Genomic DNA, 112,630 nt, shown 5'->3' on the forward strand with positions numbered 1-112,630 from the left:
GACGCCATGCTCGGGGCAGTCCACTCGGGGAATCCGAGCATGCAGGAACGTCTTGAACTGGCACGTGTCCAGATGGCGCCAGACACGAGGCTCGGCATGGTCGCGGCAAGCCAGCTCTCGACCACAAGTAGGGCAAAACCAGCGAACACCAGGACCATGCTCCACGCGGATGTCTACCCGACCTTCCGCCGTGTCCAGTTCAACAGCCTCAACAAACCAGGGCTCGGTCAGCCCGAGAATCCGAAAATATAGGTCCGTATCCTTCATTGGTGCCCTCCGGGAAGGACATTAGCAGATCAGCTACCCACGGAAAACCCGGAAGAGCCAAATCCGTAAGCCCTTTGGCCTTTTCTTTGGCCGTAAAAATGGGAATTTTCACTTTCCCGTTGACTTTTTCGGCTGCAGCCTTCGCCTTCTCCACTCCCACGTTGTAAGATTTGCCATCTTTCTTCATGGAGTGATCATTATCAGCGCAGATAGTAATGGCGGCGTTGGGGTATTTGTCGCGGATGGCTTCCGCCACAGGCAACAAGTTACCGGAGTCAAAGGCGACCGCCACGGGCTTGCCCGTGGCCATGTGCAGGGAAGCGCCGGTGGCGTAGCCTTCGCAGAGGACAATCTCTCCTTGAGACAGATCCTTGCCTTCAGCGCCGATGAGATGGAAATTACCTTTTTTTTCAATCCCTGGATCAAAAAACTTATGCCCCTGCGGCGTTATCGTCTGAATCCCGCGGAGTTCTCCGGCGATATTACGCAAAGGGACAAAGATGTACCCTTCCAGATCCTGTCTTAACCCAAAGGCTTCTATTCCTTTTTTTTGCAAATAGGGAGAGGAAAAGACTTGCGCCGGGCCTAATCCGTCCCACTTGTTTTTGCAGCGTTCGGCGGCGGCATCGTGCGCCTTGGCACGTTCCGCTTCCGCCGCCTGAAGCCGCGCGTTTCGTTCCTGCTGCTGGCGTTCCCGTTCCGCCGACGAGAGCACAACGCCGGTGGCCACGAGCTTTACCTTCTCGCCGGTGACATGGTTTTGCGCCCAGCCGGCGGGAATACCGTCGCCGTAGAGGCAATAGCTCCCGTCCATTCTCCTGCCGTTTTTGGAAAGCAAGGGGACACGGTGAATTTTGCCGTCCAGCTCCGGAAGCTGGCCTTTGAGATCCAGGCCCATCTCCGCCAGTTTGCGGGCAAATTCCTCCTGCGGAGAAAGATTCCGCGAAGCCTCTGCGGTACGCTCCGGTGGCGTCATAAAGGGACGCAAGGGAACAAGATCCGTGCCTGTGGGTGCGTACCACTGCTTCTGCCTGCCGTCCCAGCGCGCGCCGAGTGCTTTGGCGGCCTCTTTGTCTTTGTAGGCAACATATAGATAGGTTTTTTCTGCCGCAGGGGCGTGTAAACCAGAGTCCTTCTCCTGTTCCTGTTCACTGGCATGTCCATGTTCTTCAGTTCTTTGCAGGGTATGTTCCTGACGCATTTCCAACCCCAAAACATAATCATGGATGCGTTCCGCATCTCGGCAGGCGCGCAAGATTTCCAACGGATCCTCCTTCAATGCCTTGATCCAGGACTTCACATAAGCGGCGTGCTGGCCAGGATCATGCCCGACACCGATATCCTGTCCGACCATCCAGGAGGATATTTCCGCGCGCAGTTCCTCTTTGGCGTAAGTGCCCGAACCAAAAGGACCGAATTCCCGGTTCATGCGATCGGGATGCCCGGTCCAGTGCCCCAGCTCATGCAGGGCCGTGGCGTAATATTTGTCGGCGGCGTCGAAGCTGTCCCGCGGCGGGAGATGGATTTCATCGCGCGAGGGGCGGTAAAACGCCCGGTCGTGCTGGTCGTGCTTGATAACCGCGCCGGAACCTGCCAAAACGCGCTCGGCTTTCCCCTGTGGGTCCCAGGCGAAATCCAGATTCTTTTTTTCCAAAGCCGGAAAGCCTTCCACCTGCTCCGCGTTGAAAACGCGCGCCATGCGCATGATAGGCCGTTCCAACGACACAGTTTCACGCACGGGCTTGCCGTCTTCACCCAGGACCGGCTGTTTATTCTCATCCAGCTTGTCCCGCTCCTGGCTGAACTGGTAATAGACCACGGGCGTGGACCGGCTGCCCGTCTTGATACGGTAGCCAGCGTCATTAGCCTGTTTCAGCGTCATCCAGCGCGGATCCTCATAACCGGCCATCGCCAGATGCAGACGATTCACCCCCTTGTAGACCGTGCCGGAAAGAGGATTGCGCGGTGCAAGGTTCTGGGCCGGCGTCCAGGGCTTCTGCCAGGGAGCCGTGCCTTCCTCCAGCATGTTGATGACCTTGCCGGCGAACTCTTCATGGAACGGGATCCGCTCTTTCTTATCCCCGGCCATCGTCCCCCCCTTCCGCCGCAAGAAGGGCGTCGTCCAGGATATCCAGCAGCGTCAGGGCGTCTTCTGTGAAGGCCCCCATACCATCCGCCTGCTCAGGGTCCAGAGGCACGGCCAGAGCATAATACTCCGCCTGGCTGAATGCATCTGCGGCCACGGCATTCAACTCTTCCTTAGTCATGACGTTCTCCTTATTTTAAAGGTAAAAACGGGCTCTACCCTGACCATACTGGCCAGCGGAATGAGTCCGAAAAAACGGCTGTCGAAACTGCCGGCGTGGCCAGCCAGCGCCATGCCCATGCCGGCAGGGATTACGCCAGAGCGCAATGCGCTTTCCGGCAGAGGCCGCCCCTGTGCGTCACTGCGCCTGACCGGCGCTTGCCAGCGGTGGACCTGGCCGGCAGGCGGCACTATGGAGATCTCTTCCGCAGTCACAGTGAGGGCATCGCCGGGCAGGCCGGCCAGGCGCTTCAGAAGCGGCCGCAGGCCTGAAGAACAGTTACCGGGCCCCAGATAGCCCCGTTCGCGTGCCAGAACCACCCACTCCCCTTCCAGACAAAATGCAACCAAGTCGCCGCGCGTCGGCACTCCTGCGGCAATGCGATAAATCCCTTTGGGCACTGATGGAGTCGGATTCCAACGCAGACCTGCGCAATACAGAACCGGCAACAGCAAAAACAGCAACATGGCGGTGGACAGCGCGGCTTTCATGTTCACTCCAGAAAACTCTCGAAAGATTTCGGTTGCACAGGAGCTACTTCCCGCTTTGCTCGCGTTTCTGGAGCAAACCATGCCGCCGGGCGGGGAAAATACAGAGAATCCGTGATTCCAAAGGGATATTTTTCTGAAATCCCTGGGGCGGGTATTTTGGCTCGCTGCGCGAAGGTCGGATCCTTGAAGTAGAGAATTTGCATCCCGTAAATGGCTGACTGACCTGCAGTAAAAATCAGCATGTGGCCTGGCTTGGTGATGTTGCCGTCGGCATCCTTCTCTGCGCCGGGCAGGCGCATGCATTCATCGGGCGTAAGCAGAGGCCTGGCTGTTTCCGTCATGTTGACGGAGCGGGAACGGCCGCGCCCACCACCGATGGAAACCGACGTCTTCTTTTCCACCACCGTAGTTTTCCCGACCATCTTAGAAAGTAATTCGGCCGTTTCGGTCTCGTTTGGAGCATAGGCAATACGCACATGACAGTTGGCCATGATGGCGTTTTCTTTGCCGTATTCTTCGTTCAACTGTTTTATATTCTGAACAATGATGTACAACTTGCCGCCATAGCCAGCGATATAGGAAATCGCCTTATCCAGGACAGGCAGTTTGCCCAGGCTGGTAAGCTCGTCCAGCATCAGGAGCAGACGATGCAGATAACTCGCTTTGCTCGCGCCATCGACAAATTCCATCTTGGCGCAAACGCGCCGGATGATCATATCCAGCATAAGGCGCATCAGTGGGCGCACTCGGTCGATGCCGTCTGGCGGCGTGACCAGATAGAGATTCACCGGGTTTTCGTGATTCATCAGGTCATGGATGTGGAAGTCTGACCTAGACGTATTGATGTTGATGATGGGGTCGCGATAGATGGCCATGTTCACCAAGGCCGAGGAAAGCACGCCTGAGGCCTCGTTTTCGGCCTTGGAGGCCATTTCCCGCGCGGAGCTGGCAATGAAAATGTGGCATGCCTCCCCTACACGTTCATCCGCGTCCGGAGCGAATCCACGAAACAAGGCCGCATGGTCCGTAGCCATCATTTCGTCCAGCAGTTCAGCCGAGGAACGCTCAGGATCGGACATCATAATGGTCAGTTCCTGCAGGGTAGGCATGCGGCCCTCTCGCGAACGGACCATGACGCAGCAGTGCAAAATCAGGCCGGAAAAAAAGGCAAAGGCCGCCTTGGTCCAATGATCCGCCATGCCCTTGCCGTCCGGATCCACCAGCATAAGAGCTAAGTTCTGCACGTCCTGCACGGCCTCAAGGCTGGTCAGACGCACTTCATCCAGAGGATTAAAAGCGCAGCCGGCACCAGATGCGTCGGCCGGCGCGAAACGCAGCACGCTCTGCCCCTGCGCCTTGCGCCAACCGGAGGTGAGAGCCCAGTTCTCGCCTTTAATGTCCAAGACGAGGCTGGAGCCCTCCCAGGCAAGCAGCGTAGGCAGTATCAGGCCGACCCCCTTGCCCGATCGCGTGGGAGCGAAACACAGAATATGTTCCGGCCCGTTATGGCGCAGATAACGCAGGACATTTTTATTTTTGTCGAACCAACCGCCCACATAGACGCCCTGCCCGCCGAAGTAGCCCATGCGCGCGATCTCTTCCTTCCGCGCCCAGCGCGCGGATCCGTGCAGGCTTTTATTGCCTTTGAGTCGCCGGAAAGCGACGACGCAAAGCAGAATAAACAGCAGCGGCAGGATGAAAAACGCCTGGCCCAGGGTCATGGCATTATCCATGCTCTGTCTGGAAATGCCTTCCCAGCTGAAGACGCTCCAAGGCGCATAGAACGGAACGCCAAAGAGCATGAACCATGGCTTGCCCAAAGCTGGCTGAAAACCATAGTCCGAAGCAATTTTCAGCGTGGCCATGCTCATGCCGAGCAAGGCCAGCACAGGCAGCAGAAGCAGAAACCACCAGCCTCTCATTTTGCGCCTGGGGGCGGATTCCTGCAGACCATATTCCTGTTGCGCCATAATCTCCTCTCCAGGACTTGTTACTGATGGAAAATGCCGTAGTGTAAAATTTCAGGGTTATCTTTCTGATCAGCCTGGCAGTGCGCCAGCCGCGGCAATGACGTTCGTGTTGCGGCTTAACGCCGCCAGCGGGCATACGGTTCCTTGAAAATCACATCCTTGGTGACCACAATGTTGAACTGATAGCCAGGGCGGATCTCCAGCGTGGGTTTGATGCTCAGATTGCGCTGCAGCAAAGTCGTGGTGGTCTGGCCAAGCTGCTGGGCCAGCGCTGCGGTCATTTCATCGGTCATGCGTGTCCCGTTGTTCGTTTCCGTACTGTCGTTCATGCCGTCCATGGCATAGGCCATGCCGCCGGAAACAAGGGACATCATGATCGCCGAACCAAAAATGCGCAGATAGTGATTGTTCACGTCGTCGTTGAAGCCGGCCATGCCGGCCATGTCCGCACCAGGCATGGCACCGAGAGAAATTGAAGATCCGTCTGGGAAAATCAGGCGATTCCAGGCAATCAGAACACGCTCCTGGCCGTAAACGATGCGCGAGTCGTAGACTCCGTAAATCTTGGTCCCCTGCGGTATGAGGAGGTTCCGCCCGGTGGCAGAATCAAAAACGTGCTGCGAAACCTGGGCGATCATGTTGCCCGGCAGATCGGAATTGATGCCCGTCAGCAGAACGCCGGGAATGACCGCGCCGGTCTTCAGCTCCAGCGGCATGCCCGCCGTGCGCTGCTCCTGAAGCCGCCAGGAGGAATCCTTGCGGGCACGGTCGAAAAAGGCCTCCTTGTCCCGATCTGCAGCTGGGTCATAAGATGTTTCTCTTCCCGCCGAAGCCGCAGCGGAGTCCCGGCCGGACGGCAGCGTTGCTCCCTCGCCGGTTGCAACGGTGTGGGACACGGGCACGGCGCTGGAAACTCTTTTGGCAACCAGGGGCGCAGACAGTGCGCTCAGATAGGCCTGCGTTTTGACGCGGCGGACATTCTCCGCCTGCTGGTCCGGTTTCTCCTCACGTTGCACGACTACGAGCGGCTCCGGCTTCTGAGGGGCCGGCGGAACCAGCACGCCGCTCGTTCTGTCCTTTTTGGGATCAAGCGCCAGGCCGCTGCCCTCCACAAGCCAGACCGGCTTTTCCTCTTCAGTCACCACGGCCGCCTTGGCTTTTTCTTCTTCTTTGGAGTTATGAGCAAAATTTACACTGTAGATCAACGCAACCAGCATAAGAACAAGCACGACAAGCAGGATATACAGCGGCCAGCGCCCCATTTTTGCCACCAGCGGCTTCGGGCTCATGACCAGAGCGTTAGGGGATTCGTCACGCATCGGCTACTTCCTGATAATCCGTACTTCTTCACGTCTGGAACCCACACCGAGCAGCAAAGAAATCTCGTCAAAAATGCCGTCAACCACAAATTTTTTGCCGTCTACGCGGTAATTGACCATCACGTTCTCTCCGGCCTTTCTGGCCAACAGAATGGGCATTTCCGTACTTTTCTTCGGCAGATGAATATATGTTTTCTGTCCGTCATCGAAAACGCGCTCAGGCTTCCAGGATGCCTTGCCCTTCACCTGGAAGTTGAAGTTCAGGCTGGAGATGTCGATGCTTTTTCCGTCGATGACGGCGGTATTGCGGCGTTTTTCCTCTTCTCTGGCGGCCCGCTGGTCGGCAAGGCGGACCTTCATGGCATCGGCGTAGACAAAGCCCACATACGGAGTGTGGCCAGTGCGCTGTGAAACAAGCCGCAGGTGATACACGCGGCGATCCGTTGTCACGACGGCCGTGGTTTCCAGTCCGGCGTCCACCGGCTTCACGAACAGATGGGTGGTGTCGCCGGCGGTTCCCGTTTCCACCATCCAGCGGGCAGAGTCGCCCACGATTACCTCATTAACCTTTTCCCCGGGCTGAAGTTCCACGTCGCAGACCTGCATGGGACTGGCCAGGATAGTGGGCAGTGACGCGCCATGCACATAGACCAGCTTGCCGGATTGCGAGAGTACCGGAGCGGGGCCGCGGCCAGCCCAGTCACGTGTCAGGTTGAGCGCCTTACGCTCCTTCTGACTCAACGGCACGACGTCGTTGCTGAGAAAATCCGGCATATTCATAAAGTCGTCTGGCAAGGGCGGCGCTGTCGGACTGGAGGCCGCAACGGCATCAAACGAGGAAAGGCAGCAAAAACACAGCAGCAAGATGAAGATGACGCACCTTTTCATGACTTCTCCCTATTGCTTGGCCGAAGGCGTGATTCCGGAGCTTCTGAACACCCGGCTGGCCGAAAGACTAGTAATGTAAACCCCGCCTGGGTTGTGCAGGAGAACTGCTTCAGAGGCCGGCGGATTGATCTGCACCCCCACGGTCGCTTCATAACTGTGCACATCGAGGATCACGCCGGCGTGGGAACGAACCGTTTCTGTCCATTCCACGCGGTAGGATCCGCTGCTGACCGGCAGAGGAAGGCTCTTGACCTCCACATGCACCAGTTTGCCGGACTTCGCGATTTCGTAGGGATTGTTGAGACTGAACCACTCTTTCAGCACGCCCTTAGCGCTGCCTGCAACAAAGAAACTGAGGCGCTGGATCATCTGCTTCTGAAGCTCAACATCCGCCGTAACCGTGCGCCAATCACTGATGCAGGCCGCTATCTCGGCCTGGATTAGGCGCGCAGGAGGCGCGGCGGCCCGATCCGCACGGGCGACCACGGCGGCCTTGCCCAGCTGGTCCACTTCAATGATATACGGAATGACCTTAGCCTGGCTTGCCTGGATCACATTGCCGCTGATGGAGCCGCCCAGAAGCAGCAGAGCGATGAAAGCCGTCATCCGCCACTGAGCTGCGCGGCTGATATACGATCCGTAGCGTTCAAGCCACTCTTGGCGGCCATTGAGATACGGGTTATGGTCGCCGGAAGCCTTTGTGGCAGGCGCTGAAGCGTCGATTTTTTCTTTTTTTCTGAACAGGCTCATAGTAAGTCCTTCATATGCGCTCAAAAAAGCGAGGCTGTATGTCCAAATTTCGCTATGCGTGGCACGTGGAGAGCGAGAAGATGCTGGAACCGGATGACGTGGCGGACTTTATCATGGAAACCGGTCGCCCCCCTGAAATGATGTGCCCGGATGAGAACTGCCGCCTGACGCTGCCGAGTACCAGAATCACCGCCGTTTGTTGCGATCCGCGCAATCCGGACTGCGGTTTTACGCCACATTTCCGAACCCATCCTGGCCATAAGCACGCTGAAAACTGCCAGTATGAAGTTCTGGGACGACATACCGACTACATCCTTGGGCACAAAGATGAGTTCACCGTTGAATTCCCTGACGCCAATCTCTTGAGAAAAATAAAAGGCATTGATACCGAATTGTTGCCCGATGAATATGCGGAGGAATTTGCTCCTCATGAGTTTATGGAGGCAGTGACTCGCAAAGCACGAGAATACAGGGAAAACGGAGCTTCCGAAGAGCGGGCTTTTTGCAGGGCTCGTTGTGCCATACCGCAAAAGACAAGCCGCCTTGGGCTCATTGTTGACATGGCGATAAAGCTTGCGGATCAAGGTGGTGATGAACTCCGCACGAAAACCATTCTGGCATTGCCGAGGCGTCCAAAGGCAAATTATCTCAATGCATTCCTGATGATTTCCGCACTTAAACACCACTATACAACTCCATATATTATCTACGGAGAATCCGTTGTTCATGAATCTTCTACCGGATACATCATTGAGTATAAAAAATTGCTGAAAGGATATCATCCTGACCATCCTGAACTTCCTGCATGTACAGTAATCAATCCTGACCGCCATACGGTAGCTTTTCTGGATGAACTGAACCGCTACGCCTCTTCTGGAGAAATCTGCTGCGTATACTCGTTCAGCACGCACGAGTTGAGAGAAAGCACTTGCCCCATGCAGAACAAAAAGCACTGCGTTGTGATTGAACCCAGATTCTTGAATGCCATAACTATTAAAAAAACCTGCGTAAAAAGAGGGATAAAACCCCTTCCTACTTCTTGAGAGCGCAGGCTCTGAAAGAAAAAACCTGACCTGCATACGGTAAAAAACGTTTTGCCGTGATCCCACCCAAGGTGGCAGAATCCGTGGTCATCAAAAAGCGCTGCCGAAAAATCGGATTAAACAGGACGCGCTGCACAATGGGCATGGCATCTTCCCAGGATACTTGCATATTGTAGTACCGGCAAATAGCATCGCAATAGTCCTGCCTTTTGAGAATATCCACTTTCACGCCCATAAGATGCGTTTTCCGCGCAAGCTGGAATTCAAAACAATCCTCAACTCGTTCAAACGGTGTATTCATGGAAACGACTTCGATAATGATTTTTCCCTTTTTGTTAGTTCTTCTATTGACGCCAAAATCAGGCATATACACGATGCAGATGTCGGAGGCGGTGATCTCCCCCTCAAAAAAACAATAGAAGGCGTCTGGAAGCGTTCCGTCACTTTTTTCAAAGGCTTCTTCCATTCTCCCTCTCACAGTGTTCCTGCGGTGTAATTCCGCAAGATGTTGATCATGGTGTTTATCAAAATATTCCTGAAGCAGGCGCGTATTGTTCTCAGACATCGAATGTCCCCTTTCATCTGAAAATCCATCTTTCTTACTCATGGAGTCCTCCCAGGTTCTTGGCTAATGGCGTCAGGTACTTCAAAGTATGAGAGCCTGGCCAAGAGCGTGGGAACCTCCCGCCAAAGCCTGCGGGCTTATCCGGCAAACCAAGCAATCGAGCCAGATTGACCAGAAACATGTCTGTGCGCGCCAGCTGGCCCTCTATCTGCGGACTGCTCCGCAAGACCTCCGGCGTGCAGGACTGCAGCAGTTGGAAAAGCTCGCGCTGCTCGTCTATGACCTTCCAGATGCCGCGCCCCCCGTTGGACTCAACGCAGAACTTGCGCAGCTCAATCAGTTCCACCTGGACCTGAAAGTGCGTTCCGTCCGCACCTTCCGCACAACCGCAAACAAGGCAGAATGTCATGCCCGTGGACCAGTCGAACCATGTTTCCGCCCCGCATAACGGGCAGCCAGGTCGCCAGATTTCTTTTTTCTTGAGCATAGTATGTTCCGAACTATTTTGAAGAACGCTGGCGAGCGGCTTCGATGCGCTCACGCAACGATGTTGCCACGGTATTTTTGCTTGCATCTTTATTATGCATGGACTCGCGCGCAGCAGACCAGAGGTTGCTGGCTGCCCCCTTAGTCACTCCTCCCAGGCCTTGAGCCCCCTCCGCTCTGGCCACTTGGGCAGCACGACCGATGTTGGCTACGCCGGAGCCGGCGGCCATGCTTAAACCAGCGAGACCAGCGCCCAGAGCTGTGACTGTAGATGTAAGCGAGTTGCCTGTGCTGACGTGCGAACCCTGGATAATTCCGGACACGACATCGGGAAGGGTTTTGACCAGGGCGTAAAAAATGATGCAGAAGCCGACAGTCACAGCAATCTGCACAAAATCAATTTCTTCGGCGACCTTCAATTCACGAATAAAACTTATGCCCACTCCCATGACAAGCTGCATGGTCATGAGCTTGAAGGCCACGGCGAAAATGTATTTGAGCGTATTGACGGCGTAGTCCCGCAAGAATGACGTTGCGCCAAGCCCCAGCAGAATGGAAGACGCGCACATGGCCACGCAAACTTCGCATTTGATAAGAATGATCTGCATGGCAATGAGCGCAAAACAAACAACAATTGCAAATCCTGCCAAGACAAGAGGTACAATGTATAACGGATTACGAATGCTAACTTTTTCAAAAACGGCCTGTGCCAACTCCAACCCGACAGTGAAAGGCTCATCAGAGGCATCAACCAGTGTTGTTGCTTCTCCAGCAATGGATTTTAAGCCGTTGATAATGTTCCAGCTCCAGGTATTGTAATTGTTGATGACGGCGAGAAAGAAGCCTGCTGTCAGCAGTACAAGGCAGAAATTTTTGATCGTGTCTTTCATATCTGATGCGCCAATGGCCGATTTAATGCCTAGCCAAGCCACCTCAAGGACCGCGCACCAATAAAAAAGCAGCTTGGCATATTTGAGCATCACCTGCTCATAGGTCTTTAGTTTTTCGTAAAAAGTGTTTACAATACGAGAAACGATAGTCGCATCTGATGCGGCCAGAACATCAGCACTCCAAAACACAATGCAAAGGAGTAGAACAATGAAAAAAAGGGCTTTTCCCCTTGTAGCAATCTTTTTCTTGAGCATGGCGGCTGCACCTGCACCTTCATACGCTTTTGATTTTTATGGTTGCTGGAAGGCAGACAAAGAAAGAAAGTCTGATTCATTGATATGTTTTTCAAAAGAAAGAGTTACGTTTATAGACATGTTGAGCGGAAAATCTAAGAAAGAAGTATTTCCCGACCCTATATATAAAGAGAAAGATAAAAGTTTTTTTCTTGTCATTCCCAGCACCTTCGCAAATATAGAATTTCTAATAAACGAGGATCAAAGCATTTCAACGATAGATCCACAGGCTATCGGAAGAAAAATCAGATACATACAAATCCCCTTAGAAGAGGCAAAAAAACTTCTGAAGTAACACGCAACTAAAACGGATCAGGATGGGGTGTAGTTTCCAACCTTCTCTTAAACATGGCGCGGTGCATTTCCTGCTCCATCTGAGCTTCCTTTTCCGCTTTTTCCTGGCTCGCCAGATCCGATTGAATCTTTGTTGCGATAAGTTCACGGAGCTGGCGAGCCTCCTGAATCTGCAAGGCAGTGAGCTGGTTCCCGGCCATGAGGGCCTTCTGCTGACCATCTGGAGCTGAAAGCAGTTCGTTCATGTATGCCTCCAGTTCGCCGGACTCTTCTAGCTCCTTAAGTTGCTGCCCGGAGAGCTGAAACGTCGCTCTGGTGGAATCGTCTACCCGGCGACTCCAGTTGTCCCAGCTGGTCCGGTACGTCGTGCCCCCCTGGGTAAGCATGCTTCTGGGCATAGAGGCCAGATTTTTCAGTTCGTCCTGCGTCTGATATAGGCCGTCAAATACTTTGCCAAGCCCAGTCACATCGTTGCGCATTGTGTTCAACGCACTGGTAATTTTTCCTACCTTGGAAAGTTCAGACGATATTTTGCCGACAAGGCGTGCAGGAAGCATCACAGTATTCTGTACCATATTGGTGTACTGCGCGATATTCTGCTGCACCATTTCAAGCTGCGCGGCGGTTTGTTGTATGGCTTCATCATATTCTTTAAGCATGGTCTGCAATTGCTGAATATTTGTTGCGCGTTCAAGCATCTGCACAACTTTTTCGCTGCAGTTTGTGCAATGCACTGTGTATGCCAGACTTTTGACAGGGAAAAATGCAACAACAACAGCCAGAACAATGGCTTTCATGATATCCTCCATATCAAGCGGCATTGCGTTCTTTGAGCCATACCTGCGGCCAGTCCGCTCCGTATTCAGCCCTCAGTGATTTGATTCTGGACAGGGATTCTTTGTCGGATACCCCGACAAAAGAGAGAGCAACAGGGCCCAGGCCCAGCTGAAAAAGCCGTCGGCCGGCCGGGCTGACCATGTAGTAATCCCGCTTGGGCGTGGCCGAAGAAATGATGCCGATCTGGCGGTCATTCAGCCCGCAGGAGCGGTAAAAAGCGTATTCATCTTCGTCGCGGGCCATACGATTGGGCAGAAAGATTTTCGTAGGGCAGGACGACAGAATAACGTCCATGATACCGCTGGTCCTGGCATCAGAAAGACTTTGCGTGGCCAGAATGACCCCGCAGTTCTTTTTCCGCAGCACTTTAAACCATTCGCGGATCTGCGCGCGGAAAACAGGGTGGCCGAGCATGACCCAGGCTTCATCCAGCATCAGGAGTGCGGGCTTGCCGTCAAGCGCCTTCTCAATCCTATGGAAAAGATAGGTCAGGACGGGGATAAGGTTCCGGTCGCCCTTCTTCATCAGCTCTTCCATCTCAAAAACCACAAACTGGGATGAACCCAGATTGTCCGTCCTTGCGTCCAGCAGCATACCCATGGCCCCTCGCTGGGTGTAATAGGACAGAGCCTGACGTATGGAGATGTCCTGCACGGTGTCCATGTAATGGGACAGAGTACGCATGTGCTCCGGCTGTGACGCCAGGCCTGCCATGGCGCTGTGTATGGCCTCACGGTGAGCCGGCAGCACCGTCATCCCCTGGAGCTCCAGCAGGCCCTCAATCCAGTTTTCCGCCCAGGCCATCTCCGTATCGCTCTCGTGGATGCGTTGCAGCGGCGTAAAGCAAAGGCTGTCCTCCGTGGCGATCTCGTAATGGTCTCCGCCTGTGGCAATACACAGGGGGAAAAGCGATTCTCCTTTGTCAAAGGCAAAAATGCGTCCATGCTCATAGCGCAGGAATTGCGCGGCAATGGTGGCCAGCAAGGTGGATTTGCCGGCCCCTGTGGGGCCGAAAATCGCCGTGTGCGCCAGATCTCCGTCGTGCAGGTTGAACCAGAACGGCGTGGAGCCGTCAGTCAGAAACACAGCCAGGGGTGGAGAATCCGGGGGGTAAAACGGACAAGGGCAAACCGGATGCCCCGTCCAGGTCGTTTGCAGGGGCAGCAGATCCGCCAGGTTAAGCGTAGTCAGCAGTGGCCGGCGCACATTGGCGTAACCGTTGCCGGGTAGGCTGCCCAGCCAGGCTTCCAAAGCGTTGATGGATTCAATGCGGCAGCCAAAACCCTGCGTCTGGATAGCGCGACGCAGTTCGCGAGCGTTGTCTTGCAGCGCATTTACGTCACCGTCCATCAAGATGATGCTCGAAGACAGATAGCCAGCCCCGACGGTGCCGCCCTGCACTTCCGTCTTAGCCACTTCGGCGTCCTCACGCATGATCATCGCATCGCGGTTTATCTTGGCGTTGGGATTATTGAAAAACTGGTCCATAAAACCGACAACACGCTGGTTCCAGCCCTTCACGAACTGGGTTATTTCCTTCTCGGCATCATATTGATCCAGGCAGATAAAGCGTGTGGAGTAGCGCAACTCAAAGGGCATGGAGTCCAGTGCTGCGAACATGGCGGGCCAGGATTCCTGCGGCAGGCCATCAATGGAAAGGACTGCCAGATGTTTTCTGTCCAGTCCGTCTTCCAGACGGGGAATCAGGCCACCGACCAGATCGCGACTGCCCAGCAGAGCGTCCAGGTACATGGGCGTGGCCGGCACCCTCACGGGCTGGATGACTCCGGAAACGCAAAACTGCAGATGCGCAAGAAGATCAGAATGAAAAAACGGACTGTCCGAGCTGTCGTATAATTCATATTCCTGCAAACGATTCATAGCCAGGATTGCGGAGCAACCATCTTCAATTTCCAGCAACGTGTCTTTGAATGTTTTGAGCCCTTTTTCAATGGCTGACAGAGTTTCGACGCCAACTTTGGCCGCACCAGCCATTTTGGCGACATGGTAGTTTGGCAGATAGGTGACGGTTAAAAATGCCGAAGTACGATAGCAGCACTGCCCTTCGCCAAAGAACGCCCGCCGTTCGTCTTCAATGGCTTGCGACACGGGGTCGCAAAAATGTGAGCGGGAAGCGTCAGGATACGCCCGTTCCTGCGTGCGGCAGGCGTCCACATGAAGCATCCAGCCTGTGCCGAGACGGCATATGGCATTGCTGAATTGTTCTGATACGAAAGCCAGATCTTCAGGCGTCGAGCTGGCTGTGTCCTCGCCGCGGATCTCCCAGGCGGCCAGGAAGGAGCCGTCTTTCTGGAGTATGATGCCCGGTTCGATCAGGGCTGCGTAGGTCAGCAGATCAGGCAGGCCCTTGGCCTGGGACCGAAAATCCTTCAGCTGCAGCATTATTTGTTCCCCAGAATGTTCCTGACGTGTGTTACAATGGCGCGCGCGTATGCCCTGCCCCGCTCCGGATTGCGGTGCAGCGGCGTGTGGTAGTACGCGACGGCCTTCCAGTTCAGTCCGTGGCGTCTGATTTCCTGGGCCAGAATCCAGACGCCGATTCTGACATTATTGGCCGGCTCCAGAACCTGTTCCAACGGCCAGCCGTATTTTCTGATCCAGTAAACATTGACCTGCATGACGCCCACATCGAAAGACCGCCCGGCACGCAACGCCCACTGCGCATATCGCAATGCCTCATCTTTGGAGCGCGGCCGCACGTCGCGGCCAGAAATGTTGATAATCCAAGGATGCAGGCCGCTTTCCTGGCGGGCTATGGCCAAGGCCAGTACTTTGGGCACCTGATAACGGGCGCACGGATCGTCAAACAAAGGGTCAAGCGCCTGCTGGCGATCCTGTAACGCAGCGGCATGCACTGACGACAAAGAGCAGCAGCACAACATCAAGAGAAAACACAATGTCTTCATAACAACTCCTATGGTGCTGCCTGCTTTACACAGCTTGTCATAACCACAATGCGCCCGTAGTCGCTCGCCGGGTACACCCAGCCGGAATCGTCGCCGTCAGTACTCAAGGTCTTGTCAGGTGTCTGAACGCGCATGTGAACCTGCCATTCCGTATCCGAAAGGGATGTGGCCCAGGTCTGAAAAGAAGTCAGGGGCGGCGCTTCCGGCCCGGCTTCCGCAATGGAAGGAGATGTGAAGATGGCCGGAGACGTGCCAGTGCCGGAAGCGCAGGACGGCTTGGATATCTTGTCCCCGTTCCTGGCCAGCACAGCTGTCTTAAGCAGAGTCGAATTCCCCGAATCGCCGATGATCTCCAGCGAATTGTTCCGGCAGAGATACAGTCCCTGGATCTTGTCCAGGAATACCCGCCCCTGATCTTCCGGTGCCGTGCAGGATTCGCTGGAGATTTCCCGCTCTTCAAACTGGAGTTCTGAGACATTCCGGATCGCGTGGTTCGTCATGTCCAGTTCGGTCTGCATGGCGTTGAGCTCATCGTGTCCGGGCACGGCAACGCGATACAGATAATCCTGCCCCAGAGCCGAAGCGTCGAAGCTGGTCAGCGCTCCGAGATGCCCGGCTCCGGGCGAGGGCACCCCCAGAGCGGCCAGGGACAGGGACCACCCACCACCAGAGCCCTGAAGCGTATCCGCACTCTGGTCAGGCACGTCGCCGGTGGGTACGAACCCCCCGGTTCCGCCCAGAAGGGCCGCTGCGCCGGGAACAGTAACGTTAAGGAATCTGCTGGTGGCCGCAGCCCTGCCGCCTGTAGTCAGCACAATGGCGCGCAAATGGCCGCTGGTGGAATCTTTGCGGATATAAATGGCGTAAGACTGGCCCCAGACATTACGGTCCTGAAAGCCGGCGGGAAGCAGTCCGTCGCTGACCAGATCCGCCACGGAAAGCGTGGGCCCGGAAGAAGCCGTGGCTGAACTGAGATTAGTCTGGTGCTTGCGCACATAATCGGCAGAAGCTCGGCTGACCAGGGCCAGATGATCAGCCGCCTGCCGTTTTTGCGTGTCCGCAAGGCCCATGGCCATCATATCCGCCAGTTTGGGCAGCAGGATGGCCATAATCAGCAGCGCGCCAATGACTTCAATAAGTTTCATGGCGTTACCTCACAGCGACGACGCTGACCAGGCTGTCGGCTGGAATAAAAGCCGGCAACGGCGTCAGCCCGTCCGGTGTCAGCCGCCCGTTTTCCGCGCGCCCCACAGCCAGACTGCCTCGAAAAAGTTCCCGGACGGCCGCTATCTCTTCCGCCGATGCCGATCCGTAAACGTAGCAGCGCCCGCCGTTCACGCGCGCGGCCCACGACCGCAGGGCGCGCCAGCCGTCGGGCAGATCCAGCGCTGTCTGGGAAACGGTCCCGTCGGGCGGATTGTTCCGATGGACATAAAGAAAGGCCGCATTGCGGTAGATGGCGTAGTTCAGCGCTATGGCCCGGACTTCAGGGCTATAGCCATCCCTGCGGCCAGCGGGCGCAGAAAGAACGGCCAGAACGCCGAGCAGAAGCGCAAGCACTGCAAAAATCTTCATATGCCCTGCTCCCCTTTGTGCGCGATCCGGGCTTTAAGCTCCCGCATATCGTCATTCAGCGTATGGAACTGGCCATCCCGGAGCTTGGCCCGGATGCCGCGAGATGACTCCTTGAACGGCAGGAGCAGGAACTGCGGCGAAGAAAGGCGGCGCTGGCCGTCCGAATCGTTTTCCAGGGAAAGATGAATGACCGCCAGCAGGGCGTCTGCAAGATTCTGCCGTGCGTTGTCCCCGTCCAGTTCGCGCGCCCAGTTGACCAGACGGTCCAGCGCTGTGATCACGTCCTGGCCGTGGATGGTAGCCACGACGAGCTGCCGGCTGGATCCAAGGGCGATGCGCAGGGCTTCAAAAGCAGCATGCCGCGTCCGGATCTCGCCGATGAAGATGATGTCCGGCGAGGCGTAGCGATGGGCGCGTTCTATTTCCTGAGCCAGTTCATCGTCGCTGCTTATTTCCGTCTGGAAGCAATACCCGCCGGAGCCCCAGCTGCCGGCCAGGGGGAGTTCCGCCGGATTCTCGAAGGTCACTGAATGCCCTCCGTACAGTTCAAGGCGTCTGGCCACAAAGGCGCTGGCCGTGGTCGTCTTGCCGGAGGCCTGCGCGCCGGAAAACAGCACCAGCCCTTGCCGCTGTTCTTCAGCAAGGAGCCACGAACAAAGCACACCCAACAGGCCAAGGGATTCAAAAGACGGCACGGCATCGGCAAGACGCCGCAGAAACCAGTTCCGGCGGCCGTCAACATCATCAATCCGCGCCACGCGGTATGTGATGTCACGATGCCGGTAGCGCATGGCCATCTGCTCATGCCTGCCCAGCAGGGCAGGCAGCTCCGCCACTTCCTGAGCGCAGTCGTCCGGCACTGGTACAAGCTGCGTTCCGACTCCGGGGCAACCCTTCAGGCGCGCGGTGCCGTCTGGAAACAGCAGCAGATCGTTGAACTGCAGATCGGCCAGACTCATAGTCAGCGGGCCTCATACGTTATGGTGTTGCTTGTCGTGCAGGAGGACACGATGTCCGCCACCGTATTCTCACTTCCCAGAGCATTGCCGTTGACGCTGACCGAGAGCCAGGCGTCCGTCTGAAATTTGGCCAGCTGGGTGCATTCGTCCTGAGGGATGCCCGACAGCTCGATGCTGAAACTGCCGTTGGCGTCGTTGGTGGACAGGTTGATTTCCCCGCCCCAGGGCGTTTTCAGAACGCTGCCCTTCTGCAGATTTTTGGGCACTATCCCGGCCTTAATGGCCGTTTCGTTGTCCAGTCCGCTGTAATCGGCAGCGCCTGAAAACAACTGCTGTATCTGCATGCGCATGGTCACTATGTCCTGTTCCAGAGACACGACCTTGCTTTTGGAAAATCCGGAGTTCAGATACACGGCCGCGCCGGCGATGACGACCAGAGTAATTAACAGGCCGCCAAGCACTTCCATCATATTCATTACAGAATCCCCATCGTTTGCGTTGAAATCTGTGATTGCAGATCCATGACCGACATGGCGATCAGAACCATCTGTCCTATAATCAGCAGTAAAAATATTATATTGAGCATTCGCGCCTTGCGCTGGATTGCGGCAATGCCTTCCTGAAGCCAGTCGCGGGCAAAATCCTGAAGCTGATCCTTGAAGTGCGGCAGACCGGCAAAGACGCGGAAGTCGTCAATCAGCTCCCGGTCAGGGAAATCCAGACCGCAAAGGTACATGGCCTCGCCGATGTTTTCCCCACGCCCCACCTGGTCGTTGATGGCCAGGATCCGTTCGCGCAGGTATGGGCTGGTGTTTTCAGAGGCCAGTTGCGTATGGAGGATGTGTGAAAGCTGCATGCCGGAACGCATCAGCGTCGCCAGCGTGAACAGCCAGACGCCCCCTACGGTCAAGCGGTACATGGACCAGGGCGGCAGCCTGTCGGCCAGCCTGCGGAGCGGTCCGGTCCAGAGCGGCAGCGTGAGCACGAGCGCGACGCAGCCGCCAGTCAGCAGAACAAGCACCAGCAGGCCGCCCCAGGACGCCGTAAATGCGCTGACCACATACAGGCCACGCGCAAATCCGGTCCACTTGTCAGGATCGGACAACTGCGCAAGCTCCGGCATAACGTACAAGGAAACCACGGCCAGCATGCTCGCCGCCAGAAACAGCAGGAAAAGCGGATAAGTCAGAGCGCTGGCCACCGCCCCCACGATCTTGCGCCGGGCATCCAGCAATTCGGCCGCCATGAGCAGACCATCCTGCAGCTTGCCGGCCTTCTGGCCGGAGGCGATCAGCATAATCTCTTCCGGCGAGGCAAATCCGGTCAAGGCTGTGCCCAGGTTGTGGCCATTGCTGATGTGTTCCAAAATGCGGCCGAAGATTCCGGCCAGGGTCGGATTGCGGCGCTGCGCCTGGTCACGCAAACTGCGCAGGCTGTCCTTGAGCGGCTGACCGTAACGCGCCTGCATGGCCAGTTTTTTCCAGGTTCTTACACGCATGGGCGCGTTGAAGGACAGGCGGGCTATGCTTTCCTGAATATTCATATTACGCCGTCCTGGACTGGTCGAAAAACTTGTTGAACGTCCAGGGTACACCCAGGCGGCTTTCCGCCCGGACAGGATCCACAAGACCCTGGCGGACGTGCTGCAGGGCGTGCTCAATGTAGGTCATGCCGCCCTTTTCTCGCCATGCGGCGTGGGCTTCCGTCAGCCGGCCGGCGCGCAGCAGGCCCAGGATGTCCATGTCCAGCACAATGACTTCCGCGGCTACGGTCTGGTTCATTAGGCCGGAAAGGCAGTGGGGGCAGCCCTCATAGTTCTGGACAAAAATGCCCTCATGCGTGGAATCGCCCTCAATCTCTTCCAGCTCCATGACGCGCGAAAGGCGCTGGTACACGTCTTCAGGGATATGCATGCCGCGCGCTGCGCGGCTGATCTCTCGCCAGGGAATTTTGCAGTGCGGGCAGAGTTTCGGGATGAGACGCTGATATTCCAGGCCGGCCAGCACGTTGGGATCGCAGAGCACGTCCAGAGGATCCCTGTAGCCCGCAGACCGCAGAAGCGATTCAAAGCGGGTCACGATGCCGAAACCGTTGTTGGCATGCAGCGTCGCCCAGACGGACTGCCCGGTCAGCGCGGCGTCGATGGCCGCCACAGCCGCTTCCGGGTAACGGATCTCGCCGATCATGAACACGTCCGAATCTGAGCGCATGCCTCCGGCGATGGCATTGATGTAGGCAGCCGCACGACGAGCGCGGTCATAATCGCCTTCTGCCTTGGTCGTTACCTTGATCTGGTTCACGTCGCGCATGTAAAATTCCGGCGGATCCTCCACGCTGTGGTAGGCTTTTTCAGGCGCAGTTTCTGTCTGCGCCTCCATGGTGTGTTTCAGAACGGTGGATTTGCCGTGCCCTGTGGGACCGGAAATCACTGTCAGGCCTGTCCGCTTGGTCAGAAAATCCATGTCCCGGCACTGGCTCTGCGCGAAGCCCAGGGCCGTAAGCCGCTCTTCAAGGGTGCCGGTGGCTCTGGTGGAGTCATACAGAAGGCGCAGAGCCATGAACGTGCCTGTGCCGCTTTCGGCGTGAGCGCATTCGATGGGTTCGGTATGAATGCGCACAGAGTGCACGCCTTCCGGCAGGTAGTCCCGCTTGACGATGCGGCCGTCCTGACGCTCTATGGCGTTGAACGAAGGCGAGTCTGCGGACTGGCCGAGGATGCCGTAGATTGTGGAGATCATCTGCCGCCCGGTCTCCGCCTCCATCTGCGAATCCTCACGCAGGAGGCCCAGCACGCGGAATTTGATGCGAGTATATGTGCCGGTGTCCACAATATGGATGTCGGATGCCCCGGCCTTATGGGCGCGGGCAATCAGATCTATGGCCATCTGCTGGATTTCGTTCTGCCCTCTGGCGCGACGCACGGCGAATTTAGCGTAACTTCGTTCAAATTCACTGGGCTTGTGAAACTCCAGCTTGGCTATGCCCCGTCTGCGCAGGCGGGACACCAGAGCCACCATGTTCAGATCGCCCTTCAGGTCTGCGGAAATGTGCAGCACGCCGTCGATCAGGGCTACCTTGCCGCGCACTTTTTCCGAAACCTGCTCAAAATCGTCGAAGAACAGAGCCTCGGGAGCGCTGTTGGCCGCGCGGTTCCTTGCATTGTCATTCATAATGGAGTCCCTACTCAAAAGGCAAAGAGCTGATTTTTCCGCCCCGGCGGACAGTTACCCCGTGCCGGGATATGCTCGTCACTACGGCGTCGCCCAGACGGGATCCGGGACGCACAACGACCTGGCCGCTGCCGGTGCGCACCGTGGCTGAAAGCTGCCCGCCCACTCCCTGGACGGACACCACGCGCAGTCCCCCGCCGGACCGGCGTTCAACGGCGGCAGGCGCTGGCGAAGACGCCGCAGGCGGCGTCAGGGCCGGCAAAGACAACGGCACAGCCGGCGCGCGCAATGCCTCCTCTTTTTCCTTGCGCAGCTTTGCAATGCTGGCCTCAAGCCTCAGCTCCTGTTCTTGAGCCTGCAGTTCCGTGATCCTGCCCAGGCGGCCGGCGACGGCCTGAGCAATAGTGTTCGAGACTGGAACCGCGTCAGGAATTCTGCCGGCATCCTTCTTCCCGCTCGCCGCTTGCGGCGCGGATTTCTTTTGAACGGGCGCGGCGACCGCAACAGACGGCGGCGTGGGCGAAGACGAGAACCGTCTTGCCGCCAGCAGCCCGGCAAAAGCCAGGGACAGAGCCAGCAAAACACCCCAGATGATTTTTGCTCTTTTGGTAACCCGCATAACCATCCTCACTTTTCCTTGACGTAAACAGCGCCGTAGAGCGACCATGTGCCGTCCTTGACCCGGATCTGCTCCAGCGTCAGGCCCGGCAAAGCAGACAGCGCGCGCCAAAGCTCTTCCTGCAACAAAGAACCGGGAACGGCTTCAAGTATCCACTCTCCCTTGATCCAGGGGGCCGTCAGCTGCACCCTTTCAATGCTGCGGGTTTCCGGCTTCCTGAACGTCAGGCGCAGCCGTGAGCCTGCCTGTTGGGTGATTTCGTACAAATGTCGTGTCACGCCTTCGCGTGTCAGCAGATCGGGATAGTGTTGCCCCGTGCGCGGGGTACGGCCAGAGGCAAGCGTCAGCCGGGATACGGCCACTTGCGGCGTTTTCAGGGATGCATGCGACGGCAGCAGCAAAAATGAGGCCTGAGGTTTGTGAGCCCAGACGATGCTCATGGCCCTGCCTGAGCATGAAGCCTCGGAAAGCTGCCAACCGTTGACTACCGTAGGCTGAGCCAGTAACGCTTCCATGCAGGGCACAGCCACGTCCATAGCCAGCGGCGCGTCGGTCCATGTCTGGTCAAAATGATTTTCAGGATGGGCCAGCAGTTCCAAGCGGCGCTGTTCCTTGTCTAATCTGGCCAACCGCGCAGCCTCCAGCGAAGCCTGCTCAGCCTGGCGGTCCAGCCATGCGTCGATGGTCAGGCCGATGCCGAGCAGCAGACCCAGACCGGCCGCCCCCAACAGGACGGCTGGCGAGACGCGCCTGGAAGTCCCTTCAAGCGGTTCAAGGCAGCCGCGACGGCGCAGCGCTGCGCCCACGCCGACGTGCAGCAGAGGCTCCAGCCAGGCGAGGCTCCGCACCGGATCGTCAAATGTAACAACCTCGGCGATGCTGTTGTCCAGGAGCTCATTCAGGCTCTTCAGCTCCTGTGCTGCCTCCTGTCGCGTTGCATACACGGCGTCGCCCTGGCCCACGTTCTGACCGTTCTGACGGCCGATAACCCACCAGAAGGCCTCCCCCTGCACGTCTGTCAGGGCAAACAAGCCAAGAAAAGACGGAGGAAGCGAGATAAAGGCCGCCAGCGAACGGGCCTTTGTCCAGTCTTCCGGACGCCCGCCGCTCGCGCCGAACCCATATAAACGGCGCTGGACGGCAAGCATGTCGAATGACGCATCAATTTTTCTCGCCAATTCCAGGAGCTGAGGACGAGAGAGCTTTTCCATCCTGGTAGAAGACCAGTCCAGACCCACGGCCCAGGGACGCTTGTTGATGATGACCATACGCATGACATTAATCCTCAGTCCCGCCACCAGCGGATTCCACTTCGATGGTTATGACCAGCAGCGTTCTTGCGTACTTTGCCCCACTGCCGAAATTGAGCAGGCCCAGGCTCTTAGACAGCTTCTGTGTCTGGTCCTGAAATCCGGCCAGCACCAACGTCTGCCCCATCTGCATGGTAGACCGCTGGCTGAAGGCGCGGGTGGACGTTTTGGGCAGCTGAATCGTCAGGTCATTGGTCGAATATTCGCTCAGCTCGTCCAGGCTGGAAAGGTTGATGCTGTACTGGAGCAGTACACGCCGCCGGTCCAGGATGTGCGGTATGACCGTCATGGCAAAACCAGTGGTCACTTCGCCAGGGGTGATCTCCGTAGTCTGACCGTAATCGGACTGGGACGTGGACGAGCCCGCGATATAGTTGATGCGCTGGATGGCCTGGATGGGCACGGGCTGGTTTGAGAGAATCAGTCCGCCGCCTGATGTGACCTGGGTGGCGTTGCCCCAATCTTTCAAGGCCTTCAGTACGCCCGTGGAGTTCTTCAGCTTGCCGGAAACCACGGTCGCCGTGGCCGTGCCCGCGCCCCCCAGTGCCGAGAGGCTGCCGGCAGCCACAGAAATGGCGTCATTGGCGAAGAGAACCTGCAAGTCCAGGCCCGCCTCGTTTTCATCCGTGACTTCCAGCGCCCACACATGCGCCGTCAACGCCACCTGCCGCGACAGGCGTTTATTAATTTCCGCCACATATCCGCCGACTTGGCGGACATTTTCAGCACGGTCCCGAACAGTGATTGTGCCGGCAGCCTGGTTGCCCACCACACTGCCTTCCGGAGAGAGCAGGGCTTTGACGGCTTTTTCCATATCTGCCCAGATATCAAAGGCATATTGGGTGGTATTGGATTGCGCCGTCTGACTGGAAGTGTCGGAAGTAGCCACTGTTTGATTGACATTAGAGCCGCCGATGCTGGAGCGCGTGGTTTCCTTTGATTTATTGGTGATATTGTCCTTGTATTCGCGCTTGCCCGGTGCGCCCAGAATTGTGAATGTCCGAACCGTCAGACGGGAAAAGACAACGCTGTTCGTCCTGGAGTCATAATCCCAGCCATAACCGGAAGCGATGGACACATGGTCCAGCAGGCCGCGCAAGGTACCGTCATACGAAATATTCAATACCCGCGACGTGCCGGAACCGGGCACATTCAGCAGGTCCGGAAGATCCAGGCCGGTGTCGCTCTTCCCTTTTTTCTGGCTATCCGCGCCTCCCAAGGGCGCGGGGTCTACGCCCACCTGAACGGTCATAGGCGTCAGATCCGCAATGGTTGCGGCAATGTCCGCCAAGGTGCCACGCTTACGCAGCGTCACATGGGTATTGAGCGCCGCCTGGGATTGCTCGTCCGCCCGGATGGGCACGGCCTTCACGCCCACGTAGGGTTCGGCAACCACGTCCACCGCCCTGGAGCGCGAAAGCGTGGTAAAGTCCCGGCCCTTGGATTCTATGAGTTCCTGGTCCGGCGCGCCTTTATGAGCACAGCCGAAAAAAAGCGCTCCAAGAAGAAAAAGGGTTGTCTGCGCGGATATATTGAAAAATTTCATACCGCACCCCGGATTATACGCTTGCAGTAACATCTTTTTAGTGTTACTTTTTCATCATGATATTGAGCTTCAGGGACAGCCGCGCCGAGCTTTTGTTTCAGGGGGTTCGCATTCCCGGCCTGCCGCCGGACATCCAGCGCGCCGCCATGCGCAAGCTGAAAGTCCTGCACAGCGCCGTTTCTCTCAACGACCTGCGCGTCCCTCCCGGAAACCGTCTGGAAGCGCTTAAAGGGAACCGGGCCGGACAGCACAGCATCCGCATCAACGGCCAATGGCGGATATGCTTCGTCTGGAAAGACGGAAACGCTCATTCTGTTGCAATTGTTGACTATCACTAGGAGAACGCCATGAGTGACCGCATGCCGCCCGTACATCCGGGTGAAATTCTGCAGGAGGAGTTTCTGAAGCCCATGGGCATAAGCCAGACCCGCCTTGCGCTGGACACCGGCATGCCGCAGAGCCGCATTCAGAGCATTGTTGCCGGCAAGCGCGGCATCTCCGCCGACACTGCGGTGCGTCTTGCCGCCTACTTCGGCAACAGTGCGGAGTTCTGGCTCAACTGCCAGGTATCCTATGAGCTTGACGTGGTGGCATATTCCGGCAAGCGCGATGAAATCCTGTCTCGTGTGCATCCGCATCATCCCGTCCTTGCTAATGTTCCGACACTTCCATGACCTTGTTGCCCTGGTAGATGGTCACACGCAGGGCAAGGCCATTGGCCTGAAGAGCCGCGAAGAAGCTCTTCACCGCATCCACAAAGACACCGGAGAAGGTCGCGGAACTCCGCATTTCATAGTCGTTCTGGGCATTCCAGATCAGGCTGTAACCGGCTATAGCGGCCCAGCCCTCCATCAGGGCACGCAGCATTTCGCCCTTGTGGATCTCCCAGACAGGCACGGCCTCAATGGCCGTGGCGGCTACCGGCGTGGGGGCTTCGCTGGAAACCGTCGGTGTTGAGGGCGCTGGAGCCACTGGCGGCTCCGTTACCGGAGCGCTTGTTTCCGGGGAAGGTGCAGTCGGCATGTTAACCGGCGCGTATGCCACGGGTTCGCTGGGCTTGGGCTTTTCCAGCGTCAGTGCCGGCGAGGTCTGGGCGCGGCTGGGCAGGGATACCGGATCCGGCATGGGCGTGGGTGTGACGGCCTGGGGAACGGGCTGCCCTTCAGGAACGTCGGCAGGCGAGGGAACAGAGGAAGCTACGGGAATGATGCCAACAGGCGGCTCCGACAGGTAGACCGGAGAGCCTTTGGCCAGCGTCGTGGTGGGGGCGACTTGGTTCCAGCGGCAGAAATCCTTGACCGGAACGCCGCTGCGCCTGGCCACAACGGCGGCAGTAGCCGTTCTCCTTACGGGATATACCTTGACGCTGGGAGTAGCGGCCAGCATGGCCGCTGCGGATGCCTGATCCGGAACTGTCGCCATAGGCGCACGTTCCGGAAGCGGACGGGATTCCAGCGGGTGCTCTTCCGGCAGGGCATCTGCAAGAGGTGGTTCCGTGCCCGTGAAAACTTCGCGGGTGAAACTGAACATCTGCCCGTCGGAGCAGGCCACCTGTACATAACCCTGCTGGGGGGTGCCGTCGGCCTCCAGCGTGCCCAGCCTGTAGCTCACGCCAAGCCCGGAGCCGGAGGAAGCCAGAGCGAACCCGGCCGCCCGCAGCTGCTGTTCAAGCACGTCGCCGAACACGCCAGGCGCTCGGTCCAGGACCACAGGTGTATGTGCTGGCGCATGACGTCGGGCCAGCTCTTCCGCCGTGCGGGTCGCGAGAATGCGCGCGTCGTTGGCGTACGCCGCGCTCAGGCCGTCAAAGGACGTCTGTGCGGGACTCCGCAGAACGCAGCCGCCGGCGAGCAGAAGCAGACCGCAGAGCAACAGTGCGCTGGTGTTTATCTTCATGGCTTCATCGCTTTGTTTTAAAACCGCCCTGAGGCCGCCAGCAGCTTGCCTTGGCGCTGTAAAAATCCTGTTGCTTCACATGCCGCAGCCATACACGGCTCAAAAGCGGATCTGCCCTGGCCATGCGCCGGAGGATGAAAATCGCCAAGGTCCAGAAGATGGTCGCCGTCGCCGCGGAAACCAGCGTCATGCCGCCCACGCCTACAAGCAGAGCCATGAGGCTTGCAGCCATGGCAAGCTCGCGTTCCGCGCCCAGCACGAAGTTGTGCCGGTGCAACGACTGATGGACAGGAGCGCGCCGCGTTTCCATCAGATGACCGCCCCGGAAAAGCTGAATACGGAGTTCACCATGCTCCCCGCGAATGCGATGAAGGAGATGCCGAACACCACGGAAAGCAGCAGCTTGAAGCCGCCGCTTATATCATCCTTGTTCATGATGAAGATGATCCCGCAGATGGCCATGGCGGTGATGCTGATGTATTTGCCGGCTGGACCGGTTATGGTGTTGACCACCTTTTCAAGTGGACTGGAAAATTCCGTGATGCCGCCGCTGGCCAGAGTCGCTTCCGGGCAGAGTCCAAAGAAGAGGGCCAGCAGTATGAAAAAAGCCTTGTTACGCATCGTTTCCCTCCGTTCAGGCGGCGGAATAGAGGCGCCTTGTTTCATAGCGCCCTTCTTTCGCGTTGAATTTGTTGACGGAAATTATAGAGGCCAGACGGCGCGTGTTCTGCCGCGTCTTTTCCATGTAGATGATCATATCTATGGCCCGCCCGATTAGCTTCTGCTTGGGGCCGACGCCGGCTTCTTCAACCAGTTCTTCCAGACGTTCCAATGCTTCTTCCGCGCTGTCCGCGTGGAAGGTGCCGACGCCGCCCGGATGGCCCGTGTTCCACAGTTTCAGCAGCTCAAGAGCGGCCGCGTCCCGAACCTCGCCCACCAGAATCCGGCGCGGCGCATAGCGCATGCAGACCTTAGTGAGCTGGCGCATGCCGATGCCCGCAAGCTCGGAAGTGAGGAAAAATACGGAATTGGGCGCATGTGACTGCAGCTCTGCCGTGTCTTCAAGAATCAGCAGGCGATCGTGCGTGCAAAGTTCATCCAGTTCATGAATAATGGCGTTCACGAACGTCGTTTTGCCGCTGGAGGTGCCGCCCACAACGACGATGTTTTTGCGGTCCAGAATGGCGTGACGTATGATGGGCACGACTTCCGGCGCGATGATGCCCTGCTCCAGGTATTCCCGCATGGTTATGACCCGCGAGGCCTTTTTGCGCAGCGAAAACGACGCGCCGGGCCCCACCAACGGCGGGAACGTGCCCTCAAACCGTGAGCCGTCCAGGGGAAAGCTCCCTTCAACGACTGGATGCAGGGCGTCCACCGTCTGACCCAGGGCGCTGGCCACAAGCGACAATATCAGACGGCCCTGGGCCAGGGGCAGATCGCCGATGCATTCCTGCTCCTGACCATATTTTTCAATCCAGAGCCTGCCGTCGGGGTTAAGCATGATTTCAATGACGGACGCATCCCGCAGCGGTCCCATGATGAGGTCGCCGCAGTTGTATTCCAGGCTTTCCAGCAGGCGCTCATCCATGCTGCACCGCCTTCAGGACGAAGACCGCCACATTGATCAGAGCTGAAAGCGCCATGACGGCCGTACAAAGGTACAGGGACGTTTTGAAGCCGGTAAGGCTGGAGACAAACCCGGATGAGGCCTGCTGCAGGCCTTCAAGAGTCACGCCTGACAAAGTCTTCGACACGTCGGCCATGCTTTCTTCCACGCCTTTGACGTAAGCCGCGGTCTGCTCGCTCATGAACGCCGCCAGGGCCTTTTCGTGCTTTTTCTGGAGTTGTGTCTGAGCTTCCAGAAAGGCATTCTGGATCGTGACCATCATCAAGAGGGGATCATCCTTTGGCACAGCCATCTCGTGCTTTTTGGCCAGCAGCGCGCGCACGTCCTCCACGGAAAGACCAAAGCCATCCGGCAGTGCTTGCTGGCTGACAGCGGGTTCCGTGACAGAAACATCCGGCTGAACCTGAGCGATGTCCTGTTCATTGATTTCAGGAAAGTCATCACCCATTGATCTCGTCCTCAAGCAAAGCTCTCAGTTTATCGTGGAAGTCCTGATTTGCACATATGCGGCCAGCAACAGTCATAAGAATGGTTCCGAGATAATGCACAGAATGATTCTTCTCCCCCTCTTCAATATTCAATTCAGGGGAATATTTTACGGATATATCTATTTCTCTGGAGTTTTCGTGACCTGAAATGACAACGACACTTCGGAATTTTTTCCCATCATCACTTTTCATAACGCTGCTCCTAGCAAATGCCCGCCTGCTCAACGCAGGAAAGGATTTGGTTCCAGTAGCGCCGCAGGCGCGCCTTCACGGCTATGGAGGTGGAACTGGCGTTGATGCCGGCCTCAAAGCTCTGGCGCTTAGCAAAAAGCTCCTCAAGATCCTTGCCGATCAGCGCTTTATTGCCCTGGGGCAGCACCACAAGAGCGTGAAACTGCCGGGAATGGTTCTCGTAAATTTTGAACTCCTCAAAGCCTTTGCCGTCCACGGCAATGTCCCCGAAATACGGATTGAGCCAGACGACGATCGGTGAGTCCGGAAAGCCGACGCACATCCGCGACAGGCCGTGGAGCGTGTCGCCCAGAGCCTGGCCGCCCGTGACGATGGAATGGAAAAAAACCGTGTGCCCGGCTTCCTCCAGCAGCGCCAGGACGTCGTTTTCCTGCAGATACGCGCCCAGGGCGATGAAAGACGAAGCTCCGTTATCCACGATGACATGCGCTTCTTCCGGAGCCGTCACCAAGGCTTCAAGCAACACGTCAAATTTGCGCGGTTCAATGTTGCCGTCCTTCATCACGTCCAGCGAAGTCACGCTGAACTCTTTGAACGACGCCAGCGTCGCGTTTACAGGGTCCGTATCATAGGCAAGCACATCTTTTCCGAAATGCCGCAACGCCTGATAAAGCATGACGGCGATCATGGATTTGCCCACCCCGCCTTTTCCTTGGAGTATGAAATGTATCGTTGCCATGTTGCTTCCTGTTAAATGAGCCTTTCGTCAGAGAGTTCCTGCGTTTTGAAGGCCGCCTCGGCCTTAGAGGCCGGGGCCTGGGCTATGCGCGGGCCTTCATGCTTTTCTTCCTGTTTTTCCCTGGCTCCGCCGCAGTTCTCTGTGCTGTGGGCCTCTTCCCGCCTGCATTTTTCCGACGGCGTCTTTTTGCCTTTGCGGTGGCCGTCCTTCTGCTTTGCGTAAGCGCGGAACGCCCCGTAACACATGGTTATTTTCTTCTCTGTCCTGAGCAGGTCGTAGGCGCTCGCAACGGTGTAGCCCTGTTCCAGCAGGGCAACGACTTCCTGCTGCACCGCGTAGAACTGGACGCGCGCCATGCCGGGTCTAAGCCGCGGCATAGACGCCTCGCTGCCAGTTTTGCAGGAAAGGCAAAATGCCCGTGGTTATATTCTGGGACAGCTGCGCAACCGTCGGCGCTTTGCCGCGACGGAACAACGCAGACCACAGGCCCCAGGCCGGACCACGCTTTGTCTGGCCGTCTACAAAGCGGCCCAGCAGGGCCTCAAAGAGCGGGCGCGCCGCTTCCAATTTCGGATCCGGACGGCGCTGCGCCTCCAGGCGCTGCAGGCAGCGCCGAAGATCTTCTGCCTTTTTCGGTGCCAAAGGCGTTGCAGGTGCTGGCCCGCCGAAAGCCTGTGCCGATGTGGGGGTTTCGTAAGGCTCGTCCTGCCAGCGCCGGCAGCGCAGCCAGGTGCTGAGCAGGGGCACGCACCCGTTGCGCCAGTGTCGGTCATGGGCCTTGAAGCGCTCGACTATGCACAGCAGCTCATCAAGCATCGGCAGCTTGCGCGCGCTGGCCAAGGACAGGAAAATCCTTTGCGCCATGGCTTTGTCCTTTTTGACCGGCCAGGCGGCGAACAGGCGCTCAAAGGCAGCTGCTGCGCTTGAAGCCGGGCTATTTTCCCTTGGGGTGGGAAAAGAATCCCCCCTCCCCGACTCTGCGGGCAGAGGGTGACCCGCAGCCGCAAGGAAAGGCCTGCAAGAGGAGGCTGTCTTGCATGGGTGTGCGGCGGGAAGGGGGGAAAGGGGGGTATTATTCTTCTCTTTCTTCTTCTTATAAGAGGGCGCAGATTTTTCGCCCCCTATGCGCAGATTTTTCGCATGCGCAGACGCAGATTCTGCGCTATCCGCCCAGGTCGCCAGATCGGCCTCGGCCAAGGCGATATAGTGGCGCGCCCGCGGACTCAGCAGCAGCCGGTAAGCATTGCGCCCGTCCGACTGTTGCTCAATATTGATGTACTGAAGTGCTGACAGCCTTTTGAGGTGGTGCTGGATGGAGCGCACGCTGAGATCGCACAGCCGCGCCAAAAGCTGCTGCGGCAGCCCGCATATGCCTCTCGCGGAGTGTCGGGACAGCAGCACATAGAGAAACCGGGCATGGCTGCTGACGGCAGGATCATAACAGATGTATTCGGCAAAAAATTTGTCGCTAACCCGCAAAAAATGCGCAGAAGGAATCAGGGTTTCCATGCTTCGCCGCCTTCTTTTTCTGGCGGAAAAAAGGCAAAGAAGAAGCCCCCCAAGGCTTGACGCCTGGTCCTGCTGCGGGTATAGTCTCTTCAACGTTTGTGAGAGACTTCCCCGCTAGGGGCGGCCGCGCATTGTGTTCCAGCACAGTGCGCGGTTTTCTTTGGTCTTTTTCCTAAAAAGTTTCTGTCGTTGCCTCTGTTGCCGTTTCAGGAGCGTCGGGCGCTCCCGGTTCATCCGCATGCCAAAAATCCAGGAAGCGAATGCATCTGCAGACTACTTCCGTGACGTAGTGCGTGATGTCGCCCTGATCCACCCATCTGCGGGTTTTCAGGGCCCCTTCCACATAGACAAGACTGCCCTTGCCGATGCGGTCCGCGCACAGCTCCGCCACCTTGCCGTAGGCGATCACCTGGTGCCAGTCCGTAGCCTCAACGCGATCACCCTCGGCATTCCTGTAAGAGCCGTCAGTGGCTATCCGCAGCTTCGCAACAGGCGTACCGGTGGTTGCGGTATAGCGCAGCTCCACATCGTGTCCCAGGCGGCCAAGCAGCGTGACGCGATTGATCATGGACTTGCCTCCCCGTCTCGGTCAGGCCGACGCCGCAATCGCCTGGGCCGGGTACTGCGCAACCAGGCGCTGCTGCATCTGAGGGCTCAGCATGTGCTTGAATTTGTAGGCCGTGCGGATAAGAGCGCGCTTTTGCGCTTTGTCCATCTCCTCGATCAGAGTGCGAGTCATAAAATCCCGCACCGCCGGATCCTTGGAATCGCAGATGTCGTCCAGCAGCAACCTCTGTTCTTCGTTACGATGCCTCTTCATGTGATCCTCCTTGGGTCTTGGCTGCATCATCAGGCCGGAGCCGCCACGCTCCGACGACGGCCCCGGAGGGCCGTTTCGCTTGAGGCTAATCCTCGTCCAGAGCCGTATCGCTGTCTCCCCTGAGCCATGCCAAAGCATCCACGATTCCCTGTTTATAGCTCATTCCGGTGTTCCCTTCGTCCGCACAACACCGCAAGACAGCCTCCTCAATGCCTTCCAGGGCCCAGTTTTCCACACGGGCAATTTCAGTTTCAGTTCTTACGATTTGCATGTCACATCTCCATGAGCAGTTTCACGAGGAAGTATTCATTCAAGGCAGGGCTTCCCACTCTGTACCCTTTTGGGTAAAGAAGAAGCGGCCTGCGGATCGACAAAGCAGAAATGAAAAAGCCCCCATGCGCACGGGCAGGAACCCGGGTACGCATGAGGGCTTTCTGGGGAAAAGGCAAAAGCGTAGAGATTCGCCCAACAGAGCGAATTTCCACGCTTTTGTGAAGAGTGGCGTCACCAACGGGATTTGAACCCGTCTTAACGGCTTGAGAGGCCGCCGTCCTAACCGGATAGACGATGGTGACAGCGAGGTTTGTGTTTACGGATTACGCGCCGCTTTGTCAAGCGATTTTAACCTGAATCACAAAAAAGCGGGCATTGCCCTGCCGGCGCACCTGGTGCTATTATCGGGCTATTACGCAAAAGGGGGATACACATGCACCAGTTTGGGAGGGAGCTTACAGGCGCGCGTCGCGGCTTCGCTCCATGGTTTGGTCTGTTGCTGGCTACGCTCGCGTGCCTGATCCTGCTTCAGGGCTGCGGCGGGCGGCAGGCGCAATCCCCGCATCAGGCCGGCCTGCCCTCCTGGATGGGCACGGTGGAGGATCTGCGCCGCTTCCCGCAGGACTTGAACGTTTACGCCTCGCGCGCCGGAAAGGACAAACCGCTGTTTTCCGTGGCGGAGCAGAACGCGCAGGCAGCGCGTTTCATGCGCATTTACTTCGGTCCCTGGGATATGGATAAGACATCGGTGCGCAAACGCGACGCAGCCGCCATTTTCCACCGGGCGCGAGGCTTCCGGTACGCTGACGTGCGCTGGACGCAGGAGGCGTGGGACGCCATAAGCCGCAACGCGAACATGGGCGATTTCCCTTCCCGCAGTACACGGGCCATCACTGTGCGCGCCACCAATCTGAGGGAAATGCCTACCAACGAAACCCGTTTTTCCGAACCTACGCCGAACCCGCAGGCCAACCCCTTTGACTATTTTCAGTACTCTCTCCTTCCGGTGGGTACGCCGCTGCTTATTGCCCACACCACCAGGGACGGACAATGGCATTTTGTTGAATGCCCCATAGCTGCCGGCTGGGTGGCCGCGGCTGATGTGGCCGCCGTGGACGCAGGCTTTGCGCGCGCCTATCGCAACGGCCCCTTTGCCGCGGTGCTGCGCGACCAGGTGCGCCTTGCCGCAACGGACGGAAATGTGGTCACGGCCGGCATCGGCGCCCTGCTGCCCTTGCGGGGCGAGGGACAGGACGGCGAAGATCGGCTGCGCGTGCTGCTGCCGCTGCGCGGTCCTGACGGCATGGCTGGAGCGGATAGCGTGGCCCTGCCCCGCACGGACGCCGCCCCTTGGCCCTTGCCGCCCACCCCCGGCACGGTGGCCCAGCTGGGCGACCTTATGCTGGGCCAGCACTACGGCTGGGGCGGCATGTTCGGCCTGCGGGACTGCTCCGCTCTGACCCGCGACCTGCTGGCCCCTTTCGGCATCTGGCTGCCGCGAAATTCCGTGGCCCAGGCCCGCACGGGATCCGTTATGTCGCTGGAAGGCATGAGTACGGCTGAAAAAGAGGCCACAATTCTGCGCTACGGCGTGCCCTTCCTCAGCCTGGTGGGCATGCGCGGCCACATCATGCTCTATGTGGGCAATTACCGCGGCCGCCCGGCCATTTTCCACAATGTCTGGGGCGTGCGGGTCGTGGAAAACGGCGACGACGACGCCCGCCTGGTTCTGGGCCGGGCCGTGGTCACGTCCATTACGCCGGGCGCGGAATTGCCGAACCTGTACCGGCCCGTCACCTTTGCGGACAGGCTGCGCACCCTGTCCACGCCGGCGGATACGCTGCGGTGAGAACCCTGCAGCTGCGCATTCCGGCGACCGCGGCCGGGCAGCGCCTGGACCGCGCACTGGGGCAGGCGCTGCCAGACGTCTCCCGCGCGGCGCTGCAAAAGGCCATCCGGGCCGGGCTCTGCCGAGTGGACGGTCTGCCCCAAACAAGCCCGGACTGCCGCGCCCGTGCGGGGCAGGCGGTGGAAATCCTGATGCCAGAGGCGGATTCTCCCCTCCAGGCGGAGGAAGGCCACCTGGAAATCCTCTGGCACGACGAACACCTGGCGGTGTGCAACAAACCCGCCGGGCTCACCGTGCATCCCTGCCCTTCCTGCCCGGAGCATACGCTGGTGCAGCGGCTGCTGGTGCGGTTCCCGCAGCTGAGGAAGCTGGAGGGCCTGCGCCCCGGCATTGTCCACCGCCTGGACAAAGATACCAGCGGCCTTTTGGTCGTGGCCCTGACCGAGGCGGACCGCCTGGCCCTGAGCGCCGCCTTTGCTCGCCGGGCCGTGCACAAGGAGTATCTGGCCCTGGTGCACGGATGCCCCCCTGAGGAAGGCGCGTGCCGTGAACCCCTGGGCCGCCACCCTACCGTCAAGGTCAAGTGTGCCGTGCTGCCCGAGGCCCAGGGAGGCAAGCCCGCCCACACGGTCTGGCGGCGGCTCTGGAGCGCGCCGGACGGACGCTGCTCCTTGCTGGCCGTGCGCATATTTACGGGCCGCACCCATCAGATCCGGGTTCACCTGGCCCATGTGGGGTACCCCTTGCTGGGCGACCGCCTCTATGCGCCTAAGGATGTGCGGGCCCTGGCTCCCCGCCAGATGCTGCACGCCTGGCGGCTGGAATTTGCGCACCCTGTGGACGGCGTCCCCCTACGTTTTTCCTGCCCGCCTCCGGAGGACATGCTGCAAACTGTCGTAGCGGCCGGGCGTCGCATGCGGCGCGTGGTGGTAACGGGCAACCCCGGCAGCGGCAAATCCGCCCTGACGGAAGAGTTTGCGCGCGCGGGCATCCCCACCGTAAGCGCCGACGCCCTTGTGGCCCAGCTCTATGCGCCAGGCGGCGAAGCCGGACCGTGGCTGGCGCGTCTGGCTCCGGAAGCGAACATCCTGACGCCGCAAGGCGGGGTGGACAAGACTGCCCTGCTTGCCGCCATGCGCCATAGCCCCGGCCTGCGGCAAGAAGTGGAGCGCCTGGTGCACGCCTTGGTGCGTAAAGCCGTGGAGCAATTCTGGACCACGGCCGAGGCGGGCGGCGCGTCCTTGGCTGTGGCCGAGGTGCCGCTCTATTTTGAAAGCGGCTGGCAGGGCGCTTTTACGCCTGCACCGCTGGTGGTCGGCGTGCGCTGCCCGCGGGAACTGCGCGATAGGCGCATCCGCGCAACCCGCGGCTGGAGCGAGGACAAGCTGGAGGCTCTTGAATCCTGGCAGTGGCCGGAGGCGCGCAAGCTGGCCGTCTGCGACCTTGTGGTGGACAATGCGGGCGACAGGGAAGCCTTGCACAGCGCCGCCCAAAGGCTTGTCGATGACCTTGCGGCAGAAGCGCGGGCCGATGAAGCCCGCCGTACGCAGGCCTTTGCCGGCCTCTGGCGTGACCAGAAATGACGCCGCGGCGCGCCCTTTAACGATATTTCGAACTTAAGCATTTTTTTCGCGGGGTTCTTGACATTTTTCCTTGATAGGAGCTATAGCACCTGTAAATATAATAAACAATACCAACGAGTTTGAGTCGCCCATGCCGGACCTTCCGCAGCCCACAACCCTCGCCTGCGCCAACCCTTTGGTGCTGGCCCTGGAAATCACCAGCGCCGCCCTGTTGCACGACAACAAGGAGGAATTTCTGGCTGCCGCCTTGGCGACCATAGGGGAAACGCTGCACTGCGGGCAGGTGACGCTGGTTGAGCGGCAAGGCGAACACTGGGCTGCGCCGCTTATCTGGCAAAGCTCCGGATACGGCCGCACCTTGCCGGATCCCACACTGGAAGAGCTGGCCCCGGTGTTGGAGAGCTTCGACCAGCGCAAGGGCCTGGCTGTTGAGGCGGTGGATGCGCTGCCGGAAACGCCGCTCAAGGCTTTTCTTGCCCAACGCCAGGTGCTTTCAGCCTACTGCATTCCCATTATTCATGAAGGGGGCCTGTACGGGGGCATATGTCTTACCCGCAGGCGCCACCAGCAGGCGTGGTCGCTGGAAGAATCCAGCATCTGCCATCTCATGAGCAATATTCTGGCCATTGCCCTGCTCCACTTTCGGCTTTACAACAGGATCAAGCACAAGCACCAGCAGTTGCGCGACATTCTCAATGCCTTCAGCGAGCCCGTGTGCATTGTGGATATGGATACCTATGAAATCCTGTTCATGAACAAAAAACAGCAGGAAAGCGCGCTCGAACCCAACTCCAGGAGCAAAATCTGCTACCGTCGGCTGATGGGGCGCGCCGGGCCGTGCCCCTTCTGCACCAATGCCATAATCGCCAGGCAAGCGGGCACGCCCTACCAATGGACCTATACGGACGAGAAAAGCCAGCGTTCGTTTTCCGTGGTGGACAAAGCCATCCACTGGGACAACAACAAGCTGGTCCGGCTTTCCATTGCCACGGACGTCACAGATCTTCTGCACACCCAGCGCGAACGGCAGAAGGCGGTGATGGCCTCCCAGGCCAAAAGCGAATTTCTCGCCCACATGAGCCACGAAATCCGCACCCCCATGAACGGCATCATCGGCCTTACCCTGCTGGCCCTGCAATCCAATCCCAGCCCGGAACAGCGCGACTATCTGCAAAAAATCCGCACCTCGGCCACCAGCCTGCTGGGCATCATCAACGACATCCTGGACCTTTCCAAGATCGAAGCCAACAAGATGGTGCTGGACGAGGCCAACTACAGCCTGGACGACGTGCTGGAATTCGTCCACACTTCCATCCGCTTTCCGCTGGAGCAAAAAGGGCTTTCCTATGAATGCCGGGTGGACGACCTTGTGCCGCGCAAGCTCTGGGGGGACGGCCTGCGCCTCAAACAGGTGCTGCTCAATCTTTTGAGCAATGCCGTGAAGTTCACGGCCAGCGGGGGCGTGCGCCTGCTCATAACGATCGAGAACGGCAACAGCGAAGACTGCCTGCACTTCTGCGTACAGGATACGGGCATGGGCATCAGCAAGGAATACCAGCAACACCTTTTTGAACCCTATACCCAGGCCAGCTCCAGCATCAGCCGCCGCTTCGGCGGCACAGGCCTGGGACTGACCATCTGCAAACGCATGGCAGAGCTGATGGAAGGCAGCCTCTGGTGCGAAAGCGAGCTGGGCAAGGGCACCACCTTCCACCTGCGCCTCCCCTGCCGCCCGGCCCGCAATATCTATTGTCAGCCAGAGGAAGAGCCCGCGCCGCCGCTGCCGGACCTTCTCCGGAACCGTCGCGTGCTCCTAGTGGAAGATAATGAGATCAATCAGGAAGTGGCGAGGGCCATGCTGCTGCAGGCCGGCCTGCGCTGCGATCTGGCCCAGAACGGCAGCGAAGCCGTGCGCATGGTGCGCTCCACAGCCTACGACCTGGTGCTTATGGACATTTACATGCCCGTCATGGACGGTCTGCACGCCACCAGGGAAATCCGCCGTTATCTGGAGCAGCGCGGCGGCGGCCATTTGCCCATCATTGCCATGACGGCCATGACCCTTCCCGAAAACGTGGAGGAAATGATCGCCGCCGGCATGGACGACCACATAGCCAAACCTTTCAACCAGGCCGTCCTGCGCAAGAAGCTCAGCCGCTGGCTGCAGTCGGCCGCCCAAGCCCATGTCTCCGCATCCTAAGATTCCCAAAACCAACGCCGCCCGCCTGCTGGAAAACCTGGGCATAGCCTTTACACTCCACAGCGCGCCGGTGGACGAGGCCGATCTTTCCGCCGTCGGTATGGCCCGTAAGCTGGGCGTGCCGCCCCAGTGCGTGTTTAAAACTCTGGTGGCCAGGGGCGACAAAACCGGCGTGCTCATGGCCTGCATCCCAGCCCCTGCGGAGCTGGACCTTAAGGCTCTGGCCGCCGCTTCCGGCAACAAGCACGTCGCCATGGTCCCCCTCAAGGAGGTGCGTCCGCTCACCGGCTATGTGCGCGGGGGCTGCTCCCCCCTGGGGGGCAAGAAAGCCTACCCCGTTTTTCTGGATGAAAGCGCCGCGGGGCAGGAGGCCATTTTTGTCAGCGCCGGGCTGCGCGGTGTGCAGCTGCGCCTTGCCCCGGCGGATTTGCTCCTGGCCGCGCACGGCGTGTACGCGCGCTGCGCAAAAATCACTTCCCCCGCTCCCGCCGACAGGTAAGTCCTTTTTACTATGGCCGTTCCGCGCCCCGGCTTTTCTTTGTCTTTTGCTACGTTTTTCCGTTCATATTGACATCCGGAGCGCTTTGCGTACTTTGAAAAAAGTACGCATTGCCATTTTACGCCGTAGCCATTGCGGCGTTCTCCTGCCGCGCGGCACGCCACCGGCCTGTTTCCACCTCCGGAGCTGCTATGAAAAACCACAATCTGTTTCTGACGCTGGTTCTTGTCACCTTCCTGCTGCTGTTGGGGGTCTGGATACTTTCCTTTTTCCGTTCCAGCGTAGCCGTAAAACGGATATCGGCGACGCAGCCCGCGTCGGCCGCGCCCACGCCCTCATCGGCTGCAGGCCCTCAGGCCTTGTTCAATCCTCCCCGCCCTGAGGACGCGCCGGAAAAAATCCGGCCCCAGGTGCTGCTGGGCTACAAGATCATGACTGAGACCCAAAAGTACGCCACAGGCTACGCGGGCAACGCGCTTTCCTGTTCCAGCTGCCATTTTGACGGCGGCCGCAGCCTTGAGAGCATCCCCCTGGTGGGGACGGCCGCCACCTACCCTCAGTACCGCAGCCGCCAGAAGTACACGACCGACCTGGCCCTGCGGGTGCAGGACTGTTTTGAGCGCAGCATGAACGGCAAGGCCCCGGCTCTGGACAGCCAGATCATGCAGTCCCTGCTGGTTTATCTGCAATGGATTTCCAAAGACATTCCCGTGTACGCCAAGCTGCCCTGGGCCTTGCCGCACGACCTGGGCAACGCCCACAAGCCGGACCAGGACAAAGGCGCGCAGGTCTACGTCCAGGTCTGCGCCCGTTGCCACGGCGACGACGGCCAGGGTACGGACATCGCCCCACCCCTCTGGGGCGAGGGCTCCTATAACGACGGCGCGGGCATGCACCGGGTGCGCACCTTCTCCGTATTTACCTGGAAGTTCATGCCCAAAAGCGCGCCTTCGCTCAGCCAGGAAGAAGCCCTGGATGTGGCGGCCTTCGTCAACAGCCGCCCCAGGCCCAAGTTTGTGGCAAGCCATCCGGAAACCATTGAGCGGGTCATTCCCCTGCCGGAAGGAAAGTAGGCCATGGTCTTCCCCATCCTGCACATTCCCGGTCTGGGCGACGGCATGACCATCGCCCTGGACGCCGTGCTGCACGTGCTCATCAGTCACGGCCTGGCCATCGGCTTCATGACGGTGCTTGTTCTGTTCCAGACGCTCGCCTGGCGCGGCAAGGGGGCCTTCTGGGCGCGCATTGCCCGCCGCCTGCTGGGCACGGCCGTGGTCATCACCACCTCGGTGGGCGCGGTGACCGGCGTGGGCATCTGGTTCATTACCGGCGCACTGGCGCCGGAGGGCATTGGCGCCCTTATCCACCTCTTTTTCTGGCCCTGGTTCATCGAATGGATGGCCTTTACCTCTGAAGTTTCCCTGCTGCTCATCTATTACTACCTTTGGGACAAACTGCAGGAAAGCCGCCCCGGCCTGCTGGCCGCCGTGGGCTGGAGCTATGTGACCATGGCGGTCATTTCCGCCATCCTCATCTCCGGCATTCTGGGCTTTATGCTCACGCCGGACGCCTGGCCCTGGGGCCAGGCATTTACAGAGGCCTACTTCAATCCCACCTTTATTCCTCAGGTTTTCCTGCGCCTGGGCGCGGGGCTCTGCCTGGGCGCGCTGCTGGCGCTGGGCTGGATAGCCTGGCGCTTTGACGGCACTGGGCCGCAACGCGCCCGCGCGCTGCGCTGCACCGGGGGGCTGGCCTTGGGGGCGGCCCTGGTTGCAGGCCTCAGCGCCTGGGTTTACTTTTCGCGCATTCCGGCCACCTACCTGACCCACTGGAAGTTTGCGGTGGCCACTTCCTACCTTTCGCAGCTGCCGGACTTTCTGCCGCTGCTCAACCTCGCTGCGGCGCTCTGCATTGTGCTGGCCGCGCTGGCGGGCGCGTGCCGCAGGCCGTTGCTCAGCCGCGCGCTCTGCATCCCGGCTTTGCTCTGCTGCGTGACCCTGTTCATGGAGTTTGAGCGGGTGCGCGAATTTGTGCGCGGCCCCTACCTGGTGCCGGGCTACATGTACGCCAACCAGATTCCCCTGGCGGAAAACGAAGCCCTGCTGGCCCGCAATGCCCCCTTGCTGCCCCGCGCCAGCTGGATCAATGTGGAGAGCAAGCTCTCCCCCCGCGAAACGGCCGGGCGCGCGCTGTTTGCCGCCAATTGCGGCGTCTGCCACGCGGAAAGCGGCATCAACGGCATTGACCACCGCCTGGCCGGGCGCAGCCTGGACGGCGTGGCCGCCATGGTGGGCATAACCCAGCACCTGGCCCCCTATATGACGCCCTTTACCGGCTCGGAAGAGGAGCGTCTGTTGCTGGCCCACTATATTTACGGCCTTGCCACCGCGCACGCCGGCACGGACCGGACCGTGAAGGAGAAGTAACCATGCCCCGGTGGAACGACCTCTTCCTGGCCCTGCCTGTGCCTGAGGGCGTACTGGACGCCCTGCTTTTCATCAGCTTTGGGCTGCACTTGCTGTTTGTACTGCTGATGTTGGGCACGGCCATGCTGGGCCTGGCTTTGTTTCTGCACGCCCTGCTCCACGACGACGCGGCCCAGCAGCCCTGGAACAGCCATCTCGTGCACAGCCATCTGGGGCTCAAAAGCCTGGCCGTGGTGCTAGGCGTGGCCCCTTTGCTGGTAATGCAGGTGCGTTATTCTCACGCTTTTTTCACCACCACCGGGCTGTTTTCCTACAGCTGGCTGGCTATCATTCCCCTGCTGATCCTGGCCTTTCTGCTCATCGACGCCTTTGGCCACAAACTGACCAGCAGCGCCTGGCTGGCCGTTGTCTGCGGCATACTGGGCGTGGGGGCGCTCATGACCGTGCCCGCCGTGTTTACCGGCGCGCTCTCCCTCATGGAGCGGCCCCACCTCTGGCCCGTTTTTGCCGCTGCGGGCTTTGGGCCCCAAGCGCCGCCTCCCCTGCACTGGCTGCTGCGCTACCTGCATGTACTGGGCGCGGCCCTGGTGCTGGGCGCGGGCTTTCACCTCTTTTTCTCCACCAGGGATAAGCCCCGCAAGGCCCTTATGCTGCGCCGCTGGCTGTGGTGGAGCCTGCTGGCCCAAATGGTCCTGGGCCTGGGGCTGCTACTCACCGTGCGCAAGGGCTGGAGCGGCCCGGTGCTGACCAGTCTGGCCGTAGGGCTGCTGGCGGCGCTGGGCGGTTTGTGGGTGCTGCGCCGCACGGGAAGGCGCACTGCGCCCCCGGCGCTGCTGGCGCTGCTGCCCATTGTTTTTGCGGCCATGCTCACGGGGCGGCAGCTGCTGCAGGATGCGGCCCTTGCCCCGGCGCACGCCGTGGCCGTGGCCGCCAGGGAAGCGCGGGCGGCGGAACTGGCCCCCTTCAGTCAGAAGGCGCTGGAAAATTTTTCCCGCAAGCTGCGCACGGTTTATGACAATGGCGAAACCATCTATGACGGGGCGTGCGCGCCCTGTCACGGGCTGCAAGGGCGCGGCGACGGGCCGGAAGCGCGCTTCCTGCGCATTCCCGCCGCGGATCTGGCCGCCATCAGGGCTGACAGGGACTATGCCTATGCCCTCATCCGGGACGGTGTGCCCGGTTCCGGCATGCCCTATTTTCGGCTCTACGACCGGGAAAAGCTGGAAGGAGTGCTGGATACGCTGGAGCGGCGCTTCGCCATGCTCAGCGCCACGCCCGAACCGCCGCACGACATCACGCCGCAGGCGCTCACGGTCTGGATTGAGGTTTGTGCCGTCTGCCATGCGGCCAACGGTTCGGTGACGGATTTCGGCAAAACGCTACGTCCGGCCCCGCCGGATCTGCGCCGCCTGAGCGTGAGCCACGAGCGCGCCCTGCACGTCATCACCGAAGGCTACCCCGGCACGGTCATGCAGCCCTATCGACACCTGCCCGCGCCGATCTTGGACGATCTGGCCGTCATCAGCGGCCTGTTCCGGATTGCGCCGCCGCAGGACAAGCCCTGAGCCGCGCTGCCCCACAGCGGGCGTCTGTTCACGCAGCCGCCAGGGCATTTCAAAGTTGCAATGCCCTACTTGGGCAGGGAGTAGTGGAAGTCGTACGCCCCGGAAGCCTCCAGGGCCGCGCACTGGCGCAGAACTTCGTCGTTCAGCAGTTGCCAAAGCTCTGTCGGCACCAGCGAGGCCAGATAGCCCGGCACTTGCGCCAGGCAGGCCAGCCCCCGGCCGGGCCCGGCTCCGTGTGCGGCAGGCAGGTCGCAATCCTCCCGCAGGGCCGCCAGCACCTGTGGGTAGGCGGCAAAAGCGGAGGTCAGCAGGCCCCCCAGATATTCCCGCCCCGTCCGCGTCGCATAGGCTCCGGCTATGCCGCCCATAACCCGGATAAACTTGGCCACACGCTCATACGCCAGCAGCGGGCAGTCACAACGCAGCGCCACAACGACGGCGTCGCTGACCTCTTTCTGGATCAGGGTAAGCGCCTTGTCGGCCTCAAGGCGGCAAAAGACGCCCCTGTAGGCGCGTTCTCCATACATGCAGTCGCGCAGCACAAAGGATTTGCGGCGCAGACGCCGCTGCTGCCCCACAGGAAAGGCCGTGTTGACGATAATGCGCAGCCCGGCAGCCGTCACTTTGCGGCAGAAGTGCCAGTCCTCGTGGGTGGGGGCGGCATAGTCTTCCAACCCGCCCAAAGCCCGAAAAACTTCACGGCGCATGAGCCACAGCCCGCCGGAGACAAAGCGGACCGGATCCTGCGGCGTCCGCAGCCGCGATTCGTAATATTGCGCTCTGGAGACCGGATCGCCGAAATCCTTGTTGACGATGTGCCCGCCCACCAGCCCCACATCGGCGCGGGAGACGTACTCCAGGGCGGTAAGCAGCCAGCGCCGGTCAAAAAACACGTCGCAGTCAACGGATAAAATGATGTCCTGTGCGGCGGCGTTAAGGCCTGTCCTTTTGGCGGCGGCCGGGCCTTTGTTGCCAGCGTGGGTCAAAATGCTGACATCGGCGAACTGGGGCTCCTCAAGGCGCAGAGGGGGCGCGGAACCGTCGTCCACCACGATCCGTTCGCACACCAGGGGCCGCAGGGCCTCTGCCCGGCGCAGTTGCTCGCGGACAAAATCGTGATCGTTATATGTATACGTTACCAGCGAAATCATCAGCCCCCCCCCCGACGGTGCGGCTGTGCCGTTTTTTAGGGCATTTCAGCTTTTAAATGCCTGCGGCTACATGAGCGGACGCCCGTTGTGGAGGCGTAAGCGCAATGTATTTGCGCTGTTAAGCGCCGAAACAAGCGTGCCGTAAACTTTGAAAATGCATATTCTCAAAGCTAATCTGCTCTACATAACAGGAACATCTTGCCCTTGAGAACGGATATGTTCAACGGCAGGCCGTTTGTCTGAGCGCGTGCCCACGCCACGCCCCTGAGCCCGCGCCTCCGCGGGTTTCCCCGTGCAGGCGGCTGCGCCCAGCGTACTGCCTATCCTACTGAATACCATACAAAAGTAAATCACAATGAAGGCCTGCCCCTGCGGGCCCACAGCGCAAAACAGCAGGCGGCCCTTCCACAAGTACGCTGGAAGGGCCGCCTGCCGTTCAGGGGACTTTCGGAAAAACTACATGGCCGTTTTGTACAGGGCGGCCACGGCGGCATCCGTCATGGTGCGCGGGTTGGTAAAGGTGCAAACGTCCTTCTGGGCGTTGGCGGTCATGATGGGAATATCTTCTTCCCGCACTGTTTTGCCGTACTTTTTGCCCAGGGCCACAAGGCCTTCCGGAATGCCCACGTCCTTGGAGAGGATGTTGATGGCGGTAATGGCCTTGCGAGAAGCCTCGTCGGCGCTCAAGCCGTAAGTGATTTCGCCCAGCAGTTTGGCGATGCGGCCAAAACGGCGGCGGCTGGAAATGCGGTTGTATTCAGAAACGTAGGGCAGCAGGATGGCGTTGCATTCGCCGTGGGGCAGATCGTAGAAGCCGCCCAGCTGGTGGGCCATGGCGTGCACATGGCCAAGACCTGCGTTGTTGAAGGCCATGCCGGCCAGGTACTGGGCGTAGCACATGCCCTCGCGGGCTTCCTTGTCCTGCCCGTTGGCCACAGCGCGGCGCAGGTAGCGGTTGATATACTCCATGGCTTTTTCCGCGCAGGCGTCAGTCATGGGCGTGGCCGCGGTGGAAACGTAGGCTTCCACAGCATGGGTCAGGGCGTCCATGCCGGTGGCGGCGGTGAGGGCCGGGGGCATGCCCATCATCAGCAGGGGATCGTCAATGGCTACGCTGGGGGTGCAGCGCCAATCGGCGATGGCCATCTTCACTTTGCGGGACGTATCAGTGATGACGCAGAAGCGGGTCATTTCCGAAGCGGTGCCCGCGGTAGTATTGACGGCCACATAAGGGGGGAAGGGTTTGCTGGCTTTATCCACGCCTTCATAGTCGTGGATGCGGCCGCCGCTGCCGGCCAGGAAGCCTACCCCCTTGCCGCAATCGTGGGAGCTGCCGCCGCCCAGGGTGATAATGCTGTCACACTTCTCCTTGGTGTACATCTCAAAGGCTTCGGCCACGTTTTTGTCCGTGGGGTTGGGCACGGTCTTGTCATAGAGACAGTACGGCATTTTTGCGGCGTCCAGAATGTCCGTAACCTGCTTGAGGATGCCTGCCTTGACGATGCCCTGGTCCGTCACCAGAAGGGGCCGTTTGCCGCCGATATTTTTCAGACGGGCGGGAATTTCTTTGGCGCAGCCCTGCCCCACCAGAGTAACCGTAGGAATAAAGAAGGAAGTAATCTGACCAAGATGCATGCTCTTAACATCAGTGCTCATAGAAACCTCCTTAGTATGTGCAGCATACAGCCCCCCGAGCAGTATGGCTCAGGGGGCTGCAGTCCATTCTCCCTTTGGGAGAAAATTACAAGGCGGCTTTATAGATGGCAGCCACGGCGGCGTCCGTCATGGTGCGCGGATTGGTGAGGCCGCAGGCGTCCTTCTGGGCGTTGGCGGTCATGGTGGGGATATCTTCCGCCCGCACGTTTTTGCCGTACTTCTTGCCCAGGGCCACCAGGCCTTCCGGAATGCCCACGTCCTTGGAGAGGATGTTGATGGCGGCAATGGCCTTGCGGGAGGCTTCGTCAGCGCTCAGGCCCTGCGTGATTTCGCCCAGCAGCTGCGCTATGCGGCCAAAGCGGCGACGGCTGGAAATGCGGTTGTATTCACACACATGGGGCAGAAGAATGGCGTTGCATTCGCCGTGGGGCAGATCATAGAAGCCGCCCAGCTGGTGGGCCATGGCGTGCACATGGCCAAGGCTGGCGTTGTTGAAGGCCATGCCGGCCAGGTACTGGGCGTAGCACATGCCTTCGCGGGCTTCTTTATCACGCCCGTTGGCCACGGCGCGGCGCAGGTAACGGTTGATGTATTCCATGGCTTTTTCCGCGCAGGCGTCGGTCATGGGCGTAGCAGCGGTGGAAACGTAGGCTTCCACGGCGTGGGTCAGGGCGTCCATGCCGGTGGCGGCGGTAAGGGCCGGGGGCATGCCCATCATGAGTATGGGGTCGTCAATGGCCACACTGGGGGTGCAGCGCCAGTCCACAATGGCCATCTTCACCTTGCGGGAGGTGTCGGTGATGATGCAGAAGCGGGTCATTTCTGAAGCGGTGCCCGCGGTGGTGTTGACGGCCACATAGGGGGGGAAGGGCTTGGAGGACTTGTCCACGCCTTCGTAATCGTGGATACGGCCGCCGTTGCCGGCCAGGAAGCCCACGCCCTTGCCGCAGTCGTGGGAGCTGCCGCCGCCCAGGGTAATGAGGCTGTCGCACTTTTCCTTGGTGTACATTTCAAAGGCTTCGCCCACGTTTTTGTCCGTGGGGTTGGGCACGGTCTTGTCGTAAACGGCGTACTTCATCTTGGCGGCATCAAGGATATCCGTAATCTGCTTGAGGATGCCGGCTTTGACGATGCCCTGGTCTGTAACCACCAAAGGCTTCTTGCCGCCGATGCTCTTCAGACGAACGGGGATTTCCTTGGAACATCCCTCGCCCACAAGCGTCACATTGGGGATGAAAAATGAGGTGATCTGCCCCATATGCATGCTCTTAAGATCCGTGCTCATACGTGACTCCTTTAGTTATGCGTTGCATCAGCCATCACAACGGACTTCTTAAATGAACTTTGAAATCCTTAAGAGGGAATATATCGCACGCCAAAGGTCATTGCAAGTCTTGAAGCGCTTTTGTTCTGCTGTAATTTTTAATTTTTTTTCATTTCAATACGTTCTTTTTTGCACAAATGCTGCTGTATTTGTTATTTTTAGCACAAGCATTACTTTGGTTGAACATACACACAGTCTACCCTCTTTTTTTTACTATCGTGATTGCAGCGCCATATTGGGGGTTTGGGCTGCCACTGCCGTCAGGCCTGGCTCTCTGTCCGATGCCAGGCGATATGAGAGCATTTCCAGGTTTACTTATATCCAAAATTAAGTTGCGAGAATTGTGTCGTCAAAAATTTTTGCGCAACAATTTGCGGCCCGCCGCAACAGCGCGCTGCCGCAGCCTGGACGCGCGGCGTTAATCCGGATTGGGCTTTTGTCCGCCTCTGGAAATTCCCTTCCAGGGGCTCGGATTCCACAGCCAAAAATCAGAATAACAGGCTGCGGCAGGCAATAAGAGAGCGACGCCCGGCAAGGGGCAAAGCAGGCCTCTTGACAAAGCCTGCCCCGCCGCCGGAACCTTCCCGCGACGCGCAGGCGCGCCCGTCAGAGCAGGGAACAGGAGGGGCTTCCGCTCAGGAGAGCAGAAGATTGAGATGGCGGTAAGCGCGGGCCGTGGCCACGCGGCCGCGGGGCGTGCGTTTGAGAAAACCGCACTGGATGAGATACGGCTCGTAAATGTCCTCAATGGTCCGCACTTCTTCAGAGCAGGCCACAGCCAGGGTCTTGATGCCTACCGGGCCGCCGTCGTAGTGTTTAATGAGCACCTCCAGCAGGCGACGGTCCATCTGGTCCAGGCCTTCCTGGTCCACATCCATGCGGGTCAGGGCGGAGGCGGCCGCCTCGCCGGTCACGCGGCCATCCCCATGCACCAGAGCAAAGTCGCGCACCCGGCGCAGCAGCCGGTTGGCAATGCGCGGCGTGCCCCGCGCGCGGCGGCCGATCTCCAGCGCGCCGTCGTCGGTCACCTCCACGCCCAGGATGCGGGCCGTGCGCCCCACTACGCGCGCCAGATCCGCAGGGCTGTAGTACTGCAGCCGCGCCACAATGCCGAAGCGGTCACGCAAGGGCGAGGAGATAAGCCCCACTCTGGTGGTGGCCCCCACCAAGGTAAAAGGCTCCAGGTCAATTTTTACCGTGCGCGCCGCGGGCCCCTGGCCGATGACCAGGTCCAGCTTAAAGTCCTCCATCGCCGGATAGAGCACTTCTTCCACGGCAATGGGCATGCGGTGAATTTCGTCCACAAAAAGGATGTCGTGCCGCCCCAGGTTGGTAAGAATGGCGGCCAGATCGCCGCTGCGTTCCAGCACCGGGCCGGAGGTGCAGACCAGGTTCACGCCCAGCTCCGCGGCCATAATCTGCGCCAGCGTGGTTTTGCCGAGGCCGGGGTTGCCGTAGAACAGGGTGTGGTCCAGGGCCTTGCCGCGCCCGCGCGCGGCATCCAGGTAGACCCGCAGGTTGGCCCGCAGCTCGTCCTGGCCGATAAACTCCTCCAGGCTGCGCGGGCGCACGCTTTCGTCCGCGCACGCCGGGCCTGCGCCGGCATCCGGTCGTTCTTCGCCGTACCCTTCCGCCATCAGGCCTTCCCCTTGGCCAGGGTCTTGAGCGCGGCGCGCAGCGCGCCGGTTACGTCAAGGTCCGGCTCTTCCATAAGAATTTTTTTCACCATAGGCGCGCACTCGTCCTCGCTGTAGCCCAGGTTGCCCAGCCCGTCGAGCACGTCGCGGAATACGGAGCCGGGCCGCGCCCCGCCCGCCAGTACAGCGGTCTGGGGCGTATCGTCCACCTTCAGTTTATATTTCAGCTCCAGAAAAACATGCTCCGCCGTTTTTTTGCCGATGCCCGAAACGCGGGTCAGGGCCAGCACGTCGTCCTCCAGCACCAGACGCCGCAGATCCTCGGGCCGGAAAATAGACAAAATGCCCAGCGCCGTGCGCGCGCCCACCTTGGAGATGGAGACCAGCACCGCAAAGGTCTGCCGCTCTTCAAAGCTGGCAAAGCCGAACAGCTCCAGGGCGTCTTCCCGCACCGCAAGGCTGGTGTAAAAGGCCACGGCTTCCCCCCGACCGGGCAGGGCGGCCAGGGTATGGGCCGGCAGGGCCACGGCATAGCCTACCCCGCCTTCGGTGACCACCAGGCAGGTGTTGCCCCATACTTGGGCCAGGCGTCCTTCCACATAGGCGATCACGTGTTATCCCCCAATGCCCACCATTTGTTTGTCAGCCACGGCGCAGCCTGCCCGCCGGGCGGCCAGCAGAGCCGCGCCCACGGGCTTCTGCGCACAGGCCAGGCGCAGCACGCGGACCAGGTCCGCATCGTCGCAACGCGGATGCCGCAGCAGGCCGCGCAGGCGGTACTCCTTATCGTCAAACAGACAGGTGCGCACATGCCCGTCGCTGGTGAGCCGCAGGCGGTTGCAGGAGCCGCAGAACTGGCAGCTCACGGCCGTGATGAAGCCCATACGCCCCTTGCCGCCTTCCACCCGATACATGCGCGCCGGGCCGGCCTCGGCTTCCGCATCCGTTTCAGGCGTCAGGCGCAGGCGGCGCTGGGCCTCGGCGCGGATCTGGTCGGCGGGCCAGAAGGTTTCCGGCCCCCAAAGGGTGCCGTTGCCCATGGGCATGAACTCAATGAAACGCAGATCCACCGGCAGGTTGCGCGCAGCGTGGGCAAAATCGTCCATCTGGCCGTCGTTGACGCCGCGCATGGCCACCACGTTGATTTTGACCCGGATTGAGGCGCGCAGCAAGGCGTCCAGCGCCGCCAGCACCGCAGGCAGCACGTCCCGGCCGGTGACGCGGGCAAAAGTGGCTCTGTCAAAGCTGTCCAGCGAAAGATTGACGGCGCGCACGCCTGTCCGCCGCAGCAGAGGGATGTGCGGCTCCAGCAACGTGCCGTTGGTGGTGAGCCGCAGATCCAGCTGCGGATGCCGCTCGTGCAGCAGGGCCAGCAGGGTGTCGCAGTCTTTGCGGGCAAAGGGTTCGCCCCCGGTCAGGCGCACCTTGTGCACGCCCAGCCGCGTCAGCAGGCCCACCAGGCGCGCCATCTCTTCATAGCGCAGCACTTTTTGGTGCGGGATGAAGGTCTGCCGCGCCTCGCTGCGGCAATACACGCAGCGCAGGTTGCAGCGGTCTGTGACGGAGAGGCGCAGATAGCGCACCACACGGCCATGGCTGTCGCGCAACGGGGCGTCCGCGGCCTCCAGGTTGCCAAGAGACGAAAATGGATTTACACCTGCGGGCATGAAACACCTGCTCTTGGGGGCGGCCTTCACCGGCTGGATGCTCCTGCCGCTGCCCGCCCTGGCCTGGGATGGCTTTGACGCCGATTCCGCCGACCTGGTGGAAGTTACCCCTGACCGCATCCCCTCCCGGGGGGAAACGGTGGACGTGCGTTCTTACGATGCCGATACGACTGAAACCTGTCTGGTGGAGGCGGTCAGCCGCAATCCGCGCACCGTGGAGCTGGTGGTGCGCAATCCCCAGGGCAAAACGCGGACCCTGGTCATGGAAGGCCGCTGACGGCCTCCCCTGCTTTTATTGATCCGCCTTCGGCTCGTAGCCCGGCAGCAGAACGCTGGCGCTCTCCGCCTGGCCCTGTCCTTTGGGGCACTGGTCCTGCAGATGGCAGATTTCGCAGCCGCCCCGGAAGGGGTAGTGGGTCACTACGGCGTAGCGTCGGCTGAGGGTCGCTGCGCCTTCCCGGTATTCCAGCCCCAGGCCGGCCAGAGCCGCGCGCAGGGCCGCTGTGGGCCGGGGCGAGGGCGCACAGCCCGCGCTTTCCACTTCCGGCAGCAGCTCCTGCACGGCCGCCATGCACATGAACTGGGCAAGGTTGTTGACCATAAACCCGTCCGAGGCGGATTTCTCCCACGCGGCATCCACAAAGCCTTCCACGTCTTCGGGCAGCCACACAGCCAGGTAGGCTATCTTGCCCGTGCTGATCTCACAGACTTTAAGTTTGGGCAGCCATTGGCCCCACAAATCCACCAGGCGCTGCAGCACCGCACCGCCCAAGCGGGTTTCATGGCTCATGGTCATGAAGCCTTCCATATCAAAATAGGGCCGCAGGGGGTGTTCCTTGATTATTGCCTCGCTCAACGCGCGCTCCTTGTGGTAAGGCGGTGACGCCCCCGCCGGGGGGCACGTCCTACATTGTAACCAGGGATACGGCCCCGTCAAGGCCGCGGGGCCTCGCGCCTTTACTTGGCAGGGACGCTCTTTTATCATATGCCTTCGCAGGCGGCATCGCCAAGACCCTACCAGAAGGAGCGCCCATGAACAATGCCAACGGCCACCCTGCCAAAATCCGTTACACCTACACGGTGGACGCTGCAGCCCGGCTCCAAACCGCCCACGGCGTCTGGGGAGGCGTTAACCCCCAGGGCGAAATCGAAATGAATTTTTATAATGAAAGCGATACCCTGCCCCCCTACTCTGAGCAACTCGTGGCGCCGGACGGTTCCATAGGGCACGAGATCATCCCCGGTGAAGAAGAGGCCCGCGAAGTGACGCGCTTTGTGCACAGCCGCGTGCTGCTCAACTACCACACGGCCCGCGCCGTGCTGGAGTGGCTGGAAGACCGCGTGGCTGCCCTGGAAGAGGAAGGCGCGCCCGGCATGTACGACGCCGATCTGGATATTGAGCAGTAAGCCGCGCCGCTGCCATGCTGCAAAAAACCTTTCATATCATCACCTTCGGCTGTCAGATGAACGTGCACGACTCCCAGTGGCTGGGAGGCGCGCTGCGCGCGCGCGGCTTTGCCGAAGCGCCCCTGGAGGACGCCCAGGTGGTGGTGGTCAATACCTGCTCAGTGCGCGAAAAGCCGGAACAAAAAGTCATGAGCGCTCTGGGCCGCATCCGCCAGGTCACGGGGGGCGACCCGCGCGTGCTGGTGGGCGTGGCCGGCTGTGTGGCCCAGCAATTGGGCACGACTTTTTTTGAAAAGGAGCCGCAGGTGCGCCTGGTGGCGGGCAGCGACGGTATCGGCGCGGCCCCTGCCGCCATTGAACGCCTGCTGGACGCGCCGGCGCTGCGGCTCTCGCTCCTGGACTTTACGGAAAGCTATGTGGAGCGGGAGCCGGGCGCGCCCGGCCCGACCCAGCCTGTGGCGTATGTGAACATCATGCAGGGCTGCGATAATTTCTGCACGTACTGCATTGTGCCCTACACCCGCGGGCGGCAGAAATCCCGCTCCAGCGCGGCCATCCTGGACGAATGCCGCGCCGCCCTTGAAAACGGCGCACGCGAGATCACCCTGCTGGGGCAGAACGTCAACGCCTTCGGACGGGACAGCCGCGGCGACGGCGTGAGCTTTGCCCGCCTGCTGGCCCTGGTGGCGGCGCTGCCCGGCCTGGAGCGCCTGCGCTATGTTACGCCCCACCCCAAGGACATGGGGCCTGAGGACGTGGAGGCCTTTGCCGCCCTGCCCCAGCTCTGCCCGCGCCTGCACCTGCCCCTGCAGGCCGGTTCCGACGTGGTGCTCAAGCGCATGCACCGGCGCTACGACCGCGCGGCCTACCTGGATCTGGCGGCCCGCCTGCGCGCGGCCCGGCCGGATCTGGCCCTTTCCACGGATCTTATTGTGGGCTTTCCCGGCGAAACGGAAGCGGACTTTGCCGCCACCCTGGAAATGGTGCGGGCCTGCGGCTTTATGTCCAGCTTTTCCTTCTGCTATTCGGACCGCCCCGGCGCGCGGGCCGCGCTGCTGCCGGACAAAATTCCCGTTGCCGTGGCCCGGGATCGCCTTCTGCGGCTCCAGGCCCTGCAGGACGAGCTGGGCGCGCGCTGGCTGCAATCCCGCGTGGGCGCGACCACAACGCTGCTGCTGGAAGGGCCAAGCCCCCGCGAAGGCGATGCCGCGGCCCCCAGCTGGCAGGGCCGCGACCCTTACGGCGCGCCCGTGCATGTGCCCTTGCCCGTCGGGGCGGACTACTGCGGCAAAATGGCGCGCGTTGTCATTGTTGCGGCCAAAAAGCACAGCCTGGTGGCCCGGCTGCAGGGGGACGTATGGTAGAAATGCGCGTCTTCGGCCTGACCATTGATCAGGAAAGCAAATCCCCCATTGTTGTCCTGCGCGAACGGGACGGGGAAACCCTTCTGCCGGTCTGGGTAGGCGCGGTGGAAGCCATGGCCGTTTCTCTGGCGCTCAATAATGAGGCCCTGCCCCGCCCCTTGACCCACGACCTCATGCTGCTGAGCTTTCGCGCGCTCAAGGCCAAGCTCCTGCGGGTGGAAATCAGCGATCTGCGCGAAGGCGTGTTCTATGCCATGCTGCTGCTGGAAGGCCGGGAAGGCCGCGTGCGCGTGGATTGTCGCCCTTCGGACGCCATTGCCCTGGCTGTGCGGGCCCAGGCCCCCATCATGGTGGCGGAGGAGGTGCTGCGCCGCGCCGCCGCCTGGGAAGAGCATAAGAAAAGCCCGCGCGCCGAAATGCCCGTGCCCGACGCCGCTACGGACATGCTGCGCCAGGCCGGGGCACAGAAAGAAGCCGACCTGCTAGGCGGGCGTTTGCTGCGGGAAGGCAGCCTGCCGCCTGAGGAAGAGGCGGACGAGGAACGCTTCCGCGAGCTTTTGCGGTCCTTGGAGCCCACATCCCGCCGCAAAATGTGACGCGACGCGGCCAGTTTTTTCAGTGCCTTCCCGCCCCTCTCACACAGGGCTTTTGCGCTTTTTCCGGGGAAAAAGCCCTGATCTCGTCGGATTCCTCTTAAAAAATATTTTTATATTCAAATAGTTATTGTTTTTGTTTACTCTTGAAAAAAAGTTGCGTATTTTTTCACTTGATCTGCGTCCAATACGGGTTGATTATCCAACCAAGCAACGGCGCACGACATTTCTTCCGCGCCGGTCCCGGCGTTCCGCACCCAACTCCCCGGCGCGACTTCTACCCACATTGAGGATTTTTTTATGACACCACAGATTACCCGCAGAAAATTTCTGCAATCGGCCTGCATCACCATCAGCGCGCTGACGGTGAACATGACCGGCCTGGAAAAAGCCCTGGCGGCGGCCTCAGGATCGGGCCCCATGGCCGCCTGCGACGTCCTGATCATCGGGTCGGGCGGCGCAGGGCTGCGCGCGGCCGTCACCGCCATGAAGCGAAACCCCAAGCTCAGAGTGGTGGTGGTCACCAAGTGCATGCCCTCCCGCAACGCCACCTGTATGGCCGAAGGCGGCATCAACGGCGTCACGGATTTCAGCAAGGGCGATTCCTACGAGCTGCACTGCTTCGATACGGTCAAGGGCGGCGACTACCTGGTGGATCAGACCTCTACGCTCAAGTTCTGCCAGCAGGCCGGGCCCGCCATTCTGGAGCTGGACTACCTGGGCATGCCCTTCTCGCGCACTGAAGACGGGCGCGTTAAAGCGCGGCCCTTCGGCGGCGCTTCCAAGGTGCGCTGCAACTACTCCGCCGACAAAACCGGGCATATTGTGGCCCACGTCTGTCTGGACGAGGCCCTGACCCACGGCGTCAAGTTCCTCATGGATCACGAGCTGCTGGATATCGCCGCGGCCGACGGCCACTGCGAAGGGGCCGTGCTGCGCAACATCCGCACGGGCGAGATCTCACCCGTGCGCGCCAAGGCCGTGGTGCTGGCCACGGGCGGCTACACCCGCATTTTCTGGAACCGCACCTCTACCCCCTATATCTCCACCGGCGACGGCGTGGCCGCGGCCCTGCGCGCGGGCGTGCCCTTTAAAGATGCGGAGATGATCCAGTTTCACCCCACGGGTGTGGTGCACGGCGGCGTGCTTATTACCGAGGCGGCGCGCGGCGAGGGCGGCTACCTGCTCAACAACAAGGGCGAGCGCTTCATGAAGAACTACGCGCCCGCAAAAATGGAGCTGGGCCCGCGCGATATCGTGGCCCGCGCCATTGAAACTGAAATCCGCGAAGGCCGGGGCTTCGGCCACGGGCTGGAAGCCTATGTGCTGCTCGATCTTGTCCACCTGGGCAAGAAAAAAATCGTCAACGACCTGCCGCAGATCCGCCATGTGGGCAAGCTGTTTGAAAATATAGATCTGGTGGAAAAGCCCATGATCATCCGCCCCACGGCCCACTACTCCATGGGCGGCATTGATGTGGACAAATTCGACGACATGTCCACCGTCCTGCCCGGCCTGTTCACGGCGGGCGAAGCCTCCTGCGTGTCCATCCACGGGGCCAACCGTCTGGGCGGCAATTCGCTGGCCGACGCCGTGGTTACCGGCAAGATCGCCGGCGACGGCGCGGCGGCCTACGCCGGGACGGCGGAATTCGGCGCGGGCAAGCGCCTGGCGGATCTGGCCGGGCAATGGAAAAGCCGCTTTGTGGGCGTGACCAACGGCGGCGACGCCAGGCAGATGTACGCCATCAGGGAGGAAATGGGCGCGCAGCTCTGGGATAATCTGGGCATCTTCCGTACCCAGGCCAAGCTCGCCGCCCTGGCCGACACCCTGGACGACCTGCAATCCCGTTACGACGCCCTGCGCATTCCCAACGCCAACCCCGTGTACAACTCCGTATTCACGGAATATGTGGAGCTGGGCAATATGCTGCAACTGGCCCGGGCCGCCTGCCTGGCCGCCACGGAACGCAAAGAATCCCGCGGGGCCCACACCCGCGAAGACTTCCCCAAGCGCGACGACGCCAACTTCCTCAAACACAGCATGGTCACCATGGACGAAGGCGGCAGGCTGCGCATGGGCTGGAAAGCTGTGGAGATCGCCAACTTCAAGCCTGAGGAGCGGAAATACTGATGGCTACGCTTATTATCGACCGCTTTGACGGCAAAAAAAGCTACGAGCAGACCTACACCCTGCAAGCCGCCGACGCGGCGGGCAAAACGCTGCTCAATACCCTGTTGTTTATCAAACAGACCCAGGATCCCACGCTGAACTTCACGGCCTCCTGTCGCTGCGCCATCTGCGGCGCTTGCGGCGTGCGGGTCAACGGCCACGCCGTGCTGGCCTGCGACACCAAAATGGACGACCTCTTCAGAACCTATGGCGCGGACACGCTGCACATTGCGCCCCTGGCCAACTTCCGGGTGATTTCCGACCTGGTGGTGGATTGGGAGCCCGCTGTGGACAATCTGCGCAAAATCCACCCCGGCATGGTAGCCAAGGCCCAGTTCTCCGCAAAGGAGGGCTGCCGTCAGACCCAGGCTGAATGCGACCGCGTCAAAAAGCAGTGGGACTGCATCATCTGCGGCTGCTGCGCTTCGGAGTGCAACAAGCTCACCGCCGACCGCAGCGATTACATGGAGCCCTTTGTCTTCACCCACGCCTGGCGCGTGGCCAATGATTCGCGCAGCAAAGATCCGCTGCTGCACGGCAAGCCCGCCGTGGCGGGCGGCCTGTGGAACTGCGTGCACTGCCAGGAGTGCGCCAACCGCTGCCCCAAAAGCATCAGCTCCGCCGACGATATTGCCGGTCTGCGGGCCATGGTCATGGCCAAAGGCATGACCGACGGCGTAGGTCCGGCCCACGCCAAATCCTTCTACACCGACCTGGTGGAGGATTCCGGCCGGTTAAATGAAGTGCGCCTGGCCCTGCGCACCGAGGGCGTCGGCACCATTGCCCGCGCCGGCATGGCCGTCACCTTGCTGCGGCAGGGCAAGATGAACCCGCTGGAGGCTTTCGGCGGCGAAACCATCGAAGGGCATGACGCCCTGGTGAAGATGATTGCAGCGGCCCACGCCGCTGCAAAGGAGTAGTCGTATGCAGACCGAATTCGCCTTTTTCCCCGGCTGCGTGCTGACTCAGGCCGCCAAGGAATCCCGGATGGCTCTTGAAGCCGTGGCCCCGGCGCTGGGTCTGACGCTCAAGGAAATCCCCGGCTGGAGCTGCTGCGGCGCTTCCCAGGCGCAGGACGTGGACCACTTGGCCACCTTGGTGGCCAATGCCCGTAATCTGGCTCTGGCCGAACAGATAGGCCTGCCCGTGCTGACTTCATGCAGCACCTGTCTGCTCATGCTGCGCCGCGCCAAGCAAGAGCTGGACGGCGGACAAAAAGACCGCATCAATACCTTCCTGGCCAAGGGCGGCATGACTTATAAAGGCACCAGCGAGGTGACCAGTCTGCTCTGGGAGCTGGCGCGCGACGCCGAAGCCCTGAAAGCCAAAGTGACCAAACCCCTCAGCGGGCTCAAGGTGGCAGCCTTCTACGGCTGCCACAGCCTGCGGCCCGAATCCGCCCTGGGGTTTGAAAGCTCCGTGAACCCCAAGAGCTTTGAAACGATTGTCGCGGCCTTGGGCGCACACACCGTGCCCTTTGCCAAAAGGCTGGATTGCTGCGGCTTCCACGCCGTATACCCGGCGGAAAAATCCGTCATGCTCATGACCAGCGAAATCGTCAACAGCGCCGCCGCCGGCGGGGCCTCCTGCATCGTGACCCCGTGCCCTCTCTGCCAGATGCAGCTGGACATCTACCAGGACAACGCACAGGAACTGCACAACGCCAAGGCCCGCCTCCCCGTGCTGCACCTCTCGCAGCTGGTGGGGCTGGCCCTGGGCCTGCCCGCCAAACAACTGGGCCTCGACTATAACGTTATTGACGCCACCAGGCTCGGCTAACCCTGTGCTGCAGCCCGGATCCGCCCCCCCCCAGGCGGCTCCGGGCCGCAGCCGCGCCGCACGCCCCCCTTCTCGCTCCTTTTTTCCGCCGCCGATCCTGCCGCAGGCTGGCGCGCTATCTTTCTATAATTATTCTAGATAATTACCTACCCCGCCCCTATCTTTCACAACCTGCATAAATAACAGGCAATCACAACCCTAAAGGGTTTGCGCGGCCCGGCCGATAACACGGGCAGGCCGCGGCCGCAGGTGGCCGTATGCCCCGGCGTCATGCCGTCCCTAGAGCAGATTAACGTTGAGGATATGCATTCGCAACGTTTACGGCACGCTCGTTTCGGCGCTTAACAGCGCACCTCAACAGTGGGTGTCTGCTCTCGCAGCCGCCAGGGCATTTCAAAGTTGAAATGCCCTACCCTACAGGTGCCCCATGTGTGACTATGGTCTGTTCCAGAAAATCGGCGAGCTTCTCGTTTCCGGGCAACCCGCCAAAGCGCGGCGGCTGCTGCTGGAGCTGCAGTCCCGCTGTCTTGCGCAGGACGATGAACTGGACCTGCTGCGCACCAGGCTGCAATCGTTGGAAGACACCCTGCGCCTGCAGCGCGATCTTTACCAGCGGCAGGGCCTTTACTGGCTGCGCAGCCAGGGGGTTTCTCTGGGGCCTTTTTGCCCCCAGTGCCAGGAAAACGGCGGCGGGCTCATCCGCTTGTACCCTGCGGGCGCGGCCCTGTGCTGCCCCTACTGCCACGGGCTGTATCCGCGTCCTGGCCAGGGGGAAGCGCCCGCCGCCGCGAGCCCCCGGCGGCACGCCCGCATCCTCCCTTTTGACCGCTGAGGTCTGCCACCTGTTTCGCGCTTGCGCCCCGACCGGGGGACGGCTATGCTCCGTGCAGGAAACGTCACGGCATGACCAACGCTCCACCACTCCATATTCTTCTGCTTGCGGAAAGCGAGGCCAAGGCCGCGCTGGACCGGCGCGCCCTGCGCGAAGCCGGCGTCGCGCGGGTGGAATGCCGCGCCTCCGGCGTAGAGGCCGCCCGCCTTCTGGCCAGGCTGGCGCCCACGCCTGCGGACTTCCGCCCGCAGGCGGTGGTCTGCAACCAACGCCTGGCCGATATGGAAGGCGAGCAATTCTGCGCCATGCTCCGCCTCCATCCCCTGCTGCTGGATCTGCCCATACTTCTTATCCTGCCCAACGACGGCGAAGCGGAACAGCTCAAAACCCTGGGCTGCGGGGCCAGCGCCCTGCTGGCGCGCCCGTATTCCGTGGAGCAGCTCAAACAGCAGCTTGCCGCACTTTGCGCCGGACAGGGCGGACGGGAGGAACTGGACCTGGCAGAGCGCCTCACGGATACCAGCGCCTTTGACCGGGCGCTGGAAACCTACGCCCTGCTGCTCAAGCCCGTGCGGCGGCCCGAAGACTACTTCAGGGTGGGCATGCGCTGTCTGGAAGAGCGGCGGTGGCATACCGCCATCACGGCTTTTCAGCGCGCTCTGGACGGCGCGCTGCTGGAGGGCAAGGCGCAACTGGGCATGGCCGTGGCCTGGAAAGGCAAGGGTGATATGGCCCGCTACCGGGAATATCTAGGCCTGGCCGCCGCAACTTTTGTCCGCGCCCGGCAATGGCACCGCGCGCGGGAAGTCTATGTGCGTCTGCTGCGCGCCGACCCTGGGGCCAAAAATCCCTTTCTCGCCGAGGCCGCACAGCTCATGCGCCAGGGCGCCTACGACCAGGCCGCCGAAGTGCTGGTCCAGGCCCGGCCAGTCACGCCCCCTGCCCGCCTGAGCGCCAAGGTGGCGGACGCCTGCCTGGCCGCGTCGGAACCGCAGACCATGCTGCAAGGGCTGGAGGAAGGCCTGCGTCGCGCCCTGGGGCCCGAAGCCGGTCCTCTGGCCGACGACATTCGCGCCAGCCTGGAGGCCATGCGCCAGCGGGCCGAGGCGCGCCGTCGCGAGGAACAGGCCGAGCGTCAGTGGCAGGCCAGCCGCGAAGCCGCCAAAGAGCGGGAAGCCGTCCCAGCGTCCGGGCCAAGGCCGCAGGAGACGGGCGCATCCCCCCCCGACGCCCTGTCTGCGGCCGTTGATAAGGATGGAAAGCCGGTTCCCGGCCTGGGGCGGAACGCCTCCGTGGCCGCGCCCTGGGGCGCGGTTCTTCCCGCTGCCGGGGCCGTTGCGGAGGATCCGCGGCCGTCCGTCCTCCCCTTTGTTGCGCCCCTGGAAGACGCCGCGCCCGGCGGCACGCCGGGCCTGAGCGACGTCATCGCTGTCATGAAGGTCACCTGGAAACTGGCCCGCCGCGGGAAGTAGCCGGCGCGGCGCTTCGCGCGGCTAGGCCTGGCGCGCGTCTCCCACGGTGCCGGGTTCGCGCGGCCGCAAAGGGCGGCAGAGCCGGTTAAGACCGCGCAGATAGCCCTTGTGCTTATCCAGAAAAAAAGCCAGCGGGCGAGAAAAATTGCGTCCCAGAAGGCCGTCCACCAACATCTGGCTGATCTCGCGCTCGCGAGTGAGCACCAGCTGGGCCCGCACCAGCACGCTGCGGTCGGCCTCCGGCATAGTCCGGATCACCTGTCTGAAGGCCTCCTGAGCGCGGGGCTGATAAAACCAGATATACATAAGATCCAGGGCGTGGACGATAAAGGCCTGCTCCAGCTCGCGGCCCAGAGCGCCGCCCCGCCCTTGAAGGCCGCCGGGCCGGGCCAGCTTGACGAGGCCGTCCTCGTCGGGGAAAAGCAGCTCCAGGCGCGTATAGCAGTCGAACAGCCGGGACAGTTTGCTCTTGTAATCCCACCGGCGCATGCGCAGGTTCACCTGGCTGTCGGCATAGCCCTCGATGAGGGCCGCCACCGTATCCGAGGCCATTTTGGAAATAACGGCCGCGCTGGGCACAAGATAGAGGGCGGGATCAGCCACGCCCAGCAGCATTGTCCCGGAATAGAACACGCTGTTGTAGAGCGAAGAGACGGGGATGGCCAGAACGCTGCGGAAAAGGTTGCCGATGGCGGCCTCCTTGGGGAAGCCGCGGAAGACGTTGTGCGCGCAGATGTACACGCCGTTGACCATGTTGATGACTGTGAAGACCAGCAGGGGGGATTGCGCCGCGCTGACCCCGCAGTAATCCTCCAGCAGCCAGACGCGCACCAGCACCTCCAGCAAAAAGACGGAAATGCCCGTGTACATGAGGGAATCGCACAAGCGGCTCACGCTGACCTGATCCCGCCAGTGGATCAGAGTATCCCGCGTGGCGCCCTTGGCGGCCATGACCATCTGCACCACATTGCGCACTCCGGTGATGCCGAACCAGATGAAGGTGCCGCACCAGGCCAGGAACCACCAGTCCTGCGTGTACAGGAAGGAGAAAAAGGCCGGGCAGAAGCCCAGCAGCACTTTAAGCCAGTTGCTGATGCGCCGGTTAAGGTAGGCAAGGCCCGGGGCGCGCTCCGGCGCGGCGGCTATGGTCTCCAGAAGCCCGTTGCCCGTGCGCCGGTTCAGCCCGCCCAGGTTCATGACGTTGCCCTGAGGGCAGACGCGGAACCCCTCACTGGCGGTCTTCCAGGCGCGGCGGCGTTCCATGCCCAAGTGGCGGCAGCCGGGCAGCCAGCGCAGGCACGCCAGCAGGCTCTGCCAAGCCGTGGGGTTGCGCGGCTTGCCGTAGCGCACGCACTCCTCCACCGGCGAACAGATGGGAATATCGGGCTGGAAGCGATCCCGCGCGCGGGCGCGCACGCTGCGTCGGGGCAGGGTCTCCTTAAGGGCGAAGCCCATGCCGTAGTAAGCGGCCCGGCTGGCCGAGCTGGTGCCCAGGCGCGAGCCCAGGGGCCTGTCCCGGTAATGGGCCCAGAGCTTGGGCACATTCTGCAAAATTTCCCTAAACTTGGCCGCCCGCACTTCGTCCACGTTGTCCATGCGCCGGGCCATCCTACGGATGAGTTCCTTGACGCGCGGTCCCAGACCGGCGTTAAGGGCCTGCTGCAGCTCGCTGATTTCTTTGAGATGGGCCTGGCGTCCCTCCATCCAGCCCTTCATATTGAAGATTTCCAGATGGCTGATGCAGCCCTGGCTGTCCCACAAAAGCTCCGCCACATCCTCCACCTTCAAATCCTGGGTGCCCAGAACCAGTCTGTAGCCGGGGTTGAGATCCGCCAGATCCCGCGTGAGTTCCTGCACGGAAAGGCGCATGAGCCCAGGCAGGTCTGCGGCGTTGGCGGGGTTGGCCAGGTCCGGCATTTCCGGGTGCAGCGCGGGGGAGAGCCACTGCTCCAGCACATCCTCCACGCCGAAGGCGTCCAGAGATTTGAGTTCGGCGCGCGCTTCTTCCGTATCCAGGGCGGCCAGCTGGACCGCGCGGCGGCGCAGCAGGGGCAGCATATGCCGGTGCAGGGCCTCGGCCAGGTGCTGGGCAGAGGGCTGCCCCCGCCCCACAAAGCGCAAAAAGGCCTCCGGCGTAAGTTCCGGCACGGCAATGCCCAAGGTGGCCTCCAGCCGGGGGCGCTGGCGCGCGTTCCACAGGGCAAGGCTTTGCAGCACGCGCCGCCTGCGCCAGCGCAGCACTTCCCGGCCGCGCTGCATGATTTCCACCAGCTTGGGATTGTGCAGAAATTCCAGGAAGTCTTCGTTGGAGCTGAAGCCGCGCGGAATCCAGAACAGGCTGATGCAGCGGCCATAAAACGGCACCTGAAATTCCAGGCCCACGCGCACGGCAATGCCGGTGATCTCCGCCGCGCGCAGAAGCTCCCTGGCGGCTTCAGGCTGCACCCAGTATTCGTAGGCCACGGTCAGGGATCGCAGCCCCTTGATCCAGGCGTCCATAATAAGGTGGGTGGGGCTTTTGCGGCCGCGGGTATTGGCGTCGTAGACGTGGTCGTCAAAGGCCAGCTGGTTCCACTCTTCCGGCATTTCCGGCAGATGGTAACGGGCCAGCATCTGCCGCACGGCCCGGGGCGTGCCCTGCACGGTGCGGCGAAAGTCGTGGGCCAGTCTGATCTGCCTGGCCCGGTTGCCGTGGGCGCGGACCATGTCTTTCATGATCTGCATGAGCACGCGCGCCGTGTTGCGGCGAAGGGTGGAGTGGGCGCTGTTAAGCACCTCGTCGTAAAGAGTCTGGAGGGCACGCAGCCGCCCGCGGGCCTGGGTCTGGCCTTCCTGGAGGTTGCGCAGCAGATTGATGACTGCGTAGGCCATGCGGGAAACGGGCGAGGCCACCAGCTCTTTGATGCCGTGGGGGTGCAGATCCGGCTCCACCAGGCTGGCGTCGGCCTGGCGGGCGTCCGTCTCCAGGATGCGGTTGACCAGGGCCAGGATTTCTCTGTCCTGCCTGTCAAAAAAGATGCCGTGCCAGAACGTGCCTGCCACGCCGCCTCCTTTGTCCGCCGCTGCGGCGGCGTGGTTTCTCTTATGGCAACCTACCCCACCCCGCCCGCAGCGTCAAACCGCACGCCGGGAAGCGTCAGATAAATTCGTCCATGCGCCCGGCCCGCACCTTTTGCAGCAGGCGTTCGGCTGCGCCGCGCTCCTGCCCGGTCATGCGCTCCAGCTTGTCGGCCAGGAGGCGCTCGCCCATCTCATGGGTGCGGGGCGTGGCAAAGTGCAGCAAAAACTCTTCAAACGAGGCTTCAGAGTTGGGGCCACACTGGCTTTTCATGCCGCATTCGCGCACCATGGACAAAAATTCCTGCCCCCGGCGGCCCAGGCGCGGACAGGCCGCGCAGAACGAAGGCAGGTGCCGGGCTTCTTCCAGCAGAAAGCGCACCACTTCGTCCACATGGCAGGCCTCGCCGATGGGGAAGGGCACTTTCTGCCCGGGGGCCAGGAACCAGCCCGCATACGGATTGGCCACGCTGCCCGTAAGCAGCTGCGAGGCCCCCACGCCGCAGCCGTCGCGCCAGAGGCCGGAGGGCTCCTTGGTGGTGAGCACCAGGCCGGCATAGGGAATGGCCAGCCGGGCGATGGCCACGCAGCGCAGGTATTCCGCATCGCTCACGGGGTAGGGAGCCTCCATCAGGCTGCCCGGGGCCGGGCGCATGCGGTGCAGGCTGATGGTGCGGCAGCCCATGTCGTACATGCGCAAGAGATGCTCCTGGTGCAGCACCAGGCCCAGCAGATCATAACGCCAGGGGCCCAGGCCCAGCAGCAGGCCGCCGCCCACGTCGGGCACGCCCGCGCCAAAGGCCACGTCCGGCGCGTTGAGCCGGCCCACAAAGTCGCTTTTGGGCCCGGCCACATGCGCCGCCCGGTAGCTGGCCTCATGGTAGGTATCCTGGTAGATGAGCACAGTACCCACAAAGGCGTCCACCAGCACGGGGTATTGCTCCGCGCGCAGGGGGCCTACGTTGACGTTGACGCTGTGGATTTCGCTGCCATTGTCAAACAGGGTGTACAAAATACTGACGGCCTCGGCCAGGTATTCCACATCGGCGTTGGGCAGCTGCCCGCTCACCAGGAACACCCGCTTGTGCCCCTGTCGCGCCAGCTTGAGGCCGGCCTCGCGGATCTCCGGCGAGGTCATGTACTTGCGCTCCACCGTATCGTTGCCTTTGCGGTTGGCGCAATACAGACACTCGCTGCCGCAGTGGTTGGAAAGGTGCAGGGGCGCAGAAAGCACCATGCGGTCGCCGTAGACGCGCTGCTTCACCGCGTCCGCGGTTTCCATGATGTCGCGCAGGCCCGCCGGATCTTCCACCCGCATGAGAGCCGCGGTTTCGTCCACGTTCAGGGATGAAAGGGCCAGGGATTTGTCTAAAATATCACGAAGCTCCGCCTTGTCCGGAACGCGAGTGCAATCCAGGGCCTTGCCAATGGCTTTCACATCAAGCCAGTGCGGCAACTTTTCCGTGGACATATGTGACCATCCTTGCAGTTGTTAACGGCAATAATGCAGTTTTATTGACACTGGGGACAACAAAACGAAAAACCTTCTTTTTTGTCGGCAATAGAAAGTTATTTATTTCACAGCATACTGTCAAGGCCTTTTCGGTTTATAAAGATATTTTGTATTTTCGGTATATTAAAAAAATTAATGCGGGGTTTGACGGGCTTGCGCCTGCGTCCCGATAGCTGGCTTGCCCCGCTCTTGCGGGCCGGGGGCGGGAATTATATATAAAGAGCTCCGGCGGGCATCGGCGCAGTGCTTTTTCAGGTCGCCCGCCCTACCCTGCAGCCCCAGAGCTTCCCATGCCCACAGTTCTCTTGCGCGTCTGTCGTTGGCTGGTCATTCTGCCAGCCCTGTTCTGCCTTCTTTCGTCTCCGGCGGCAAAGGCCGGCGAGCCTTTGCGTGTGGCCCTGATTCTGGAGCATGCCGGCGGCGACGGCGGCTGGACAGACAGCCTGCTGGCCGGTCTGCATCGGGCGGCGGAGGCTCTGCCCGTGCGGGCTGCGGCCCTCACGCCCCCGCCCGGATCTGACGCCACGGCGCTGGAGGGGCTTTTTCGTCAGGCCGCGCGAGAAAACGACCTGGTGCTTGTGGCCTCCGACCGGCTGCACGAAATCCTGCGCAACAACGCCGCCAACTTCCGGCAGACCATGTTTGGCTGCATTGACGCGGGCGTGCGCGCGCCCAACATCATGAGCATCACCTTTGCGGACGAACAGGCGGCCTTTCTGGCCGGGGCGGCCGCGGCCATGCTGACTGCGGACACGTCCCTGCCGGGCATCAACGCGGACAAGACCCTGGGCTGGCTTTCCGGAGAGGACGTGCCCGCCATGCGTTCGCTCTTCAACGGCTTCAAAGAGGGCGCGCGCCTGGTGGACCCGGAGGTACGGGTCATCCAGGCTGTGAGCGGTTCCTTTACGGACGCGGCGGCCGGCGGCAGGGCCGCGCAGACCCTGCTGGACCAGGGCGCGGATGTGCTGGTGCTGGCTGCGGGCCTGGGCAACGGCCCGGCCCTGGCGGCCGTAAAGGCGCATAACGCCTATGTGGTGGGCATGGATACGGACCAGCGGACACGCTTTCCCGGACATGTGCTGACGTCCATCCTCAAGCACGGGGATACGGCCGTTTACGATCTGATCGCCGCTGCGGCGGCGGGGAAGTTTCAGGGCAAGGAAATCCTGGTGCGCACTCTGGCCAACGGCGGCGTGGATATTACGGATCCAGGCGTATTCCGCGCCGCGGCCGGGGCCGGCGCGCCGGCGGATCTCGAACGCCGCGTGCGGGAGCTGCGCGGGGAGGTGCTGCGGGGCGGGGTGCGGCTGCCCTCCATGCGTGCCCGCACCCTCTGCGACTGCCTGTAGGCAGCGGGCACGCCTTTTGGGCCAGGCGCGGGCCGTACGGCAGCTTACCTGAGCATATCGCGTTTGAAATTTTTTTCAGAGAAAGCCAAGGCGTTCCCGCAGCGCAGTTGCGTTTGCGCCTTTTCGGGGCGCCTATTCGCGCAGAGCCGTCCAGCCTGAACGGAGCTACAGGTAAGGGTCCTCCGTTTCCAGGTAGTTGGCCACATAGTCGGTCACGCCGTCTTCCAGGGTAGTGAAGCTCAGGGGGCAGTCCACGGCGCTCAGCCAGCTCATGTCCGCGCGGGTGTAGTTCTGGTAGCGGCCGCTCAGGCCTGGGGGCATTTCCACATATTCCAGCCGGCAGGGCCTGCCCAGCGCGCGGAATACGGCCCGCCCCAGGTCGTTGAAGCTGCGGGCCGTGCCCGTGCCCACGTTGCGGATGCCGCAGATGTCCCGTCTGTCCAGCAGCCAGGCCACAAAGACCGCGCAGTCCTTGACATAGACAAAATCTCGCTTCTGCTCGCCATCGGCCAGGCCTGGCACATCGGCCTTAAACAGGCAGAGCCGCCCTTCCGTGCGGATTTGGCGGTGGGCTTTGGCCACTACGCTCTGCATGGCCCCTTTGTGGTATTCGTTAGGGCCGTAGACGTTGAAAAATTTCAGGCTGGCCACTTCGCTCTGGAGGTGTTCGCGCAGCAGCCAGAGATCAAAAAGGTGCTTGGAATAGCCGTACATGTTCAGGGGCCGCAGGCCGGGCAGCAGACCCGCCGCGTCGCTGAAGCCCAGGGAGCCGTCCCCGTAGGTGGCGGCGGAGCTTGCGTTGATGAAACGCGCCCCTTTTTCCAGAGCATAGCGGCACAGGTCGCGGCTGTAATGGAAGTTGTTCTCCATCAGAAAATCCGCGCTGCGCTCCGTGGTGGAGGAGCAGGCCCCCAGGTGCGCCACGGCGTTGATCTTCCACGGCAGGGCGTCCCGCTGCATAAGGTCGTAAAACCGGTCGCGGTGCAGATAGTCCACATACTGTCGTTTGACCAGATTCCGCCATTTTTCGGTCTCCGCCAGGTTGTCCACCACCACAATTTCTTCCAGGCCCAACCGATTGAGTTCCCAAAGCAAAGCACTGCCGATAAAGCCTGCGCCGCCGGTGATAACAAGCATGGGGCACCTCCTTTTTTATGCTAGCGTTGAAGCCATTGCCGCGCAAGCGGCTTTTATGCGCCCCTTTCGCGCTGACGCTGGACAGAGCAGGACAAGTTTGCCACTATGGGAGGCCTTACAACCAAGGGGAAACGTATGGAAGTGTGCATCGCCTATCTGCACGGCAAGCCGGTTATGCTGGAGCTCAGGGACGGCATCGTCTATCTGAACAATGAACCCCAGCCCATCAAGTACGTCAGCGAAGAAGAGCTGCGCGCCTTCAGCGCTGCCGTGCAGGCCATACCTTACAGCACGGATCCTGGCTACGAAGCCCTGGTCAACGCCAAGCGCGCCGCCTTTATCGTGGACCTGCTGGGCAGGACCGTGGGGGAAGAATGCGTCTCGCTGCTCACCCACATCCTGGACCATGTGCATTACGACGTTCTGGAATACCTTGGCGAAACCGGAGACAACGATGCTTGAGATCCGCGATCTGCATGTGCGCGTGGCCGATACACCCGTCCTCAACGGCATAGACCTGTGCATCCCCCCAGGCGAGACGTTTATTCTTTTTGGCCCCAATGGTTCCGGCAAAACTACCCTGCTCATGACCATCATGGGCGTTTCCGGCTACACGGTGACCAAGGGCAGTATCATTTATAAAGGCAAGGACATCACCCACGCCCCCATGTACGAGAGGGCGCGCATGGGCATCGGCATGTCTTTTCAGCGGCCGCCCACCATCCACGGGCTGACCACTGGACGGCTGACGGAGCTTTGCGCCCACGGGCATTCCGTGGACCTGCCCGGGCTGGCCCGGCGGGTGCATTTTGACCACTTTCTGGATCGGGACGTGAACGCGGGCTTTTCCGGCGGGGAGATCAAGCGTTCCGAGCTGCTGCAGCTCATGGCCCAGCAGCCGGACCTGCTCCTCTTTGACGAGCCGGAATCGGGCGTGGACCTGGAAAACATGGCCCTGGTGGGCAACACCGTGCGCTATTTGCTGGACGGCATGCCGGAACAGCCCGCCGCCACCCTGCGTCAGCAGCACCAATCCCGCTCCACCAGCGGGCTTATCATCACCCATACCGGCCATATTCTGAAATACGTCAACGCCCACCGGGGCCAGGTCATGTACCGCGGTCGGCTCTGCTGCGAGGCCAACCCGCGCGACATTCTGGACCACATCGCCCAGCATGGGTATCAGGAGTGTCTGCGCTGCCTGGCAGGCGACGCTTACGGCCGCATTGCGGAGGCTCCACGCCCATGAGCACGCTCGATCTTTCCCGTTACGCCTTTGCCGGCGGCGAAAACGCCGCCCCCATCGAAAACCTCTCCAGCCTGCCCGCCGAAGACCAGGAACGCCTGGTGCTGGCCGGCATCGACGTCAACGATCACAGTGTGAGCGGGGCCTTCATGCAGCTCAACCACGCGGGCGTGCACTGCGAAACCCGTCAGGAAGGGCTGGAGCTTATGGACATCCGCGCCGCCCTCAAAAAGTACGACGGCCTGCCCCGCTACTTCTGGCAACTGCTGGACCCAGAGAAGGACGAATACACCCGCCTTACCCGCGAGCACTGCAACGGCGGCTACTTTGTGCGGGCGCGCAAGGGCGTTAAGGCGCTGCAGCCCGTGCAGTCCTGTATGTTCATCAAGGGCGACGGCGCGGGGCAAAGCATCCACAACATCGTCATTGTGGAAGAAGGGGCGGAAATGCACGTCCTGGGCGGCTGCGCCACGGCGCACAACGCGCGTGAAGTGGCCCACCTGGGCATTACTGAATATTTTGTGGAAAAAGGCGGCAAGCTCACCTTCACCATGATCCACAACTGGAGTGAAACCGCCGCGGTGCGCCCGCGCTCGGCAGGCCGCGTGGAAGCAGGCGGTGAATTCCAAAACAACTACATCCTGCTCAAGCCCGTGGGCGACCTGCAGATGTACCCCGGCATGCGGCTGGTGGGCGAAGGGGCCGTGGCGCGCTTCAATTCCGTCATTGTGGCCCCGGAGGGCTCCCATGTGGACAGCGGCAACCGCATCGACCTGGACGCCCCCCACACCAGGGGCGAGATCATCTCGCGCGTGGTGACCACGGGCGGCGAGGTGATCAACCGGGGCTTTATCGGGGCCAGCGCCACCCCCGCCAAAGGCCACCTGGAGTGCAAAGGCCTTATCCTGGGCGGCGGGCGCATGCACGCCATCCCGGAGCTGGACAGCAACCAGGACGGCGTGGAGCTTTCGCACGAGGCCGCCGTGGGCAAGATCGCCCAGGAGGAAATCGAATACCTCATGGCCCGCGGGCTCGATGAGGACGAAGCCGCCGCCACCATTGTGCGCGGTTTTCTCAACGTGGAGATCATGGGCCTGCCCGCGCCCCTCAAAAAAGCTATGGATGCGCAGATCGCCCTGCTCCAGGCCCACAAGGGCATGTAGCAGACGCAGCCCGGAGGCTGCAAGCGGGGCGCGGGGCAAGGGCGTGCGCCCCCAGGCGGCGAAAGAACGTGTGGGGGATTACCGGGAAACGCAACATGCGGCCCCCTTGGGGACGCCCAGCGTGGAGCGTGCAAATCCCCCAGAGCCGTGCGGCCTTTTTACGTTGTGTGCGGCATGCGCAGCACATGGCTTTCCGTGAGCTGTGGACTTGATCCAGGCAGTCGGGCTGACCTTATCCCGCGGGAGGACAACAGCTCCGGTCCGCCCGTGCTGCTGCGGCGCAAAACGCCGCCTTGACCGTGAGATTTTTTGGGGATATATTGCAGTGTTGGGCCTATAGCTCAGTTGGTAGAGCCTCCGGCTCATAACCGGCTTGTCCCAGGTTCGAGTCCTGGTGGGCCCACCAAACGCACATCCGGCAAAGCCCGTCAACGTCCGCAAGACCTTGGCGGGCTTTGCTTTTATGGCGAATGACGCTTCTTTTAGGTTCGCATAGGTTCGTTGATAGCCGCAAGTTTTGGTGGCAACTTTGGGGGCAACAGCAAGCCATCTCGGAGGCGTAACCTTTCCAGCACTCGCACAACACGCACCCCTGTCTCCTTGTGCTCCTATGCAGGAACACTAACTTTTCACTGGTATATTTTTCTGGGGGAGGGCCATACCTTCCAGTTTTTTCTGGGTTGTTTTGATGCTGATAAGGAAATCGCGTTCAGCATGCGAGAGTTCGTCTAGGGTTTTCTGGCGGTATTTTTCATATTCAGCTTGGGCTATCTTCAGGGCCGATTCGTGGCTGACGGCCCCGGCATTTTCCAAAACACCTTGACCATAACGTTCGGCAAAATCGTCCAATTCAATAACCCAGTCCTTCATGTACATGGGCTGATGATTCATGGCGCGAAGTTCCGCAAGGTCGAAAAATGCGGAAACCATACGGTTCAACCTCGCAAGCTCGTCGCCTTTAAGATAATTCTTGGCGATGGCGATTTCATGCTTCATTGGTTGCGTCTTGGAAAAGACCGTCATGCCCATGAATGGCCGTTCGGCATTTGCGCGTTCAGCAATGATTTCCGCCGCCGTGTGTCCGTGCGCGGCGTAGTGAATTTTATTCTGTACGACCTTGAAGAATTTCTGCGACTCTGGAGTGCGTGGGTCATAGTCGGCACGGTGGCATAGAGATCAAGGAGTTGCCGATAGAAAACTTTCTCGCTGGAGCGGATGTCGCGGATGCGTTCCAGAAGTTCGCGCCAATAATTGCCGCCGCCTGCTTGTTTGAGCAGTTCGTCGTTCAGGGCAAAGCCTTTGGCGAGATATTCGCGCAGTACGCCGGTCGCCCAACGCCTGAATTGCACTCCTCGTAGGGATTTCACGCGATATCCAACTGAAATGATTATGTCAAGGCTGTAGAAAGCGACCGGTTTGTCGGAATGAGCAACGTGCAAAAACTGCACATTGCTTTTTTCGTCAACCTCGCCTTCCGAAATAGCGTTATTGACATGCCGGGTGATGACCGACCTGTCTCTTTGGAACAATTCAGCCATCTGTGCTTGCGAGAGCCAAACAGTTTCGTTTTCCATTCGGACATCGATACGGGTTTTCCCGTCTTCAGTCTGATACATGACAATTTCAGATTTATTTGGCTCCATGGTTTCACCCCATATCAATTGTTCGCGTGTGTGCTTTCATAAAGGTGCCATTTTTACCATTCCGAACATGGGCGGTTACCGTCCGGCCTTTGAAAGCTTTGCATTGGCGGCGACGATATCGACCATTGCCTTCACGGCTCGATCTATGGTCGAATCAAGATTATAGTCAGCCGCCGCGACCAGAGAAGCGCGTCTCTCATCAAGTAGCTGATTTGCTTTTGCCTTGGAACTTCGCTTTTTGGGATTGAAGACTGCAATGGAGTGCCCGCCTTGTGCTTTTACCAAGCGCATACACGGGATGTCGGTTTCTCCATCGCCAATGAATACCATATTTGTAAAAGGGACATACCGATCTGATTGGGCTGTGAACTTATTGATCTTGCTGTTGTCAGAAACGCCAAAGCTGCCATTATTGATTCTGAAAAAATGCAGCAGTAGCTTATTTTAAACGCTTCGCACGCCTGGCGAACATTCATTATCCCATTTGTTACTGTTTTTCTGGCCGCCTCAACCCGTTGAGACGGCCTTACCATTTTTTTGTGAGGGCTTCCTGGATAACTTCATATTTGAGTTGCGTTTCGGCATACATCTTTTTCAGGCGGGCATTTTCCTTCTCCAGCTCTTTCATCCGAGCCATGAGGAAACATCCATGCCGCCATATTTTGCCCGCCATTTATAAAACGTCGCGCTGCTTATGCCGTGTTCGCGGCAAAGCTCGGTCACGAGGATCCCATTCTCGGCCTGCCTCAAAATTCCCAAAATCTGGCTGTCGGAAAATCTGGACGCTTTCATGTAAAATCTCCGTTCGGGTCAGTATCGGAAATTCTACCCATAAACGCTACTTCTTTTTGGGAGGATTACCGTCGCGCTATCTGCCCTCTTCTATGGCAAAATCCAGGCCATCCGGCCCTTCCGTCACCACATAGCGCAGGGTTTCGCGCACGCTGTTGTCCGCATTGAACGTCAGCACCACGGGGCTGCGCCCGGCAATCTCGTGCGGGCCGTTCACATACTCCACGGCGCTGATGATGACCTCATCCCCTTCCTGGCAGGCGCGGGCGGCCGCCCCGTTGAGCACGCAGCAGCGCGAGCCGGGCTCGCCGTAAATAACATAGGTGGAAAGGCGCTGGCCGTTGTTTTTGTTCCAGATATAGACGAATTCCAGGGGATAGATGCCGGCAGCGCGGCACTGTTCCGGATCCAGCGTTATGGAGCCGTGATAGTTGAGCGCACAACCCGTAACCCGGATGCCGTGCAGCTTGGCCCGCAGAATTTGCAGCATGACGATACTCGCTTCTGAAAAAAAAGAAAAAGACGCGTCCGCCCTGGGATGGCGGCTGTTGCCGGCACAGGCCGGGCGCACCGGGCATCATGAGCGCCCTGCCGTTGCCCCGTACGTTGCACGACAGCAAGGCGCTCGCTCCGCGCTGCGCGCGGCCAGGCCGAATGAGCGTCGTTGCGGCGGGCGTCTGCGCCTTGCAGACGCCGGGACATTTCCGGAGAAAAAGTGCTGGTGCGGGAAATGCGCCCCGCTATGGGGACTAATACGCCTTGATGTACTCGTCAAGGTTTTCGGCCGAGCAGTTGCGGCTGACCCAGAAGGCCGAGGCCCAGACCATAAGCGCCGTGGCCTGCGTGTCGTCCAGACCTTTGAGTTTGGCCTCCAGGCTGGATTTGCTGGCCCCGTGGCGCAGATGCACGCCGTTGAGCTCGCAGGCGTCATCCACCCGCAGCTGCAGGTAAGAAAGGCGGGTGTGGTCGGGCATGAGCTTCATGTCTTTGTGGGCTTCCACAATGGTCTTCAGCTCCGCAGCGCTGAACATGTGCTTGATGTTGGTGATGGCCCGGAAAAACGTATCCACCGCCCAGGGCAGAATAAACTCCGCCCCGGCGCTCTTGGTGCGAAAATAGTCCTTGAGCCAGCGTTCCTGTTCATCATTGATGCGTGCGGCAACCTGCGGCATGGGGCCCCCAATCTGACGCGAAAACCCGGAAACGGCGTGGGCCGCGGGCTTTTACGCGCTCTTTTTCCTTGCGCTACACCAGCTTGAATAAAAATTCAAGATAAAATCTAGACTTTTACCCAAAATATTTTCCGCCATTTTGGCATAACCTGTCAAGGCATAACGCCGGAACGCCGTAAAATTTTACCTTTTATAGTTATAAATTAAGTATGTTATATTGTTCTGCGCCAGGTGTGACGCCCCTTATGCGCGCTGACGGCAATGTTTTGCTTGCTGGCGTTCATAAGGGCGCCGGCCCCCAGAGGCAAACCGGCATCCGCGCCGTCCCGCCCTTGCCTCGCGCCGCATGGGGGCGTAAAGAACAGCGACCATGTCCCAGCCCCCTGCGCCCGCCCTCTCCCGCCACGCCGCCTTGGTCCGCATGCACGCGGCCACGGTGCTCTTCGGCGTTTCCGGCATTTTGGGCAAGCTCTGCCAAAGCTCCGCGCCGGTGCTGGTCTGCGGAAGGGCGCTCTTTGCCGTGGCCGCCCTGGGGCTCATCTGCCTTTCCCGGCGCGAAACGCCCTGGCGCGGCCTTAATCGGCGCGACGCGGCAAGCCTTGCCCTGAGCGGCGCGCTGCTCGCCGTCCATTTTGTGACTTTTTTTCAGGCTATCAAGCTGGGCGGCGTGGCCGTGGGCACCTTGGGCTTTGCCTGCTTTCCCGCCTTCACAACCCTTTTTGAAGCCCTGACCTACCGTGAGCGCCCCAGCGCCGCCGAGCTGTGGAGCCTCGTCGCCGTGAGCCTGGGCCTGGTCTGCCTGACCCCGTCCTTTTCCCTGAACAGCGTTGCCACCCAGGGGTTGCTTTGGGCGGTACTTTCCGGCGCGGTTTACGCCTTGGTGGCCGTTGTCAACCGCCGCGCGGCGGCCACCGTCTCCGGCATGCGGGCCTGCTGGTGGCAAAACGTGGTTATCCTCGCCTGCCTTCTGCCCTTCACGGCCAACGCCCTGCCCGCCGTACCGCCCCTGGACTGGCTGTGGATCGCCTGCCTGGGGCTCTTCTGCACCGCCCTTGCTTACAGCCTCTATGTGGGCAGCCTCACCGCCCTCAAAGCCCGCCAGGCCGCCACTATCATCACCCTGGAGCCCGTCTACGCCATCCTCATGGCCTGGGCGCTCTTTGGCGCGGCCCCCGGCCCCCGCACCGTCCTCGGCGGCACGCTCATCCTGGGCGCGGTGCTCTACGGCAACAGAAGGTAAAAAATATTTGCGGAGGGGGGACTTTTTGTGAACAAAAATTCCCTTCCCTCCGCACCCTCCCTTCAAAAAAACTTTCTCTCTTCAAAAAACGCGCAGGCTATGCCCTGAATGGGAAAAGGTTGTGCTGATTCTGCGGCAAGTCCGACTTTACCGACTTGAGGAAGGATGAACGACCTGCGGGAACATTGCAGCTAGAGCAGCTTAACTTTGAGAATATGTATTCTCAAAGTTTAAGGCACGCTCGTTTCGGCGCTTAACAGCGCAAATAAATTGCGCTTACACCTCAACAGCGGGCGTCTGCTCACGCAGCCGCCAGGGCATTTCAAAGTTGAAATGCCTAGAACATGTCGGCCATGCCGTAAAGCTTGCCGGGCTTTTTGTTCGCCAGCCAGGCGGCGGCCCGCAGAGCTCCCTGGGCGAAGGTCTCCCGCGAATGGGCATGGTGGCTCACCTCAATGCGCTCGCCCGGCCCCATAAAATACACGGTGTGCACGCCCACTACGTCCCCGCCGCGCACGGCCTGAATGCCGATCTGCGCCTTGGGCCGCGCCCCGATAATCCCATCCCGCGCGGAGCAGCGCACGTCGTTGAGCTTCCAGCCGCGCGCTTCGGCCAGGCCTTCGCCCAGGGTAAGCGCCGTGCCGCTGGGGCTGTCCTTCTTGCGGTTGTGGTGGATTTCCACGATTTCTATGTCATAAGGTTCGCCCAGGGCGCGGGCCAGCTCCGGCAGAATCTTGCGCAGCACATTGACGCCTATGCTCATGTTGGAGGCCCAGAAAATGGGGGCGCGCCGCGCCAGGGCTTCCAGTTCGGCTTTTTCCGCTTCGCTGAAACCCGTGGTGCCGATGACCAGGGCGTTGCCCGCGGCCGCTGCGGCGCGGGCAGAGGCCAGGCTTACGGCCGGTGCAGTGAAGTCAATGATCACCGCGCCCGGAACCTTGGTCAGCAGTTCGCCCAGATCGGCGGACACCGGGCAGGACGCGCCCCCAAGCTCGCCCACGCGCTCCTTGCTGTCCACCATGCCCGCCAGACTGTATGCCGGCTCCGTAGCGGCCAGATGACTGATGGTCCTCCCCATGCGCCCATTGGCTCCCACCACGATGATTGCCGTGCTCATAGCGTCTCCTTCCGTTATTCCGGTTCTATGCCGGATTGGTGCAATGCTTCTTTGAACGCCGCTTCGTCCAGGACGTTCACGCCCAGCGCGCGCGCCTTGTCCAGCTTGCTGCCCGGCTTTTCCCCCACCACCAGATAGTCCAGCTTTTTGCTCACGCTGCCCACGGCGATGGCTCCGGCGGCCTCGGCCAGCTTCTGGGCTTTGTCGCGGGGCATGCGGAGCGAGCCGGTAAACAGGATGCGTTTGTCCGCCAGCGGACCGCTAGGGCGCGCCGCAACGGACGCGCCGCCCTCCCCGCTCTGCGGCCAGAGGCCCAGGGCCTTGAAGCGCGCCAGCGTTTCCCGGTTGGCCGGGCTGTCAAAAAAATTGCGGATGGAGGAAGCCACCTCCGGCCCCACGTCAGGCAGGGCCTGCAAGCTCGCGGCCGAGGCGTTTTCCAGCTCGTCCAGGCTGTAAAAATGCCCGGCCAGGGTCCGCGCCGTCTGTTCACCCACATGGCGGATGCCCAGGGCGCTGATCAGCCGCCGCAGATCCGCCGTCTGCCGGGCCGCCGCCAGGGCGTCCACAAACTTCTGCGCCAGCACGTCGCCCATGCGGGCAAAGCCCAGCAAATCCGGCACGGTCAGCGTAAAAAGGTCGGCAGGGGACTGCACCCTGCCGCTGGTCACGAGCTGCTCTATCCACTTCTGTCCCACGCCCTGCACGTCCAGCCCGGCCTTGGACACAAAGTGGGTGATGGCCCGCAGCCGGATGGCTGGGCAGGCCAGATTTTCACAGCGCCAAGCGGCCTCCCCTTCTTCCCGGTAGACGGGCTGACCACAGGCCGGGCAGGTGCGGGGGAACTGAAAAATCACGGCGTCGGCCGGGCGCTTTTCCAGCACCGGGCCCAGCACTTCGGGGATGACGTCGCCCGCGCGCTGCACCAGAACCGTATCCCCCACGCGCACGTCGCGGGCGCGTATTTCGTCCTCGTTGTGCAGGGTGGCGCGCGAAACCAGCGCACCGCCCACGGCCACGGGCTCAAGCACGGCCACGGGCGTAAGCACGCCCGTGCGGCCCACCTGCACTTCAATGGCCTTAAGCAGGGTCTGCGCCTGCATGGCGGGAAATTTGAAGGCCACGGCAAACCGCGGCGCGCGGGCCGTGTAGCCCAGGGCCGCCTGCGCCTCCAGATCATCCAGCTTGGCCACGGCCCCGTCGATCTGCATGGAAAAGCGGGGGCGCTCCTCCCGCACCCAGGCCGCATAGGCCTCCACCTCTTCCAGATTGCGGCAGAGCCGCCCCTGCGGCGGGGTCAGAAATCCGTAGCCCGTGAGCCTGACCATGAGCTCGGACTGCAACCGACAGGGCGCTGCCGGGGCCCACTGCGCCTCGCCCAGGCTATAAGCCAGAAAGCGCAGCGGGCGCGCCTCCGTAACGGAAAGATCCAGCTGACGCAGGGTGCCGGCGGCGGCGTTGCGCGGATTGACAAAAGGCTTTTGCCCCAGCTCCTCCTGCCGGGCGTTAAGGGCCGCGAAATCCTGCTTGTACATGACCACTTCGCCGCGCACTTCCAGCCGGGCGGGGAAGGGCCCCTCCCCGCGCAGGCGCAACGGCACTGTGCGGATGGTGCGCACAGCGGCGGTGACCACCTCGCCCGTGAAGCCGTCCCCGCGGGTGAGGGCCGCACGCAGCACGCCGTCTTCATAGACGATTTCCAGAGCCAGACCGTCCAGCTTGGGGTCGCACCAGAAGGACGCGGGCAGCGGCCCATTGAGGTCCGCATCCCAGGCGCGGCGCATGCGCTCTGCAAACTCCCGCCACTCTTCGTTGGAAAAGACGTTCTCCAGGCCGTACATGCGCTGCCGGTGCGCCTTTTTGTCCAGCCCCTCCAACAGGCCGCCCCCCACGCGCAAGGTGGGCGAATCGGGCCTGCGCAGCTCTGGCCAGCGCTCTTCCAGGGCGACCAGCTCGCGGAACAGCGCGTCGTAGGCGTCGTCGCTGATTTCGGGCGCGTCCAGCGTGTGGTACAGGTAATTGTGGCGCTCCAGCTCGTCCGCGAGCCAAAGGGCGCGTTGGCGTTCTGCCGCACTGGGACCAGAGAGGGGCAGGCTGTGCTGTTGCGGGGGCGTGAACGGGGGCAGTGGAGCCATGAAAAAACCTTCCTGGGCGCGTAACGTAAAGACAAAAGGTTGCCGCGCAGGGAAAACGCTGCGCGCAAAAAAGAAAGGGACGCGGGGCCGGCCTGCTGCCGCGCGCCTATTCCGGCAGCGCAATAAGACGGGTGCGCAGCTGGCGGATGCGGTCGCGCAGCTCGGCCGCGCGTTCAAATTCCAGGTCGCGGGCGGCCTGCCGCATTTCCTTTTCCAGCCTGGCCACCAGCAGGGCCGTATCCTCGGCCGTAAGCGGCACGTCGTTTTCGCGTGCTTTGCCGCGCGCTTTGCCGCGCCCGCGGCCCGCCCCGTCTTCCACATACAGGCTGTCCAGCGGAGATTCAAGGCCCTTGCGCGTGCTTACGGGGGTGATGTGGTGCTCCGCATTATAGGCGGCCTGGATGGCGCGGCGGCGGGCTGTTTCACCCATGGCGGCGCGCATGGAGTCCGTCTCCGCATCGGCATAGAGGATAACCTTGCCCCGCGCGTTGCGCGCGGCCCGGCCGAAGGTCTGGATGAGCGACCCTGCGGAACGCAGGAAGCCCTCCTTGTCCGCATCCAGAATGCAGACCAGGGAGACTTCCGGGATGTCCAGGCCCTCGCGCAGCAGATTGATGCCCACCAGCACGTCAAATTCGCCCAGGCGCAGGGCGCGGATGATCTGCATGCGCTCCAGGGTATCGATATCCGAGTGCAGATAGCGGGCCTTGACGCCCATATTGCAGCAGTATTCCGTCAGGTCTTCGGCCATGCGTTTGGTAAGGGTGGTCACCAGCGCCCGTTCGCCCTTGGCCGCCCGCGCCTTGCATTCGCCCAGCAGGTTGTCCATCTGCCCCTTGGTGGGGCGCACCTCCACTTCCGGGTCCACCAGCCCTGTGGGGCGGATGATCTGCTCCGCCACGATGCCCTGGGCCTGATCCAGCTCATACTTGCCCGGCGTGGCCGAAACGTAGACCACCTGATTGAGCAGCGCCGTAAACTCGTCAAAACGCAGAGGGCGGTTGTCCAGGGCCGAAGGCAGCCGGAAGCCGAAGTCCACCAGGGTCTGCTTGCGGGAGCGGTCCCCCTTGTACATGCCCCCCACCTGCGGCATCGTGATATGGGATTCGTCCACAAACAGGATGAAGTCTTTGGGAAAATAGTTGAGCAGACAGGAAGGCGGCTCCCCGGCCTTGCGGCCGTCCAAGTGGCGCGAATAGTTTTCTATGCCGTTGCAGTAGCCGAGCTCCTCTATCATTTCCAGGTCGAGCTGGGTGCGCTGCTCCAGGCGCTGGGCCTCCACCAGTTTGCCGTGCTCCTGAAACCAGGTCAGCCGCGCGGCCAGCTCGTCGCGGATGTCGTCCGCCGTGCGCTTAAGGTTGTCCTGGGCCGAAACATAGTGACTGGCGGGATAGAGCACGGTTTTGCCCACCTCGGCCAGCACCTCGCCGGTAAGCGGATCGATCTCGCGCATGCTGTCGATATCGTCGCCGAAAAATTCCAGGCGCAGGGCGCGCTCGTGGTGGTAGGCCGGGATGACTTCCAGCGCATCGCCGCGCACGCGGAAGGTGCCGCGGTGGAAGTCGTAGTCGTTGCGCTCGTAGTGCACCTCCACCAGCCGGGCCATAAGGGCGTCCATGGGGAAGCGCTGCCCCACCTCCACGGGGATGACCATCTTGGCGTAGTATTCCGGCGAGCCCAGGCCGTAGATGCAGGAAACCGAAGCCACGATAACCACGTCGCGCCGCGTCAGCAGGGCGTGGGTGGCGGCGTGGCGCAGCTTGTCGATATTGTCGTTGATGGAGGAATCTTTTTCGATATAGGTGTCCGAAGCGGGCACATAGGCTTCCGGCTGGTAATAATCGTAATAGCTGACAAAATACTCCACGGCATTGCGCGGGAACAGCGCGCGGAACTCGCCGTAAAGCTGGGCGGCCAGCGTCTTGTTGGGGGCCAGCACCAGAGCGGGCCGGTTGCAGCGGGCTATGACGTTGGCCATGGTGAACGTTTTGCCCGATCCGGTAACGCCCAGGAGCACCTGCGCGGGCACGCCGGCCTCCAGATTGGAAACCAGGGCGTCGATGGCGGCGGGCTGGTCGCCCGTGGGCGTATAGGCCGTTTCCAGGCTGAACGGCGGGGATTGGAGCGTATCCATCAGGGTGCTTTCAGTTGCGTCCATCTAAAAGGAAGAAAAAAATGCAGACCACAGGCGGCGGCAGAGCGAGCCGCCCACTTGCCCCGCTTACACTGCCGCCCGCCACTGGCCGCTGGCCGGATCGTGCATATAGGCCGTGCGCCAGGGCGTCCAGGGCAGATCGACCGCGGCGGCGGCCGTTGGGGCTTCGCCCAGCGCTTCCCGCAGCCGGGCCACAAAAAAGGCGCGCGGCAGCAATACGCCGCCCATGCGCATAATATGGGGCGTTTCCTGCTGGCAGTCCAGCAAAAGAGCCCCCCGCTGCCGCAAAAGCTCCACCAGCCCTGCCAGGGCCGCGCGCGAGGCTTCGGCGGCCCTGTGGAACATGGATTCGCCAAAAAACGCCCGTCCCAGGGCCACGCCATAGAGGCCGCCCGCCAGCTCGCCGTCCCGCCAGGCTTCAATGGAATGGGCGTAGCCCAAGGCGTGGAGGCGCTCGTAGGCGGCGATCATGGCCGGGATGATCCAGGTGCCGCTCGCGCCGGGGCGCGGCGCGGCGCAGGCGCGGATGACGCGGCCAAAGGCCCGGTCCAGCGTGAGAGCAAAGGGGCTGCGGCGCAAGGCCCGCGCGCTGCGGCGCGGCAGGCGAAAATCCCCCAGCGGCAGCACGCAGCGCGGGTCCGGCGACCACCAAAGCACTGGCAGCCCCTCTTCATACCAGGGGAAGATGCCCCGGCTGTAGGCCGCCAGCAGCCGCTCCGGCTGCAGATCGCCGCCCATGCACAAGAGGCCGTCCGCGCGGGCCGCCTCCAGCGGCGGAAACTGCGCAGCCAGAGCCGCCACAGCGCCGTAGAGCATCAGCAGCGGCCCAGGCGTGCCGCCCTGGAAAACGCTGCCGCACGCGGCGCGGCAAAAACACAAGATACAGCGCTCATGCCCAAGGTGTACCCAGTTTGCGGGCACACTTCAAGCACAAGCGCCATAGCTGGTCTACACCAGAGAGAGGCGGCAACTTTCCAGCCGGGGCCAAGGATTTCCAGTACCTTTTTTACCTTGCCGGGGGATTAGAGAATAAGCAGTTCGCGCACATGGCATTTCCTTAGGGCATTTCAACTTTGAAATGCCCTGGCGGCTGCGTGAGCAGACACCCGCTGTGGAGGCGCAAGCGCAATGTGTTTGCACTGTTAAGCCCGAAACGAGTGTGCCGCAAACTTTGAGCATGCCTGTTCTCAAAGTTAATCTGCTCTAAAAGGGCTGTCAGGCGGCGCGAGATTGGGGGCGTGATCCTCAAAGATTCATTTTTTGGGGCTACATAAAGCGCATAGGTTCCGAATGGACGAATTTTCAATTACAACCCCGCGCAAATGCTTGCCGTATCCAAGACGTTGGCAAAGAAGCCGTTCAGAGCCGCCATGCAGGCTGTCTGCACATCCAGGGCGGATACGGTTTTACTGTTGAAAGACAAGTCTCGCGTAGCGCAGGCGTCATGAGCCAGCGTGCAGGCAAATCCAAGATCGCAGGATGCCCGTACCGTACTGTCAATGCACATATGGGTCATCATGCCGGCTATGATAAGTTCTGTGACCGACGCTGCCTGTAAGTCCCGCAACAGAGTCGTTTCCCGGAAGGAGTTCGGGAAGTTTTTCCTGATCACCGGTTCGTTGGCAAACGGTTTCACGCAGGGATGAACTTCCACGCCTGTCGTGTTTTGCAGAAAAAATGCCGCGTCGGGCCGGGTGGAAATATGCTGAATATGAAACACCGGGAGGTTTTTGTCTCTACAAGCGGCAAGCAGCTTACCCGCCATGAGTCCGGCGGATTCACTACCGACCAGTTCCATCTTCCCGTTTGGGAAGTAGTCATTTTGAATATCTATGAGCAGCAAGGCTTTCAATTTCATTTCTCCTGTCGAGGTGTGGCGCAGGTTGCTCCGCAGTTCCCAAACGCCCCAAAGGCCGGGAACATCCCAACGTAGAAGCACTGTAGTAGTTCAGACAGGATCTGACAGTGGGCTCCGTTTTGGTGGCTCCGATTGTCCGATTAGCTGCGTCGTCCGACCTTTTCCATCCAGAGCTGTTTTCCATCAAGAATTGTTTGCATAGGCGTTCTGCCGCAGCACATTTTGCCTTGATGGGCCCTCGGTATTGCAATGCTCCAGCCAGGCGTCCAGATCTGTCTGTAACTCTTCCAGAGATTGATACAATTTTCTACGGAAGGCAACCCGGTAAAACTCGCGAAGGATCGTTTTGTGGAAGCGTTCGCAGATGCCGTTTGTCTGCGGACGTCGTGCCTTGGTCCTGGTGACCCTCCCCTAGGTAATTCTGTGGTCAATTTTTTCCTGTATTATGTATTATTTTCTGAAACCAATTAGGCTCTTTTCCTTGTGGGAAAAGATCATTACGCATTTCTTTAACAAGCTTTTCTACTGTAGTATCTGGAGAATTTGGAGGTGTGCTACTTACAATATTTAGAAGTCGCACAACTTCTTCACTGCCACATAGTCTTATACGTTCTATTGCTGCTGTTCTTGCCCATATAGCTTCCTCACGAGCCATTGTTTGCGATTTTGTCGCTATATTCAGGTAATTTATGTAGGCGTCCCGTCTTTCTTCAAAATAACGCTTTGATATTGTCTTTTTGTTTTCAAAATATTCTTTTAGGAGGAGTGTCACAACGCTACCGATTCCAAGGCCTCCTATCAGACTTACTAAGTCCATTATGTTCTCCTTATTATTTAACTATATAGACATAAAATTAATATATTGAGATTATTAACTATCGGCTCAATACAAATAGGATTATTATTCGTCTTCGATTTTCGCTACTGTCTTTGTTCCAATTGTTCTTACTGATTTAAGTTCTTTTATTTTATTATCTAAAAAAACAGAATCTGCTAAATGAACATATCGTGGATAGCCTTTATGATTGATATTGATAATATTAATATTTGAAATTCTTTTATTGCTGACATTAGAGTTGAGAAATATTTCATATCATCACCGTCTGCTTTTGAATATTAAATAAAGTTTCAATCCCCGCAGTCACGTTCAAAAACTGCATTTTGCCTATGGCTTCAAAAAGCACCCTCTGGTTAAACCTCATTCCGTTTTCATCCAAGGCATAACCACTGGAAACGCTGTTGTCTGCATGCCCCTGAATTTCGTCTAAGTGTTCCTGGCTTACACCAGAGTTCATGCCCATGTTCTTGAACAGACGCCTGAAGCTGTGGAATGATTTCGGCTTGGCTGCCCCAAGCCTCCCCTCTTCAATGCTTTGGCGAATGCCTAGTTCCTCAGAGTATTTCTTCCACCAATCTGTGAACTTGTCGCTCATTTTGTTTTGCGCGTTTGGGATGAATGTTGGGAATAGCTGTCCTTGTTCCCCATGTTGGCTTTTGAGTTTCTGAACGTGAGACAAAAAGCCAAGCTCAAGAAGTCGGGGGTGAACGGGGATTAAGCGCTGGGCTGTCGCTGTCTTGATTGTCCGTGTTCCGTCTTCGTTGGCATAAATAGATAAGCAGGAAATACCCTGACGTTGTAAAACGTCCCCAAGCTGAAGGTGGGAAAGCTCTTCGATTCTTGCCCCTGTGTACATGCCAAGGAGCAAAAGCCAACGGTAATCCGTCCGTACAGCTTCGGCCATCCATGCGGGGTATCTCTTGCCCCTGCGGGTTGTCGCTGGCTGTGCTTTTGGCAAAGTTCCCAGCGTTGAACATTGGCTAAACAAGCTGGACTTTTTGAAGATGGTTTCAATATCCTGCTGGGAATAGGGATTCTTTACTGGAACCCTAGTCTTTGTCTTCTGTTCATATACTGTAATCCCCGAAGCCGGGTTAAAATTTATATAGCCGTTTCTAATGGCGGTTGTAAACACAGTGCTGAGAACCGCAAGGCGTCCTTCATTGGTTGTCTTAGGCGCAAGAACTTTAAATTTTATGCCTTTTGCTCTTTGCTCATCGACCCATTTTAATACTTCTGGAAACTTCTTCCTGTCCATGCTGCGCGGTAGGTTGGTAGGAAGAGTTACAAGAACATCCTTGTATTGCAGAATATGTGTCTTTGTGATTGCCTTGATAGGCAAATCCCCCACAAGTTCAATAAAGCGGCGTACAGATGCTTCAAAGCTTCTAAGGGTTCCTGGGGATGGCTTGCGCTCTTCAAGATACCGTTTCCATGCCTCAGAGAAAGGCGGGTTGTCGATGGAAGGAATCAAGTTCGGGTTTACTCCCACTCCTGGGGCATTTTGCGGCAAATGAGCTGCGTTTTTGGCCTGGGCCATATCATTGGTCATCTTGCCCGCTTTCGGCTTCTCTGGGGTCTCTATCCACGCCCCCTTTGACCGCTGCAAGACGGCTTTCTGAACCGTGACTTCCTGAAGCAGCATATCAAGGCAGAATTTGCGGTAGGCTTCGGAAGTCAGGCGTTCGTCTTCGGTTTCTGGGGTCGCTATGCCATGCTCTGCAAGGTAGCTGTCTGCCACTGACTCAATTATGTGGGTGTCACCCTCAGCAATGAAGGGTTCTGAAGCGGCTACAAAAAGCTCTGCGTCTCGTTCAAGCTGCCTGCCCTCTTCCTCGCTGATGCCGGAGAGCCGTCTAAAGGGCTTGGGCGTGTATATAATCCCCTTGGCTGCGTTGAGTTCAACCAAGAGTGCCTGTTGCTCGTCCCAAGCGGCCTTGGCTTCCTTAACGTCTTTGCGCAACGGTGCCCTGCGGTTGGCTTCGTCTTTGTGTAAAGCTTCGTGAGGGTACAGCAGGGCAAGACGCTCAAGTTCAAGGGCTGAAATTTGCGTAAACGGGGTCAGGGCTGGGGCTTCTTCTTGCGCTGGCTCTGGAATGGCTGGGGAGGTCTCAAGCGGCTGCGGCTTGGCTTTCAGCTTTCGCCTGTGTTCGCTAAATTCCTGTTCAAGCTGTTGGGCTTTGAGAAGTATTTTTGACTGAGCTTCTTTATCGTCTTCAGTGTGAAGGCTAAACTTCCATTCAGTCCTTGGGGCGTAGACTTCGAGCAAGTCCGTAGGGACTCGCATACGAAAGTACAGGGAACGGCTTCGGGGTATCCGGCAGGGTTTCGGCGGAATAAAAGACAAGGCCCTCATGCCTCCGTGTGTACAGCCTTCGTGTACACACTTCAAGCATAAGGGCCTTATATCTCTAGCGCTTAACGTATTTCAAGCGCTTGCATTTCAATGGTAGCAAGGGAGGGATTTGAACCCCCGACACTGCGGGTATGAACCGCATGCTCTAACCAACTGAGCTACCTTGCCGTATGTAGGCCGCCGTTCAGCGGCGCGACGCATTCAATACAAGATTTGCCTGCCGCTGGCAAGAAATTTTTTGCAGCAATCTCAGTAAACCATGAAATAATAAACCAGCGGCGCCAGAATCAGCCGGTACACGGCAAAGGGGATGAGCGTCATGCGCCCCATCAGGGCCACAAAGGCCTTGACGGCCACCAGGGCGGAGAGAAAAGAGCCGATCATGCCCACGGCAAAAAAAGGCAGGTCCGCCGCGGAAAACAGGCTCCAGCTCTTGAGCAGATCGTAGCCCGTGGCCGCCACCATGATGGGTACGGCCGCGATGAAAGAATACTCCGCCGCCAGCGGGCGCTTGGCCCCCAGCAGCATGCCGCCCATGATGGTGGCGGCCGAACGGGAAAAGCCCGGCCACAGGGCCAGGCACTGGAAGCAGCCGATGCCCAGCGCCAGACGCGGCGTCATGTCGTCCAGCGTGAGGCAGATGGGGCGAAGTTTGCGCCGCTCCACCCAGATCATGCACAGGGCCCCCACAGCCAGGGCCAGCAGCACGGTAAGAGGGCGAAAAAGGTGTTGCTTGATGTAACCGTGCAGCAAAAGGCCCAGCACGCAGGCGGGCAGCGAAGTGAGCGCCAGAAGGGCGATGCCCCGCATGCCGGCAAAGCGCGCATAAGGCTGGGGCCGCAACAGCCCCCAGAAGCGCTGCCGGTAGAGCACCACCACAGCCAGGATAGCCCCCAGCTGGATAACCACCTCAAAGGTGGCGGCCTTTTCGCCCACAAAATTGAGCAGATCGCCCACCAGGATCAGGTGCCCGGACGAAGATACGGGCAAAAATTCCGTAATACCTTCCACAATACTCAGGATGAGCGCCGTAAACAGGTTGTCCATATATGTTGTCCCTGGTCGCGCCGACGCGCGGCGCGCCTTGGTTCTGCAGTTCAGCGAAAGGACCGCGACGGCGAATCGGCATTGCCAAATCCCGCCGCGGCGGCTATAATCAAGAGAAAAAGGATGTGTTCCATGAGCAGCATCATGCCACAAGGCGAACTGGTTCGCAAAGCCGCCGCATACCTGGCGGAGCAACGGGCCGCAAACCCCGGCAAAAGCCTGGCCTCGCTTCTGGACGAGGCGGGCATGCGCTTCAACCTTACCCCGCTGGACGCCGCCGCCCTGGAGCGGCTGTTCCGTCAATCCTGTTCAGAAAAACCGTAAGCGCCCAGGGCGCGCCCTGCCCCGCCGCCCCTTGCTGCGCTCGTGCCAGGCCGCGCCCGAAGCGGGGATCGCGGCCAGCGCGGCGCACAGGGGCCGTCACCTGCAGCCTCAGGCAATGTGCCCGCCGTCGGGCACAGGCTTGTCCACGCTGAGCAGGGCCAGCGCGGCGTCGTCCCCGGCCGTGAGCACCATGCCCTGGGAGACCAGCCCACGGATTTTGCGCGGCGGCAGGTTAAGCACGGCGCAGACCTGACGGCCCACCAGCGCTTCCGGCGCATAGTGCGCTGCCAGCCCGGAGAGAATCTGCCGCGGTTTGCCCTCGCCGAAGTCTATTTCCAGCCGCAGAATACGGTCGGCATTGGGGTGTTTTTCCGCCTGCAGCACTGTGCCCACCCGCAGGTCCAGGGCCTGAAACTGACTGAAATCAATGAGCTCCTTTGCCGTTTCCCCGTCCGCCGCAGCGGCCGGGGCCTTTGTGTCGGCGGCTTTGGGGGCTTCCGGCGCGCTGGCCTTGCCTTTTTTGTTCGCCGGAGCGGCCTCCGCCGCATTTTTCTTGGTCTCGATGCGCGGAAAAAGGTTGGAGCTGGCGGCCAGGGCCGTGCCCGGCGCAAGGCCGTCAAAGGTATCGATTTCATCCTCCAGCCGGGGCACAGGGGGCGTCTGGGGCGTCGCATGCTGGCCCAGCTGCTCCAGCATGCGGGCCGCGGCCGTGGGCATGACCGGCCAGAGGCAGAGGGCCGTCTTGCGCATGGCCGCCAACAGCACATACATAACCGTGCCGAGCCGCTCCATGTTGCCCTGCTTGTACAAAGCCCAGGGGGCCTGGGCATCCACATATTTGTTGAGGGCGCGTACCAGCTCCCACAGGGATTCCAGCCCCTGCGCGAACTGAACGTTGCAGAACAATTGCGCAAAGTTGCGCATAGCCGTAGCGCAAAGGTCCACAATGGCCTGGTCCGCTTCCGTCAGGCCCGCAGGCCGGGGAACCACGCTGCCGAAGTACTTGCCGCTCATGGAAAGCACACGGCTGAAAAGGTTGCCCAGGTCGTTGGCCAGGTCCGCATTGATGCGGCCCGTAAGCGCCTCTTCGCTGAAGCTGGCGTCCGCGCCGAAGTGCATTTCACGCAGCAGAAAATAACGGAAGGCGTCCGCGCCGAAGCGCGCGCTCATGGCCTCGGGCTCCACCACGTTGCCCAGAGATTTCGACATCTTGGTGTCGCGCACCAGCCAGTAGCCGTGCACGTTCAGGTGGCGGTAGAGGGGCAGGCCCGCAGCCTTGAGCATGGTGGACCAGAACACGGCGTGGGGCTTGAGGATATCCTTGGCCACCAGGTGCTCGCCCGGCCAGTAGCGCGGATAATCCGGCCCGTCGGGCCAGCCCAGGGCGCTGATGTAGTTGAGCAGCGCGTCGAACCAGACGTAGCAGACGTAATCCTTGTCAAAGGGCAGCTCAATGCCCCAGGTCAGGCGCTTCTTGGGCCGGGAGATGCAAAGATCCTCCAGCGCGCCCGATTCCAGCATGGCCAGCACTTCGGAGCGGTAGCGCTCCGGCCGGATAAAGGACGGGTTGTCCTCAATGTACTGCTTGAGCCAGGGCAGGTATTTGGACATGCGGAAAAAGTAGTTTTTCTCGCTGATGTATTCCGGCTTGGTCAGATGCTGGGGGCAGAGGCCGTTTTCCAGCTCTTTTTCTGTATAAAAGCGCTCGCAGCCGTAGCAGTAATGCCCGCCGAACTCGCCGAAGTAGATGTCCCCCCGGTCGTAGACGCGCTGCAAAAAACGCTGCACAGCCGCTATGTGCTGCGGATCCGTGGTGCGCACAAAGCGGTCGTTGGCGATGTCCAGGTGGGGCCACAGGGCCCGGAAGCGGCCGCTGATGTCGTCTACAAATTCCTTAGGCGTTTTGCCCACTTTTTCCGCCGCCTGCACGATTTTATCGCCGTGCTCGTCCGTGCCGGTAAGAAAAAGCGTGTCCTCGCCCAGGAGCTTGTGGCAGCGGGCCATGGCGTCGGCCACCACAGTGGTATAGGCGTGCCCCAAGTGGGGCCGGGCATTAACGTAGTAAATGGGCGTGGTAATGAAGTAGCTGTTCACGCAAGGCTCCGTTGCTTATGGCGTCATTGGTCCGCTTCGGGGTGTTGCGGCCTGCGGCGGCGTTTACGGCGGGGTTTTGCCGCGCCGCGCGCCGGGCCATTCCCTTCGGGGGCGCTTTCGGCAGCGCCGCCCCTGTCTTCAGGCGCGGCGGCCTCCGGCCCCCCGCCCGGCGCAAAAGTCTGGTCCACGCTGTCCACGGTTTCCGGCGTAACGGAAACCACCAGCAGGCCGTCGCCCTGGGGTGGCTTTACAGCCTGACGGCTTTGGGGCGCGCCGTTCTGCGGCGCTTCAGGACGAAAAGGCGACAGAGCCTGCCATTCTTCCAGGCGGAGTTCCTGCTCCTCGCCGGTCTCGGTCAGCACCGAGAGGGAATTGCGGAACATGTTGGCCCGCAACACCTTCATGGGGCCTTTGTCCGTCTGATAGCGTTTGCCCAGGCGGGGGCAATGGCGGTGGAAGTTGTCGTAATTTTCCTGCTCGTAAGCCAGGCAGCAGAGCAGACGGCCGCAGATGCCGGAAATTTTGGCGGGATTGAGAAAAAGATTCTGCTCCTTGGCCATACGGATGGTCACGGGGGCGAACCGGCGCAGGTATCGCCGGCAGCAGCAGACCATGCCGCAGTTGCCCACGGCCCCCACCATCTGGGTTTCGTGGCGCACGCCGATCTGGCGCAGCTCAATGCGGGCCCGGTATTCACGCACCAGATCCTTGACCAGATCGCGAAAATCAATGCGCGCCGGGGCGGTAAAATAAAAAATCAGCTTGCTGCGGTCAAAAAAGACCTCCACATCCACAAGTTTCATATCCATGCGCCGTTCGCGGATGCAGCCCCGGCAAAAGGCCGCGGCCTCCTCGGCCAGGCGGTCGTTCTCCTCCCCCTGGCGGATGTCTTCCGGATCGGCCAGCCGCAAAATCTGCGGCACAGCCTGATCGCGCAGCTCTTCGGGCAGAGGGAGCGGGCCGGAGACCACGCGCCCCAGCGCCGTGCCCTGCTCCGCCGCAATAAGCACGCAGTCCCCAGCCTTGAGATCGCACGGCCCCTTATAATAGCTGGTCTGCCCCAGCGGGCGGAAGCGGACACCATATACGGGCGAGGACATGGACACGGCACACCTTTATTGAAAAGATTTCCAAAACAATTCTTTTCGGCCATTACCGCCCCGCTGTCAACACTGGACCGCGCGCCCGCCTTGCGTTCGCCGCGCCCCTGCCGTAAACTAAAAAAAGAGGAAGGTACAGCCATGATCACACGAGATGCCGCCCTGCGTCTTTTAGAGGAACACCGCACCCCGCCCGCCCTGCTGCAGCACGCCCTGGCCTCAGAGGCCATCCTGCGGGCTCTGGCTTGCCATTTGGGCGAGGATGAAGAGCTGTGGGGCCTCACGGGCTTGCTCCACGACCTGGACTACCCCGCCACGGCTGAGGCCCCTCAACGCCACGGCCTGGACGGGGCCGAACTGCTGCGCGAGAGCCTGCCGGAACCCGCCTTGGCCGCCATCCGCGCCCACAACGGGGAAATGAACGGCGTCGCGCCGCAGAGCCGCTTTGACTACGCCCTGCGCTGCGGCGAAACCGTGACCGGGCTTATCAGCGCGGCGGCCCGCATGCGGCCCACAGGGCTTGAGGGCATGGAGCCCAAAAGCATCAAGAAAAAGATGAAGGACAAAGCCTTTGCCGCCAGCGTCAGCCGGGAGAATATCCGCCAGTGCGCCGAGGCCGGGCTGGATCTGGACGCATTTCTGGCCTTGGCCATAGAGGCCATGCGCGCCATAGCCCCGCAACTGGGCCTGGACAAGGCGGTGCGCGCATGACCCCCGAAACCGCCGCCCTGCAAACGGAAATCCGCACCTTAGGCCCGTGCAAGCTCGATTCCTCCCTGCCCTACCGTACCTGGGCCGACGCGAAGACCGTGCAGGTGTTTGTGGACGAGGAGCTTTCCGACGAGGCCGCCACGCCGGGCAGCGTCTGCCTGGAGGCCGCCGGCCCGCGCAAAAAGCTCTACTTTGATTCCACCAGGGCCAAGTGCGCCATTGTCACCTGCGGCGGCCTGTGCCCAGGCATCAACGACGTCATCCGGGCCATCGTCATGGAGGCCTTCCACGCCTACCGCGTGCCCGCCGTGCTGGGCATCCCCTATGGGCTTGAGGGCTTCATCCCCAAATACGGGCATACCCCCCTGGAGCTGACGCCCGCCGCCGTGGCGGACATCCACCGTTTCGGCGGCACCATGCTGGGATCCTCGCGCGGGCCGCAGGCCCCCGATGAGATTGTGGACACGCTGGAGCGCAGCAACGTCAACGCGCTGTTCGTCATTGGCGGCGACGGCACCATGAAGGCCGCCCAGGCCATCAGCGAAGAAGTGCAGGCCAGAAACCTCAAAATCGCGGTCATCGGCATCCCCAAGACCATTGACAACGACATCAACTTCATTCCCCAGTCCTTCGGATTCGAGACCGCCGCCTTCAAGGCCACGGAAGCCATTGAATGCGCCCACACCGAAGCCTGCGGCGTGCCCAACGGCATCGGCCTGGTCAAACTTATGGGGCGGGAATCCGGCTTTATCGCCGCGCGCGCGGCCCTGGCCCTCAAGGAAGTGAACTTTGTGCTCATCCCTGAGGCGCCTTTTGTTCTGGAAGGGGAAGGCGGCCTGTTGCCCGCCCTGGAAGAACGCCTGCGCCAGCGCGGCCATGCCGTCATTGTGGCCGCCGAAGGGGCCGGGCAGCATCTGCTGGATCAGCACAGGAATACGGACGCCTCCGGCAACCCCGTGCTGGGCGACGTGGCAGCCCTCTTGCGCAACGCCTTTGCGGCCTACCTGGACGCCCGCGGCCTGGAGCATTCCATCAAGTACATTGACCCCAGCTACATCATCCGTTCCGTGCCGGCCAACGCCAACGACAAAGTCTATTGCGGCTTTCTTGGCCAGTACGCCGTACACGCGGCCATGGCCGGACGCACGGACATGGTGGTGGGCAAAATTCAGGACCGCTATGTGCACCTGCCGCTGGAGCTGGTTACGCGCAGGCGGCGCAAACTCAACATCTATTCCGACCTCTGGCGGGCCGTGCTGGAATCTACCGGGCAGGGCATGCTGGCGGGCATGCTGCCGCCCCTTTGATGGACGCGTCAGCTCCTGCATGGCATCTGCGCCAGGTCAAGGCTTCGGCCGGTTCTGGCAAGACCTATGAGCTGACGCGCTGTTTTTTGCAGCGTGTGGCGGCCTGCGCCGCGCCAGCGCCGGCCAGCGGGGCCTGCGCTCTGAATGCCGCCGGCCCCACGGGCTGGGGCGATATCCTGGCCGTCACCTTCACCAACGCCGCGGCCGCGGAAATGCGCGAGCGCGTCATTACCCAGCTCAAAAGCGCCGCTCTTGGCCGCCCGCTCCAGGGCCTGCCCCTGGACGCGCAGGCGGCCGGGCGCTGGGTCACGGCCATCATGCGGGACATGAGCGCCCTGCAGATCCGCACTATAGACAGCCTCCTGCACCTCATTGTCCGCGCGGCGGCCCTGGACCTGGGCCTGCACCCGGATTTTCAGCCCGTGTTCGCCAGCGAGGAGGCCCTGACCCCCTACCTGGACCTGCTGCTGGACGAAGCCCGGCGGCGAAATCCCGCCATGCTGGAGCTGCTGCGCCAGGTCTGCCACGCCTTGGTCCGGCACGGCAACAGCCGGGGCTTTCTGGCCGGGGAAAAAATCCTGAGCCAGTTGCGCCCTTTTATGGATAAGGCGCTGCTGGGTGAACTGGAAGGCGTCTCCCCGCCCGCCGAGCTGGAGCAACGCCGGACAACCCTGATCAAGGCGGCGCGCGCCGCGGCCCGGAACCTGCTGGACGCGGCTGCGGCCCTGGCCTGGAAAAAACAGGCTTTGAACGCAGTGGAAGACCTGGCCGCGGGCACGGTGAAGGATTCGGCTTTTTTAAAAAAAGCGGACGCTGCCGAGCTGTTCCTCAAAAACCAGACCGTGCCCCCCGCCGTGGCTGCGGCCTTTGCCCGCTGCGCCGCCTGCGCCCGGGACTGTCTGGAGGAATTCCCCCTCCTGCAGCTGGGCCAGCGCTACGCGCCCACAGTGGAGCTGGCCCGCACCCTGGCCGAAGCCTTCCGGCGCAATCAGGCGGAGGAAGGGCGGCTGCCCGGCCTGCTCATTCCGCACCTGGCGGCGGACCTTTTGCGCGCCGAGCACGGCGTGCCGGACGCCCTCTGCCGCCTGGGCGCGCGGCTGACGCATTTTCTGGTGGACGAATTTCAGGATACCAGCGCCGCCCAGTGGCGCGCCCTGCGGCCGCTGGTGCTGGAGGCCCTGGCGCGCGGGGGATCGCTCACCTGGGTGGGCGACGTAAAACAATCCATCTACGGCTGGCGCGGGGGCGATCCGGATCTTTTCGACGCCGTGCTCAGCGATGCGGACCTGACCGCCCTGGCGCCCGAGGGGGAGCGCGTCACCCTGCCCCACAACTGGCGCAGCCGCGAACAGGTGGTGCGCCACAACAACCGGTTGTTCGCCCCCCTGGAAAACCGGGAAACGGCCCTGCGCGCGCTCACGGCGCTGATGCCCGCCAACGCGCCAGCGGACGGCCTGCCCGAGGCGGCCGCCAAACTGGCGCAGGCCTTTGCGGGCGCAACGCAGCAGTGCCCGCCCCAGGGCCAACCGGGCGGCCTGGTGCAGGTAGAGGTGCTGGAGGCCGAAAACGTCGACGCCCTGAACGCGGCGACCCTGGAGCGCCTGGGCGAGCTTCTGGAAAAAGAAATCGGCCCGACGCGCCCCTGGTCCGATGTGCTGGTCCTGGTGCGGTCCAACCGCCTGGCTGCCGAGACGGCGGACAGCCTGCTTGGCCGGGGCATCCCGGTCATCACGGAAAACAGCCTGCGCCTCGCCGGGCACCCGCTGGTGGCTCAGACCGCAGCCCTGCTGACCTTTCTGGACAATCCGGAAGACAATATCGCCTTTCTTGCCGTCATCAGCGGTTCGCTGTTCCGCGAGCACCCCAAGGCCGCCCCGCTGGCCGGGGAGGATCTGCACGCCTGGTGCGCCGAAGGCCCTTGCGCCACCCCCCTCTACCGCCGGTTCCGCCTGCGCTGGCCAACAGTCTGGCAAGCGCTGCTGGAACCCTTCTTCAACCAGTCCGGGCTCATGACGCCCTACGACCTGACCCTGGAATGGTTTTCCCGCCTTAAGGCCGCCAGCCGCTTCCCCGATGCCGCGGCCTTTCTGCGCCGCTTTATGGAGGTGCTGCACCGCGCCGAAGAAAAAGGCCTCTCCACCCTGCCCACCTTCCTCGAACACTGGCGGGACAAGGGCGATGCCGAACGAGTGCCCATGCCGGAACAAATGGACGCCGTACGCATCATGACCATCCACAAATCCAAGGGCCTGGAAGCGCCGGTGGTGGTGGTGCCCTGGACGGACTTCCGCCTTCGGGTCCACGCCGATCCCCTGGTGGTTGCGCGGGGCGGGCTGCACTATGCGGTGGGCAACGCCAGGGTTCTGGGCGCGCCCTACTTTGCGGAGCTGACCCGCCAGGCCCGCGAATGTCTGCATCTGCTCTATGTGGCCTTTACCCGCGCGCGGGACGCCCTGTACGTTTTTCGCGGCGCGCCCGTGGGCGGCAAAAAATCCGCCTGCGACGCCCTGGACGTGCTCTGGACGGCGGCCAGACTCTCCCCCCCCTATGTGCTGGGCGCGCTGCCCGCTGCCGCGGCCGCGGCAGCGCCCGACGCGACCCTGCCGGAAACGCCGCGGCAAGCGGGAGCCCTCCCCGCCGGGGACGACAACGCGCCGAAGAAGGGCGAAGCCCAGGCCGCCCAGCCGCCAGCAGCAGCGCAAAAAACGGCCGCCGCAGCGGAAGCGGCAAGCGCCCCCGCGACAGCTGCGGACGCCGCAACAACGGATGCCGCCCCCTGGCGGCCCATGCAGTGGCTGCCGCGCCTGAAAATTTACCGCAACCCCTTGGCAGGAATGGCCTTCCGACCTGAAGACAGGGGCACCTTGCTGCACGCCTGCCTGGAACATCTGCGCCCCACGGGCAACCCGGAGGCAGACGCCCGCGCGGCCCTGGAGCGCGGCCTGCGCGCCTACGCCCTGCCTGTGCCTGAAGACGCGGACTTGCGCCGAGAGCTCACAGCCTCCCTGGCCTGGCTGGCCGCCCAGCCTCGCGCGGCCTCCTGGCTGGAGCGCGGTCTGGCGGAGCATTCCTTGCTGGACGGGCACGGCAACCTGCTGCGGGTGGATCTGCTGGCGCCCGAAGCCTGGGGCAGCCTGGTCATTGATTACAAAAGCGGCCAGGCCAGGGAAGAACATGCGGCCCAGGTGCGCGCCTACCTCCGTTGTCTGCGGGGCGCGGCCGCGCAAAACGGATCGGCCGGGACCGCGCGCGGCCTGCTGGTGTATCTTGATCTGCACCGCTTCCGTCTGGTGGAGGAAGCGGGCGTCTCCCCCCTGGCGGAACGCTGTGAGGAATTGCTGCCCCCGGAGGAAGCCGGATCATGAGCGGCGCGCCCTTTTTGCTTTTTCCCTGGCAGCGGCCTTTTCTGGCGGATCTCAAGGCCCATCTGGACCAGATCTGTGCGGGCGCGCCCGGCCAGGCTCTGGTGGTGGTACCCCACCACCGTCCCTGGCGCTATCTGGCGCGGCGGTATGCCGCCGCCGGCTATGTGGGCCCCTTGCCGCGCGTCCTGCCCCTTGCGGATCTGACGGCCCAGTGGCGGGCGCGCCTGCTCCCCGCGCCCCTCTACGCAGCCAATGAACTGGACCGCGTGGCCGTGCTGCACAAGGTCGTGGCCGCCGTGGCTCAGGAGGACAGCGTCCTGGCCTCGCGCTTCGCCGCGCTGGACATGGGGCGCTTTCTGCCCTGGGGGCTGCGCCTGGCCAGGCTGTTTGAAGACCTGTTCCTGCAACAGATAGCCGCCGTGGATCTGGCCCATATGGAGCAGGAGGTGGCCGCCCCAGCCGCGGCCCTGCTGGGCGCGCTGGGCCGCATTGGCCGGGCCTATGCGGCGGAGCTCCAGACCAGGGGCTGGACCACGCCGGGTCTGGACGCGGCCGCCGTGGCCGCCGACGCCGCAGAAATCCCCTTCCTGTTCCGTCCTGCGGCGCACCGGCCGGTGCTCCTGGCGGGCTTTTCTCTGCTAACCCGCAGCGAGGAGGCCGTGCTGCGACGGTTGTGGGAGGCCGGAGCGCAGGTCTGCCTCCACGCAGACCCGGCCCTGGCCGCAGGGGGAACGCCCCACTGGTCCTGCGAGCCGCTGGCCGCCTGGCTGCGCCGCTGGCGGACCACGGCCGAGTTTCCACCCGCAACAGAAGCCGCCGCGCCCAACGCGGATCCGAACGTTACGCCCAAGGCCCTGTCAGAGGCTGCGCCAACTGCCGCACCGGACGCGACGTCGGGCGCGGGGCAGGCGTTTCCGCGCCCGGAGTTCCATTTTTTTGCTGGCTACGACCTGCATTCCCAGCTTCAGGAATTGCGCGAAGTTCTGACGCAACCGCCGGGGCCCGCGAGGCCCGGCGCGGACGCCGCCACGGCCGTGGTTCTTACGGACAGCGCCCTGCTCATGCCCGTGCTGCACCATCTGCCGCACAAGGACGTCAACGTCTCCATGGGCTATCCGCTGGAGCGCTCCCCCCTCTACCGTCTGCTGGAGGCCCTGCTGCGCCTTCAGGAAACACGCGACGCGGATGGCCGCTACTACTGGCGATCGCTCTTGCAGTGCCTGCGCCACCCCTACCTCAACCTGCTGCGCGCCGCCCCGGAGCCACAGGCGGCAACGCCCAACGCTCCGGAGGCCCCTGCCGCGTGGGGCGCGCCCCTGCGCGACGCCCTGCGCCTGCTGGAAGGCCGCCTGCGCACGGGCGCGCGCTTTGTGAACCTGCCGAACCTGGTGCAGGAGTGCGCGGCGGAGCTGCCGCCGGCCCAGGCGGACCTGCTGCGGAAAAGCCTGACGCTCTTCACTACGGATCTGAGCTCGGCGGCCACGCTGGAAGACACGGCCCGGGGCCTGCTGGAAATCTGCGATTTTCTGCTCCGGCACGGCGGGGACATCTGGCGGCGCTTTCCCCTGGACGCCGAAGCCCTTTACCGCCTGAGCCGTCACGTTGTCCCCCTGCTGCGCGACAACTGCCTAGCGCAGACGCCCTTTCCGCCCGCGGTGCTGCACAGCGTGCTGCGCCAGACGCTGGAGCAGGAGCGCGTGCCCTTTGAAGCCGAGCCCCTCACCGGCCTGCAGGTGCTGGGCATGCTGGAAACGCGCCTGCTCAACTTTGACCGCGTGCTCATCGTGGACGCCACGGACGACAAGCTGCCGGGCGCGCCCGCCCAGGATCCGCTCCTGCCCGACGCCCTGCGCCGCGTGCTGGGCCTGCCCGACGCCCGCGGGCGGGAGCGGGCCGCAGCCTACACCCTCTTCCGCCTCTGCGCCGGCGCGCGGGAAGTGCGTTTTTTCTGGCAGGAGGGCATCAGCCGTTCCGAGCTCTTTGACGGCAAAAAAAGCCGCAGCCGCTTTGTGGAGCAACTGCTCTGGGAGGAGGAGCAGCGCCGGGGCGCACTGCTTGCGCCAGGGGAAGCCCCGCTCGCAACGGCGCGCTGCACGCTCCGCGCCTTTGCGCCGCAGCCCCAAAGCCTAACGCGCCAGGGCGGTCTTGACGCAGCCCTGGCCCGGCTTTTGCGCCGCCCCCTCTCGGCCACCAGACTCGACGTCTATCTGGAATGCCCCCTGCGCTTTGTCCGTCAGCACCTTTGCGGCCTGGAGCCCCCGCAGGAAGTCAATGAAGGCGATGACCCCGCGGCCGTGGGCACCTGCGTCCACGCCACCCTGCGCGCCCTCTACGCCCCGTACCTGGGCCGCACGCTGCACCGGGGCGAGCCGGACGCCGCGGCCGTGCAGGAGTGCTTTGCGCAAGCCCTGGCGGATTCCGGCCTGGAAGAACAGCTGCCGCCGGACAGTCTGCTTATTCTCAAGGAGGCCGTGCCCATGCGCCTGGCGCGCTTTCTGGACAACCAACCCGCAACCACACGGGTGGAGGCCCTGGAAACGCCCCTGAACGCGAACCTGCGCCTGGCCGGGGCCGACTACGCTTTTACCGGCATCTGCGACCGCCTGGACCGGCGGGACGAATTGCTCCATGTGCTGGACTACAAGACCGGACGCATCAAGCTGCCCGACGGCGACCTCTGGACGGACGTCAGCTTCTTCGGCCATGCGGCAACGCTGTGCGCCGCCGTGCTGGAAGCGCAGGAATGCGGCGAACCGACCCTTGCGCCCACGCTTGCGGAAGCGCTGGAGGCGGCTTTTGACGATCTGCGTCAACGCCTGCACAGCCTGCAGCTGCCCATCTATCTGCTTATGGCGCAGGCGGCCGGCCTGGGGCAGCTGGGCGACGCCGCCCTGGTGGACCTGGGGGATACGGGCAAGGAAATGCCTTTGTTCGGCGGCCTGGACGAACCGGATCTGGGCAAAGCCCTGGGCTACTGCCGCACGGCCCTGGAGCTTACCCTGCTGCACCTGACCCGCGCCCCGCTCTTTACGGCCCGGCCCGGCCGGCACTGCCGTTACTGCCCCTACGCCGCCCTCTGCGCCGTATGATCAAAGGGCGGTCCTGCAGCGGCAGGTCCGCAGGCCGCTCTGCCCGTTTTCAGGCCCCCACGGCAAACGTGCGTCTTTGGGCCGCGGCGCAGCAAAAAAAATCCTTTGGCGGCGCGCCCTCTTGGCGTTCTTGTGACAATTCCTTGTTGCGCCCCGAAGGGAATGCGCCTATATTTGTCCCAAAAATCACCGGGGAGCGACGCTGCCGCCAGTCTGCGCTCGCCCCGCTCCCCCCGTTTCCGTCAGGACGGAGGTCTTGTCATGCCTTTCCCCGCGCTTCGCATAGGTAACCTCACAGCCCGCATCCCTGTTGTTCAGGGCGGCATGGGCGTGGGCATTTCACTTTCCGGTCTGGCTTCGGCCGTGGCCAACCAGGGCGGCATCGGCGTCATTGCCGGAGCTATGATCGGCATGAAGGAACCCGACGTGGCCAAGGATCCCCTCACCGCCAACCTGCGGGCCCTGCGCACTGAAATACTTAAAGCCCGTCAGATGACGGACGGCATTATCGGCGTCAACCTCATGGTGGCCCTCACCACCTTTAGCCAAATGGTGCGCACGGCCATCGAAAGCAAGGCGGACATCATCTTTTCCGGCGCGGGCCTGCCCCTGGACATGCCCCGCCACCTGCTGCAGATGTGCGAAGAAAAAAAAGAGGAATTCAAGACCAAGCTCGTGCCCATCGTCTCTTCCGCCCGGGCTGCCACGGTCATTGCCAAAAAATGGGTGACCCACTTCGGCTACACCCCCGACGCCTTTGTGGTGGAAGGCCCCAAAGCGGGCGGGCACCTGGGCTTCAAGCCCGAAGAACTGCACGACCCAAGCCACGCCCTGGAAGTGCTGGTGCCCCAGGTGGTTGACGCCGTTAAACCCATGGAAGACAAGTGCGGCCGGGCCGTGCCCGTCATTGCGGCGGGCGGCGTTTACTCCGGCGCGGACATCATGAAGTTTCTGGAGCTGGGCGCTTCCGGCGTGCAGATGGGCACCCGCTTTGTGGCCACCCACGAGTGCGACGCCGACGAGCGCTTCAAGCAGTCCTACCTGGCGGCCAGGCCTGAAGACGTCACCATTATCAAAAGCCCGGTGGGCATGCCCGGCCGTGCCCTGGAAAATGAATTTATCCAGGAATCCCGCGCGGGCAACAAAAAGCCCTTCAAGTGCATCTTCCACTGCGTCAAAACCTGCGAGCAGGAAAAAACGCCCTACTGCATTGCCCAGGCCCTTATCAACGCCATGCGCGGCAACCTGGAGCGCGGCTTTGCCTTTTGCGGGGCCAACGTGGCGCGCGTCAACGCCATCATCTCCGTGCGCGAGCTCATGGACAGCCTGCAGAAAGAGTTCGACGAAGCCAAAAACTCCTTCAGCAAAAGCGTGCAGAACGTCCAGAGCATGCTGGGCCGCGTGGCTGGCATGCAGTAGCCCCGGCTTCGCCCTTCCGCGCGCCGAAGGGACGCCGAATACAAAAATACGAAGCCCCCGACGCGGTCACAACGGCCGCGCCGGGGGCTTTCTTTTACTCAGGGCATTTCAAAGTTGAAATGCAGTGGCGGCCATGTGAGCAGACGCCCGCTGTGGAGGCGTAAGCGCAATTTATTTGCGCTGTTAAACGCCGGAACGAGCGTGCCTTAAACTTTGAAACTGCATATCTTCAAAGGTAATCTGCTCTAGGCATGGGCGCAAGTTATTTGCGTTGGCAAGCGCCGGAACGACTGTGTTGTAAACTTTGAGAATGCAAATTCTCAAAGGTAATCTGCTCAGAGCCTGTTGTGGTTACCCGTGCGGCGGATTTGCAAGCAGGCATCCGCCGCAGGCGCGACCTGTCTGCGTGCCCGCGCGCCCGAAGCGGGCGTTTGGGCTGCCGTTAAAAATTATCGGTCCGCCCGGCGCCGTGTTGGGCTGTTGTTCGCTCAGGGGCAAGGCCGCCCGCCCGCAACAGAGCACCCCCCGCGTAAAGGAGAGCGCTATTCCGTATCCCTGGGCGGCAGCTCACGGCCGCCCTCCTGCAGGCGCTGCAAAAATTTGTCCCGACACTCGTAGCTGCAAAAGCGGTAGACCTTCTCGCCGTCGCGCACGGAAATATTGCCTTCGGTGGAAACGTAGGCCCCGCATTCCGGGTCTTTGACCATTTCACCGGCGGCCACCTTGCGTTCCACTTCGGCGGCGCTTTCTTCCTTGGTTTCTTTTTTCTTCTTGAGCACGTCGTTGGCAAACAGGCGGTACAGCACATAGGCCGCCGCAATAAGAATCAGCCATTTCCACATGGGGAGCTCCTCCAACCCGTACAGAGGCCACAACGGGCCGCGCAAGGGGCTTAACGAAAAACGCGCGGCAACATCCGCCGCAGGCTTGGTTTTTGTACCACAGGGGCCGTGCCCCGTCACTGAAAAATTCTGCGCCCTTCCAGCCGGTAGGGAAGGCGCGCCAGCCATGCCTCCACAGGGAGGCCCCCCACGCGAAGACCTGGGGCCAGTTCCGCCAGGGGCACCAGCACAAAGGCCCGCTGCGTCAGCCGCGGGTGCGGCACAAGGCAGTGGGGGTCGGCGCTTTGCGCCGCGCCGAACACGAGCAGGTCCAGGTCAATGGCCCGCGGGCCGTAGCGCAGGGCCGGATCCGGGCTGCGCACCCGCCCCTGGGCGGCCTCAATGGTCAGCAGCGCGTCCACCAGGGCGCAGGGCGTCCAGCCCGGCCCCGGCAGAAGCTCGGCCGCCTGGTTCAGAAACCAGGGCTGGTCCGCATAACCCTGCGGCTCCGTGGCGTAGACGGCGGAAACCGCGCCCAGCCGCATGTCCGGCAGAGCCGCCAGGGCCGCCAGGGCCTGCGTCAGACGCCCGGCCGCCCCTGCGGCGTTGGACCCCAGGCCTACATAGGCACGCACAGCGGCGGGTTGCGGCATATTTCCTCCTTCGGCGGGGCGGAGGCTCCCTCCCGCTCGCGCAGGCTTTGCATACCACAGGCCCACGTCGCGGAAAAGACGGGGAAGCCCACCCCCGCTTTTACCCTGTTCCACCTCTTGCGCTATTCTGGCCCTCGCCCTATTTCGGCCCTTGCCCGGAGGCCGCCTCGCCCTATTTCGACCCTTGCCCTGTCACAGTAAGACGGCTAGCATGGCCCACATGACGCAGCCCCCCGCTTTCTCCTCCCCTTTGGCGGCGCTTTTGCCGCAGTGGTGCGACCACCTGCTGGCCGAGCGGGGCCTGGCCGCCCGCACCGTGGAGGCCTACCGCCAGGATCTGGAAAGTTTTTTCCTGTTTCAGGAAGAGCTGGCCTTGAGCGGCGGCCGCCTGGCGGTCGCGCCGGACGAACAGGAGCTTTTTCTCTATCTCTCCTGGCTCAGGGCACACCAGAACACGGGACGAACCCTGGCGCGGCGGCTTTCCGCCCTGCGGGCCTTCTTTGCCTTTGCCCTGGACGCGGGCGCGGTGGCGCAGAATCCCGCCCTGCTGCTGGAGAATCCCAAGCTCCCCCTCCACCTTCCAGAAGTGCTGCGCAAGGAGGAGATGGAAGCCCTGCTGGCCCAGCCGGATTGCAGCGTCAAAACAGGCGCGCGCGACCGTTGCATGCTGGAAATGCTTTACGCGGCCGGGCTGCGGGTTTCCGAGCTCTGCAACCTAGCCGTGCTGGATCTGGATCTGCAGCGGGGCCTGGTGCGGGTCTTCGGCAAGGGCTCCAAAGAGCGCCTCGTCCCCCTGCACGACGCCATGCAGCGGATGCTCGCCGTGTACCTCCAGTCCTGGCGGCCTGCCTTCAAGCCCACGGGGGGACAGCTTTTCGTCAACCGTTCGGGCCGGGCCCTGAGCCGACAGTATGTCTGGAAGATGGTCAAAAAATACGCCCTGCAGGCGGGCATCCGCCGCGCCATTTCGCCGCACACTTTCCGCCACTCCTTTGCCACGCACCTGCTGGAAGGCGGCGCGGACCTGCGGTCCGTCCAGCTGCTGCTGGGCCATGCGGACATCAGCGCCACGGAAATCTATACCCATGTGCAGGCCGAGCGGCTGCGTGCCCTGCACCACCAGTTCCACCCCCGGAGCCGCGCGTGAACCCCGTCACCCTGGTCACCTGCCACGCCAACGCGGATTTTGACGCCTTTGCGGCCATGCTGGCGGCCCGCCGTCTGTACGCGCCCTGCGCCCTGCTCTTTCCCGGCACGCAGGAGCGGGGCCTGCAAAAGCTCTACGCTGCCCTGGACCATAAGGCCTACGATTTTGTCAGCGCCGAAAACCTGGACTGGACGGCCTTTGACCGTCTGGTGCTGGTGGATACCCGCCAGCGCGGCCGGGTGCGTCATGCGGCCCCACTGCTGGACCGTCCCGGCATCCGGGTGGAGGTCTGGGACCACCACCCCGACGCCGCCGACGACGTGGCTGCGGATGCGTCCCACACGGCCCGGGTGGGCGCGCTGACCAGCCTTATGGTGGGCCGCCTGCGCGAGCGCGGCATCCGGATCACGCCGGAAGAGGCCACCCTGCTGGGCCTGGGCATTTACGGAGACACGGGTTCCTTCACCTACTCCTCCACGACGGAAGAGGACTTCCAGGCCGCGGCCTGGCTGCTGAGCCAGGGCATGGACGTAAACCGCATAGACGACCTGGCCGCCCACCAGCTTACCAGCCTGCACGTCCAGGCCCTCAACAGCCTTTTGGAATCGGTGCGCACCTATACTGTCAACGAGGTGCCCGTGGCCGTGGCCGAAGCCTCCATGGAGCACTACCTGGGCGACTTCGCCTATCTGGCGCACCGGCTTATGGAAATGGAAAAATTTCCGGCGCTCTTTGCCATCGGCAGGATGGAGGACCGCATCCAGGTGGTGGCCCGCAGCCGCAGCGAGGCCGTCAATGTGGGCGACGTCTGCGCCGCTTTGGGTGGCGGGGGACACGCCTACGCCGCTTCGGCCTCCATCCGTTCCATGACCCTGCACGAAGTGCGGGAAACCATCCTGCGGGAACTCTACGCCCAGGCCCATCCGGACAAAACCGCCAGGGATTATATGTCCGCCCCGGCCGTGGGCATTGAAGCCGGCGCCGCCATCCGGGCGGCGGACGAACTTATGCTCCACTTCGGGCTCAAGGCCGTACCCGTTTTTGCGCCGGGCACGCGCGTCTGTGTGGGCCTGCTGGACGCGCAGACGGCCTCCCGCGCTGTGGTCCACGGCCTGGGCGACGCTAGGGCGGAAGAATACATGACCCGCCATGTGCGCACCCTGCCGCCGGAGGCGAGCCTCCAGGATCTTACGGACGTCATCGTGGGCGGTCGGCAGCGCCTGGCCCCCATTGTGGAAGGGGGGAAGGTTGCAGGGGTGGTCACCCGCACGGACCTCATCAACGTCTTTGCCAACGCCACGGGCCACCGGCCGGAGCAGAGCGCCGCCGGCGGCAAGGAGCGCTCCCTGGCCAAACTCATCCAGGACCGCCTGCCCGCGCCCACGCGGGATCTGCTCCACCTGGCGGGACGCCTGGGCGCGTCCCTCGGCCTGCCCGTCTATGTGGTTGGGGGCTTTGTGCGCGACCTTCTGCTGCAGCGGCCCAACCAGGATATAGACCTGGTGGCGGAAGGCGACGGCCTGCGTCTGGCCCGCGCCTTGGCCAAAGAGCTGGGCGGCAGGGTAAGGGAGCACCGCAAGTTCCTGACCTCCATGGTTATTTTTACAGATACCCAGGGCCGCGAGCAGCGCCTGGATGTGGCCACGGCCCGCCTGGAATACTACGAACATCCGGCGGCTCTGCCCACGGTGGAGCTTTCGTCCATCAAAATGGACCTCTTCCGGCGGGATTTTTCCATCAATGCTCTGGCCGTGCGCTTGGACGGCTCCTTCGGCCAGCTGGTGGATTTTTTTGGCGGCCAGCGGGACATCAAGGATAAGGTCATCCGCGTGCTGCACACCCTGAGCTTTGTGGAAGACCCCACCCGCTGCCTGCGCGCCGTGCGTTTTGAGCAGCGCTACGGCTTCCACATCGGGCAGGGGACGGAAAAGCTGATCAAAAATGCCCTCTCCCTCAAGCTCATGGACCGGCTTTCGCCCCAGCGCCTGTACGGCGAATTCAGACACCTCTGCGAAGAAGACGCGCCCCTGGCCTGCTTTACGCGCATGGATCAGCTGGGCATCTGGGAGGCCATTGCCCCCCAGCTTGGGCTCACCCCCACGCGCAAGGCGCTGCTGCAACGGCTGCAGGAAATTTCCGGCTGGTACCGCCTGCTTTATTTTGAGGAAGAGCCCCTCCCCTGGCTGGTCTATTTTCTGGGCCTCAACCACGGCCTGAATTACGCCCTCACGGCGGAACACTACCGACGTCTGGGCCTGCCCGAAGCCCTGCGCGCCGTTGTGCTGAGCCAGAGGGAACATCTGCGCTCCCTGGGCAGCCAGCTTGCCCGCCGACAGGCGGAAGGCGCCGCCCCCAGCGCGCTCTGCGCCCTGCTGCGCCCGCTGCGGCTAGAATTTCTGCTCTACCTTATGGCCCAGACCAGCGACGCGCCCCTACAAAAAAATATTTCCCGCTACATCACCCAGTGGCGGCGGGAAACGGCGGACATCACGGGCGACGACCTGCGCCGCCTGGGGCTCGCCCCCGGCCCGGCCTGCGGGCGCATTCTGGCGGCAGTGCTGCGCGCCAAACTGGATGGCCAGGCCCCCACGGCTGAAAGCCAGCTGGCCCTGGCCGCCAGCCTCATCGGCCAAGAGCAGGGAAAGGAGGAAGCCGCCCGGCCCACCCCCCTTGCCCACCGGCCGTAAGCGGTGTATAGCTCAACATTATGAAACAATTGTGGGCGCCTTGGCGCATAGACTATATCCTGGGCCCGAAACCCGACGTCTGCGTGTTCTGCCTGCCCCAGGACACGGCCGAAGACGCGGAACGGCTCGTGCTCTATCGCGGAAAAAACGCTTTTGTGATCATGAACAAATACCCGTACAATAACGGGCACATCATGGTCTGCCCCTACCGCCACGTCATGCTTCTGGCCGCGCTTTCCCGCCAGGAAGCTCATGAAGTCATGGACCTGTTGCAGGCTTGCGCCACAATCTTAAAGGAACACTTTAATTGCCCAGGCATCAACATCGGCCTGAATCAGGGCGAAGCCGCGGGCGCGGGCATCCGGGAGCATCTGCACTTTCACCTGGTGCCGCGCTGGAACGGGGATTCCTCTTTCATGGCCGTTTTTGACGAAGTGCGCACCATGCCGCAGCATCTGAGCCGCAGCTATGCGGCCTTGCTGCCGTTTTTTGCACCCCAGGCCATGGCTGCCCGCCTGGCGGCCCTGGCGGATTGCGTCGAGCAACAACGCCTCTGACGCCGCTGCTGTCCGCATGGCGACGGCCAGGGCCGTTCTTCGGCACAGATTTCTGGTTCCGCAACCCGCTGCCGGAGCTTCCTTGCAGCGCCAGGTGCCTCTGCGGCCGGTAGCCCGCGGCTTGCGCCCCGAACCAGCCCTTTTACGGCACGACCGCCGCGCAAGGCCGTGCCGCACGGTCCGCCGTCGCCGGGACCGTCATGACCGGGGAGCGGGCAATCCTCGGCGGAAAAATGCGGCCCGCCTGGAGCACAGCGCCTGGTGAGAACGGATGTTCCCAAGGGCAGGCAAGACGTTCGCTCCGGCGCTTAAGCGCGCAGCAAAGCTGCGCCTGCGCCATTGCAGCGGGCGTCTGCTCACGCAGCCGGGGCGGAACGCGCCGTCCGCAACAGCCCGTACAGTTTGTTTCAGCCTTTTTTAGCCTGTGAGGAGTTTGCCCATGCGGTATGTCAAGGTTCTGCTGCTGGCCGTGGCGTTTTTCCTGTCCCTGGTCTTCTTTTTCCAGAACCAGGCCTCCCTTTCCCAACAACTGGTGCTCACGCTCAACCTCTTTTTCATCCCGCCCATGTCTTCCATCGCGCTGCCCTTCTATTTTCTGGTGGTGGCGGCCTTTGCCCTGGGCGCGCTCTTCACCCTCTGTTTTCTGGTCTGGGATAAGGTTAACCTTTCCGCCCGCCTGCTGAAGCACAAGTGGCAGATCAGCAGCCTGGAACGGGAAGTGGAAAAGCTCCGCAAAAAGCTGGGCAGCGAATCCGCCCGCTCCGCCTTCCTGCGCAAAGCCGACAAGTCCACAGCGCTGGAAGCAAAAACCGGCGGAAAAACCGCTACCGCGACCCAGCCCGCAGAAGCGTCGGCCTGTGCCGCGCCGCAGGCCGCTGACATCAACGGAGCGGTGCTGGCCCCGGATCCGGATCGGCCTTAGCCGATTCCCCACCGGGCCCCTGGGCCCACCGCCGCAGTGCGCTTCGGCTCCCGGCGGCGTTATGCCGCTTTGCGCCATGTGCTGCGCCCGTACCTTGCGTGCGGGCGCATTTTTCCCCACCCTCTACCCCCTGCGCCATGCCCGAAACCCCGGTAAAAATAACCCCCATGTTTGAGCAATACCTGCGCATCAAGGCGGAACACCCTGATGCCCTGCTCTTCTACCGCATGGGAGATTTTTACGAGCTGTTCTTTGACGACGCCCGCACGGCCGCGCGCGAGCTGCGCATCGCCCTCACCAGCCGCAGCCGCGATGCGGAAAATCCCGTGCCCATGTGCGGCGTGCCCTGGCACGCCGTGGAAAGCTACATCGCCCAGCTCATCAGCAAGGGCTACCAGATCGCCATCTGCGACCAGACCGAAGACCCCAAGGCCGCCAAGGGGCTGGTCAAGCGCGCCGTCACCAGGGTGGTGACGCCGGGCACCGTGCTGGAGGACGCCAACCTTCAGACCAAAAGCCACAACTACCTGGGCGCGCTCTGCGCCGCAGCCCCGGACCAGGGTGGGGCCTTTGCCTGGGCGGACATCTCCACCGGCCAGTGGTCCGGCCTGGAATTCAAACGCCCCGCCGAGCTCTGGCAATGGGTGCAGAAGCTGGCCCCGCGCGAGCTGCTTCTGCCTGAGGGCCTGGAGCCGCCCCCGCGCACAGCGCTGGAGGGCATCCGCCTTGTGCGTCTGCCCCGCCCCCAGTTCGATCTCAAGCGCGCCACGGAACGGGTGCTGACCGCCCAGGGCGTGCGCGAGCCCGGAGCCCTGGGCCTGGAGGGCAGGCCGGAGCTGATCCGCGCCTGCGGCGCGCTGCTGCTCTACCTGACCCGCACGCAGATGCGCAGCCCGGACCACCTCCAGCCCTTCCGCCCGCTGGACCTGAGCCGCCGCCTGATCATTGACGATATCACCGAGCGCAACCTGGAAATTTTCGTCCGCCTCAACGGCCGTAAGGGCAAGGGCACGCTGCGCCAGGTGCTGGACCAGACCCTGACCCCCATGGGCGGCCGCCTGCTGGAGGATATGCTGCGCCACCCCTGGCGCGAGGCCGGTCCCATCCGGCGCATCCAGGACGCTGTGGACTTTTTCCACCAGAGCGACGCCCGGCGCGAAGCCCTGCGCGCGGCCCTGGAACGGGTCTACGATCTGGAGCGGCTCTCCACCCGCATCAGCCTGAACCAAGGCGCGCCGCGCGACTGCATCGCCCTGCGGGAAAGCCTCGCCGCCCTGCCCGCTGTGCTGGCGGCCCTGACGGAAGCCTTCCCCGCCAATGCGGAGGCCGCTCAGGAAGCCGCCGCCCCGTCGCCCCCCAAGGCCATAGCCGAAATGCTGCGCGGCTGGGACAGCCTGGAAGACTGCGCAAACCTGCTCGCCGCCGCCCTGGTGGACAATCCGCCCGTGGCGATCACCGACGGCGGTCTGTTCAAGGCCGGCTACAACCCAGAGCTGGACCGGCTGCTGGATCTGGCCGAGCACGGGGAACAGAAACTGCAGGCCATGCTGACCGAAGAGCAGACCAAAACCGGCATCAGCCGCCTCAAGCTGGGCTGCAACCGCGTTTTCGGCTACTACTACGAAATTTCCCGCGCGGCCCACAGCGGCCCTGTTCCCTACCACTTCATCCGCCGCCAGAGCCTGGCCAATGCGGAGCGCTTCACCACTACGGAGCTCAAAGAGCTGGAAGAAGAGCTGCTCTCCGCGGCGGAAAAGCGCAAGAGCCTTGAATACGAGCTGTTTCAGGCTTTGCGCGCCCAACTGGCGGCCCAGCGCCCGCGCATCGTCCAGATGGCCGACTGCATCGCTCACCTGGACTACTGGCAGAGCCTCGCCCAGGTGGCCCGCGCCCAGGGCTGGCGTCGCCCGGAGCTCACCGCCGACGCCAATCTGGAAATCCGCCAGGGCCGTCACCCGGTGGTAGAGGCCATGCTGGGCCGGGCCAACTTCGTGCCCAACGACGTTATTCTGGACGACCGTCGCCGCCTCTGCCTGCTCACCGGCCCCAATATGGCTGGCAAATCCACCGTGCTGCGTCAGGTGGCCATCATCTGCCTTCTGGCGCAGATGGGCTCCATGGTGCCCGCGGACGCGGCGCGCCTCGGCCTGGTGGACCGCCTTTTTTCCCGCGTGGGGGCCTCGGACAACCTGGCCCAGGGCCAGAGCACCTTTATGGTGGAAATGATGGAGACGGCCCGCATCCTGCGGCAGGCCACCAAGCGCAGCCTGATCATTCTGGACGAAATCGGCCGGGGCACCAGCACCTACGATGGTGTGGCCCTGGCCTGGGCCGTAGTGGAAGACCTGGCCCGCCGCGCGGGCGGCGAGCTGCGCACCCTCTTCGCCACCCACTACCACGAGCTCACCGCCCTGGAAGGCCGCGTGCCCGGCGTTTTCACCATGAATATCGCTATCCGCGAATACAATAACGACATCCTTTTTCTGCACAAGCTGGTGCCCGGCCCCTCGGACCGCAGCTACGGCGTGGAAGTGGCCCGCCTGGCCGGCGTGCCAGGGCCCGTGGTGCACAGGGCCCGGACCATCCTGGAAGGCCTGGAGCGAGGCCGCGAAGGCGCGCGCAAAACCGTAGCCACGGCCGTGGCCCTGCCCGGCATTGATCTGCCGGAACCGCCCCCCGAACCGGAGGCGGAAGCCCTGCCCGAACCGGCGTTGCCGGAAAACCAGGAGCATCCCCTGGTGCGCCTGCTGCGCGACCTCACGCCCGAAGCCCTCAGCCCCCTGGAGGCCCTGCGCCTGCTTATGGAATGGAAAAAACTCTGGGCGGACGCGCCTGCGCCGGGCATGGCCGCCTCCGCAGCTTCAGACTATGGACCGGACGACGAACCGCCGCCCCTGCCGGGGGTGTAGGGAACGTTGTCGCTTGGGGGAGGATGAACAGCCTATTGGAACATTACCACATTGCAATGCCGTAACGTTCTTCGTCTCGGTAACGGACGAACACAAACGCCCCCTCCATTCAAAATTTCCCCTCAAAAACACGCACAGGCCTTGCGGGGAGCGCAGAAAAAACGCGGGCATCCGCGGGGTTCAACGCCATGGCAGAAGCCAACCCTTTTTCCGTCATCCAGTTTATCGCGGAACAACGCATCGCCGAGGCCCAGGCCGAGGGCGCGTTTGACAACCTGCCCGGCACAGGCCGCCCCCTGGAGCTGGAAGACATGAGTCATGTGCCGGAAGAGCTGCGCATGGCCTACAAAATCCTGCGCAATGCGGGCTGCCTGCCGCCGGAGCTGGAGCAGCGCAAGGAATTGAACCGGCTGGCGGATCTGCTGGAGCAGTGCGAGGACGAACAGGAGCGCGTGCGCCAGATGCAGCGCCTGCGCTTCATGGTCTTGCGGGCCCAGGTGCGTTTTCAGCGGCCCATCCGCCTGGAACAGGACGACCCGTACTACGACCGCCTGCTGGACCGTCTTTCCCGCGCTGAAGGCGCGGCGGCCCAAGCGCAGAAAAAGTCGCACTGAGGCCGCAGGGCTGCGGCATTTCTCCTGCGGCATGGCGGCAGGGTCCGCAGGGCGATGCAGGGGAGGCCCCGACGGCAGCCGACACAGCGGCGCGCCGACAGAACCCCTTGCCTGTCTGCCCCTGCCGGGAATCCGATGCCCTCTTACTCCGCGCTGCGCAGAGCCGCGCGCACTTCCGCTTCCTCGGCCGGGGCAAAATCCCGACTGAGCGATTCCGGGATGCGCACAGGCCGGCCGCTGGCATAATCAATATAAATCCAAAGCGTTTCGGCTTCGGCCAGCAAAGCCGCGTCGGCAGCGCGCCAGAAGAGGTAGCGCCGCGTGCACTGGCGCGAGGCGAAGTCCGCCACCCAGGTGGCCGCGTAGATCGTCTGCCCCGCCACCGCCGGTTTGCGGTAGGTAATGCAGTGCTGCCGCACCACCCAGCCCTGCCCCAGGGCCGCATAGCGCTCCATGCTCCAGCCGTTGGCCGCGGAATGGGCCACGGCCAGATCCTGCATCCACTGCACATAGCGCAGGTTGCTTACCCGGCCCTGCATGTCCATATCCGCATCCGTCACGGTTATTTTCTGGATATGATACCGTTCCATACGCATTCCTTTGTCGCGCGGCTCCCGAACGTCCACACCTGAAGCGCTGTGCGGCGGGCAACCGCTGCCAGGGCATTTCACCGTTGCCATGCCCTAGAAAAGCCCTGTCACCCGGCCCGTTTCCACGTCCACGTCAATATTGCGGAAGCCAGGTCGGGAACCCGTGCCCGGCATAAGGCTGATATCCCCGGCCACGGGCACCACCAGCCCCGCGCCGCCGAACAGGAGCGCATCGCGCACATGCAGCCGCCAGGAAGCCGGCACGCCACGCCGGGCGGGATCGTCAGAAAGCGAATACTGGGTTTTGACCATGCAGACGCCCAGCTCCGCCGCGTCGGGCCGGTCCTGGAAGGCGGCCAGGCGCTGCGCGGCCAGGGGTTCAAAATCCACGCCGTCGGCTCCGTAAACCTCGCGGGCGATGCGCACAATACGCTCCCGCAGGGGCAGGCTCCAGTCGTAGAGCGGGCGGAAGGCGCGGCGTTCCGTGCGGCAGGCGTCCAGCACGGCGTCGGCCAGCTCCAGCGCGCCTTCGCCGCCCCGGGCCCAGTGGTCGGAAACGGCCACCCGCGCCCCGGCCTTCTCGCAAATCTGCCGCACCGTGTCCAGTTCCGCCTTGGTATCGGTATGGAACCGGTTCAGGCAGACCACGGCGGGCACGCCGGAGCGGCGCACAATGCCCAGGTGGTGCAGCAGGTTGACGCAACCGGCCTCCACCAGGGGCAGATCCTCCCGCGTATAGGCCTCGGGCAGGGGCTGGCCGGGCTGCAGCCGGGGCGCGCCGCCGTGGTACTTGAGCGCCCGCACCGTGGCCACCAACACTGCCGCGTCCGGGGTCAGGCCGCTGTAGCGGCACTTGAGGTTCCAGAATTTCTCGTAGCCCATATCCGCGGCAAAGCCCGATTCCGTCACATGCGCCTCGCTGAGCTTGAGCCCCACCCGGTCGGCGATGACGGAGCTTTGCCCCAGGGCTATATTGCCAAAGGGCCCCGTATGCACCAGCACGGGCTGGCCTTCCATGGTCTGGATCAGGTTGGGCTTCACGGCCTCCACCAACCAGGCGGTCATGGCCCCGTCCACCTGAAGATCGGCGGTGGTCACCGGGTTGCCGTCGCGGTCCAGGGCCAGCGCCATGCGGCCCATGCGCTCACGCAGATCCCGCAGATCCCGCGCCACAGAAAGAATGGACATGACCTCCGAAGCCACGGTGATGTCGAAATGCGAGCGCATCATAAACCCGTCGTTACGGCGGCCGTCGCCCTCCATGCCGATGATGACGTGCCGCAGGGCCTGAGCGCAGAAATCCACCACCCAGCCCGTGTTCACCCTGGTGGGATCGATGTGCAGCCGCCGCATGCCGGAGAGGCGCTCCAGGGTGGCGTCGTCATAGTTGCGCTCATGCTGCATGCGGGCGGTAAGGGCGGTCATGGCCAGATTGTGGGCCGCGCCCACGGCGTGGATATCCCCCGTGAAGTTGAGGGAATAGGGGGCCAGGGGAATGCACTGCGAAAGCCCACCGCCAGCGGCGGACCCTTTCATGCCCATGGTGGGGCCGCCCGATGGCTGCCGGATGGCCGCGGAAGCCCGCAGGCCGCGTCGGGCCAGGCCCTGCACCAGGCCTATGGTGGTGGTGGACTTGCCCTCCCCCAGCGGCGTGGGGGTGATGGCCGTTACATCTATATAAAGGCCGTCGGGCCTGTCCGCCAGACGCCGCAGCACGGCCTGCTGCTCGATTTTGCCCATATAATGCCCATAGGGCAGAATTTCTGAGGATTCCAGGCCCATTTCCGCCGCCAGGGCGAGGATAGGCTTCATGCGGGTTTCGGCTTCCTGGGCCAATTGCCAATCAGGGTGCCGGGTGGGGTCCAGGGTCATGGCGTCTCCAATAAGGTATGGAAGCGGTACGGTCACGCGGAGGCGAGGGGGGGCGCCGCTCCGTGAGATGGCCGGATGGTACGGGCAGCGGGCGGGCGCGTCAAGAAAAGGCGACGGCCTTGCGCCGCCGCCGCGGGAACGCTAAACTCCAGAAGCCTGCGCCGCAATTGTTTCCCGCGTGGGGCTGCAGGACGCTCCGGCGGCCGCCGCCTGCAATGGAGGAGCCATGCGTTTCACCGCCCATAAAGGCAGAATCCGCCTGAGTCTGCGCGTCTGCCGACAGGGCCGCGACCTGCAGGTTCTGCTCGACGGCGGCGCAGCCCACCTGGGGGCCGTGGCCCTGGCTGCCGCGCCCGCACCTGGGACCGAAGCCCAGGGGGATCTGCTGGTCCTGCCCGGCCACCGGGAGGACGCGCTGGCCCTGCGCATGGCAAAGCGCCTGGCTGCCGCCCTGGGCTGCGCCGTGTGTGTGAGCGCGGGCATCCACTATCCGGACATTACGCGGGAGGAAATTGCCGTGGCCGAAGCCCTGACCGACGTTCTGACCAGCCGCTGCCTCGCGGCGTTGCGCAAGGAGACCGCATGCTGACCGTCAACGACCTGGAAACCCTGGAAGAATACATCAGTTCCGGCCAACTGGAGGCGGATTTTGTGGACGGCTGCGAACACGACCGCCACTACCTGCTGGAGCTGCTGGAAAAGCTCATGGACGTGGCGGATCTGGCCGACGCCGCAGCCACCCGGCTCATATTCCGGGGTCTGCCGCTGCCGCCGCCCGCGGCGTAGCCTCCTTCACCCGTCGCGCCGCCGTCAAGCTGCCCAGCAAGGAGACGGCAAGCCCCGTAAAACTCCAGGCGCTGTTGTCCGTAAGCGTGGCCGCAAGGCCCAGCAGCCCGCCGGCCAGCATGGCCGCAGCCACGCCCCAGGGACGGAAGCAGGCCTTGCGATACAACAGCATGCCCACAAAGACGGGCGGCACCACGCCGCAAACATAAATATCGTTGGCCATAAGCAGCAGGGCCAGAATGCCTTTGCCGTAAAGGGCCAGCACCATGGCCGCCAGGGCCGCGCCCAGCATGCACAGGCGGCAGGCGGCCACGCCGGGCCGCCGCAGGATGTCGTTGCTGCACACCGAAGCCGCTGTGATGATGCAGGAATCTCCGGCCGAAATGACGGCGCTGAAAATGCCCAGCAGAATGGGCGTGGAGGCCCAGGCGGGCAGATGGGTCAAAAGAGCGGCGCTGAGCACCTGCTCCGGCGGCGTGCCCGCGGGCACCAGGGCGCGGCAGGCGATGCCCAGGGCCACAATAATCATGGCCGTGGCCGTGAGCCCCGCCACGGCCCAGAGGCCGCCCCTGCGGGCGGCGGCGGCGTCCTTGGCCGTAAGCAGACGGCCGAACAACAT

The 112,630-nt window shown here is 61.7% G+C and carries 103 protein-coding genes, 3 tRNA genes, 1 other RNA gene and 3 pseudogenes (1 of these 110 cut by a window edge); 41 read left to right on the forward strand and 69 right to left on the reverse strand.

Going from position 1 to position 112,630, the window contains the following annotated elements; translation table 11 throughout:
* From BLS55_RS03395 to BLS55_RS03430, 8 genes are all read right to left on the reverse strand, one after another.
* A partial coding sequence (locus BLS55_RS03395; protein WP_143339500.1) for a transposase family protein occupies positions 1 to 267 on the reverse strand: 267 nt, incomplete at its 3' end.
* The gene (locus BLS55_RS03400) at positions 209 to 2,356 is read right to left on the reverse strand and encodes a zincin-like metallopeptidase domain-containing protein (protein WP_092152970.1); all 2,148 of its coding nucleotides are present in this window, start codon (positions 2,354 to 2,356) and stop codon (positions 209 to 211) included. The genes BLS55_RS03400 and BLS55_RS03395, both read right to left, overlap by 59 nt.
* Positions 2,343 to 2,534 carry a hypothetical protein gene (locus tag BLS55_RS03405; protein ID WP_092152971.1) on the reverse strand — a complete coding sequence of 64 codons (192 nt, stop codon included), beginning with the start codon at positions 2,532 to 2,534 and terminating at the stop codon, positions 2,343 to 2,345. The genes BLS55_RS03400 and BLS55_RS03405 overlap by 14 nt, the downstream gene beginning before the upstream one ends.
* A complete protein-coding gene (gene traF / locus BLS55_RS03410) occupies positions 2,531 to 3,064 on the reverse strand; it encodes a conjugative transfer signal peptidase TraF (RefSeq protein ID WP_092152972.1) in 534 nt (177 codons plus the stop codon). The genes BLS55_RS03405 and traF overlap by 4 nt, the downstream gene beginning before the upstream one ends.
* Positions 3,065 to 3,066: 2 nt before the next feature.
* Positions 3,067 to 5,034 (reverse strand): type IV secretory system conjugative DNA transfer family protein, encoded by a 1,968-nt coding sequence (locus BLS55_RS03415; RefSeq protein ID WP_092152973.1) that lies wholly within the window; start codon positions 5,032 to 5,034, stop codon positions 3,067 to 3,069.
* 116 nt (positions 5,035 to 5,150) lie between these two features.
* On the reverse strand, positions 5,151 to 6,353 hold the full coding sequence (locus tag BLS55_RS03420; protein ID WP_092152974.1) for a TrbI/VirB10 family protein: 1,203 nt from the start codon (positions 6,351 to 6,353) through the stop codon (positions 5,151 to 5,153).
* A gap of 3 nt (positions 6,354 to 6,356) precedes the next feature.
* On the reverse strand, positions 6,357 to 7,241 hold the full coding sequence (trbG, locus tag BLS55_RS03425; protein ID WP_092152975.1) for a P-type conjugative transfer protein TrbG: 885 nt from the start codon (positions 7,239 to 7,241) through the stop codon (positions 6,357 to 6,359).
* A 9-nt stretch (positions 7,242 to 7,250) separates the two neighbouring features.
* Positions 7,251 to 7,991 (reverse strand): VirB8 family type IV secretion system protein, encoded by a 741-nt coding sequence (locus BLS55_RS03430; protein WP_092152976.1) that lies wholly within the window; start codon positions 7,989 to 7,991, stop codon positions 7,251 to 7,253.
* 38 nt (positions 7,992 to 8,029) lie between these two features.
* Between BLS55_RS03430 and BLS55_RS11815 the strand changes: the two genes are divergently transcribed.
* Positions 8,030 to 9,034, forward strand: coding sequence for a hypothetical protein (locus tag BLS55_RS11815; RefSeq protein WP_143339506.1), 1,005 nt, complete (start codon positions 8,030 to 8,032; stop codon positions 9,032 to 9,034).
* On the opposite strand, the gene BLS55_RS03440 is transcribed toward BLS55_RS11815, so the two are convergent.
* Genes BLS55_RS03440 through trbL form a run of 3 tightly spaced genes read right to left on the reverse strand, consistent with a single transcriptional unit; the run spans position 9,024 to position 11,230 of the window.
* Positions 9,024 to 9,641: a hypothetical protein gene (locus BLS55_RS03440; protein WP_143339507.1), complete on the reverse strand. Its 618-nt coding sequence runs from the start codon at positions 9,639 to 9,641 to the stop codon at positions 9,024 to 9,026. The genes BLS55_RS11815 and BLS55_RS03440 overlap by 11 nt on opposite strands.
* Entirely contained in the window at positions 9,634 to 10,086 is a 453-nt protein-coding gene (locus BLS55_RS03445) for a hypothetical protein (RefSeq protein WP_143339508.1), read from the reverse strand. Before BLS55_RS03445 ends, BLS55_RS03440 begins: the two co-directional genes overlap by 8 nt.
* Positions 10,087 to 10,099: 13 nt before the next feature.
* Positions 10,100 to 11,230, reverse strand: a complete 1,131-nt coding sequence (gene trbL, locus BLS55_RS03450) for a P-type conjugative transfer protein TrbL (RefSeq protein ID WP_092152980.1) — start codon at positions 11,228 to 11,230, stop codon at positions 10,100 to 10,102.
* On the opposite strand from trbL, the gene BLS55_RS11820 reads away from it, so the two are divergent.
* A complete protein-coding gene (locus BLS55_RS11820) occupies positions 11,223 to 11,564 on the forward strand; it encodes a hypothetical protein (protein ID WP_143339509.1) in 342 nt (113 codons plus the stop codon). The two genes, trbL and BLS55_RS11820, sit on opposite strands and share 8 nt — an antisense overlap.
* Positions 11,565 to 11,571: 7 nt before the next feature.
* Here the strand turns inward: BLS55_RS11820 and trbJ are convergent, their stop codons facing one another.
* The 12 genes from trbJ to BLS55_RS03510 are packed head-to-tail and all read right to left on the reverse strand — an operon-like array spanning position 11,572 to position 24,506.
* On the reverse strand, positions 11,572 to 12,360 hold the full coding sequence (gene trbJ, locus BLS55_RS03455; protein WP_257243121.1) for a P-type conjugative transfer protein TrbJ: 789 nt from the start codon (positions 12,358 to 12,360) through the stop codon (positions 11,572 to 11,574).
* 13 nt (positions 12,361 to 12,373) lie between these two features.
* The gene (locus BLS55_RS03460; RefSeq protein WP_092152982.1) at positions 12,374 to 14,803 is read right to left on the reverse strand and encodes a VirB4 family type IV secretion/conjugal transfer ATPase; all 2,430 of its coding nucleotides are present in this window, start codon (positions 14,801 to 14,803) and stop codon (positions 12,374 to 12,376) included.
* A complete protein-coding gene (locus BLS55_RS03465) occupies positions 14,803 to 15,327 on the reverse strand; it encodes a lytic transglycosylase domain-containing protein (RefSeq protein ID WP_257243122.1) in 525 nt (174 codons plus the stop codon). Before BLS55_RS03465 ends, BLS55_RS03460 begins: the two co-directional genes overlap by 1 nt.
* An 8-nt stretch (positions 15,328 to 15,335) precedes the next feature.
* A complete protein-coding gene (gene pilV / locus BLS55_RS03470) occupies positions 15,336 to 16,472 on the reverse strand; it encodes a shufflon system plasmid conjugative transfer pilus tip adhesin PilV (protein ID WP_092152983.1) in 1,137 nt (378 codons plus the stop codon).
* 4 nt (positions 16,473 to 16,476) lie between these two features.
* On the reverse strand, positions 16,477 to 16,902 hold the full coding sequence (gene pilM, locus BLS55_RS03475; RefSeq protein WP_092152984.1) for a type IV pilus biogenesis protein PilM: 426 nt from the start codon (positions 16,900 to 16,902) through the stop codon (positions 16,477 to 16,479).
* Complete coding sequence (locus BLS55_RS03480; RefSeq protein WP_092152985.1) at positions 16,899 to 17,861, reverse strand: ATPase, T2SS/T4P/T4SS family; 963 nt, start codon at positions 17,859 to 17,861, stop codon at positions 16,899 to 16,901. Before BLS55_RS03480 ends, pilM begins: the two co-directional genes overlap by 4 nt.
* A 2-nt stretch (positions 17,862 to 17,863) precedes the next feature.
* A complete protein-coding gene (locus BLS55_RS03485; RefSeq protein WP_257243123.1) occupies positions 17,864 to 18,331 on the reverse strand; it encodes a type 4 pilus major pilin in 468 nt (155 codons plus the stop codon).
* Positions 18,332 to 18,336: 5 nt separating this feature from the next.
* Positions 18,337 to 19,404, reverse strand: a complete 1,068-nt coding sequence (locus BLS55_RS03490) for a type II secretion system F family protein (protein WP_092152987.1) — start codon at positions 19,402 to 19,404, stop codon at positions 18,337 to 18,339.
* Position 19,405: 1 nt separating this feature from the next.
* The gene (locus BLS55_RS03495; protein ID WP_092152988.1) at positions 19,406 to 21,031 is read right to left on the reverse strand and encodes an ATPase, T2SS/T4P/T4SS family; all 1,626 of its coding nucleotides are present in this window, start codon (positions 21,029 to 21,031) and stop codon (positions 19,406 to 19,408) included.
* Between the two features lie 10 nt (positions 21,032 to 21,041).
* Positions 21,042 to 21,656, reverse strand: coding sequence for a type IV pilus biogenesis protein PilP (gene pilP / locus BLS55_RS03500; RefSeq protein WP_092152989.1), 615 nt, complete (start codon positions 21,654 to 21,656; stop codon positions 21,042 to 21,044).
* A 2-nt stretch (positions 21,657 to 21,658) separates the two neighbouring features.
* Positions 21,659 to 22,924: a type 4b pilus protein PilO2 gene (gene pilO2 / locus BLS55_RS03505; RefSeq protein WP_092152990.1), complete on the reverse strand. Its 1,266-nt coding sequence runs from the start codon at positions 22,922 to 22,924 to the stop codon at positions 21,659 to 21,661.
* 4 nt (positions 22,925 to 22,928) lie between these two features.
* On the reverse strand, positions 22,929 to 24,506 hold the full coding sequence (locus BLS55_RS03510) for a secretin N-terminal domain-containing protein (protein WP_092152991.1): 1,578 nt from the start codon (positions 24,504 to 24,506) through the stop codon (positions 22,929 to 22,931).
* Positions 24,507 to 24,562: 56 nt separating this feature from the next.
* On the opposite strand from BLS55_RS03510, the gene BLS55_RS03515 reads away from it, so the two are divergent.
* Positions 24,563 to 24,844: a type II toxin-antitoxin system RelE/ParE family toxin gene (locus BLS55_RS03515; protein WP_092152992.1), complete on the forward strand. Its 282-nt coding sequence runs from the start codon at positions 24,563 to 24,565 to the stop codon at positions 24,842 to 24,844.
* A 9-nt stretch (positions 24,845 to 24,853) separates the two neighbouring features.
* On the forward strand, positions 24,854 to 25,180 hold the full coding sequence (locus BLS55_RS03520; protein ID WP_092152993.1) for a HigA family addiction module antitoxin: 327 nt from the start codon (positions 24,854 to 24,856) through the stop codon (positions 25,178 to 25,180).
* Here the strand turns inward: BLS55_RS03520 and BLS55_RS03525 are convergent.
* The 14 genes from BLS55_RS03525 to BLS55_RS03585 all read right to left on the reverse strand — a co-directional run bounded on the left by BLS55_RS03525 (position 25,158) and on the right by BLS55_RS03585 (position 32,355).
* On the reverse strand, positions 25,158 to 26,402 hold the full coding sequence (locus tag BLS55_RS03525; RefSeq protein WP_092152994.1) for a toxin co-regulated pilus biosynthesis Q family protein: 1,245 nt from the start codon (positions 26,400 to 26,402) through the stop codon (positions 25,158 to 25,160). The genes BLS55_RS03520 and BLS55_RS03525 overlap by 23 nt on opposite strands.
* A gap of 4 nt (positions 26,403 to 26,406) precedes the next feature.
* A complete protein-coding gene (gene trbD / locus BLS55_RS03530) occupies positions 26,407 to 26,712 on the reverse strand; it encodes a conjugal transfer protein TrbD (protein ID WP_092152995.1) in 306 nt (101 codons plus the stop codon).
* Entirely contained in the window at positions 26,712 to 27,023 is a 312-nt protein-coding gene (locus BLS55_RS03535; protein WP_092152996.1) for a TrbC/VirB2 family type IV secretion system protein, read from the reverse strand. The genes trbD and BLS55_RS03535 overlap by 1 nt, the downstream gene beginning before the upstream one ends.
* Positions 27,024 to 27,036: 13 nt before the next feature.
* Positions 27,037 to 27,993 (reverse strand): P-type conjugative transfer ATPase TrbB, encoded by a 957-nt coding sequence (trbB, locus tag BLS55_RS03540; RefSeq protein ID WP_092152997.1) that lies wholly within the window; start codon positions 27,991 to 27,993, stop codon positions 27,037 to 27,039.
* Positions 27,986 to 28,480 (reverse strand): hypothetical protein, encoded by a 495-nt coding sequence (locus tag BLS55_RS03545; protein ID WP_092152998.1) that lies wholly within the window; start codon positions 28,478 to 28,480, stop codon positions 27,986 to 27,988. Before BLS55_RS03545 ends, trbB begins: the two co-directional genes overlap by 8 nt.
* Positions 28,473 to 28,712 (reverse strand): hypothetical protein, encoded by a 240-nt coding sequence (locus BLS55_RS11825; protein WP_143339511.1) that lies wholly within the window; start codon positions 28,710 to 28,712, stop codon positions 28,473 to 28,475. The genes BLS55_RS03545 and BLS55_RS11825 overlap by 8 nt, the downstream gene beginning before the upstream one ends.
* Before the next feature lie 10 nt (positions 28,713 to 28,722).
* A complete protein-coding gene (locus BLS55_RS03550) occupies positions 28,723 to 29,451 on the reverse strand; it encodes a nucleotide-binding protein (RefSeq protein ID WP_092152999.1) in 729 nt (242 codons plus the stop codon).
* Between the two features lie 11 nt (positions 29,452 to 29,462).
* Complete coding sequence (locus tag BLS55_RS03555) at positions 29,463 to 29,828, reverse strand: TraK family protein (RefSeq protein WP_143339512.1); 366 nt, start codon at positions 29,826 to 29,828, stop codon at positions 29,463 to 29,465.
* Positions 29,815 to 30,960, reverse strand: coding sequence for a hypothetical protein (locus BLS55_RS12070; protein ID WP_180365385.1), 1,146 nt, complete (start codon positions 30,958 to 30,960; stop codon positions 29,815 to 29,817). The genes BLS55_RS03555 and BLS55_RS12070 overlap by 14 nt, the downstream gene beginning before the upstream one ends.
* Positions 30,961 to 31,132: 172 nt before the next feature.
* Positions 31,133 to 31,528, reverse strand: coding sequence for a single-stranded DNA-binding protein (locus BLS55_RS03565; RefSeq protein WP_092153001.1), 396 nt, complete (start codon positions 31,526 to 31,528; stop codon positions 31,133 to 31,135).
* 21 nt (positions 31,529 to 31,549) lie between these two features.
* Positions 31,550 to 31,780, reverse strand: a complete 231-nt coding sequence (locus BLS55_RS03570) for a hypothetical protein (RefSeq protein WP_257243124.1) — start codon at positions 31,778 to 31,780, stop codon at positions 31,550 to 31,552.
* Between the two features lie 15 nt (positions 31,781 to 31,795).
* Positions 31,796 to 31,861, reverse strand: an RNA gene (locus BLS55_RS03575) — hammerhead ribozyme type II.
* A 4-nt stretch (positions 31,862 to 31,865) separates the two neighbouring features.
* Entirely contained in the window at positions 31,866 to 32,051 is a 186-nt protein-coding gene (locus BLS55_RS03580) for a hypothetical protein (protein ID WP_092153002.1), read from the reverse strand.
* 228 nt (positions 32,052 to 32,279) lie between these two features.
* Positions 32,280 to 32,355 (reverse strand) — tRNA-Glu (locus BLS55_RS03585).
* A gap of 131 nt (positions 32,356 to 32,486) precedes the next feature.
* On the opposite strand from BLS55_RS03585, the gene BLS55_RS03590 reads away from it, so the two are divergent.
* The 7 genes from BLS55_RS03590 to BLS55_RS03620 all read left to right on the forward strand — a co-directional run bounded on the left by BLS55_RS03590 (position 32,487) and on the right by BLS55_RS03620 (position 42,175).
* Entirely contained in the window at positions 32,487 to 33,902 is a 1,416-nt protein-coding gene (locus BLS55_RS03590; RefSeq protein WP_092153003.1) for an NlpC/P60 family N-terminal domain-containing protein, read from the forward strand.
* Positions 33,899 to 35,485, forward strand: a complete 1,587-nt coding sequence (locus tag BLS55_RS03595) for a dephospho-CoA kinase (RefSeq protein WP_092153004.1) — start codon at positions 33,899 to 33,901, stop codon at positions 35,483 to 35,485. The genes BLS55_RS03590 and BLS55_RS03595 overlap by 4 nt, the downstream gene beginning before the upstream one ends.
* Before the next feature lie 130 nt (positions 35,486 to 35,615).
* Positions 35,616 to 37,685, forward strand: coding sequence for an ATP-binding protein (locus tag BLS55_RS03600; protein ID WP_092153005.1), 2,070 nt, complete (start codon positions 35,616 to 35,618; stop codon positions 37,683 to 37,685).
* Positions 37,669 to 38,184, forward strand: coding sequence for a Cys-tRNA(Pro) deacylase (gene ybaK, locus BLS55_RS03605; protein WP_092153006.1), 516 nt, complete (start codon positions 37,669 to 37,671; stop codon positions 38,182 to 38,184). The genes BLS55_RS03600 and ybaK overlap by 17 nt, the downstream gene beginning before the upstream one ends.
* A 191-nt stretch (positions 38,185 to 38,375) precedes the next feature.
* The gene (locus BLS55_RS03610; RefSeq protein ID WP_092153007.1) at positions 38,376 to 39,257 is read left to right on the forward strand and encodes a c-type cytochrome; all 882 of its coding nucleotides are present in this window, start codon (positions 38,376 to 38,378) and stop codon (positions 39,255 to 39,257) included.
* 3 nt (positions 39,258 to 39,260) lie between these two features.
* The gene (locus BLS55_RS03615) at positions 39,261 to 40,610 is read left to right on the forward strand and encodes a c-type cytochrome (protein WP_092153008.1); all 1,350 of its coding nucleotides are present in this window, start codon (positions 39,261 to 39,263) and stop codon (positions 40,608 to 40,610) included.
* A gap of 2 nt (positions 40,611 to 40,612) precedes the next feature.
* Entirely contained in the window at positions 40,613 to 42,175 is a 1,563-nt protein-coding gene (locus BLS55_RS03620) for a c-type cytochrome (RefSeq protein WP_092153009.1), read from the forward strand.
* Between the two features lie 65 nt (positions 42,176 to 42,240).
* Here BLS55_RS03620 and BLS55_RS03625 read toward each other — a convergent pair whose 3' ends face one another.
* The 6 genes from BLS55_RS03625 to moaA form a co-directional block, all read right to left on the reverse strand.
* Positions 42,241 to 43,326 (reverse strand): glycosyltransferase family 2 protein, encoded by a 1,086-nt coding sequence (locus BLS55_RS03625; protein WP_092153010.1) that lies wholly within the window; start codon positions 43,324 to 43,326, stop codon positions 42,241 to 42,243.
* 456 nt (positions 43,327 to 43,782) lie between these two features.
* On the reverse strand, positions 43,783 to 44,982 hold the full coding sequence (locus BLS55_RS03630; protein ID WP_092153011.1) for an iron-containing alcohol dehydrogenase: 1,200 nt from the start codon (positions 44,980 to 44,982) through the stop codon (positions 43,783 to 43,785).
* 85 nt (positions 44,983 to 45,067) lie between these two features.
* Positions 45,068 to 46,267 carry an iron-containing alcohol dehydrogenase gene (locus BLS55_RS03635; RefSeq protein WP_092153012.1) on the reverse strand — a complete coding sequence of 400 codons (1,200 nt, stop codon included), beginning with the start codon at positions 46,265 to 46,267 and terminating at the stop codon, positions 45,068 to 45,070.
* Between the two features lie 674 nt (positions 46,268 to 46,941).
* On the reverse strand, positions 46,942 to 47,943 hold the full coding sequence (gene ruvB / locus BLS55_RS03640) for a Holliday junction branch migration DNA helicase RuvB (protein WP_092153013.1): 1,002 nt from the start codon (positions 47,941 to 47,943) through the stop codon (positions 46,942 to 46,944).
* Complete coding sequence (ruvA, locus tag BLS55_RS03645) at positions 47,943 to 48,554, reverse strand: Holliday junction branch migration protein RuvA (RefSeq protein WP_092153014.1); 612 nt, start codon at positions 48,552 to 48,554, stop codon at positions 47,943 to 47,945. Before ruvA ends, ruvB begins: the two co-directional genes overlap by 1 nt.
* 3 nt (positions 48,555 to 48,557) lie before the next feature.
* Entirely contained in the window at positions 48,558 to 49,610 is a 1,053-nt protein-coding gene (gene moaA, locus BLS55_RS03650; RefSeq protein ID WP_092153015.1) for a GTP 3',8-cyclase MoaA, read from the reverse strand.
* On the opposite strand from moaA, the gene BLS55_RS03655 reads away from it, so the two are divergent.
* Positions 49,609 to 49,887: a DUF5334 domain-containing protein gene (locus BLS55_RS03655; protein ID WP_092153016.1), complete on the forward strand. Its 279-nt coding sequence runs from the start codon at positions 49,609 to 49,611 to the stop codon at positions 49,885 to 49,887. The two genes, moaA and BLS55_RS03655, sit on opposite strands and share 2 nt — an antisense overlap.
* A gap of 15 nt (positions 49,888 to 49,902) precedes the next feature.
* Here the strand turns inward: BLS55_RS03655 and BLS55_RS03660 are convergent, their stop codons facing one another.
* Positions 49,903 to 50,466: a hypothetical protein gene (locus BLS55_RS03660; RefSeq protein WP_092153017.1), complete on the reverse strand. Its 564-nt coding sequence runs from the start codon at positions 50,464 to 50,466 to the stop codon at positions 49,903 to 49,905.
* 176 nt (positions 50,467 to 50,642) lie between these two features.
* On the opposite strand from BLS55_RS03660, the gene BLS55_RS03665 reads away from it, so the two are divergent.
* The 8 genes from BLS55_RS03665 (at position 50,643) to BLS55_RS03700 (ending at position 59,229) form a co-directional block, all read left to right on the forward strand.
* Positions 50,643 to 51,017, forward strand: a complete 375-nt coding sequence (locus tag BLS55_RS03665) for a hypothetical protein (RefSeq protein WP_092153018.1) — start codon at positions 50,643 to 50,645, stop codon at positions 51,015 to 51,017.
* A gap of 14 nt (positions 51,018 to 51,031) precedes the next feature.
* Positions 51,032 to 52,381: a tRNA (N6-isopentenyl adenosine(37)-C2)-methylthiotransferase MiaB gene (gene miaB / locus BLS55_RS03670; protein ID WP_092153019.1), complete on the forward strand. Its 1,350-nt coding sequence runs from the start codon at positions 51,032 to 51,034 to the stop codon at positions 52,379 to 52,381.
* A complete protein-coding gene (locus BLS55_RS03675; protein ID WP_092153020.1) occupies positions 52,375 to 52,977 on the forward strand; it encodes a bifunctional nuclease family protein in 603 nt (200 codons plus the stop codon). The genes miaB and BLS55_RS03675 overlap by 7 nt, the downstream gene beginning before the upstream one ends.
* 297 nt (positions 52,978 to 53,274) lie before the next feature.
* Complete coding sequence (locus BLS55_RS03680) at positions 53,275 to 55,107, forward strand: FAD-dependent oxidoreductase (protein ID WP_092153021.1); 1,833 nt, start codon at positions 53,275 to 53,277, stop codon at positions 55,105 to 55,107.
* Entirely contained in the window at positions 55,107 to 56,066 is a 960-nt protein-coding gene (locus tag BLS55_RS03685; protein ID WP_092153022.1) for a succinate dehydrogenase/fumarate reductase iron-sulfur subunit, read from the forward strand. The genes BLS55_RS03680 and BLS55_RS03685 overlap by 1 nt, the downstream gene beginning before the upstream one ends.
* Positions 56,067 to 56,070: 4 nt before the next feature.
* The gene (gene sdhE, locus BLS55_RS03690; RefSeq protein ID WP_092153023.1) at positions 56,071 to 56,925 is read left to right on the forward strand and encodes an 8-methylmenaquinol:fumarate reductase membrane anchor subunit; all 855 of its coding nucleotides are present in this window, start codon (positions 56,071 to 56,073) and stop codon (positions 56,923 to 56,925) included.
* Positions 56,926 to 57,352: 427 nt separating this feature from the next.
* The gene (locus BLS55_RS03695) at positions 57,353 to 57,757 is read left to right on the forward strand and encodes a hypothetical protein (protein ID WP_092153024.1); all 405 of its coding nucleotides are present in this window, start codon (positions 57,353 to 57,355) and stop codon (positions 57,755 to 57,757) included.
* 71 nt (positions 57,758 to 57,828) lie between these two features.
* A complete protein-coding gene (locus BLS55_RS03700) occupies positions 57,829 to 59,229 on the forward strand; it encodes a response regulator (RefSeq protein WP_092153025.1) in 1,401 nt (466 codons plus the stop codon).
* Positions 59,230 to 59,250: 21 nt separating this feature from the next.
* Here BLS55_RS03700 and BLS55_RS03705 read toward each other — a convergent pair whose 3' ends face one another.
* Entirely contained in the window at positions 59,251 to 62,271 is a 3,021-nt protein-coding gene (locus BLS55_RS03705) for a hypothetical protein (RefSeq protein ID WP_180365386.1), read from the reverse strand.
* A gap of 94 nt (positions 62,272 to 62,365) precedes the next feature.
* Positions 62,366 to 63,757 (reverse strand): radical SAM protein, encoded by a 1,392-nt coding sequence (locus tag BLS55_RS03710; protein ID WP_092153026.1) that lies wholly within the window; start codon positions 63,755 to 63,757, stop codon positions 62,366 to 62,368.
* 2 nt (positions 63,758 to 63,759) lie between these two features.
* Between BLS55_RS03710 and BLS55_RS11830 the strand changes: the two genes are divergently transcribed.
* Positions 63,760 to 63,972: a hypothetical protein gene (locus BLS55_RS11830; RefSeq protein ID WP_143339513.1), complete on the forward strand. Its 213-nt coding sequence runs from the start codon at positions 63,760 to 63,762 to the stop codon at positions 63,970 to 63,972.
* Between the two features lie 117 nt (positions 63,973 to 64,089).
* Positions 64,090 to 65,148, forward strand: coding sequence for a BMP family ABC transporter substrate-binding protein (locus BLS55_RS03715; RefSeq protein WP_092153027.1), 1,059 nt, complete (start codon positions 64,090 to 64,092; stop codon positions 65,146 to 65,148).
* A 165-nt stretch (positions 65,149 to 65,313) separates the two neighbouring features.
* On the opposite strand, the gene rfaD is transcribed toward BLS55_RS03715, so the two are convergent.
* Positions 65,314 to 66,285 carry an ADP-glyceromanno-heptose 6-epimerase gene (rfaD, locus tag BLS55_RS03720; RefSeq protein ID WP_092153028.1) on the reverse strand — a complete coding sequence of 324 codons (972 nt, stop codon included), beginning with the start codon at positions 66,283 to 66,285 and terminating at the stop codon, positions 65,314 to 65,316.
* Positions 66,286 to 66,420: 135 nt separating this feature from the next.
* Here rfaD and BLS55_RS03725 point away from each other — a divergent pair, with 135 nt between their 5' ends.
* The 4 genes from BLS55_RS03725 to BLS55_RS03740 all read left to right on the forward strand — a co-directional run bounded on the left by BLS55_RS03725 (position 66,421) and on the right by BLS55_RS03740 (position 69,100).
* A complete protein-coding gene (locus tag BLS55_RS03725; RefSeq protein WP_092153029.1) occupies positions 66,421 to 66,747 on the forward strand; it encodes a hypothetical protein in 327 nt (108 codons plus the stop codon).
* Positions 66,740 to 67,534 carry an ABC transporter ATP-binding protein gene (locus BLS55_RS03730; protein WP_092153030.1) on the forward strand — a complete coding sequence of 265 codons (795 nt, stop codon included), beginning with the start codon at positions 66,740 to 66,742 and terminating at the stop codon, positions 67,532 to 67,534. The genes BLS55_RS03725 and BLS55_RS03730 overlap by 8 nt, the downstream gene beginning before the upstream one ends.
* Complete coding sequence (locus BLS55_RS03735) at positions 67,531 to 68,694, forward strand: SufB/SufD family protein (protein ID WP_092153031.1); 1,164 nt, start codon at positions 67,531 to 67,533, stop codon at positions 68,692 to 68,694. Before BLS55_RS03730 ends, BLS55_RS03735 begins: the two co-directional genes overlap by 4 nt.
* Positions 68,695 to 69,024: 330 nt before the next feature.
* Positions 69,025 to 69,100: transfer RNA gene (locus BLS55_RS03740), tRNA-Ile, on the forward strand.
* A 215-nt stretch (positions 69,101 to 69,315) separates the two neighbouring features.
* Here BLS55_RS03740 and BLS55_RS12265 read toward each other — a convergent pair.
* From BLS55_RS12265 to BLS55_RS03760, 5 genes and pseudogenes are all read right to left on the reverse strand, one after another.
* Positions 69,316 to 70,337, reverse strand: a pseudogene (locus tag BLS55_RS12265) (virulence RhuM family protein).
* Between the two features lie 75 nt (positions 70,338 to 70,412).
* Complete coding sequence (locus BLS55_RS11835; RefSeq protein ID WP_143339514.1) at positions 70,413 to 70,628, reverse strand: hypothetical protein; 216 nt, start codon at positions 70,626 to 70,628, stop codon at positions 70,413 to 70,415.
* 137 nt (positions 70,629 to 70,765) lie between these two features.
* A pseudogene (locus BLS55_RS12270) lies at positions 70,766 to 71,129 on the reverse strand (transposase); the annotation flags it as partial.
* 76 nt (positions 71,130 to 71,205) lie between these two features.
* Positions 71,206 to 71,619, reverse strand: coding sequence for an aspartate 1-decarboxylase (panD, locus tag BLS55_RS03755; protein WP_092153032.1), 414 nt, complete (start codon positions 71,617 to 71,619; stop codon positions 71,206 to 71,208).
* A 259-nt stretch (positions 71,620 to 71,878) separates the two neighbouring features.
* Positions 71,879 to 72,301, reverse strand: a complete 423-nt coding sequence (locus BLS55_RS03760) for a hypothetical protein (RefSeq protein ID WP_092153033.1) — start codon at positions 72,299 to 72,301, stop codon at positions 71,879 to 71,881.
* 370 nt (positions 72,302 to 72,671) lie between these two features.
* Here BLS55_RS03760 and BLS55_RS03765 point away from each other — a divergent pair, with 370 nt between their 5' ends.
* A complete protein-coding gene (locus tag BLS55_RS03765) occupies positions 72,672 to 73,541 on the forward strand; it encodes a DMT family transporter (RefSeq protein ID WP_092153034.1) in 870 nt (289 codons plus the stop codon).
* A 337-nt stretch (positions 73,542 to 73,878) separates the two neighbouring features.
* Here BLS55_RS03765 and dapB read toward each other — a convergent pair whose 3' ends face one another.
* The 10 genes and pseudogenes from dapB to BLS55_RS03810 form a co-directional block, all read right to left on the reverse strand.
* Positions 73,879 to 74,658, reverse strand: coding sequence for a 4-hydroxy-tetrahydrodipicolinate reductase (dapB, locus tag BLS55_RS03770; RefSeq protein WP_092153035.1), 780 nt, complete (start codon positions 74,656 to 74,658; stop codon positions 73,879 to 73,881).
* Positions 74,659 to 74,672: 14 nt separating this feature from the next.
* The gene (ligA, locus tag BLS55_RS03775) at positions 74,673 to 76,790 is read right to left on the reverse strand and encodes an NAD-dependent DNA ligase LigA (protein WP_092153036.1); all 2,118 of its coding nucleotides are present in this window, start codon (positions 76,788 to 76,790) and stop codon (positions 74,673 to 74,675) included.
* 106 nt (positions 76,791 to 76,896) lie between these two features.
* Positions 76,897 to 78,924 (reverse strand): excinuclease ABC subunit UvrB, encoded by a 2,028-nt coding sequence (gene uvrB / locus BLS55_RS03780; RefSeq protein ID WP_092153037.1) that lies wholly within the window; start codon positions 78,922 to 78,924, stop codon positions 76,897 to 76,899.
* A gap of 87 nt (positions 78,925 to 79,011) precedes the next feature.
* Entirely contained in the window at positions 79,012 to 79,761 is a 750-nt protein-coding gene (gene aat, locus BLS55_RS03785; protein WP_092153128.1) for a leucyl/phenylalanyl-tRNA--protein transferase, read from the reverse strand.
* Positions 79,762 to 80,251: 490 nt separating this feature from the next.
* On the reverse strand, positions 80,252 to 80,803 hold the full coding sequence (locus tag BLS55_RS03790) for a cysteine hydrolase family protein (protein ID WP_092153038.1): 552 nt from the start codon (positions 80,801 to 80,803) through the stop codon (positions 80,252 to 80,254).
* A gap of 140 nt (positions 80,804 to 80,943) precedes the next feature.
* Positions 80,944 to 81,205: pseudogene (locus BLS55_RS03795) on the reverse strand (integrase core domain-containing protein); the annotation flags it as partial.
* A 25-nt stretch (positions 81,206 to 81,230) separates the two neighbouring features.
* Positions 81,231 to 81,620 (reverse strand): hypothetical protein, encoded by a 390-nt coding sequence (locus BLS55_RS11845; RefSeq protein ID WP_143339516.1) that lies wholly within the window; start codon positions 81,618 to 81,620, stop codon positions 81,231 to 81,233.
* Positions 81,621 to 81,891: 271 nt separating this feature from the next.
* On the reverse strand, positions 81,892 to 83,997 hold the full coding sequence (locus tag BLS55_RS03800) for a DUF6538 domain-containing protein (protein WP_092153039.1): 2,106 nt from the start codon (positions 83,995 to 83,997) through the stop codon (positions 81,892 to 81,894).
* Positions 83,998 to 84,088: 91 nt separating this feature from the next.
* Positions 84,089 to 84,165, reverse strand: a tRNA-Met gene (locus tag BLS55_RS03805).
* An 81-nt stretch (positions 84,166 to 84,246) separates the two neighbouring features.
* A complete protein-coding gene (locus BLS55_RS03810) occupies positions 84,247 to 85,044 on the reverse strand; it encodes an undecaprenyl-diphosphate phosphatase (RefSeq protein ID WP_092153040.1) in 798 nt (265 codons plus the stop codon).
* Between the two features lie 132 nt (positions 85,045 to 85,176).
* Here BLS55_RS03810 and BLS55_RS03815 point away from each other — a divergent pair, with 132 nt between their 5' ends.
* Positions 85,177 to 85,368 (forward strand): hypothetical protein, encoded by a 192-nt coding sequence (locus BLS55_RS03815; protein WP_092153041.1) that lies wholly within the window; start codon positions 85,177 to 85,179, stop codon positions 85,366 to 85,368.
* Between the two features lie 108 nt (positions 85,369 to 85,476).
* Here BLS55_RS03815 and metG read toward each other — a convergent pair whose 3' ends face one another.
* Positions 85,477 to 87,462, reverse strand: a complete 1,986-nt coding sequence (gene metG / locus BLS55_RS03820; RefSeq protein ID WP_092153042.1) for a methionine--tRNA ligase — start codon at positions 87,460 to 87,462, stop codon at positions 85,477 to 85,479.
* Positions 87,463 to 87,485: 23 nt separating this feature from the next.
* Positions 87,486 to 88,562: a PSP1 domain-containing protein gene (locus BLS55_RS03825; RefSeq protein WP_092153043.1), complete on the reverse strand. Its 1,077-nt coding sequence runs from the start codon at positions 88,560 to 88,562 to the stop codon at positions 87,486 to 87,488.
* A 141-nt stretch (positions 88,563 to 88,703) separates the two neighbouring features.
* On the opposite strand from BLS55_RS03825, the gene BLS55_RS03830 reads away from it, so the two are divergent.
* From BLS55_RS03830 to BLS55_RS03850, 5 genes are all read left to right on the forward strand, one after another.
* Positions 88,704 to 89,273 (forward strand): HD domain-containing protein, encoded by a 570-nt coding sequence (locus BLS55_RS03830; protein ID WP_092153044.1) that lies wholly within the window; start codon positions 88,704 to 88,706, stop codon positions 89,271 to 89,273.
* The gene (locus BLS55_RS03835) at positions 89,270 to 90,580 is read left to right on the forward strand and encodes an ATP-dependent 6-phosphofructokinase (protein WP_092153045.1); all 1,311 of its coding nucleotides are present in this window, start codon (positions 89,270 to 89,272) and stop codon (positions 90,578 to 90,580) included. Before BLS55_RS03830 ends, BLS55_RS03835 begins: the two co-directional genes overlap by 4 nt.
* A complete protein-coding gene (locus BLS55_RS03840; RefSeq protein ID WP_257243126.1) occupies positions 90,580 to 93,945 on the forward strand; it encodes a UvrD-helicase domain-containing protein in 3,366 nt (1,121 codons plus the stop codon). The genes BLS55_RS03835 and BLS55_RS03840 overlap by 1 nt, the downstream gene beginning before the upstream one ends.
* Positions 93,942 to 97,034: a PD-(D/E)XK nuclease family protein gene (locus tag BLS55_RS03845; protein WP_092153046.1), complete on the forward strand. Its 3,093-nt coding sequence runs from the start codon at positions 93,942 to 93,944 to the stop codon at positions 97,032 to 97,034. Before BLS55_RS03840 ends, BLS55_RS03845 begins: the two co-directional genes overlap by 4 nt.
* 261 nt (positions 97,035 to 97,295) lie before the next feature.
* Positions 97,296 to 98,453 (forward strand): NAD(P)H-dependent flavin oxidoreductase, encoded by a 1,158-nt coding sequence (locus tag BLS55_RS03850; protein WP_092153047.1) that lies wholly within the window; start codon positions 97,296 to 97,298, stop codon positions 98,451 to 98,453.
* A gap of 542 nt (positions 98,454 to 98,995) precedes the next feature.
* Here BLS55_RS03850 and BLS55_RS03855 read toward each other — a convergent pair.
* Complete coding sequence (locus BLS55_RS03855) at positions 98,996 to 99,295, reverse strand: transcriptional regulator (protein WP_092153048.1); 300 nt, start codon at positions 99,293 to 99,295, stop codon at positions 98,996 to 98,998.
* Positions 99,296 to 99,411: 116 nt separating this feature from the next.
* Entirely contained in the window at positions 99,412 to 99,927 is a 516-nt protein-coding gene (folK, locus tag BLS55_RS03860; RefSeq protein ID WP_092153049.1) for a 2-amino-4-hydroxy-6-hydroxymethyldihydropteridine diphosphokinase, read from the reverse strand.
* Between the two features lie 220 nt (positions 99,928 to 100,147).
* Here folK and xerD point away from each other — a divergent pair, with 220 nt between their 5' ends.
* From xerD to BLS55_RS03890, 6 genes are all read left to right on the forward strand, one after another.
* The gene (gene xerD / locus BLS55_RS03865; RefSeq protein ID WP_092153129.1) at positions 100,148 to 101,074 is read left to right on the forward strand and encodes a site-specific tyrosine recombinase XerD; all 927 of its coding nucleotides are present in this window, start codon (positions 100,148 to 100,150) and stop codon (positions 101,072 to 101,074) included.
* Positions 101,071 to 103,761 carry a CBS domain-containing protein gene (locus tag BLS55_RS03870; RefSeq protein ID WP_373886018.1) on the forward strand — a complete coding sequence of 897 codons (2,691 nt, stop codon included), beginning with the start codon at positions 101,071 to 101,073 and terminating at the stop codon, positions 103,759 to 103,761. Before xerD ends, BLS55_RS03870 begins: the two co-directional genes overlap by 4 nt.
* Before the next feature lie 20 nt (positions 103,762 to 103,781).
* The gene (locus tag BLS55_RS03875) at positions 103,782 to 104,318 is read left to right on the forward strand and encodes an HIT family protein (protein WP_092153050.1); all 537 of its coding nucleotides are present in this window, start codon (positions 103,782 to 103,784) and stop codon (positions 104,316 to 104,318) included.
* A gap of 439 nt (positions 104,319 to 104,757) precedes the next feature.
* On the forward strand, positions 104,758 to 105,240 hold the full coding sequence (locus BLS55_RS03880) for a LapA family protein (RefSeq protein ID WP_092153051.1): 483 nt from the start codon (positions 104,758 to 104,760) through the stop codon (positions 105,238 to 105,240).
* Positions 105,241 to 105,377: 137 nt separating this feature from the next.
* Positions 105,378 to 108,149 (forward strand): DNA mismatch repair protein MutS, encoded by a 2,772-nt coding sequence (mutS, locus tag BLS55_RS03885; RefSeq protein ID WP_092153052.1) that lies wholly within the window; start codon positions 105,378 to 105,380, stop codon positions 108,147 to 108,149.
* A gap of 188 nt (positions 108,150 to 108,337) precedes the next feature.
* Positions 108,338 to 108,763, forward strand: a complete 426-nt coding sequence (locus BLS55_RS03890) for a DnaJ family domain-containing protein (RefSeq protein ID WP_092153053.1) — start codon at positions 108,338 to 108,340, stop codon at positions 108,761 to 108,763.
* Positions 108,764 to 108,906: 143 nt separating this feature from the next.
* Here BLS55_RS03890 and BLS55_RS03895 read toward each other — a convergent pair whose 3' ends face one another.
* On the reverse strand, positions 108,907 to 109,353 hold the full coding sequence (locus BLS55_RS03895) for an acyl-CoA thioesterase (protein WP_092153054.1): 447 nt from the start codon (positions 109,351 to 109,353) through the stop codon (positions 108,907 to 108,909).
* Between the two features lie 93 nt (positions 109,354 to 109,446).
* The gene (locus BLS55_RS03900; RefSeq protein ID WP_092153055.1) at positions 109,447 to 111,225 is read right to left on the reverse strand and encodes a formate--tetrahydrofolate ligase; all 1,779 of its coding nucleotides are present in this window, start codon (positions 111,223 to 111,225) and stop codon (positions 109,447 to 109,449) included.
* Between the two features lie 226 nt (positions 111,226 to 111,451).
* Between BLS55_RS03900 and lpdD the strand changes: the two genes are divergently transcribed.
* A complete protein-coding gene (lpdD, locus tag BLS55_RS03905; RefSeq protein WP_092153056.1) occupies positions 111,452 to 111,814 on the forward strand; it encodes a prenylated flavin chaperone LpdD in 363 nt (120 codons plus the stop codon).
* On the forward strand, positions 111,808 to 112,011 hold the full coding sequence (locus BLS55_RS03910; protein WP_092153057.1) for a hypothetical protein: 204 nt from the start codon (positions 111,808 to 111,810) through the stop codon (positions 112,009 to 112,011). Before lpdD ends, BLS55_RS03910 begins: the two co-directional genes overlap by 7 nt.
* On the opposite strand, the gene BLS55_RS03915 is transcribed toward BLS55_RS03910, so the two are convergent.
* Positions 111,971 to 112,630: the 3' portion of a sodium:solute symporter family protein gene (locus BLS55_RS03915; protein WP_180365388.1), read on the reverse strand. Its footprint extends 693 nt past the window's final position; only the last 660 of its 1,353 coding nucleotides appear in the window; its start codon lies off the right edge, out of view — the gene reads right to left on this strand; its stop codon occupies positions 111,971 to 111,973. The genes BLS55_RS03910 and BLS55_RS03915 overlap by 41 nt on opposite strands.

Origin of the sequence: Desulfovibrio legallii (assembly GCF_900102485.1) — a bacterium.
Lineage (GTDB): Bacteria > Desulfobacterota > Desulfovibrionia > Desulfovibrionales > Desulfovibrionaceae > Desulfovibrio > Desulfovibrio legallii_A.

Excerpts from the sequence above, each read along its gene's own strand:
- BLS55_RS03400 (WP_092152970.1), bottom strand. The coding sequence starts at position 2,356 with ATGGCCGGGGATAAGAAAGAGCGGATCCCGTTCCATGAAGAGTTCGCC.
- BLS55_RS03405 (WP_092152971.1), bottom strand. The coding sequence starts at position 2,534 with ATGACTAAGGAAGAGTTGAATGCCGTGGCCGCAGATGCATTCAGCCAG.
- traF (WP_092152972.1), bottom strand. The coding sequence starts at position 3,064 with ATGAAAGCCGCGCTGTCCACCGCCATGTTGCTGTTTTTGCTGTTGCCG.
- BLS55_RS03415 (WP_092152973.1), bottom strand. The coding sequence starts at position 5,034 with ATGGCGCAACAGGAATATGGTCTGCAGGAATCCGCCCCCAGGCGCAAA.
- BLS55_RS03420 (WP_092152974.1), bottom strand. The coding sequence starts at position 6,353 with ATGCGTGACGAATCCCCTAACGCTCTGGTCATGAGCCCGAAGCCGCTG.
- trbG (WP_092152975.1), bottom strand. The coding sequence starts at position 7,241 with ATGAAAAGGTGCGTCATCTTCATCTTGCTGCTGTGTTTTTGCTGCCTT.
- BLS55_RS03430 (WP_092152976.1), bottom strand. The coding sequence starts at position 7,991 with ATGAGCCTGTTCAGAAAAAAAGAAAAAATCGACGCTTCAGCGCCTGCC.
- BLS55_RS11815 (WP_143339506.1), top strand. The coding sequence starts at position 8,030 with ATGTCCAAATTTCGCTATGCGTGGCACGTGGAGAGCGAGAAGATGCTG.
- BLS55_RS03440 (WP_143339507.1), bottom strand. The coding sequence starts at position 9,641 with ATGAGTAAGAAAGATGGATTTTCAGATGAAAGGGGACATTCGATGTCT.
- BLS55_RS03445 (WP_143339508.1), bottom strand. The coding sequence starts at position 10,086 with ATGCTCAAGAAAAAAGAAATCTGGCGACCTGGCTGCCCGTTATGCGGG.
- trbL (WP_092152980.1), bottom strand. The coding sequence starts at position 11,230 with ATGCTCAAGAAAAAGATTGCTACAAGGGGAAAAGCCCTTTTTTTCATT.
- trbJ (WP_257243121.1), bottom strand. The coding sequence starts at position 12,360 with ATGAAAGCCATTGTTCTGGCTGTTGTTGTTGCATTTTTCCCTGTCAAA.
- BLS55_RS03460 (WP_092152982.1), bottom strand. The coding sequence starts at position 14,803 with ATGCTGCAGCTGAAGGATTTTCGGTCCCAGGCCAAGGGCCTGCCTGAT.
- BLS55_RS03465 (WP_257243122.1), bottom strand. The coding sequence starts at position 15,327 with ATGAAGACATTGTGTTTTCTCTTGATGTTGTGCTGCTGCTCTTTGTCG.
- pilV (WP_092152983.1), bottom strand. The coding sequence starts at position 16,472 with ATGAAACTTATTGAAGTCATTGGCGCGCTGCTGATTATGGCCATCCTG.
- pilM (WP_092152984.1), bottom strand. The coding sequence starts at position 16,902 with ATGAAGATTTTTGCAGTGCTTGCGCTTCTGCTCGGCGTTCTGGCCGTT.
- BLS55_RS03480 (WP_092152985.1), bottom strand. The coding sequence starts at position 17,861 with ATGAGTCTGGCCGATCTGCAGTTCAACGATCTGCTGCTGTTTCCAGAC.
- BLS55_RS03485 (WP_257243123.1), bottom strand. The coding sequence starts at position 18,331 with ATGATGGAAGTGCTTGGCGGCCTGTTAATTACTCTGGTCGTCATCGCC.
- BLS55_RS03490 (WP_092152987.1), bottom strand. The coding sequence starts at position 19,404 with ATGAATATTCAGGAAAGCATAGCCCGCCTGTCCTTCAACGCGCCCATG.
- BLS55_RS03495 (WP_092152988.1), bottom strand. The coding sequence starts at position 21,031 with ATGAATGACAATGCAAGGAACCGCGCGGCCAACAGCGCTCCCGAGGCT.
- pilP (WP_092152989.1), bottom strand. The coding sequence starts at position 21,656 with ATGGTTATGCGGGTTACCAAAAGAGCAAAAATCATCTGGGGTGTTTTG.
- pilO2 (WP_092152990.1), bottom strand. The coding sequence starts at position 22,924 with ATGCGTATGGTCATCATCAACAAGCGTCCCTGGGCCGTGGGTCTGGAC.
- BLS55_RS03510 (WP_092152991.1), bottom strand. The coding sequence starts at position 24,506 with ATGAAATTTTTCAATATATCCGCGCAGACAACCCTTTTTCTTCTTGGA.
- BLS55_RS03515 (WP_092152992.1), top strand. The coding sequence starts at position 24,563 with ATGATATTGAGCTTCAGGGACAGCCGCGCCGAGCTTTTGTTTCAGGGG.
- BLS55_RS03520 (WP_092152993.1), top strand. The coding sequence starts at position 24,854 with ATGAGTGACCGCATGCCGCCCGTACATCCGGGTGAAATTCTGCAGGAG.
- BLS55_RS03525 (WP_092152994.1), bottom strand. The coding sequence starts at position 26,402 with ATGAAGATAAACACCAGCGCACTGTTGCTCTGCGGTCTGCTTCTGCTC.
- trbD (WP_092152995.1), bottom strand. The coding sequence starts at position 26,712 with ATGGAAACGCGGCGCGCTCCTGTCCATCAGTCGTTGCACCGGCACAAC.
- BLS55_RS03535 (WP_092152996.1), bottom strand. The coding sequence starts at position 27,023 with ATGCGTAACAAGGCTTTTTTCATACTGCTGGCCCTCTTCTTTGGACTC.
- trbB (WP_092152997.1), bottom strand. The coding sequence starts at position 27,993 with ATGGATGAGCGCCTGCTGGAAAGCCTGGAATACAACTGCGGCGACCTC.
- BLS55_RS03545 (WP_092152998.1), bottom strand. The coding sequence starts at position 28,480 with ATGGGTGATGACTTTCCTGAAATCAATGAACAGGACATCGCTCAGGTT.
- BLS55_RS11825 (WP_143339511.1), bottom strand. The coding sequence starts at position 28,712 with ATGAAAAGTGATGATGGGAAAAAATTCCGAAGTGTCGTTGTCATTTCA.
- BLS55_RS03550 (WP_092152999.1), bottom strand. The coding sequence starts at position 29,451 with ATGGCAACGATACATTTCATACTCCAAGGAAAAGGCGGGGTGGGCAAA.
- BLS55_RS03555 (WP_143339512.1), bottom strand. The coding sequence starts at position 29,828 with ATGCCGCGGCTTAGACCCGGCATGGCGCGCGTCCAGTTCTACGCGGTG.
- BLS55_RS12070 (WP_180365385.1), bottom strand. The coding sequence starts at position 30,960 with ATGGAAACCCTGATTCCTTCTGCGCATTTTTTGCGGGTTAGCGACAAA.
- BLS55_RS03565 (WP_092153001.1), bottom strand. The coding sequence starts at position 31,528 with ATGATCAATCGCGTCACGCTGCTTGGCCGCCTGGGACACGATGTGGAG.
- BLS55_RS03570 (WP_257243124.1), bottom strand. The coding sequence starts at position 31,780 with ATGAAGAGGCATCGTAACGAAGAACAGAGGTTGCTGCTGGACGACATC.
- BLS55_RS03580 (WP_092153002.1), bottom strand. The coding sequence starts at position 32,051 with ATGCAAATCGTAAGAACTGAAACTGAAATTGCCCGTGTGGAAAACTGG.
- BLS55_RS03590 (WP_092153003.1), top strand. The coding sequence starts at position 32,487 with ATGCACCAGTTTGGGAGGGAGCTTACAGGCGCGCGTCGCGGCTTCGCT.
- BLS55_RS03600 (WP_092153005.1), top strand. The coding sequence starts at position 35,616 with ATGCCGGACCTTCCGCAGCCCACAACCCTCGCCTGCGCCAACCCTTTG.
- ybaK (WP_092153006.1), top strand. The coding sequence starts at position 37,669 with ATGTCTCCGCATCCTAAGATTCCCAAAACCAACGCCGCCCGCCTGCTG.
- BLS55_RS03610 (WP_092153007.1), top strand. The coding sequence starts at position 38,376 with ATGAAAAACCACAATCTGTTTCTGACGCTGGTTCTTGTCACCTTCCTG.
- BLS55_RS03615 (WP_092153008.1), top strand. The coding sequence starts at position 39,261 with ATGGTCTTCCCCATCCTGCACATTCCCGGTCTGGGCGACGGCATGACC.
- BLS55_RS03620 (WP_092153009.1), top strand. The coding sequence starts at position 40,613 with ATGCCCCGGTGGAACGACCTCTTCCTGGCCCTGCCTGTGCCTGAGGGC.
- BLS55_RS03625 (WP_092153010.1), bottom strand. The coding sequence starts at position 43,326 with ATGATTTCGCTGGTAACGTATACATATAACGATCACGATTTTGTCCGC.
- BLS55_RS03630 (WP_092153011.1), bottom strand. The coding sequence starts at position 44,982 with ATGAGCACTGATGTTAAGAGCATGCATCTTGGTCAGATTACTTCCTTC.
- BLS55_RS03635 (WP_092153012.1), bottom strand. The coding sequence starts at position 46,267 with ATGAGCACGGATCTTAAGAGCATGCATATGGGGCAGATCACCTCATTT.
- ruvB (WP_092153013.1), bottom strand. The coding sequence starts at position 47,943 with ATGGCGGAAGGGTACGGCGAAGAACGACCGGATGCCGGCGCAGGCCCG.
- BLS55_RS03655 (WP_092153016.1), top strand. The coding sequence starts at position 49,609 with ATGAAACACCTGCTCTTGGGGGCGGCCTTCACCGGCTGGATGCTCCTG.
- moaA (WP_092153015.1), bottom strand. The coding sequence starts at position 49,610 with ATGCCCGCAGGTGTAAATCCATTTTCGTCTCTTGGCAACCTGGAGGCC.
- BLS55_RS03665 (WP_092153018.1), top strand. The coding sequence starts at position 50,643 with ATGAACAATGCCAACGGCCACCCTGCCAAAATCCGTTACACCTACACG.
- miaB (WP_092153019.1), top strand. The coding sequence starts at position 51,032 with ATGCTGCAAAAAACCTTTCATATCATCACCTTCGGCTGTCAGATGAAC.
- BLS55_RS03675 (WP_092153020.1), top strand. The coding sequence starts at position 52,375 with ATGGTAGAAATGCGCGTCTTCGGCCTGACCATTGATCAGGAAAGCAAA.
- BLS55_RS03680 (WP_092153021.1), top strand. The coding sequence starts at position 53,275 with ATGACACCACAGATTACCCGCAGAAAATTTCTGCAATCGGCCTGCATC.
- BLS55_RS03685 (WP_092153022.1), top strand. The coding sequence starts at position 55,107 with ATGGCTACGCTTATTATCGACCGCTTTGACGGCAAAAAAAGCTACGAG.
- sdhE (WP_092153023.1), top strand. The coding sequence starts at position 56,071 with ATGCAGACCGAATTCGCCTTTTTCCCCGGCTGCGTGCTGACTCAGGCC.
- BLS55_RS03695 (WP_092153024.1), top strand. The coding sequence starts at position 57,353 with ATGTGTGACTATGGTCTGTTCCAGAAAATCGGCGAGCTTCTCGTTTCC.
- BLS55_RS03700 (WP_092153025.1), top strand. The coding sequence starts at position 57,829 with ATGACCAACGCTCCACCACTCCATATTCTTCTGCTTGCGGAAAGCGAG.
- BLS55_RS03710 (WP_092153026.1), bottom strand. The coding sequence starts at position 63,757 with ATGTCCACGGAAAAGTTGCCGCACTGGCTTGATGTGAAAGCCATTGGC.
- BLS55_RS03715 (WP_092153027.1), top strand. The coding sequence starts at position 64,090 with ATGCCCACAGTTCTCTTGCGCGTCTGTCGTTGGCTGGTCATTCTGCCA.
- rfaD (WP_092153028.1), bottom strand. The coding sequence starts at position 66,285 with ATGCTTGTTATCACCGGCGGCGCAGGCTTTATCGGCAGTGCTTTGCTT.
- BLS55_RS03725 (WP_092153029.1), top strand. The coding sequence starts at position 66,421 with ATGGAAGTGTGCATCGCCTATCTGCACGGCAAGCCGGTTATGCTGGAG.
- BLS55_RS03730 (WP_092153030.1), top strand. The coding sequence starts at position 66,740 with ATGCTTGAGATCCGCGATCTGCATGTGCGCGTGGCCGATACACCCGTC.
- BLS55_RS03735 (WP_092153031.1), top strand. The coding sequence starts at position 67,531 with ATGAGCACGCTCGATCTTTCCCGTTACGCCTTTGCCGGCGGCGAAAAC.
- BLS55_RS11835 (WP_143339514.1), bottom strand. The coding sequence starts at position 70,628 with ATGCGCTTGGTAAAAGCACAAGGCGGGCACTCCATTGCAGTCTTCAAT.
- panD (WP_092153032.1), bottom strand. The coding sequence starts at position 71,619 with ATGCTGCAAATTCTGCGGGCCAAGCTGCACGGCATCCGGGTTACGGGT.
- BLS55_RS03760 (WP_092153033.1), bottom strand. The coding sequence starts at position 72,301 with ATGCCGCAGGTTGCCGCACGCATCAATGATGAACAGGAACGCTGGCTC.
- BLS55_RS03765 (WP_092153034.1), top strand. The coding sequence starts at position 72,672 with ATGTCCCAGCCCCCTGCGCCCGCCCTCTCCCGCCACGCCGCCTTGGTC.
- dapB (WP_092153035.1), bottom strand. The coding sequence starts at position 74,658 with ATGAGCACGGCAATCATCGTGGTGGGAGCCAATGGGCGCATGGGGAGG.
- ligA (WP_092153036.1), bottom strand. The coding sequence starts at position 76,790 with ATGGCTCCACTGCCCCCGTTCACGCCCCCGCAACAGCACAGCCTGCCC.
- uvrB (WP_092153037.1), bottom strand. The coding sequence starts at position 78,924 with ATGGATACGCTCCAATCCCCGCCGTTCAGCCTGGAAACGGCCTATACG.
- aat (WP_092153128.1), bottom strand. The coding sequence starts at position 79,761 with ATGCTCTACGGCGCTGTGGCGGCTCTGGCTGCGCAGTTTCCGCCGCTG.
- BLS55_RS03790 (WP_092153038.1), bottom strand. The coding sequence starts at position 80,803 with ATGAAATTGAAAGCCTTGCTGCTCATAGATATTCAAAATGACTACTTC.
- BLS55_RS11845 (WP_143339516.1), bottom strand. The coding sequence starts at position 81,620 with ATGGACTTAGTAAGTCTGATAGGAGGCCTTGGAATCGGTAGCGTTGTG.
- BLS55_RS03800 (WP_092153039.1), bottom strand. The coding sequence starts at position 83,997 with ATGAGGGCCTTGTCTTTTATTCCGCCGAAACCCTGCCGGATACCCCGA.
- BLS55_RS03810 (WP_092153040.1), bottom strand. The coding sequence starts at position 85,044 with ATGGACAACCTGTTTACGGCGCTCATCCTGAGTATTGTGGAAGGTATT.
- BLS55_RS03815 (WP_092153041.1), top strand. The coding sequence starts at position 85,177 with ATGAGCAGCATCATGCCACAAGGCGAACTGGTTCGCAAAGCCGCCGCA.
- BLS55_RS03825 (WP_092153043.1), bottom strand. The coding sequence starts at position 88,562 with ATGTCCTCGCCCGTATATGGTGTCCGCTTCCGCCCGCTGGGGCAGACC.
- BLS55_RS03830 (WP_092153044.1), top strand. The coding sequence starts at position 88,704 with ATGATCACACGAGATGCCGCCCTGCGTCTTTTAGAGGAACACCGCACC.
- BLS55_RS03835 (WP_092153045.1), top strand. The coding sequence starts at position 89,270 with ATGACCCCCGAAACCGCCGCCCTGCAAACGGAAATCCGCACCTTAGGC.
- BLS55_RS03840 (WP_257243126.1), top strand. The coding sequence starts at position 90,580 with ATGGACGCGTCAGCTCCTGCATGGCATCTGCGCCAGGTCAAGGCTTCG.
- BLS55_RS03845 (WP_092153046.1), top strand. The coding sequence starts at position 93,942 with ATGAGCGGCGCGCCCTTTTTGCTTTTTCCCTGGCAGCGGCCTTTTCTG.
- BLS55_RS03850 (WP_092153047.1), top strand. The coding sequence starts at position 97,296 with ATGCCTTTCCCCGCGCTTCGCATAGGTAACCTCACAGCCCGCATCCCT.
- BLS55_RS03855 (WP_092153048.1), bottom strand. The coding sequence starts at position 99,295 with ATGTGGAAATGGCTGATTCTTATTGCGGCGGCCTATGTGCTGTACCGC.
- folK (WP_092153049.1), bottom strand. The coding sequence starts at position 99,927 with ATGCCGCAACCCGCCGCTGTGCGTGCCTATGTAGGCCTGGGGTCCAAC.
- xerD (WP_092153129.1), top strand. The coding sequence starts at position 100,148 with ATGACGCAGCCCCCCGCTTTCTCCTCCCCTTTGGCGGCGCTTTTGCCG.
- BLS55_RS03875 (WP_092153050.1), top strand. The coding sequence starts at position 103,782 with ATGAAACAATTGTGGGCGCCTTGGCGCATAGACTATATCCTGGGCCCG.
- BLS55_RS03880 (WP_092153051.1), top strand. The coding sequence starts at position 104,758 with ATGCGGTATGTCAAGGTTCTGCTGCTGGCCGTGGCGTTTTTCCTGTCC.
- mutS (WP_092153052.1), top strand. The coding sequence starts at position 105,378 with ATGCCCGAAACCCCGGTAAAAATAACCCCCATGTTTGAGCAATACCTG.
- BLS55_RS03890 (WP_092153053.1), top strand. The coding sequence starts at position 108,338 with ATGGCAGAAGCCAACCCTTTTTCCGTCATCCAGTTTATCGCGGAACAA.
- BLS55_RS03895 (WP_092153054.1), bottom strand. The coding sequence starts at position 109,353 with ATGGAACGGTATCATATCCAGAAAATAACCGTGACGGATGCGGATATG.
- BLS55_RS03900 (WP_092153055.1), bottom strand. The coding sequence starts at position 111,225 with ATGACCCTGGACCCCACCCGGCACCCTGATTGGCAATTGGCCCAGGAA.
- lpdD (WP_092153056.1), top strand. The coding sequence starts at position 111,452 with ATGCGTTTCACCGCCCATAAAGGCAGAATCCGCCTGAGTCTGCGCGTC.
- BLS55_RS03910 (WP_092153057.1), top strand. The coding sequence starts at position 111,808 with ATGCTGACCGTCAACGACCTGGAAACCCTGGAAGAATACATCAGTTCC.